The 115,343-nt window shown below is 71.2% G+C and carries 86 protein-coding genes and 1 pseudogene (2 of these 87 only partly in view); 41 read left to right on the forward strand and 46 right to left on the reverse strand.

Features of this window, described 5'->3' with window-relative positions; translation table 11 throughout:
- A protein-coding gene (locus A3G1_RS0126135) for a penicillin acylase family protein (protein ID WP_040479821.1) crosses the window boundary here: on the forward strand, positions 1–2,337 show its 3' portion. The gene continues 129 nt to the left of window position 1, outside the view; only the last 2,337 of its 2,466 coding nucleotides appear in the window; its start codon lies off the left edge, out of view; the stop codon is at positions 2,335–2,337.
- Between the two features lie 112 nt (positions 2,338–2,449).
- On the opposite strand, the gene A3G1_RS0126140 is transcribed toward A3G1_RS0126135, so the two are convergent.
- Positions 2,450–2,707, reverse strand: coding sequence for a hypothetical protein (locus A3G1_RS0126140; RefSeq protein ID WP_018352455.1), 258 nt, complete (start codon positions 2,705–2,707; stop codon positions 2,450–2,452).
- Between the two features lie 76 nt (positions 2,708–2,783).
- Here A3G1_RS0126140 and A3G1_RS0126145 point away from each other — a divergent pair, with 76 nt between their 5' ends.
- Positions 2,784–3,008, forward strand: coding sequence for a hypothetical protein (locus A3G1_RS0126145; RefSeq protein ID WP_018352456.1), 225 nt, complete (start codon positions 2,784–2,786; stop codon positions 3,006–3,008).
- A 705-nt stretch (positions 3,009–3,713) separates the two neighbouring features.
- On the opposite strand, the gene A3G1_RS0126150 is transcribed toward A3G1_RS0126145, so the two are convergent.
- The 3 genes from A3G1_RS0126150 to A3G1_RS0126160 all read right to left on the reverse strand — a co-directional run bounded on the left by A3G1_RS0126150 (position 3,714) and on the right by A3G1_RS0126160 (position 7,440).
- A complete protein-coding gene (locus tag A3G1_RS0126150; RefSeq protein ID WP_051110671.1) occupies positions 3,714–4,892 on the reverse strand; it encodes a serine hydrolase domain-containing protein in 1,179 nt (392 codons plus the stop codon).
- 705 nt (positions 4,893–5,597) lie between these two features.
- Positions 5,598–6,485, reverse strand: a complete 888-nt coding sequence (locus tag A3G1_RS0126155) for a serine hydrolase (protein WP_018352458.1) — start codon at positions 6,483–6,485, stop codon at positions 5,598–5,600.
- Positions 6,478–7,440 (reverse strand): LysR family transcriptional regulator, encoded by a 963-nt coding sequence (locus A3G1_RS0126160; RefSeq protein ID WP_026212530.1) that lies wholly within the window; start codon positions 7,438–7,440, stop codon positions 6,478–6,480. The genes A3G1_RS0126155 and A3G1_RS0126160 overlap by 8 nt, the downstream gene beginning before the upstream one ends.
- Positions 7,441–7,680: 240 nt before the next feature.
- On the opposite strand from A3G1_RS0126160, the gene A3G1_RS0126165 reads away from it, so the two are divergent.
- On the forward strand, positions 7,681–8,577 hold the full coding sequence (locus tag A3G1_RS0126165; RefSeq protein WP_018352460.1) for an MBL fold metallo-hydrolase: 897 nt from the start codon (positions 7,681–7,683) through the stop codon (positions 8,575–8,577).
- 211 nt (positions 8,578–8,788) lie between these two features.
- Here A3G1_RS0126165 and A3G1_RS0126170 read toward each other — a convergent pair whose 3' ends face one another.
- A complete protein-coding gene (locus A3G1_RS0126170) occupies positions 8,789–9,487 on the reverse strand; it encodes a suppressor of fused domain protein (protein ID WP_026212532.1) in 699 nt (232 codons plus the stop codon).
- Between the two features lie 631 nt (positions 9,488–10,118).
- On the opposite strand from A3G1_RS0126170, the gene A3G1_RS0126175 reads away from it, so the two are divergent.
- Positions 10,119–10,733 carry a peptidase inhibitor family I36 protein gene (locus tag A3G1_RS0126175; protein WP_018352462.1) on the forward strand — a complete coding sequence of 205 codons (615 nt, stop codon included), beginning with the start codon at positions 10,119–10,121 and terminating at the stop codon, positions 10,731–10,733.
- A 135-nt stretch (positions 10,734–10,868) separates the two neighbouring features.
- Here the strand turns inward: A3G1_RS0126175 and A3G1_RS0126185 are convergent, their stop codons facing one another.
- Both A3G1_RS0126185 and A3G1_RS0126190 read right to left on the reverse strand, forming a co-directional pair.
- On the reverse strand, positions 10,869–11,582 hold the full coding sequence (locus A3G1_RS0126185; RefSeq protein ID WP_018352463.1) for a hypothetical protein: 714 nt from the start codon (positions 11,580–11,582) through the stop codon (positions 10,869–10,871).
- A 172-nt stretch (positions 11,583–11,754) separates the two neighbouring features.
- Complete coding sequence (locus A3G1_RS0126190; protein ID WP_157641415.1) at positions 11,755–12,069, reverse strand: hypothetical protein; 315 nt, start codon at positions 12,067–12,069, stop codon at positions 11,755–11,757.
- Positions 12,070–12,677: 608 nt separating this feature from the next.
- Here A3G1_RS0126190 and A3G1_RS0126195 point away from each other — a divergent pair.
- The 4 genes from A3G1_RS0126195 to A3G1_RS0126210 are packed head-to-tail and all read left to right on the forward strand — an operon-like array spanning position 12,678 to position 30,865.
- Positions 12,678–12,881, forward strand: coding sequence for an MbtH family protein (locus tag A3G1_RS0126195; protein ID WP_018352465.1), 204 nt, complete (start codon positions 12,678–12,680; stop codon positions 12,879–12,881).
- Between the two features lie 13 nt (positions 12,882–12,894).
- Positions 12,895–19,095, forward strand: a complete 6,201-nt coding sequence (locus A3G1_RS39075; protein WP_018352466.1) for a non-ribosomal peptide synthetase — start codon at positions 12,895–12,897, stop codon at positions 19,093–19,095.
- Complete coding sequence (locus tag A3G1_RS39080; protein ID WP_018352467.1) at positions 19,092–29,606, forward strand: non-ribosomal peptide synthetase; 10,515 nt, start codon at positions 19,092–19,094, stop codon at positions 29,604–29,606. The genes A3G1_RS39075 and A3G1_RS39080 overlap by 4 nt, the downstream gene beginning before the upstream one ends.
- Positions 29,603–30,865 carry an MFS transporter gene (locus A3G1_RS0126210; protein ID WP_018352468.1) on the forward strand — a complete coding sequence of 421 codons (1,263 nt, stop codon included), beginning with the start codon at positions 29,603–29,605 and terminating at the stop codon, positions 30,863–30,865. The genes A3G1_RS39080 and A3G1_RS0126210 overlap by 4 nt, the downstream gene beginning before the upstream one ends.
- 43 nt (positions 30,866–30,908) lie before the next feature.
- Here A3G1_RS0126210 and A3G1_RS0126215 read toward each other — a convergent pair whose 3' ends face one another.
- Positions 30,909–31,430 carry a hypothetical protein gene (locus A3G1_RS0126215; RefSeq protein ID WP_018352469.1) on the reverse strand — a complete coding sequence of 174 codons (522 nt, stop codon included), beginning with the start codon at positions 31,428–31,430 and terminating at the stop codon, positions 30,909–30,911.
- A gap of 143 nt (positions 31,431–31,573) precedes the next feature.
- Here A3G1_RS0126215 and A3G1_RS40870 point away from each other — a divergent pair, with 143 nt between their 5' ends.
- On the forward strand, positions 31,574–31,966 hold the full coding sequence (locus A3G1_RS40870) for a hypothetical protein (protein WP_157641416.1): 393 nt from the start codon (positions 31,574–31,576) through the stop codon (positions 31,964–31,966).
- Here A3G1_RS40870 and A3G1_RS0126225 read toward each other — a convergent pair whose 3' ends face one another.
- Positions 31,967–32,362, reverse strand: a complete 396-nt coding sequence (locus tag A3G1_RS0126225) for a peptidase inhibitor family I36 protein (RefSeq protein WP_026212533.1) — start codon at positions 32,360–32,362, stop codon at positions 31,967–31,969.
- A 125-nt stretch (positions 32,363–32,487) separates the two neighbouring features.
- Positions 32,488–32,853, reverse strand: coding sequence for a hypothetical protein (locus A3G1_RS0126230; protein WP_018352472.1), 366 nt, complete (start codon positions 32,851–32,853; stop codon positions 32,488–32,490).
- 223 nt (positions 32,854–33,076) lie between these two features.
- Here A3G1_RS0126230 and A3G1_RS36955 point away from each other — a divergent pair, with 223 nt between their 5' ends.
- Together A3G1_RS36955 and A3G1_RS0126240 are read left to right on the forward strand one after the other, a co-directional pair.
- On the forward strand, positions 33,077–35,584 hold the full coding sequence (locus A3G1_RS36955; RefSeq protein ID WP_018352473.1) for a tetratricopeptide repeat protein: 2,508 nt from the start codon (positions 33,077–33,079) through the stop codon (positions 35,582–35,584).
- Between the two features lie 86 nt (positions 35,585–35,670).
- The gene (locus A3G1_RS0126240; protein ID WP_018352474.1) at positions 35,671–36,522 is read left to right on the forward strand and encodes an alpha/beta fold hydrolase; all 852 of its coding nucleotides are present in this window, start codon (positions 35,671–35,673) and stop codon (positions 36,520–36,522) included.
- Between the two features lie 393 nt (positions 36,523–36,915).
- Here the strand turns inward: A3G1_RS0126240 and A3G1_RS0126245 are convergent, their stop codons facing one another.
- From A3G1_RS0126245 to A3G1_RS0126260, 4 genes are all read right to left on the reverse strand, one after another.
- Positions 36,916–39,252 (reverse strand): phosphoketolase family protein, encoded by a 2,337-nt coding sequence (locus A3G1_RS0126245; protein ID WP_018352475.1) that lies wholly within the window; start codon positions 39,250–39,252, stop codon positions 36,916–36,918.
- A complete protein-coding gene (locus tag A3G1_RS39085; RefSeq protein WP_018352476.1) occupies positions 39,243–39,671 on the reverse strand; it encodes a nitroreductase/quinone reductase family protein in 429 nt (142 codons plus the stop codon). Before A3G1_RS39085 ends, A3G1_RS0126245 begins: the two co-directional genes overlap by 10 nt.
- Before the next feature lie 100 nt (positions 39,672–39,771).
- Complete coding sequence (locus A3G1_RS0126255; protein WP_018352477.1) at positions 39,772–40,554, reverse strand: DUF6544 family protein; 783 nt, start codon at positions 40,552–40,554, stop codon at positions 39,772–39,774.
- Between the two features lie 24 nt (positions 40,555–40,578).
- Positions 40,579–41,472 (reverse strand): universal stress protein, encoded by an 894-nt coding sequence (locus tag A3G1_RS0126260; RefSeq protein WP_018352478.1) that lies wholly within the window; start codon positions 41,470–41,472, stop codon positions 40,579–40,581.
- Between the two features lie 220 nt (positions 41,473–41,692).
- Here A3G1_RS0126260 and A3G1_RS0126265 point away from each other — a divergent pair, with 220 nt between their 5' ends.
- The 3 genes from A3G1_RS0126265 to A3G1_RS0126275 all read left to right on the forward strand — a co-directional run bounded on the left by A3G1_RS0126265 (position 41,693) and on the right by A3G1_RS0126275 (position 44,062).
- Positions 41,693–42,238, forward strand: a complete 546-nt coding sequence (locus A3G1_RS0126265) for a DoxX family membrane protein (RefSeq protein WP_018352479.1) — start codon at positions 41,693–41,695, stop codon at positions 42,236–42,238.
- Between the two features lie 159 nt (positions 42,239–42,397).
- Entirely contained in the window at positions 42,398–42,976 is a 579-nt protein-coding gene (locus tag A3G1_RS0126270) for a DUF4389 domain-containing protein (protein WP_018352480.1), read from the forward strand.
- Positions 42,977–43,207: 231 nt separating this feature from the next.
- On the forward strand, positions 43,208–44,062 hold the full coding sequence (locus A3G1_RS0126275) for a universal stress protein (protein ID WP_018352481.1): 855 nt from the start codon (positions 43,208–43,210) through the stop codon (positions 44,060–44,062).
- Between the two features lie 93 nt (positions 44,063–44,155).
- Here A3G1_RS0126275 and A3G1_RS0126280 read toward each other — a convergent pair whose 3' ends face one another.
- The 4 genes from A3G1_RS0126280 to A3G1_RS0126300 all read right to left on the reverse strand — a co-directional run bounded on the left by A3G1_RS0126280 (position 44,156) and on the right by A3G1_RS0126300 (position 49,861).
- Complete coding sequence (locus A3G1_RS0126280) at positions 44,156–45,196, reverse strand: zinc-dependent alcohol dehydrogenase family protein (RefSeq protein WP_026212534.1); 1,041 nt, start codon at positions 45,194–45,196, stop codon at positions 44,156–44,158.
- 509 nt (positions 45,197–45,705) lie between these two features.
- Positions 45,706–47,067 carry an MBL fold metallo-hydrolase gene (locus tag A3G1_RS0126290; protein ID WP_018352483.1) on the reverse strand — a complete coding sequence of 454 codons (1,362 nt, stop codon included), beginning with the start codon at positions 47,065–47,067 and terminating at the stop codon, positions 45,706–45,708.
- Between the two features lie 23 nt (positions 47,068–47,090).
- A complete protein-coding gene (locus A3G1_RS0126295; RefSeq protein WP_026212535.1) occupies positions 47,091–47,315 on the reverse strand; it encodes an SHOCT domain-containing protein in 225 nt (74 codons plus the stop codon).
- A 5-nt stretch (positions 47,316–47,320) separates the two neighbouring features.
- Positions 47,321–49,861: a cation-translocating P-type ATPase gene (locus A3G1_RS0126300; protein WP_245563598.1), complete on the reverse strand. Its 2,541-nt coding sequence runs from the start codon at positions 49,859–49,861 to the stop codon at positions 47,321–47,323.
- A 122-nt stretch (positions 49,862–49,983) separates the two neighbouring features.
- Here A3G1_RS0126300 and A3G1_RS0126305 point away from each other — a divergent pair, with 122 nt between their 5' ends.
- Positions 49,984–50,403, forward strand: a complete 420-nt coding sequence (locus A3G1_RS0126305; RefSeq protein WP_083937123.1) for a CBS domain-containing protein — start codon at positions 49,984–49,986, stop codon at positions 50,401–50,403.
- A 52-nt stretch (positions 50,404–50,455) separates the two neighbouring features.
- Here A3G1_RS0126305 and A3G1_RS0126310 read toward each other — a convergent pair whose 3' ends face one another.
- Complete coding sequence (locus A3G1_RS0126310; RefSeq protein WP_018352487.1) at positions 50,456–51,346, reverse strand: universal stress protein; 891 nt, start codon at positions 51,344–51,346, stop codon at positions 50,456–50,458.
- Positions 51,347–51,585: 239 nt separating this feature from the next.
- Here A3G1_RS0126310 and A3G1_RS0126315 point away from each other — a divergent pair, with 239 nt between their 5' ends.
- Genes A3G1_RS0126315 through A3G1_RS0126330 form a run of 4 tightly spaced genes read left to right on the forward strand, consistent with a single transcriptional unit; the run spans position 51,586 to position 55,754 of the window.
- A complete protein-coding gene (locus tag A3G1_RS0126315; RefSeq protein ID WP_026212536.1) occupies positions 51,586–52,227 on the forward strand; it encodes a response regulator in 642 nt (213 codons plus the stop codon).
- A gap of 2 nt (positions 52,228–52,229) precedes the next feature.
- Positions 52,230–53,222, forward strand: coding sequence for a magnesium transporter (locus A3G1_RS0126320; protein WP_245563599.1), 993 nt, complete (start codon positions 52,230–52,232; stop codon positions 53,220–53,222).
- A 52-nt stretch (positions 53,223–53,274) separates the two neighbouring features.
- Positions 53,275–54,168, forward strand: coding sequence for an ABC transporter ATP-binding protein (locus A3G1_RS0126325; protein ID WP_026212537.1), 894 nt, complete (start codon positions 53,275–53,277; stop codon positions 54,166–54,168).
- A complete protein-coding gene (locus A3G1_RS0126330; RefSeq protein WP_018352491.1) occupies positions 54,165–55,754 on the forward strand; it encodes an ABC transporter permease in 1,590 nt (529 codons plus the stop codon). The genes A3G1_RS0126325 and A3G1_RS0126330 overlap by 4 nt, the downstream gene beginning before the upstream one ends.
- Before the next feature lie 19 nt (positions 55,755–55,773).
- Here the strand turns inward: A3G1_RS0126330 and A3G1_RS0126335 are convergent, their stop codons facing one another.
- The 5 genes from A3G1_RS0126335 to A3G1_RS0126355 all read right to left on the reverse strand — a co-directional run bounded on the left by A3G1_RS0126335 (position 55,774) and on the right by A3G1_RS0126355 (position 61,353).
- The gene (locus tag A3G1_RS0126335) at positions 55,774–57,477 is read right to left on the reverse strand and encodes a GAF domain-containing sensor histidine kinase (RefSeq protein ID WP_040479824.1); all 1,704 of its coding nucleotides are present in this window, start codon (positions 57,475–57,477) and stop codon (positions 55,774–55,776) included.
- A 92-nt stretch (positions 57,478–57,569) separates the two neighbouring features.
- Positions 57,570–58,478: a universal stress protein gene (locus A3G1_RS0126340; RefSeq protein ID WP_018352493.1), complete on the reverse strand. Its 909-nt coding sequence runs from the start codon at positions 58,476–58,478 to the stop codon at positions 57,570–57,572.
- 21 nt (positions 58,479–58,499) lie between these two features.
- Positions 58,500–59,459: an Acg family FMN-binding oxidoreductase gene (locus A3G1_RS0126345; RefSeq protein ID WP_018352494.1), complete on the reverse strand. Its 960-nt coding sequence runs from the start codon at positions 59,457–59,459 to the stop codon at positions 58,500–58,502.
- On the reverse strand, positions 59,456–60,454 hold the full coding sequence (locus A3G1_RS36965; protein ID WP_018352495.1) for an Acg family FMN-binding oxidoreductase: 999 nt from the start codon (positions 60,452–60,454) through the stop codon (positions 59,456–59,458). Before A3G1_RS36965 ends, A3G1_RS0126345 begins: the two co-directional genes overlap by 4 nt.
- Positions 60,455–60,462: 8 nt before the next feature.
- The gene (locus A3G1_RS0126355) at positions 60,463–61,353 is read right to left on the reverse strand and encodes a universal stress protein (protein ID WP_026212540.1); all 891 of its coding nucleotides are present in this window, start codon (positions 61,351–61,353) and stop codon (positions 60,463–60,465) included.
- 269 nt (positions 61,354–61,622) lie between these two features.
- Here A3G1_RS0126355 and A3G1_RS40875 point away from each other — a divergent pair, with 269 nt between their 5' ends.
- Entirely contained in the window at positions 61,623–61,826 is a 204-nt protein-coding gene (locus A3G1_RS40875; RefSeq protein ID WP_157641417.1) for a hypothetical protein, read from the forward strand.
- 627 nt (positions 61,827–62,453) lie between these two features.
- Here A3G1_RS40875 and A3G1_RS0126365 read toward each other — a convergent pair.
- The 3 genes from A3G1_RS0126365 to A3G1_RS0126375 form a co-directional block, all read right to left on the reverse strand.
- Entirely contained in the window at positions 62,454–62,711 is a 258-nt protein-coding gene (locus tag A3G1_RS0126365) for a hypothetical protein (protein WP_026212541.1), read from the reverse strand.
- A gap of 200 nt (positions 62,712–62,911) precedes the next feature.
- On the reverse strand, positions 62,912–69,109 hold the full coding sequence (locus A3G1_RS36970) for an RHS repeat-associated core domain-containing protein (RefSeq protein WP_018352499.1): 6,198 nt from the start codon (positions 69,107–69,109) through the stop codon (positions 62,912–62,914).
- Between the two features lie 82 nt (positions 69,110–69,191).
- Positions 69,192–73,010 (reverse strand): LamG-like jellyroll fold domain-containing protein, encoded by a 3,819-nt coding sequence (locus A3G1_RS0126375; protein ID WP_018352500.1) that lies wholly within the window; start codon positions 73,008–73,010, stop codon positions 69,192–69,194.
- A gap of 215 nt (positions 73,011–73,225) precedes the next feature.
- Between A3G1_RS0126375 and A3G1_RS39090 the strand changes: the two genes are divergently transcribed.
- The 4 genes from A3G1_RS39090 to A3G1_RS0126400 all read left to right on the forward strand — a co-directional run bounded on the left by A3G1_RS39090 (position 73,226) and on the right by A3G1_RS0126400 (position 77,662).
- Complete coding sequence (locus tag A3G1_RS39090) at positions 73,226–74,230, forward strand: helix-turn-helix transcriptional regulator (RefSeq protein WP_018352501.1); 1,005 nt, start codon at positions 73,226–73,228, stop codon at positions 74,228–74,230.
- A 15-nt stretch (positions 74,231–74,245) separates the two neighbouring features.
- Entirely contained in the window at positions 74,246–74,401 is a 156-nt protein-coding gene (locus A3G1_RS40885) for a hypothetical protein (protein WP_018352502.1), read from the forward strand.
- 332 nt (positions 74,402–74,733) lie between these two features.
- Positions 74,734–77,043, forward strand: coding sequence for a molybdopterin-dependent oxidoreductase (locus A3G1_RS0126395; protein ID WP_018352504.1), 2,310 nt, complete (start codon positions 74,734–74,736; stop codon positions 77,041–77,043).
- A gap of 67 nt (positions 77,044–77,110) precedes the next feature.
- Positions 77,111–77,662: an EF-hand domain-containing protein gene (locus A3G1_RS0126400; RefSeq protein WP_026212542.1), complete on the forward strand. Its 552-nt coding sequence runs from the start codon at positions 77,111–77,113 to the stop codon at positions 77,660–77,662.
- A gap of 179 nt (positions 77,663–77,841) precedes the next feature.
- Here A3G1_RS0126400 and A3G1_RS42360 read toward each other — a convergent pair whose 3' ends face one another.
- Complete coding sequence (locus tag A3G1_RS42360; RefSeq protein WP_157641418.1) at positions 77,842–78,405, reverse strand: hypothetical protein; 564 nt, start codon at positions 78,403–78,405, stop codon at positions 77,842–77,844.
- A 31-nt stretch (positions 78,406–78,436) separates the two neighbouring features.
- A pseudogene (locus tag A3G1_RS40890) lies at positions 78,437–78,571 on the reverse strand (IS5/IS1182 family transposase); the annotation flags it as partial.
- 753 nt (positions 78,572–79,324) lie between these two features.
- Here A3G1_RS40890 and A3G1_RS0126410 point away from each other — a divergent pair.
- From A3G1_RS0126410 to A3G1_RS0126430, 5 genes are all read left to right on the forward strand, one after another.
- Positions 79,325–79,813: a SigE family RNA polymerase sigma factor gene (locus tag A3G1_RS0126410; RefSeq protein WP_018352507.1), complete on the forward strand. Its 489-nt coding sequence runs from the start codon at positions 79,325–79,327 to the stop codon at positions 79,811–79,813.
- Positions 79,814–79,815: 2 nt separating this feature from the next.
- Positions 79,816–80,571 (forward strand): hypothetical protein, encoded by a 756-nt coding sequence (locus A3G1_RS0126415; protein WP_018352508.1) that lies wholly within the window; start codon positions 79,816–79,818, stop codon positions 80,569–80,571.
- A gap of 194 nt (positions 80,572–80,765) precedes the next feature.
- Entirely contained in the window at positions 80,766–81,680 is a 915-nt protein-coding gene (locus tag A3G1_RS0126420) for a hypothetical protein (RefSeq protein WP_018352509.1), read from the forward strand.
- Between the two features lie 69 nt (positions 81,681–81,749).
- Positions 81,750–82,178: a peptidase inhibitor family I36 protein gene (locus A3G1_RS0126425; RefSeq protein WP_018352510.1), complete on the forward strand. Its 429-nt coding sequence runs from the start codon at positions 81,750–81,752 to the stop codon at positions 82,176–82,178.
- 289 nt (positions 82,179–82,467) lie between these two features.
- Complete coding sequence (locus tag A3G1_RS0126430) at positions 82,468–82,833, forward strand: hypothetical protein (RefSeq protein WP_157641419.1); 366 nt, start codon at positions 82,468–82,470, stop codon at positions 82,831–82,833.
- 3 nt (positions 82,834–82,836) lie between these two features.
- Here A3G1_RS0126430 and A3G1_RS36980 read toward each other — a convergent pair whose 3' ends face one another.
- Entirely contained in the window at positions 82,837–85,926 is a 3,090-nt protein-coding gene (locus tag A3G1_RS36980) for an AfsR/SARP family transcriptional regulator (RefSeq protein WP_018352512.1), read from the reverse strand.
- 171 nt (positions 85,927–86,097) lie between these two features.
- A complete protein-coding gene (locus tag A3G1_RS0126440; protein ID WP_018352513.1) occupies positions 86,098–86,601 on the reverse strand; it encodes a GNAT family N-acetyltransferase in 504 nt (167 codons plus the stop codon).
- A gap of 91 nt (positions 86,602–86,692) precedes the next feature.
- Between A3G1_RS0126440 and A3G1_RS0126445 the strand changes: the two genes are divergently transcribed.
- Complete coding sequence (locus A3G1_RS0126445) at positions 86,693–87,058, forward strand: MmcQ/YjbR family DNA-binding protein (protein WP_040479827.1); 366 nt, start codon at positions 86,693–86,695, stop codon at positions 87,056–87,058.
- Between the two features lie 72 nt (positions 87,059–87,130).
- Here A3G1_RS0126445 and A3G1_RS0126450 read toward each other — a convergent pair whose 3' ends face one another.
- Entirely contained in the window at positions 87,131–88,294 is a 1,164-nt protein-coding gene (locus A3G1_RS0126450) for a WD40/YVTN/BNR-like repeat-containing protein (protein ID WP_018352515.1), read from the reverse strand.
- A gap of 169 nt (positions 88,295–88,463) precedes the next feature.
- On the opposite strand from A3G1_RS0126450, the gene A3G1_RS39095 reads away from it, so the two are divergent.
- The 6 genes from A3G1_RS39095 to A3G1_RS37000 all read left to right on the forward strand — a co-directional run bounded on the left by A3G1_RS39095 (position 88,464) and on the right by A3G1_RS37000 (position 95,115).
- A complete protein-coding gene (locus A3G1_RS39095; protein ID WP_018352516.1) occupies positions 88,464–88,955 on the forward strand; it encodes an NUDIX domain-containing protein in 492 nt (163 codons plus the stop codon).
- 100 nt (positions 88,956–89,055) lie between these two features.
- Entirely contained in the window at positions 89,056–89,823 is a 768-nt protein-coding gene (locus tag A3G1_RS39100) for an MBOAT family protein (RefSeq protein WP_018352517.1), read from the forward strand.
- 84 nt (positions 89,824–89,907) lie between these two features.
- On the forward strand, positions 89,908–90,987 hold the full coding sequence (locus tag A3G1_RS0126465; RefSeq protein ID WP_018352518.1) for a M24 family metallopeptidase: 1,080 nt from the start codon (positions 89,908–89,910) through the stop codon (positions 90,985–90,987).
- Complete coding sequence (locus A3G1_RS0126470) at positions 90,984–92,555, forward strand: cation:proton antiporter (protein ID WP_018352519.1); 1,572 nt, start codon at positions 90,984–90,986, stop codon at positions 92,553–92,555. The genes A3G1_RS0126465 and A3G1_RS0126470 overlap by 4 nt, the downstream gene beginning before the upstream one ends.
- Before the next feature lie 98 nt (positions 92,556–92,653).
- Positions 92,654–92,878 carry a YegP family protein gene (locus A3G1_RS36995; protein ID WP_051110687.1) on the forward strand — a complete coding sequence of 75 codons (225 nt, stop codon included), beginning with the start codon at positions 92,654–92,656 and terminating at the stop codon, positions 92,876–92,878.
- Positions 92,875–95,115 (forward strand): N,N-dimethylformamidase beta subunit family domain-containing protein, encoded by a 2,241-nt coding sequence (locus tag A3G1_RS37000; protein ID WP_018352521.1) that lies wholly within the window; start codon positions 92,875–92,877, stop codon positions 95,113–95,115. The genes A3G1_RS36995 and A3G1_RS37000 overlap by 4 nt, the downstream gene beginning before the upstream one ends.
- On the opposite strand, the gene A3G1_RS0126485 is transcribed toward A3G1_RS37000, so the two are convergent.
- The 5 genes from A3G1_RS0126485 to A3G1_RS0126505 form a co-directional block, all read right to left on the reverse strand.
- A complete protein-coding gene (locus tag A3G1_RS0126485) occupies positions 95,084–97,984 on the reverse strand; it encodes an ATP-binding protein (RefSeq protein ID WP_018352522.1) in 2,901 nt (966 codons plus the stop codon). The genes A3G1_RS37000 and A3G1_RS0126485 overlap by 32 nt on opposite strands.
- Before the next feature lie 189 nt (positions 97,985–98,173).
- Entirely contained in the window at positions 98,174–98,422 is a 249-nt protein-coding gene (locus tag A3G1_RS0126490; protein ID WP_018352523.1) for a hypothetical protein, read from the reverse strand.
- A gap of 47 nt (positions 98,423–98,469) precedes the next feature.
- Positions 98,470–99,192, reverse strand: coding sequence for a (2Fe-2S)-binding protein (locus A3G1_RS37005; protein ID WP_018352524.1), 723 nt, complete (start codon positions 99,190–99,192; stop codon positions 98,470–98,472).
- Positions 99,159–100,199: a DUF2332 domain-containing protein gene (locus tag A3G1_RS0126500; protein ID WP_018352525.1), complete on the reverse strand. Its 1,041-nt coding sequence runs from the start codon at positions 100,197–100,199 to the stop codon at positions 99,159–99,161. Before A3G1_RS0126500 ends, A3G1_RS37005 begins: the two co-directional genes overlap by 34 nt.
- Before the next feature lie 13 nt (positions 100,200–100,212).
- On the reverse strand, positions 100,213–101,097 hold the full coding sequence (locus tag A3G1_RS0126505) for a cation diffusion facilitator family transporter (protein WP_040479830.1): 885 nt from the start codon (positions 101,095–101,097) through the stop codon (positions 100,213–100,215).
- An 83-nt stretch (positions 101,098–101,180) separates the two neighbouring features.
- Between A3G1_RS0126505 and A3G1_RS0126510 the strand changes: the two genes are divergently transcribed.
- Positions 101,181–101,504: a hypothetical protein gene (locus A3G1_RS0126510; protein ID WP_026212545.1), complete on the forward strand. Its 324-nt coding sequence runs from the start codon at positions 101,181–101,183 to the stop codon at positions 101,502–101,504.
- Between the two features lies 1 nt (position 101,505).
- Here A3G1_RS0126510 and A3G1_RS0126515 read toward each other — a convergent pair whose 3' ends face one another.
- The 4 genes from A3G1_RS0126515 to A3G1_RS0126530 all read right to left on the reverse strand — a co-directional run bounded on the left by A3G1_RS0126515 (position 101,506) and on the right by A3G1_RS0126530 (position 106,035).
- Positions 101,506–103,881, reverse strand: coding sequence for an AAA family ATPase (locus A3G1_RS0126515; protein WP_018352528.1), 2,376 nt, complete (start codon positions 103,879–103,881; stop codon positions 101,506–101,508).
- Positions 103,882–103,983: 102 nt separating this feature from the next.
- A complete protein-coding gene (locus A3G1_RS0126520; RefSeq protein ID WP_018352529.1) occupies positions 103,984–104,418 on the reverse strand; it encodes a GNAT family N-acetyltransferase in 435 nt (144 codons plus the stop codon).
- Positions 104,419–104,448: 30 nt separating this feature from the next.
- Entirely contained in the window at positions 104,449–105,000 is a 552-nt protein-coding gene (locus tag A3G1_RS0126525) for a flavodoxin family protein (RefSeq protein ID WP_018352530.1), read from the reverse strand.
- Positions 105,001–105,114: 114 nt separating this feature from the next.
- Positions 105,115–106,035, reverse strand: coding sequence for a LysR family transcriptional regulator (locus tag A3G1_RS0126530; protein WP_018352531.1), 921 nt, complete (start codon positions 106,033–106,035; stop codon positions 105,115–105,117).
- A gap of 85 nt (positions 106,036–106,120) precedes the next feature.
- Between A3G1_RS0126530 and A3G1_RS0126535 the strand changes: the two genes are divergently transcribed.
- Positions 106,121–106,990: an EamA family transporter gene (locus A3G1_RS0126535; RefSeq protein ID WP_026212546.1), complete on the forward strand. Its 870-nt coding sequence runs from the start codon at positions 106,121–106,123 to the stop codon at positions 106,988–106,990.
- Between the two features lie 7 nt (positions 106,991–106,997).
- Here the strand turns inward: A3G1_RS0126535 and A3G1_RS0126540 are convergent, their stop codons facing one another.
- From A3G1_RS0126540 to A3G1_RS0126565, 5 genes are all read right to left on the reverse strand, one after another.
- Positions 106,998–108,209, reverse strand: a complete 1,212-nt coding sequence (locus A3G1_RS0126540) for an ATP-grasp domain-containing protein (RefSeq protein ID WP_018352533.1) — start codon at positions 108,207–108,209, stop codon at positions 106,998–107,000.
- An 80-nt stretch (positions 108,210–108,289) separates the two neighbouring features.
- On the reverse strand, positions 108,290–108,412 hold the full coding sequence (locus A3G1_RS42150; protein WP_281167860.1) for a hypothetical protein: 123 nt from the start codon (positions 108,410–108,412) through the stop codon (positions 108,290–108,292).
- A 518-nt stretch (positions 108,413–108,930) separates the two neighbouring features.
- Positions 108,931–110,445 (reverse strand): class I adenylate-forming enzyme family protein, encoded by a 1,515-nt coding sequence (locus A3G1_RS0126555; RefSeq protein ID WP_018352536.1) that lies wholly within the window; start codon positions 110,443–110,445, stop codon positions 108,931–108,933.
- A gap of 18 nt (positions 110,446–110,463) precedes the next feature.
- Positions 110,464–111,393: a cation diffusion facilitator family transporter gene (locus tag A3G1_RS0126560; RefSeq protein ID WP_026212547.1), complete on the reverse strand. Its 930-nt coding sequence runs from the start codon at positions 111,391–111,393 to the stop codon at positions 110,464–110,466.
- A 192-nt stretch (positions 111,394–111,585) separates the two neighbouring features.
- Positions 111,586–113,202 (reverse strand): SulP family inorganic anion transporter, encoded by a 1,617-nt coding sequence (locus A3G1_RS0126565; RefSeq protein WP_018352538.1) that lies wholly within the window; start codon positions 113,200–113,202, stop codon positions 111,586–111,588.
- Positions 113,203–113,358: 156 nt separating this feature from the next.
- Between A3G1_RS0126565 and A3G1_RS0126570 the strand changes: the two genes are divergently transcribed.
- The 3 genes from A3G1_RS0126570 to A3G1_RS0126580 form a co-directional block, all read left to right on the forward strand.
- The gene (locus tag A3G1_RS0126570) at positions 113,359–114,228 is read left to right on the forward strand and encodes a helix-turn-helix domain-containing protein (RefSeq protein ID WP_018352539.1); all 870 of its coding nucleotides are present in this window, start codon (positions 113,359–113,361) and stop codon (positions 114,226–114,228) included.
- 45 nt (positions 114,229–114,273) lie between these two features.
- Positions 114,274–114,462: a DUF397 domain-containing protein gene (locus tag A3G1_RS0126575; RefSeq protein ID WP_018352540.1), complete on the forward strand. Its 189-nt coding sequence runs from the start codon at positions 114,274–114,276 to the stop codon at positions 114,460–114,462.
- Positions 114,463–115,152: 690 nt separating this feature from the next.
- Positions 115,153–115,343, forward strand: the 5' portion of a protein-coding gene (locus A3G1_RS0126580) for a hypothetical protein (RefSeq protein WP_018352541.1). It continues 124 nt past the right edge of the window; only the first 191 of its 315 coding nucleotides appear in the window; its start codon is at positions 115,153–115,155; its stop codon lies beyond the right edge, outside the window.

Below are 115,343 nucleotides of genomic sequence, written 5' to 3' on the forward strand. Positions count from 1 at the left end.
GCCGGCCTGAAGGCGCAGGTGACCGTGAAGTGGGACAAGTACGGGATTCCGCAGGTGTACGCGAGCAACGCGGGCGACCTGTTCCGCGCCCAGGGCTACCTGCACGCCAGTGAACGATTCTGGGAGATGGACTTCCGCCGGCACGTGACGGCCGGGCGGCTCTCGGAGCTGTTCGGTGAGGGGCAGGTCGAGACCGACAAGTACCTGCGGACGATGGGCTGGCGGCGGGTCGCCGAGGTCGAGTACGCGCAGGCCTCACCGGAGACGAAGGGACACCTCGACGCCTACGCCGCCGGTGTGAACGCCTGGCTGTCCGATCACGACGGCGGCAGCGCGAGCCTGGAGTACGCGGTCCTGGGCCTGCAGAACTCCGGGTACGAGATCGAGAAGTGGAGTCCGGCCGACAGCCTCGCGTGGCTGAAGGCGATGGCCTGGGACCTGCGCGGCAACATGGACGACGAGCTCAGCCGGGCCATCCTGGCCGCAGGCGGGATGGCGCGCGAGCGGATCGAGGAGCTGTACCCGGCGTACCCGGAGACGCGCCACACGCCCATCGTGCCGGCGGCTGCGACGGCGGCGGGCAGGAGCTCCACCCCGTCAGTGACCCCGGACGTGAACGTGCCGGGAGAGGTGATCCGGGGCGTGGCGTCGGGCGTGGGGCGGGTGGCGGACGCTGCTCGCCTGAGCGGGGCGCGTGCGGACGGGGTCGGGTCGAACTCGTGGGTGGTGGCGGGGAGCAGGACGAAGACGGGTAAGCCGCTGCTGGCCAACGATCCGCACCTCTCGCCGTCGATGCCGGGGATCTGGTACCAGATGGGGCTGCGGTGCTCGTGCGGGTTCGACGTCGCAGGGTTCACGTTTTCGGGAGTGCCTGGGGTCGTGATCGGGCACAACGCGCGGATTTCCTGGGGTTTCACGAATCTGGACCCGGACGTCGTGGACCTGTACCAGGAGAAGCTCGAGGGCGACCGGTACCAGGTCGACGGCGCGTGGCTCGACGTGGACAAGCGCACCGAGGTCCTGAAGGTGGCTGGCGCGAAACCGGTGACGTTCACGGTGCGGAGCACGAAGCACGGTCCGCTGCTGTCGGACGTGTCGAAGGAGGCGCGGGCGGCGGGTGGTAGCTATGGGCTGGCGATGCGATGGACGGCGCTTGACCCGGGGCGCACGATCGACGCGCTGTTCGCGATCAACAAGGCGGGCAATTGGTCCGAGTTCCGGGCGGCGGCGGCGAAGTTCGAGGTTCCGGCGCAGAACATCGTGTACGCCGATGTGGACGGCAACATCGGCTACCAGGCACCGGGGCGGATCCCGGTCCGTGGCAAGGGCGACGGGCGGTGGCCGGCCCCGGGCTGGGACTCGGCGTACGACTGGAAGTCGTTCATCCCGTTCGAGGAGCTGCCGAGCGAGTACAACCCGCAGCGGGGTTACGTCGTCACGGCGAACCAGGCGGTGATCGGCACGGCGTACAGCCATTTCCTGACGCGGGACTGGGCGATGGGTTACCGCTCACAGCGGATCGTCACGCTGCTGGAGGGGGCGGGGAAGCTGGATGTGGCGGGGATGGCGGCGATCCAGTTCGACAACCGCAACAACGGCGCTGAGGCCGTCGTGCCCTACCTGCTCGATGTGAAGATGTCAGGAAAGACCGCGGAGAGCCAGGCGCTGCTGCGGGGCTGGGACTTACAGCAGCCGGAGAACTCGGCGCCGGCGGCGTTCTACAACGCGACCTGGCGTGCGCTGATGGCCCGTACCTTCGACGAGCTTCCCGACGGCCAGAAGGCCTCCGGAGGCGAACGATGGTTCGAGGTGACGCGGAACCTGCTCAGCCAGCCGGAATCCCCGTGGTGGGACGACAAGCGCACGCCAGCGGTGGAGACCAGGGACACGATCCTCGGCGCGGCCATGACGGCTGCCGACAAGGAACTGCGCGACAGGCTCGGCGGGGAACCGAAGAAGTGGCGCTGGGGCGACCTGCACACCATCACCCTGACCAACCAGACGTTCGGCAAGTCCGGGGTCGGCGCCGTGGAATGGCTGTTCAACCGGGGGCCGTTCGGCACGGCTGGCGGCGGCGGGATCGTCAACGCCAACGGCTGGGACGCCACCGAGGGCTACGGGGTCAACGCGGTTCCGTCGATGCGCATGGTCGTTGATCTGTCCAATCTGGACAACTCCCGGTGGGTGCAGCTGACCGGGAACTCCGGTCACGCGTTCCACGACAACTACGACGACCAGTTCGAGCTGTGGCGGACAGGCAAGGACCTGCCGATGCGGTGGGACTCCGCGTCCATCACCAGGGAGGCGGAGGAAACGCAGACCCTCAAACCCCGGTGATCATGAAGTACTGGAGTTCTGCGTCTGCCGGATGCGAGCAGCTTGCTCAGGCAAGCGCGTGTACTGCCGCGATTGGGGATCTGGACTCCCGGCCACCTACAGGTCAAACGCCTTATTCCGTATCAGCGGGCCCAGGGTCCCGGGAGTTTGGGAGCCCGGCCGTAGCGGGTACTCCGCTGACGGGGTCCCGCCAGCGGACGGTGTGCTGCTGGGTTTGGCGTTCGAGTTCGGCGCGCTGCTGCGCGGCCCGGTGGCGGTTGCGGCGGATTCCCAGCGCGATCGCCGCGGCGATCAGGGCCACCCAGCTGCCGTAGAAGATCCAGCGCAACAGTGCCCAGTTGGTGGAGGCTTCCTCGGCGATGATCAGCATCTCAGCAGAGTAGTGGCGGGTGCGGTGATCCTGCTGACCCGTTTACTCTGGACCTCCTCATGGGGGAGGTACATCAATGGGCAAGATCGATAAGAGCCGGCTGGAGCCGGCGGCGACCCGCGCGGGCTTCTTCGCGATGCTGATGATGACGGCGCTGTGGACGTGCGGCGGAGGGTTCGCCGCTACGGTCGCCTCGGACGAGTGGGCCGTGCTGCTGGTCATGGGCGCGGTGTGGCTGGTGCTCGCCGGGCTGACCGTGTTCTACGCCGTGCGGCTCGGACGGCTCCAAGGGCCGAAGTGATCCGGGCACCAGACCCGGCACCTGTCACCGCCCGGGGCCTGGCCGTGATGGATCGGCCGGGCCGTCGGCCGGTACACCGACCTGCACTTCTGGCCGAGAAGATCCGCGAGGCCCTGGCGGGGGCGGCGGACTGACCGCCGCGCCTGCCGTTGGAGGCGGGCGCTCTGCCGCGCTTGTGGACCCGGCAGACCTCAGGCACCGCCGACGGCGCGGTGAGCAGGGAACTGACTCCCGCTAATGATCGGGTGGTGCCGGCTGGCCGGCGCAGACACGGCCGGCCGAAGAAGCTGACTGATGCTGAACTGGTGTGCGTGGTCCTCATCGGAGACAAAGGCTTCGCCGGAAAGAGTTCGCCGCCCACCTGACCGGCCTGGGCATCACGTTCCTGCGCCCAGACCGCAAAGGCGAGACCTGCCACCACGGCAGCCTCGCACCGATCCGCCAGCGCGTCGAATCCCTCTTCGACACCCTCAAAGGCCAGCTCGACCACGAAACCACGGCCCAGCGAAGGCGTGGCCTGGCAGAAGGCCGCGCCCCGGCGAGATCAGCGGCGCCTCCATCGAGAAGCCCGCCTCCAAATGGCCGGACGGCGACTACGCCAAGCCGGGCATCGTGGTGACCTACCGTCGTGCGGCGGGGCGATCGGGCTGCAGGCCCGGCAACACCAAGGGGCCGCCCGGGTCCGGGCGGCCCCTCTTCACGCCGTCATCTCTTGGCGCACAGCGCAGCGTCGACCAGCGCGCCGGCCGAGTCCGGGCGACCGGGGCTGACCAGGGTCACCGCGACCGAGGCGGCACGGCCGTCATCGGTGACCGCGACCCGGGTGGTGTAGCCGGGGATGTCACCGCCGTGTCCCCAGGACAGAGTGCCGTCGCAGCTCAGCGGCCGGCTGATCAGACCGAGGCCGAAGCCCTCGCCGAGCCCCCAGGGGCCTTTCACAGTACGGCGCATCTCGGCCAGCTGCACGGGGTTGAGCAGCTTGCCGCCGATCAGGGCGGAGAAGAACTTCGTCAGGTCGCCCGGGGTGGACACGAGGTTCCCGGCTGCCCAGCCCCAGGACGGGTCGATCTCGGTGATGTCCTCGATCTGGGCGCTGGGGTCCACCTTGATGTAGCCCTGCGGGTGTGCCTTGCGGATGCCCTGCTCGCCTACGTCAGGGATGTAGGTGTCACGCAGCCCGGCCCGCTCGATCACCCGCTGGGTGATCTGCTCGGCCAGCGGCCGGCCGGTGACCTTCTCGGCGATCAGGCCAGCCAGCACGGTGTTGGTGTTGCTGTACTCCACGCCCTTGCCCGGCTCGAAGCTCGCCTTGTGCGCGAGGGCCACGTCGAGCAGTTGCCGGGGCTGGTAGTAGGTGTGCCGGAGATCCTTGTCCACCAAGTCTGGCCTCATGATGTTGACGTAGTTGGGCAGTCCGCTGGTGTGCTGGAGCAGCTGACGCACGGTGATGTTCCGACCGTCGATGCCCTCGCCCCGGACCAGGTTCGCCAGGTAGCGCTCGATCGGGGCATCGAGTTCGACCTTGCCCTCGCCGACCAGTTGCAGCACCACGGTGGCGACGAAGGTCTTGGTGTTGCTGCCGGCCCGGACCTGGCCATCGACCGGGGCCTTCTTGCGGGTCCGGATGTCGGCGACGCCGGCCGCGTAGTCCCGGCTCCGGCCGTCCTTGCCCGTGACCGAGGCCAGGGCCGCCGGGTAGCCCTCGTCCTTCACCATCCGCTCCAGGCCCTGCTGAACCTGGTCGCGCGGGCTGCCAGCCTGGGCGGAGGCAGACAGCGCGCCGACCGTGCCGAGCGCGACGGCCAGGGCGGCCACCGCCGCGACGCCGCGTCGGCGACGACGGTACGACGCCGAGGAACCGGCCTGGGAAACAACCTTGGACATGGACAGCCTCCTGCCGCGCCCCGCTGGGCGCGTTGTGTTCTGGGACCTCCCCAGACTGTCGGGTCCTGGCGTTTCCCCCCATCCCGCCAGCTACCCGATCGAGGTACAGCAGGCGACCCAGTCCAAAGTGGCGCAGGTCACCGGGGGCCGGCGTGAGCGTCGGAGCCGGGCACTCCGCACAGCCCAGGAAGACCTCTTCCAGGGGTACCGAAGCAAAGGCTGACCGCGCCACACCGCCGACAGGAGCCCCTATCTGGGGCGGACCAGGCCAGCAGCCTGCTCCTCAGTCCGCCGTGTGAGGGCTCGCGCTGCGCCCGGTCCGTGCCTAGCGTGGCCGTATGCCAACACTCATTCCACCCAGCACCGACCTGCACGCCGCCTTCCTGGACTGCCGGCAGGTCGGCGCGCCGGGCTTCCCAGCCGGTGAACAGTACGGTGCCCCGCAGGGCCATGTCTCCCGCGAGCTGGCGACTCCTCGGAGATCTCCCGCCGGGCGCAGGACACCACGTCCTCGCCCGGCCCGGCATGCCCGCCCAGCCCCAGGTACTTGCCCGCGTGCGGGTCATCGGGGCGCTTGTCCCGGTCTCGCAGGAGGCTCTGCGGGCACGCTGATCGGGGGACCGGCCAGCCACCGGCCCGCAGGTTCGTTACGGTGACCGTCCAGGGCATCCGTTAATCGGAAATAGAGGTTCGAGGCCCTCCGGTTCAACCGCGTCGCAGATACTCCACGGCGGTGCGGGCTGCGGTACCGATGACGGCGTCGGCTCTGGGCAGGTTCAGTGCCGTGGCAGCGCTGCGGGTGAACACCGCGATCGCGTAACGGCCGCCGTCGGGATACTCCACGACGCCGATCTCGTTGCGGACGGTGGGCAGCGTGCCTGTCTTGCCGGCGACGCGTACGTCATCGAATGGGAACCCCGAGGCGAGCCGGTGTGGCCAGACCTGCAACGACAGCAGATGGCGTATCGCGGAGCAGGATCCGGGGGAGGCGGCGGTGTCCTTCCAGATCCCCGCCAGCAGGGTGGTGCAGTCACGGGCCGTTGTCCGGTTCGAGGCTGTCAGGTCCAGTGTGGCCAGCCGTGACAGTGCAGCCGGATCGGTGAGCAGCCGGGTGAGCTGCGCCGGGTCGGTTGTGCCCAGTGAGGCGGCGGTCCGGGCTGCCACATCGCGGCAGATTTCGGCGATACGGGTGGCGGCCATCCCAGCCGCTTCGGCCGTGGCGGTGAGCGCGCCCAGGCCGATGTGGTCGGCGATCGCGTCGGCAGCCGCGTTGTCGGACACGCTGAGCGCCTGGTGCGCGAGGTCGCGCAGCGTCATGGTGACCGGACCGGTCATCGCGCCGATGCCGGTAGGGCCGCTTGTCCGTGTGCCAGGTTCCAGCCGGACCTGTCCGGCCAGGTCGGCCAGCCCCGTGTCGGCGGCCCGGAACAAGGCCAGCACCAGCGGGAGCTTGAACGCGCTGGCCATGAGGACCGGAGTATCGGCCCCCAGGCCCGCTTCCCTGCCGTTGTCCAGGTCGATGGCATGCAGGCAGCCGGTCACTCCTGCCCCGGCGAACAGCGAGCCGAGGTGGTGGCGAAGATCTTCATTCATCGAGTACTCCGTGCGGGATGGCGAGGAAGTCCGAAGCGGGCCGGCTGCGCGGTTCCGGGGCTGGCGCGTGCCCGCTGCCGAGTACCTGTGTCACGGCGCGCGCGAACGCGGCCGTCCCGGAATGGGGTTGTTCCTTCGGCCAGGTCACGGCCAGCCGCTCGGCGAGAGGCTGGCCAGCCAGGCGCCGCCACACGACGCCGGTGTGGGGCGGCGCGGTTTCGGGGCCGAAGGCGACAGCGGTACCGGAAAGGACCAGGCCTGCGGTGAAGCTTCCGCCGTCGGCCTCGTGAACGGCCGGCGGGTGGTACCCGTGCCGGGCGCAGGTGTCCAGGATCTCGTCGTAGCGTGCCGGGGCTGCTGGGCGCGGGAAGGTCACCAGGTCGTGCCCGCCGAGGTCGGAGAGCAGGAGTTCGCTGGCTGGCTCGGCGAGCGGCCCGTCTGCTGCCACCAGTACGCCCAGCGGCCGGTGCACGACCGGGCCGATGACCAGGCCCGCCGCGAGAAACGGCAGTTGCAGCACGCCGATGTCGAGCTCTCCGCTGCCCAGCGCCTGATGCTGGGCGGAGGTGGTGCTTTCCCTGAGGTCCAGGGCTGTGTGCGGGCTACTTTCCCGGAACGCGCCGAGCAGGGCCGCGATGCTGTCACCCTCCAGGTGTGGCGGTACTCCAGCGCGGAGCACAGTGCTGGTGGCAGCGTTCATCCTGGAGGCCAGGCTCAGGATCGGCTCGACCCTGGACAGGATCTCGCGGGCCTCCGGCAGCAGCAGGCGCCCTGCTTCGGTGAGCGTGACCTGGCGGGGCGAGCGGTCGAACAGCCGGATGCCCAGTTCACGCTCCAGGCGCTGGATGCGCTGCGACAGCGGGGGCTGCGACATGTGCAGGCGGGCGGCGGCCCTGCCGAAGTGGAGTTCCTCAGCGACAGCGATGAAGTATCGCAAGTGCTGCACGAGGTCCACGAGCAGCAACGATACCGGATCGGATATCGCAGCCCCCGAAGATTGATCTTGGACAGCGGGTACTCCGGGCCGGTTCACTCTGGACAGTTGCCCGCCGTTGAAGGGAAAACCGAATCCATGTGCCAGAACTGTGGGACCTCATCCGGAGGCATCCAGCGCCGTGCCGTACTGCGCGGGGCCGTTCTGGGCGGCGCAGTGATAGGCAGCGGCGCCGCCGGGCTGTCACCGGTACCAGCGGCCGTGGCGGATCCGGTCCGCGCTGGCTCCGGCCGCCCGGCCGGGGTGTCGATGCGCTGGCTGGGCGTGGCCGGCTGGGAGATCGCCTTCGACGGCCGCGTGCTGTACTTCGATCCCTATCTGAGCCGCTTCGACTACCGGCTGCCCGGCGGCCCGCTGGTCCCCGATCCCGCCGTGGTGGACCGGCTGCTGAACTCAGGCCGGCTGGCGGGCCCGCCGGAGCTCATCATGATCAGCCACGGGCACTGGGACCACATGGCCGACGTGCCGCAGCTGCTCGGCCGGTCCGGCTGGGCCTCGAAAACCATCCACACCATCGGCACCGAGACGCACCGGCACCTGCTGGCCGCCATGGGTACCCCCGCCGCCCGGCTGAAGAACTACATCCACGCCACGGGCGGAGAGGACCTGGAGTTCGGCGATGGCGCCTACCGGGTGCAGGTGATCCGCAGCCTGCACAGCCAGTCCCGGGGATACGGCTTCTTCGCACCCGGTACGCGGACCGCCCCGCCAGCGGCGCCGGCCAGCATCACCGACCTGGTGGAGGGCGGCACGCTGGCATACCAGGTCACAGTCGCTGACCGGCTCAAGGTACTGATGTTCGGCGGCACCAACTTCGTGGAACGTGAACTGGCCGGGCTGCGCCCCGACGTGGTCGCTATCAGCATGACCGATCACAGTTCCCTGCACCGCTACCTGGACCGGCTGCTCACCACGCTGGGAGGCCCGCGCTACGTGATCCCGGTGCACCACGATGACATGATCACCGGGTTTGACGCCCCCGGCCTCGCCGCCACCGTGGACCGCACAGCCGCCCAGCAGCTCAAGGAGGCTGTGCACCGGCTGCGGCTGCGCACTGAGGTGATCGAACCCGAGCACCTGCGTCCCCTGCTGTTCTGAGCGCAGCTCCGTCGCGGTGCGACTCTGGCGCGGACGCCGGGCAGGTGGGCGACCTGCCCGGGCTGGGCAGTGACCGGCTGGGCGATCGGGGTGAGGTGTCCCAGGCACGCTCTGCATCCCCGGCCCAGCAACCACAGAGGGCGTGGGCCAGCACCAGACGTACGCGCCGATCGCCCCGGAAGGCCAGGCCGGCGGAAAGCTTGTGCTGCTCTCAGGCGCCGCTCGGGCGGGCTGGGTCGAGATGCTCGGTCACCCGGACGCGGTCGAGTGCCTCGATCAGCGCGCCGGTGCCGTGGGTCAGCTTCAGCTCAAGTTCCCCGGGGTGCAGGGGTACCAGGGCCAGCAGCGCGATCTGCTTGCCGCTGGGAGTCACGATGGTGCGCGCCTCCGGAGCGGAGTTCACCATCGGCGTGACCACCACCCCGGTGAACGGCACACCGGGCGCGTACGGCTCAGCAGGATCACCGTTGGGAACGGAATGCCACTGACCGATCCAGGTGCCGTACTCGTGTGGCAGGCGGGCCACCGACTTGAGCAGCCGGACCGGCCAGTAGTGGCACTCGTCCTTCCACGCGTCGGCGGTCAGCGGCCAATCAGGCGGCAGCGCGATCATCAGCTCCGCGTACGGGCTCACACCGGCCTCGGCAGGCACGTTCATCGGCAGATCGCTCATCCCGGAGGTGACCAGCGTGACGAATGGCCGCTGCGGGGTCGGTTCGATCATGTGCACGTCGATGTGGACCAGATCGGATGCCATCTCGTGCCATACCGTGGCTGGCTCGCCGAAATACTGGCTGATGTGGCGGTCTATGGCCTCCAGCGACTCCGGATCGCTGTCGGCGGGCGGCGTCCAGCCCCGCTCCAGCGCTTCGTGCCGAAGTATCCCTGACCCCTGGGGTGCCGATTCCATCCGGAGAGAGTAAATGCCAGCTACCGGCGCCCTGCCGGCCGGCCGGCGTCCGGGTCACCGGCCGGTGCCGGACGACGGCTCCGGGCGCTCCCAGGCCAGGCCACGCTGTTCCCTTGGTAGCGCACGGTCCTTCCTCCGGCCAGGTGCACTAGCCGGCAGCCCGGCCTGCTCGTGGGCACATGCGGTGAGGTCCGCACACTCAGCGTTCTGCAATGTGGACGGCACTGTCTGTCGAAGTTGGTGAGGCGTCAAGCTCCACGGCGGCTGGTCCCGCAGACGTCCCCGCGGCACGCCTCCGGCGCTCAAGCCTTCGTCAGCGCTGACCTGATCGGCATCCTGGACGCGGTGCTGCAGGTCGCCGGAACTCATCAGTATCCGCCAGGAAAATTACGCCGGGCTTGCCTGGGATTTTCGGCTGTCGCCGAATGATCTTCCCGGGATGTTCCTCGATTACTACGATCCGGGCTGTGGATCCCGTGATCACGGGGCTGGCTTCCCGCTGCCTGTCAGCTGGAGGGCTTGGTCAGACGAGGATTCCATGTTCGTCGTTCAGCCCCTGGAAGAGGAGTTTCCCTTGACGTTCCGAGCAGTTCGATCACCTTCTTCGCCTTGGCGGCGCAGGTTCGCGGTCATGGCGATCGTCGCCCTGGGGGCATCTGCGGCCATACAGGGCCCGGCGTCCGCCCACACGCACACGGCGGCCAAGCCGACCCGCGCCCAGCAGGAACTGCTTTCCAGGGTCCCCGCATCGGCAGCCGTCCTGCAGAAGCAGATCGACCTGCAGCTTTCCCTGTACCCGGGCGGCAAGCAGACCTCGGCGAACGAGGTCTCCTACGACGGCGGGAACTTCGTGATCACCTTCGCGAAGCCGGCCACCACCCAGCCGTCCCTGCTCAGCGGTAAAGGCGACTGCCCGGACGGGTGGTTCTGCTTCTGGGACTACGAGTACTACGGCGGAGCCATGGGCAAGCTCAGCAGCTACGGGGCACAGGATCTGTGGCGGTACGGCTGGAGCGACCGCATCGAGTCGGCCTGGAACCGTACGAACACAGTGGTGCGGTTCTACAACCACACCACGGGCAGCCACTCGGAGTACGCGATCAGCTCCTACGATCAGTACCTCTTCATGGTCTTCCCCGGCGATTACGACACGAGTGTCAAGTACCTGGCCGACGGCGAGGACTCGGAACGGAACAAGGCTGATCACGTCTACCGGTGCGGGGGCCCGGGCGGGAGCATGTGCTGACACGTGACCGCTGAGGGCCGGCCCGGCAGACGGGTATGAGGCAACGCCGTACGCGGTGCCGTTCCTGCTGCTGACGCTGATCACCGTCGGGTACGACGAGGCGTGGCTGGCGGAAACCTTCCCACTCGCGGGGGCCTAGTTGTGGAGTACTGCCTTGTCCACAGTCACCCGGAACGGGCAGCGGTAGGCGGCCGGTGAGCCCGTGACGACCACGGTCACGCTCTGTTTTGCGCCGCCGACGGCAACGACGCCCCCGTAGCCCTCGTCGGCCGAGCGGGCTTCGGTGCTGTCCCGGGACACCTTCCCGTCGATGACCGGTGTGAGCGTGTACGTGGTGGCCGCCTGGCAGCCTGGCTGCTGGGTGACGTCCAGGGTGATCAGCAGGAGGAGCTTGCCTCTGGCGGGTGGTGATCCGGGTACGCGGAGGTTCACCGAGCCCGGGCCCAGCAGCCCGGCCGTCCTGGCCGCGGCGGACGAGCCCAGCTCCTTCGTGACATGGATCTCGGCCCTGCCGGCGGCCACCCACAACGCCCACGGGCCGGCGAAGAAGACGACACCGGCCAGCCCCCAGGCGATCCGGCGGCCGGCTGGGCTGGATTCCCGGTCACCGGGGCGGGAGAACAGCCGCTGCTGGCTGGTGGTGGCGGGGCGGCGGCCGACCTCGTGCAGGGCGAGCAGGCCGCCGATCAGCTCGGCGGCACCGAGGATCATCGCGGTGGTCTCGAAGGCCCCGTTACCCCGGTGCTCGCGGGCCACGAGCAGCAGCGCGAGACTGCCCGCGGCCATGACGAGCAGGACGCAGGCCAGGAGCCGCCACGTGCGGTTCCACTCCGCCTGGGTCTGCGTCATGCGCTGGCCTCCTCGCCGGTGCGGGGCCCGCCAGACGGCGAGACTTCCCCCTCAACCGGGCAAGTCTGTCCACTTGCCAGCCAGAGCAGACATTGACTGTAGTGATTCTGACTCTTCGCATAGGCCGGCCACGGACCAGCGCTATAGTGCGGCCTGCCCCGCTCCGTGAGGTTTAGCGCATGCTCGCCACGAACGCTGCGATCCTGCGGTCGATCCGGCGGTTCGTGCGCCTGCGCCGGAGCGTGGCGAGCACGCCGAGCGTGACGATGGCCGTCACCACGGCGGCCCGTACCCGGTTGTCGGCCGCTGCGGCCTTCGCGCGGGGCGCCCAGGCGCGTGCCCGCTCGGAGACGGCGTCGACCACCGGCTGGAGCGGGCTGGGCGCGGCGGGCTCGGCGGCGTGCCCGGGTACGTATCCCGCGTCTGCCGCGTCGATGTCGTCGAGGATGGTGCGGCTGCTGGTCCTGATGTGCGCGTGCGTGGTCATCGGTTCTGCTCCGTATCCGTTGTCGTTCACTGAGCCTGGGCCTCCAGTGTTCGGCTGACGGAGGGTTACCCATCCCGGCCGGGCCTCAACCCCGGCGCCCGTGGGCGGTACCCGGGCACTGGCCATTCGCGTCCACTGTGTACAGTGGTCGAGTCCCCGGCGGCGTCTACGCCCCGGCGGCCGTCGCATTCTTCTTTTCGCGGAATGGCTGAGCCTCCGGCTCGCCGATAACCGCTGATAACCGCCGGCAAATCAGCGCTGAATTTCCCGGGTATCCTCGCGCGTACCCACTCTGGAATATATTACCGGCCGGTCGGTAAGCGGGCCGCGGTGGCGGTTCTTTTCTATCTCCGGAGGTCGGTGGCATTAATACCGCGTGAATTCCCGGGCTCCATTGCCGCGACGTATCCATGCCTGCGAGGGTCGTGGCTCAGGTCACTGAGTGTCACAACTCACTTCGCGGGTAGCTACGTCCATTTGCGACTACCTGGTCCAGATTTCCTCCGTGTTAGCGTGCCGCTTTGTCGAATGTGGTCTGTTCGGGGGGCGGCAGTGATCACAGGACGATCGTGCCCGCACGCCCCCTGCGGCTGTGTGGAGGAACACTCATGAATCCCTTCGAGGATGCCAGCGGGACGTATCTCGTCCTGATCAACGACGAGGGCCAGTACTCGCTGTGGCCGGAATTCGCCGCGGTGCCGGCCGGCTGGTCGGTCGCGAAAACTGCGAGTTCCCGCCAGTCCTGCCTGGACTACGTCAACGAGCACTGGACGGACATGCGTCCCAAGAGCCTGATCGAAGCGATGGGCTGACGGGAAAATCGTGATGCCAGGTCTACGGGTACCCGCCGAACTTCCGCTCACCGCCGCCCAGCGCGGCGTCTGGTACGCCCAGCAGCTCGCCCCGGGCAGCCGTGCCCTGCACCTCGGCGAGTACCTCGACATCACCGGCCCCCTGCGGCCGGAGCTGTTCGAGGTGGCTCTGCGCCGGACGGCCGCCGAGGCCGCGTGCCTGACCGCCCGGTTCGGCCAGTCGCCGGACGGCGAGGTCCGCCAGCACGCCGGCGGGGTACCGGGCTGGGAGCTTCCCGTCCTCGACCTCAGCGGGGAGGCGGACCCCGCCGCCGCCGCGAGGGACTGGATGGACGGCGACCTCGCCCGGCCCTTCGACCTGGCGGGCGGGCCGCTGTTCCGGTTCGCGCTGTTCCGCCTGGGCGCTGACAGGTACGTGTGGTGGCACAGCTATCACCACCTGGTCATCGACGGCTTCGGCATGGGCCTGGTCGCGCGGCGGGTCGCCGAGACGTACACCGCGCTGGAGGCTGGCGAGGACGTACCGGACAGCCCGTTCGGTGAGCTGGCCGGCCTCATCGGCCGGGAGAGCGAGTACGCGGAGTCGGGCCGGCGCGCGCTGGACCGTGACTTCTGGGCCGGGTACCTGAGCGACTGCCCCGAGCCGGTGAGCCTGGCGCACAGCCAGCCGGTCCCGCCGACCGGCGTGATCCGCCGGACGAGCTGGATCGGCAAGGACGTCGTCGCGGATCTCGGCGAGGCGGCCGGCGCGTCGGGTACCCGCTGGCCGCTGGTCGTCATCGCGGCCTGGGCCGCCTACCTGCACCGGATGACCGGCGCACCCGAGGTCGTGGCCGGGCTGCCAGCAGCCGTGCGCCGCGACCAGCAGGCCCGCAGCACCCCGGCGATGGTGTCGAACGTGCTGCCGCTGCGCGTCCCGATCGGCGCGGGCACGACCGTCGCCGGTCTGATTGGCCAGGTCGCCGCCGAGGCGCGGACCGTGCTGGCGCACCAGGAGTACCGGCTGGAAGACATGCACCGCGACCTGGGCCGGGCCCGCCTGGCTGGTCCCCGTGCCAACATCATGAGCTTCGAGTACCAGCTGAGCTTCGGCCGCAGCCGGGCCGTCGCGTCCAACGTGTCCGGCGGGCAGCCCGACGACCTGGCGATGCTGGTCTACGACCGTCGTGACGGCGGCGCGTACCGGGTGGACTTCGACGGCAACCCTGAGCTGTACTCGGCCGCAGATCTCGCCAGCCACCAGGACCGGTTCCTGAGCTTCCTCGGGCAGTTCGCCGGCGCTGCTCCCGGTACGGCAGTCGCTGACCTGGAACTGGCCGCAGCCGGGGAACTCGTCAGTGCCAGCGGCGGGCCCGCCGCTCAGCCAGAGACCCTGGCCGCGCTGTTCGCCGCCCAGGTCGCGCGTACACCTGATGCTCTTGCTCTTGCCGGCGATGACCGGACGCTCACCTACGCGCAGCTCGACCGGGAGACCAACCGGATCGCCCGGTGGCTGGTCTCGCACGGGGTGGGTGCCGAGGACCTGGTGGCGCTGGCCTTCCCCCGGTCGGTGCACTGGGCCATCGCGATGCTCGCCGTGACCAAGGCCGGCGCGGCGTACCTGCCGGTCGACCCGGCATACCCGGCGGAGCGCATCCGCTACATGCTCAGCGACGCGCAGCCCGCGCTGGTGCTCACCGTGCCCGAGGTCGCCGGAGCTGTGCCCGGGCCGGTGCTGCTGCTCGACGACGCCGCCGGTTTCGATGACGCGCCGCTGGCAGGCCGGGCAACGGCCGCCAACGCCGCGTACGTGATCTACACGTCGGGGTCCACCGGGCTGCCGAAGGGCGTGACGGTCACCCACACCGGCATCGCGAGCCTCGCCGCAGGGCAGGGTGAGCGGCTGCTGGCTGGGCCCGGTGCCCGGATGCTCCAGTTCGCCTCGCCGAGCTTCGACGCGGCCCAGTCCGACCTGTGGGTCACCCTGCTGAACGGTGCCACTCTGGTCATGCCGTCGGCGGAGCGGATCGCCATCGGAGCGCCGCTCGCGGCCACCGTGACCGAGATGGGCGTGACGCACCTCAAGCTGCCGCCCGCAGCCCTCGCCGTCCTGCCTGATGACGCGCTCGCTGGTGTCGAGGTGCTCGCGGTGGCCGGTGAGGCCGCGCCGCTGGACCTCGTGGCCAGGTGGCACGGCGGCCGTCGCATGATCAATGTGTACGGTCCGACGGAGAACACCGTCACCACCACGCTCAGCGGCCCGCTGTCCGCCACCGGCCCGGTCCCGATCGGTACCCCGATCACCGGCTCCGGCGTGTACGTCCTCGACGCCAGGCTCCGGCAGCTCCCGCCGGGCGCGGTGGGGGAGCTGTACGTGACCGGGGCTGGCCTGGCTCGCGGATACCTCCGGCGGGCCGGCCTGACCGCCGAGCGGTTCGTCGCCTGCCCGTTCGGCGCACCCGGTACCCGGATGTACCGCACGGGTGACCTGGCCCGCTGGACGGCCGACGGTCAGCTCGTCTTCGCCGGGCGGGCCGACGAGCAGGTGAAGCTCCGGGGGTTCCGGATCGAGCCCGGCGAGGTCGAGGCCGTGCTGGCCGGCCACCCGGCGGTCCGGCAGGCAGCCGTGATCGTGCGGGAGGACCAGCCCGGCGACCAGCGGCTCGTCGCCTACGTCACCGGCGAGGCCGACCCGGCTGCCGTGCGGGCACACGCGGCCGCCCGGCTGCCCGCGCACATGGTGCCCGCAGCCGTCGTCGTACTCGGCCAGCTGCCCCTCACCCGGAACGGCAAGCTGGACAAGCGCGCCCTTCCCGCTCCAGATCTGTCCACAGTGGTCAATGAATCACGCGCGCCACGGACCGCCACCGAGGAGATCCTGTGCGGCCTGTTCGCCGAGCTGCTCGGCCTGCCAGCGACCGGCCCGGATGACGACTTCTTCGCCCTCGGCGGCCATTCGCTGCTCGCGGCCCGGCTGACCGGCCGGATCCGCGCCGCTCTCGGTGCTGAGCTGTCCATCCGCGACGTCTTCGCCGCCCCGACCCCGGACCGGCTGGCCACCGTCGTGGCCGCTTCGCAGTACGGGCCGCGCCCGGCGGTGCAGGCCGTCGCGCGTCCCGAGGTGCTGCCACTGTCGGCGGCCCAGCAGCGGCTGTGGTTCGTGCACCAGCTCGAAGGCCCGGGCGCGACCTACAACATGCCGTACGCGCTGCGCCTCACCGGCCCGCTCGACGTACCAGCGCTGGAATCCGCGCTGGGCGACGTCGTGGCCCGGCACGAGAGCCTGCGGACGGTCTTCGCCGAGCACGACGGCGTACCCCGCCAGGTGATCCTCTCCGGTGACCGCGCACGGCCGGTGATCGAGCGGCACGAGGGCCAGCTGTGGCTCACGGAGGCCGCGCACCAGCCCTTCGACCTGGCCCGGGACCTGCCCGTCCGCGCCCACCTCGGCGAACTCGGGCCGGATGAGCACATCCTGCTCCTCGTACTGCACCACATCGCCGCCGACGGCTGGTCCACCGGGCCGCTGATGCGGGACCTGTCCGTCGCGTACGCGGCCCGGGTTCGCGGTGACGCACCGGAGTGGACGGCGCTGCCGGTGCAGTACGCCGACTACGCGCTCTGGCAGCGTGACCTGCTCGCCGACCGGAGACTCCTGGACACGCAGCTGGGCCACTGGCGTACGGCCCTCGCGGGCGCACCGGGAGTGCTGGAGCTGCCGTTCGACCGGCCGTACCCGGCTGTGCCCACGAACCGTGGCGCGAAGGTACCTTTCACCGTCCCGGCGGATCTGCACCGTGACCTGCTACGGCTGGCCCAGGACAACGACGCGACCCTCTTCATGGTGCTGCACGCGGCTTTCGCGGTCCTGCTGCACCGCTCGGGGGCCGGCCGGGACATCCTGATCGGCACGCCGGTCGCCGGCCGGTCCGACGCGGCACTCGACGACCTGGTCGGGTTCTTCATCAACACCCTGGTACTGCGGGCAGACCTGTCCGGCGACCCGGGCTTCGGCGAGCTGCTCGGCCAGCTCCGCGAGCGTGATCTCGACGCCTTCGCACACCAGGACCTGCCCTTCGACCGCCTCGTGGAGGAACTGGCTCCCGAGCGGTCCACGCGGCACCCGCTGGTGCAGGTGATGCTGACCCTGCGCAACACCGGCCGATCGGCCCTCAGCCTGCCGGGCGTGCTGGCCGAACCGGAGCCGGTCGAGCTGGGTATCGCGAAGTTCGACCTCACCTTCGACTTCGCCGGGAACGCCACCGGGGCCGGGCAGCCCGCCGGCATGGACGCCTACCTCGAGTACGCCTCGGACGTGTTCACCCCGGAGACAGCTCAGTCCCTTGTGGACCGGATGATGCGCGTCCTGGCCGCCGTCGCCGCCGACCCGGCGGTCCGGGCCGGCGAGATCGGGGTGCTCAGCCCCGCCGAGCAGGACAAGGTACTCCTGAGCTGGAACGACACCGAGGCTGCCGTGCCGGCCGGTACCGTGGCGGAACTGTTCGCCGAGCAGGTGGCCCGGACCCCGGACGCGACGGCGCTGACCGACGGGCAGGCCCGGTGGACGTACGCCGAGCTCGACGCCCGCGCCGCCCGGATCGCCCAGCAGCTCACCGAGGCCGGAGCCGGCCCGGAGACCCCGGTGGCCGTGCTCATGCACCGTTCCTCGAACCTGGTCGCCGCGCTGCTCGGCGTCCTCAAGGCCGGCGGGGCCTACGTGCCGCTGCTGCCGGAGTACCCGGCCGAGCGGCTCAGCTGGATCGTGCAGCAGGCCGGGGCCACCGTGCTGCTCACCGAACCGGCGCTGTCCGCCACCACCTTCGAGCATTCCGCGGCCGTCGTGACCGTGGACGGCGGCACGGGTACGAGTGCCACGGTGCCCGTGGATCCCGCCAGCCTGTGCTACGTCATGTACACCTCGGGCTCCACAGGTACACCTAAAGGGGTTTCGGTTTCCCACCGCAGCGTCGTGGCGCTGGCGATGGACCGGAGGTTTGACGGTGAGGCGCACCGCCGCGTGCTGATGCACTCGCCGCACGCCTTCGACGCCTCGACCTACGAGCTGTGGGTGCCGCTGCTGCGCGGCGGGGAGGTCGTCATCGCCCCGCCGGGGGAGACAGACGTGGCCGCGCTCGCCGGGCTGATCGCCACCAGCGGCGTGACCAGCGTGTGGCTGACCGCCGGGCTGTTCGGCGCGGTGGCTGAGGAACACGCGGCGTCGTTCGCGCAGGTCCGTGAGGTGTGGACGGGCGGGGACGTCGTGCCGCCGGCCGCTGTGCGCCGGCTCCTCGAAGCCTGCCCGGGCACGGTGGTCGTGGACGGTTACGGGCCGACAGAGACGACGACCTTCGCCACCTCGTACCCGGTCAGCGACGCCGGTGAGGTCACCGCCACCCTGCCGATCGGCTCCCCGCTCGACAACACCCGGGCATACGTCCTCGACGACCGGCTCAGCCCCGTGCCGCCCGGCGTCGTCGGCGAGCTGTACCTGGCCGGGGACGGCCTGGCCCGTGGCTACGCCGGCCGCTTCGACCTGACAGCCGAGCGCTTCGTGGCCTGCCCCTACGGCGCCACCGGCGAGCGCATGTACCGCACAGGCGACCTGGTCCGCTGGGACGCGGCCGGCCGGCTGGTGTTCGCCGGGCGCTCCGACGGCCAGGTGAAGATCCGGGGTTACCGGATCGAGCTGGGCGAGATCGAGGCCGCGCTGTCCGCGCACCCTGCCGTACGGCAGGCCGTGGTGCTCGCCCGCGAGGACCAGCCAGGCGGCAAACGGCTCGTGGCCTACGTCGCCAGCGACGAGACCCCGGCCGGCCTGCGCGCCTACGCCTCGGCGCACCTGCCGGAGTTCATGGTCCCGCTCATCGTCGTGCTCGACGCCCTGCCACTGACCGGTAACGGCAAGGTCGACAAGCGGGCACTGCCGGCTCCGGCCCTGGCCACCGAGCCGGGCCGTGCCCCGCGTGACGAGCGCGAGGAAGTGATCTGCCGGCTGTTCGCCGAACTGCTCGGCCTGCCAGCGACTGGTATCGACGACGACTTCTTCGCCCTCGGCGGCCACTCGCTGCTCGCCACCCGGCTGCTGAGCCGGATCCGTACCGCGCTGAAAGCCGAACTGTCCATCCGGGACCTTTTCGAGGCCCGTACCCCGGCCCTGATCGCCGGGAAGCTCACCACAGCCAAGCCAGCCCGGCCCACCCTGCGCCGCATGGCACGGAAAGGCAACCCGTCATGACTGTCCTGTCCTACGCCCAGCAGCGGCTGTGGTTCCTGAACCAGCTCGAAGGATCGAGCGCCACGTACAACATGCCGTTCGCGCTGCGCCTCACCGGTGAGCTGCACCTGCCCGCGCTCCGGGCCGCGCTCGCCGACGTGCTCGGCCGGCACGAGAGCCTGCGCACCGTTTTCCCGGAACACGACGGCGTACCCGTCCAGCAGATCCTCGAAGCCCCGGCCCTGGACCTCACCGCCGAGCCGATCGCGGCCACCGGCCTGGCCGCCGCGCTCACACAGGCAGGCCGGGAACCGTTCGACCTGTCGGGTGACCTGCCGCTGCGGGCCCGGCTCTTCGCCCTCGAACCGGGCGTGCACGTGCTCCTGCTCGTCGTGCACCACATCGCCGGTGACGGCTGGTCGATCGCGCCGCTGATGCGGGACCTGTCCGAGGCCTACGCCGCCCGGCTCGGCGGGCAGGCCCCGGACTGGGAGGAACTGCCGGTCCAGTACGCCGACTACAGCCTGTGGCAGCGCGAACTGCTCGGAGAGGAACACGGCGTCCTCGAAGAGCAGCTCGGCTACTGGCGTGGCGCGCTCGCCGGTGCCCCGGCCGAGATCGCGCTGCCCTTCGACCGCAGGCACCCGGCCGTGCCGTCCCACCACGGCGACCGGGTGACGTTCACGATCCCCGCCCCGGTACACCAGGGGCTGGTACGCCTGGCCCGTGAGGCCGACGCGACCCTGTTCATGGTCCTGGAGACCGCCGTCGCGGCGCTCCTGCACCGGATGGGCGCTGGTGAGGACATCCCGCTCGGCACCGCCGTGGCCGGCCGCACCGACGAGGCCCTCGACGACCTGGTGGGCTTCTTCGTCAACACGCTCGTGCTGCGCGCGGACGTGTCGGGCGAGCCGACGTTCCGTGAGCTGCTGGCACGGGTCAGGGAGACGGCGCTGGGTGCGTACGCCCACCAGGACATCCCCTTCGACCGGCTCGTCGAGGAACTGGCCCCGGCCCGCTCGCTCGCCAGGTCGGCGCTGTTCCAGGTGATGGTGCTGCTCCAGAACAACGCGACGGCCGGGCTGGACCTGCCGGGGCTGCGCGCCGAGGCGGAGCAGGTGGTGCTGAACGTCGCCAAGTTCGACCTGCTCATCAACTTCACCGAGCGGCCGTCCGATGTGGAGTGCGTCATCGAGTACGCCACGGACGTGTTCGACGCACCCACCGTGGAGGCCATCGCCGCGCGGCTTGGCACCGTGCTCGCCGCCCTCGCCAACGACCCCGGCATGCTCGTCCGGGACGTCGAACTGCTCGGCGAGGCCGAGCGCCGGGCTCTCACCGCCCCTCCGGCGGTCTCCGGGACCACAGCGGACACGATCGTGTCCCTGTTCGAGACCCAGGCCGCCGCCCGGCCGGACGCCATCGCGCTGACCTGCGGCGACACCGGCATGACGTACGGCGAGCTGAACGCCGCCGCCAACCGGCTGGCCCATCACCTGATCGCCCGGGGCGCGGGGCCGGGCGAACTGGTCGGCATCCGCTTCCCGCGCTGCCACGAGGCTGTCGTCGCGCTGCTCGGCGTGCTCAAGGCCGGGGCGGCGTACCTGCCGATCGACCCGTCATACCCGGCCGACCGGATCGACTACATGCTCGCCGACGCCCAGCCGGTCCTCACCGTGACCCCGGAGACCCTGGCGGCCACGGCGGGGGAGCCGGCCACGAACCCGGCCGTGGACCTCTCGCCGGACCATCCGGCATACGTCATCTACACCTCCGGCTCGACCGGCCGTCCCAAGGGCGTGCTCATCCCGCACGCCAACGTCGCCCGGCTGATGTCGCAGACGGAGGACTGGTTCGGGTTCGGCCCGCAGGACGTGTGGACACTCTTCCACTCCTACGCCTTCGACTTCTCCGTCTGGGAACTGTGGGGCGCGCTGCTCTACGGCGGCCGGCTCGTCGTGGTGTCCTACGCCGACAGCCGCTCACCGGAGGACTTCCTCCGCCTGCTGGTCACCGAGCAGGTCACCGTGCTCAACCAGACCCCCTCGGCCTTCTACCAGCTGATGGCCGCCGACCGGGACAACCAGGCCCTCGGAGCCCAGCTGTCGCTGCGTACCGTCATCTTCGGCGGGGAGGCCCTGGACCTGGGCCGGCTCGCCGACTGGTACAGCAGGCACGATCCGGCCGCCACGGTGCTGGTCAACATGTACGGCATCACCGAGACCACCGTGCACGTCTCGTACCTGGCTCTCGACGCGGAGTCGGCAGCGGCCCTGCCCGGCTCCGTGGTCGGCGGGCCGATCCCCGACCTCGCCATGTACGTGCTCGACGAGCGCCTGCGGCCGGTACCGGCCGGCGTGGCCGGTGAGCTCTACGTCGCGGGCGCTGGCCTGGCGCACGGCTACCTCAACCGGCCGGACCTGACGGCGGGGCGGTTCGTCGCCAACCCGTTCGCGGACGGCTCCCGGCTCTACCGCACCGGCGACGTCGGCCGCTGGCTGCCCAGCGGGCTCCTGGAGTACCTGGGCCGCAGCGACGACCAGGTGCAGCTGCGCGGCTTCCGCGTCGAACTCGGCGAGATCGAGCAGATACTCGCCCAGCAGCCCGGCGTCACCGGCGCGGCGGTACTCGTCCGTGACGACCGGCTGATCGGCTACGTGACCGGCGACGCGCACCCGGACCGGGTACGCGAGGAAGCCTCCCGGGTCCTGCCCGACTACATGGTGCCCTCAGCCGTCGTGGTGCTGCCGTCCTTCCCGCTGACCGGCAACGGCAAGCTCGACCGCGCGGCCCTGCCCGCGCCGGACTTCACGAGCAGTGGGGCCGGCCGCGAGCCGCGTACCCCGGCCGAGGAGATCCTCTGCGGACTGTTCGCCGAGGTGCTGGGCGTGGAATCGGTCGGAGCGGACGATGACTTCTTCGCGCTCGGCGGCCACTCGCTGCTCGCCACCCGGCTCGCGTCCCGGGCCCGGTCTGCGCTCGGCGTCGAGCTGCCCGTCCGCGAGGTCTTCGCCGCGCCGACCCCGGCCCGGCTGGCTGCGGTCGCTGAGGCGGCGGCTGGCACGGTACGGCCGAGGCTGCGCCCGATGGAGCTGCCCGACCCGCTGCCGTTGTCGGCCGCTCAGCAGCGGCTGTGGTTCCTCAGCCAGCTCGACGGGCCCAGCGCCACCTACAACATGCCGTACGCGCTGCGCCTGACCGGTGACCTCGACGCCGCCGCGCTGCTGGCCGCGCTGAACGACCTCGTGGCCAGGCACGAGAGCCTGCGCACGGTGTACCCGGCGCACGAGGGCGAGCCGCGCCAGGTGATCCTGGCGGACGCGGCCGTCGAGCTGGCGGAGCGCGCCGTCGAGCCCGCGGCACTCGCACGGGAACTGGCCAGGGCCGCCGCCGTGAAGTTCGACCTGGCCAGCCAGCTTCCGCTGCGCGCGTCGCTGTGGTCGGTCGCGCCGGGCGAGCACGTGCTCGTACTCGTGATCCATCACATCGCCGGCGACGGCTGGTCGATGGCTCCGCTGCTGCGTGACCTGTCTGCGGCGTACGCGAGCCGGGTGGCCGGTGAGGCGCCACAGTGGACGGAGCTGCCCGTCCGGTACGCCGACTACACGATGTGGCAGCGCGAGCTGCTCGGCTCCCACGCCGACCCGGAGAGCCTGATCAGCCAGCAGCTCCGGTACTGGAAGGAAACCCTGGCCGGGGCACCGCAGGAGCTGGAGCTGCCCTTCGACCGGCCGCACCCGGCGGTCGCGTCCCACCAGGGCGGGCACATCCGGTTCCAGCTCAGCGCCGGCCTGCACCGTGCGCTGCTCAAGGTCGCGCGGGAGACCGACACCACGCTGTACATGGTGCTCCAGGCGGCTTTCGGCGTCCTCCTGCACCGCGCCGGGGCCGGGGACGACATCCCGATCGGCGTGCCGGTCGCCGGGCGGACCGACGAGGCACTCGACGACCTCGCAGGCTTCTTCGTCAACACCCTGGTGCTGCGGACCGACCTGAGTGGCAATCCGGCCTTCGGTGAGCTGCTGGCCCGGGTACGCGAGACGGCACTGAGCGCCTACGCCCACCAGGACGTCCCCTTCGAGCGGGTGGTGGAGGAGCTGGCCCCGGCCCGTTCGGCGTCCCGCCAGCCGCTCGTCCAGGTGCTCCTGGCCCTCCAGAACACCGCCCACGCCGGCCTGGAGTTCCCGGGGCTCGGTGTCACGCCCGAGCCGGTGAGCATGAACGTGGCGAAGTTCGACCTGCTGGCCAGCTTCGAGGAGCAGGGCGGCAGCGGCGAGCCGGGCGGGCTCAACGGTGTCGTCGAGTACGCAGCCGACGTCTTCGACCGCTCCACCGCGCAGTCCCTCACGAGCAGGCTGATCAGCATCCTGGAAGCCGTGGCGGCCGACCCGCACGCGCCGCTGGCCCGGATCGGTGCCCTGTCGGCAGCCGAGAACGAGCTGATGCTGGCCGCCGGGGACCGTACGCGGCCGGCCGTCCAGGGGACCGTGCCCGAGCTGTTCGCCGCGCAGGCCGCGCGTACGCCGGACGCCCCGGCACTGTGGATGGACGGCACCACCGTCAGCTACGCCGAGCTCGACGCCCGCGCCAACCGGCTCGCGCACCGGCTGATCGCCGCCGGTACCAGGCGCGAGGTGCCGGTGGCCGTGCTGATGGAACGCTCGGTCGACCTGGTCGTGGCGCTCCTCGCCGTGCTCAAGGCCGGCGGCGCGTACGTGCCGCTGCTGCCCGACTACCCCGCCGAGCGGCTGAGCTGGATCGCCTCACAGGCCGGAGCCCGGGTACTCCTGGTGGACCCGGCACTGTCAGATGTGGAGTTCGACCACTCCGCGACCGTGCTCACCGTGACCGGGGACGGCCCGGAGCACGACCCGGCCGTCGAGCTGCACCCGGACAACCTCAGCTACATCATGTACACCTCCGGCTCCACCGGCCGCCCCAAGGGCGTGGCGATCCGGCATCGCGACATCGTGGCTCTCGCCGCCGACGGCCACTGGGACGGCGGTGCGCACGAGCGGGTGCTGTGCCGCTCCCCGCACGCCTTCGACGCGTCCACCTACGAGCTGTGGGTGCCGCTGCTGCGTGGCGGGACGGTCGTGATCGCCCCGCCGGGTGAGCTCGACCTGCCCGCGCTGGCCCGCACGATCTCCGAAGGGCGGGTGACCTCGGCCTTCCTCACCACGGCCCTGTTCAACCTGCTGGTCGAGGAAGGGCCGGAGCACCTGGCCGGGCTGCGCGAGATCCTCACCGGAGGCGAGGCTGGCAGCCCCGCCGCGATGCGCCGGTTCCTGAAGAACTGCCCCAGCACCGTCCTCAGTCACGTGTACGGGCCCACCGAGGCCACCACCTTCGCCACGGCGTACCCGCTGGCCGACCCGGCGGAGCTGCCCGGAGACGAGGCCCCGATCGGCACTCCGCTCGACGGGATGCGCGCCTACGTCCTCGACCAGTACCTCCAGCCGGTGCCGGCCGGGGTCACCGGCGAGCTGTACCTGGCGGGCGCTGGCCTGGCGCGCGGCTACACCGGCCGGGCCGACCTGACTGCCGAGCGGTTCGTCGCCGACCCCACCGGCCGGGCCGGCTCGCGGATGTACCGCACCGGCGACCTCGTCCGGTGGAACCCGTCCGGGCAGATCGTCTTCGTCGGCCGGGCCGACGGGCAGGTGAAGCTGCGCGGGTTCCGGATCGAGCTGGGCGAGATCGAGGCTGTCCTCGCCGCGCACGACGACGTGGGCCAGACCGTCGTGGTGGTCCGCGAGGACCGCCTGGTCGGCTACGTCACCCCGGGCCGGGCCGGCCGCCCGGTGAGCGCCACCGAGGTCCGTGAGCACGCCGCGCGCCGGCTGCCGGAGTTCATGGTGCCGGCGGTGATCGTGCCGCTGGATGGCCTGCCGCTGACCACGAACGGCAAGGTGGACCGCCGGGCGCTGCCGGCACCGGATCTCGCGGTGCTGGCCGGTCCGGTCCGTGCGCCCCGTAACGAGCGCGAGGAGATCCTGTGCGGGCTCTTCGCCGGGCTGCTCGGCACTCCCGTGGCCGGGATCGACGACGACTTCTTCGCGCTGGGCGGGCACTCGCTGCTCGCGACCAGGCTGGTGTCGCGGGTCCGTGCGGCCCTCGGGGCGGAGATCGCCGTACGGGACGTGTTCACCGCGTCCACGCCGGCCCGGCTCGCCGCGCTCGTGGCGAACGCCGCCAGTGGTACCCGGCCCGCGCTGCACGCGATGCCCCGCCCGGCTCAGGTTCCGCTGTCTGCGGCCCAGCGCCGGCTGTGGTTCCTGCATCAGCTGGAGGGGCCGAGTGCCACGTACAACATGCCGGTACTGCTCCGGCTGACCGGCGCCCTCGACCAGGCGGCGCTCCGGGCGGCCCTGGACGACCTCGCCCGCCGGCACGAAACCCTCCGTACCGTGTTCGCCGACGACGGTGGCACCCCGGTCCAGCGGGTACTCGAACCGGCCCGCCTGCCACTGGAGACGGTACGCGTCGAGGCTTCCGGGCTGGGGCACGCCCTGGCCGGCGCGTCCGGGTACCGCTTCGACCTCGCCGCCGAGGCGCCAGCCCGCGCGTGGCTGTTCGAGCTGGGGGAGCGCGAACACGTGCTCGCCATCGTGATGCACCACATCGCTGGCGACGGCTGGTCGATGACCCCGCTGCTGCGTGACCTGGCCCAGGCGTACACCGCCCGTACCGGCGGCCGCGCGCCGGACTGGGCCCCGCTGCCCGTGCAGTACGCCGACTACACGCTCTGGCAGCGCGACCTGCTCGACGGTGTCCGCGACACGCAGCTCGGCTACTGGCGTCAGGCGCTCGCCGGCGCGCCCGCCGAGCTGGAACTGCCCTTCGACCGGCCCCGCCCGGCCGTGCCCTCGTACCGGGGCGGGCACGTGCCGTTCACGGTCGGCCCGAAGCTGCACGCCGCGCTGGTCGGCCTGGCCAGGGAACAGGACGCGACGCTGCACATGGTGCTCCAGGCCGCGCTCGCGGTACTGCTGCACCGGCTGGGAGCCGGCGAGGACCTGCCGATCGGGACGCCGGTGGCTGGCCGTACAGACGAAGCTCTTGATGATCTGGTGGGTTTCTTCGTCAACACGCTGGTGCTGCGCGCCGACCTGTCTGGTGACCCGGCGTTCACCGAGCTGCTGGCGCGGGTGCGCGAGTCCGCACTGGACGGTTACGCGCACCAGGACGTGCCCTTCGACCACCTCGTGGAGGAACTGGCCCCGGACCGCTCCCTGGCACGGCAGCCGCTGTTCCAGGTGATGTGCGTGCTCCAGAACAACGCGCGCGGCCAGCACCGCTTCGGCGGCCTGCACGTGTCGGCCGAACCGGCGGGCCTGCCCGTCGCCAAGTTCGACCTGACTGCCGTCTTCTCCGAGCAGCCCGGCCGCCAGGGCGAACCGGCGGGCCTGGCCGGCGTGCTGGAGTACGCCACGGACCTGTTCGACCGCGCCACCGCCGAGGTGCTGGCCGAGCGGCTGGTCCGGGTCCTCGAAGCCGTCACCGCGGCTCCGGCGCGCCCGGTCGGCCAGGTGGACGTGCTCACGCCCGCCGAGCGGGAGAACGTGCTGGTGACCTGGAACGACACCAGTACCCCGGTGCAGACCGGCACGCTCGCGGCGCTGTTCGCGGCGCAGGTGGCCCGGACACCGGACGCGACGGCGGTCATCGGCGACGACGTGACGCTCAGCTACGCCGAGCTCAACGCGCGCGCCAACGTCCTCGCCCGCTGGCTGATCAGCCAGGGAGCCGGGCCGGAGGACATCGTCGCGCTGTCCTTCCCGCGTTCCGTGCACTGGGTGATCGCCATGCTCGCGGTCACCAAGGCCGGCGCGGCTTTCCTGCCGATCGACCCGTCCTACCCGGCCGACCGGATCAGGTACATGGCGGGCGACGCCCGCCCGGTCCTGCTGCTGACCGTCGCCGACACGGCCGGTGAGCTGCCCGAACTCGGCGTCCCGCTGGCGCTGCTGGACTCGGAGGAGGTCGTCACCGCGCTCGCGGGGCTGCCGGCCAGCCCGGTGTCCGATGTGGACCGGGTGCGCCCGCTGGCCCTGGCGAACACGGCGTACGTCATCTACACGTCCGGCTCCACCGGCCGTCCCAAGGGTGTCGCCGTCAGCCACGCCGGCATCGCGAGCCTGGTGCTGGCGAAGGCCGGCCGGTACGGGATCAGCCGCCACAGCCGGGTGCTCCAGTTCGCCTCGCCGAGCTTCGACGCGGCCATCGCCGACATCTGCCCGGCGCTGCTGTCCGGCGCGGCCCTGGTCGTGCCGTCGGCTGAGCGCCTCACGGTCGGCCCGCAGCTGGCTGCCACGATCGCGGAGACCGGCGTGACGCAGGCGACGCTGCCGCCAGCCGCGCTGGCCGTCCTCGCGGAAGAAACCCTTTCCGGTGTACGCGTCCTCGCGGTCGCCGGCGAGGCACCTTCCTCCGACGTGGTGGACCGCTGGTCGGCTGGCCGGACGATGGTCAACGCCTACGGGCCGACGGAGACCACGGTCTGCGCCACGATCAGCGAGCCGCTGGCAGCAGGGGCCGGACCGGCTCCGATCGGCGCCCCGATCGCCAACACCAGGGTGTACGTGCTCGACGCCCGGCTGAGCCCCGTGCCACCCGGTGCGGCAGGCGAGCTGTACGTGGCGGGCTCCGGCCTCGCCCGTGGCTACCTGCGCCGCCCGGACCTGACATCCGACCGGTTCGTGGCCTGCCCGTGGGGCCGGCCGGGTGGGCGGATGTACCGCACCGGTGACCTGGTCCGCTGGGGCGCCGACGGCCAGCTGGTCTTCATCGGCCGGACCGACGACCAGGTGAAGGTACGCGGGTTCCGGATCGAGCTGGGCGAGGTGACCCGGGCCGTGGCCACGTGCCCTGGCGTCCGCCAGGCCGTGGTGATCGCCCGCGAGGACCGGCCGGGGGACAAGCGCCTGGTGGCGTACGTGACCGGGCATGCCCTGGAGCCATCCGGGGTGCGGGAACACGCGGCCCGGGAACTGCCCGGCTACATGGTGCCTGCGGTGGTGGTCCTCGACGTGCTCCCGCTGACCAGCAACGGCAAGGTCGACAAGGCGGCGCTGCCAGCCCCGGCCCTCGCCGCCGAGCAGGGCAGGGCCCCGCGCGACGCCCGCGAGGAAGTCCTCTGCGGACTGTTCGCCGAGGAACTGGGCGCGCCGGCGGTGAGCATCGACGACGACTTCTTCACCCTCGGCGGCCACTCGCTGCTGGCCACCCGGCTCGCGGCCCGGATCAGGGCGACGCTCGATGTGGAGGTGTCGGTCCGCGACATCTTCCTCGGCCGGACCGTGGCCGGGCTGGCCGAAGCGCTGTCCGGTACCGCCCGGCGCGGCGCCGACCTGACAGCCGACGCCCAGCTAGACCCGTCGATCGTCATTGGTACCGGGGCCGTGCGCGCCGAGCCGGAGCACATCCTGCTCACCGGCGCGACGGGCTTCCTGGGTTCCTTCCTGCTCACCGAGCTGCTGAAGGCGTACCCGGCGGCGCGGATCACCTGCCCCGTCCGGGCGGAGGACCAGGTCGGCGCGATGGCGAGGATCGAGCGGAGCCTGCGCCGGTACCAGCTGTGGGACGAACGGGTCCGCGAGCGCGTCACCGCGATCCCTGGCGACCTGGAGCAGCCCCAGCTGGGCCTGACCGGCGCGCGGTTCGCCGAGCTGGCCGCGAACGTGGACGTGATCTACCACAACGGGGCGCGCGTGCACCTCGCCGACCCGTACGAGCGGATGCGCGCGGCCAACGTGCACGCCACAGTGGACATTCTCCGGCTGGCCGCCGGGCGGGCGGTGCCCGTGCACTACGTGTCCACCGGCAGCGTGCTGATCGCCGCCGGCGAGAACCCGCCGCTGCTCACCGAGGACCGGCGGGTGGAGGCGGGCCAGGTACCGGCCAACGGGTACATCCAGACCAAGTGGGTGGCCGAGGAACTGGTCCGCGAGGCTGGGCGGCGCGGCCTGCCCGTGGCGATCTACCGGCCGGGCCGGATCAGCGGTGCGGTCACCACCGGAGCGACCGGCGAGGGCGACGCGTTCTGGAACATGATCCGCGCCTGCGTCGAACTCGGCGCGGCCCCCGACGGCGGCCAGCTCACCCCCGTCGACCTGGTACCCGTCGACTACGTGGCCGCAGCGCTCGTGCAGCTGTCCCGTTCGGCCTCCGGCGGGGCGTACAACCTGATCAACCCGGAACTGACCCGGCCGGAGGACGTGCTCGACGCGGTCCGCGCCGCCGGGTACCCGGTGCGCAGCCTGCCCGCAGCCGAATGGGCCGCCGAACTGACGGCGGCGGCGCGCACCGCCGGAGCGGGCAGCTCCCTGCCAGGGGTGGCGCTCCTGCACGGCGGCGCCCCCGCCCCTGGTGACGGCAAACCCAGCCAGGCACCCCGTTTCGACCATGCCAGCACCCTGCGCGGACTCGCCAGCTCCGGCATCGCCTGCCCGGCCATCGGCCCCGGCACGCTGCGGCGCTACGTCGAGTTCTTCGCAGCCACCGGTTTCCTTCCCGAGGAGCGTTCATGAGCCAGCCACTGATCCTGCGCAACAGGGCGTTCGCCCAGGTGTGGGCGGCACAGATCTTCAGCCAGGTCGCCACCCGGATGTTCCAGGTCGGTACCGTCTGGTGGGTCGTCAGCTCCGTCGCCGAGGCCAACCGTGGCAAGGCCACCGGCCCGTTCATGATGCTGGCGACCCTGCCGGCCGTCCTGCTCATCCCGGTCGTGGCACGGACACTGTCCCGTTATGCCAGCCGTACCGTGATGCGGACAGCCGAACTGGCCGCCGCCACAGTGGCCCTGGTACTCCTGGCCTGGTCGGTGGCCGGTGACCTCCCGCTGCTGGCGCCGTACCCTGCGGTCCTGCTGCTGGCCGCCGCCCAGTGCTTCTTCGATCCGTGCCTGACCAAGTCGGTACCCGAGATCGTCGACCGCGAGGACATCCAGCACGCCACGTCGTTCGAGATGTCCACCCAGTCGATCGCGGGGCTGACCGGCGCGGTGGCCGGGCCGTTCCTCATCCACCTCGGCGGACCCGGAGCCCTGGTCGGCGTGTGCGCGGGAAGTTACCTGCTGTCCGCGCTGCTGCTGCACCTGGCGAGCTTCCGCCCCGTCCCGGCTCCGGCACCGGCTGCCGCTCCGGCTCAGCCCGCACCGGCGGGTAGCGGCGGGACCGCGACGCTCACGGCTCCCGCCCCCGCTCGCCGCACGCTCCGGGCGGTACTCGCGGACCTGCCCTTCATCCGCGCCGTCCTGGTCTGCTTCGCCGCGGCGAACCTGTTCGCCACGGCTGGCGCGGTCATCTACCCGCTGTACGTGAAGAGCCTGTTCGGCGACAGCCCCGTGACGCTGGTCCTGTTCCAGTCCGCCATCGGGATCGGCATGATCATCGGGTCCTTCTCCGGGCCGCGCATCCCGGGCAAGCCCGCCACGCTCGGCGCGCTGTGCCTGACCGGGATCGCGGCAGGCCTCACCGTCCCGGGCCTGGTGACCAGCCGGGCCGTGATCCCCGTGGCGCTGCTGCTGGTCGGCTGGTGCGCCGGCGTGCTCGGCGTGAAGTTCGTGACCCTCTTCCAGCACACCGTCCCGGCCACCGACAAGCCGGTGTTCTTCGCGGCGATGCAGGCCCTGATGACGGTCACGTTCCCGATCGCCTCGATCAGCTTCGGCTTCCTCGGCGACGTCCTCGAACCGCGGACCCTCTGCCTGATCCAGGGCATCGGCCTCGTACCGGCCGCCATCGCACTCCTCGCCCTCCGCGGCCGCGAACCGTCCCCGGCCAGCTGATCCGGCCCGGGGGACCTCCCGCGAGGTCCCCCGGACAGGACGGTCAGGTCGGGCGGGTTTCCCCTTCGTAGGGGATCCAGGCGAAGCCCGGGCCGAAGGGCACCAAGGCGGGGCTCGGCGGAAGCTGCTCCTTGAGTTCACTGGAGATGACCAGGCCCGGAATTGTTCCGTCAGCCAGGTCCTCGGAATAGTCACTGTTGAGTTCGGCAAGGCTGATGTATGACTCCGGGTTCCATCCGACGATCGCCGCACGGTAGCCGGTGCAACTGAGGAGGACATCGTAGAGGTGCCATCCGAGTGCGCTGAGTTCTGCCGCGGTCAGCGGGATGCGCTTTCTGCCCTGGTCGAAAACGGGACCGTAGCTGATCTGCCGAGGACAGACCGACACCTCCCAGTAGGGAGGTTCACCAGCCTTTTCGATTCTCAGCTTGCTCACGTAGGACGGAGCGAGCTGATGCTGTCCGGCTGTGGGTGCGGGCCAGATGGATGATGCGACCTTGACTGCCTGATCGGCGTCACGTTCGTTGTCGCCGAAGTTGATTGCCAGCATGAATGTGACAGCCATGACGCACCCTTCACGGGAAGTTGCTGATCGCAGCGATGCTAGCCCGCAGCCAGCCGGCGTGCGGCCCCGCGTGGTGGCACAGGCGTGCGTGTCCGGTACCGGCCTGGCCTGCACGGCTGGCTCTGGCAGATAGCCGAACCGGCATGGCGAAACTCGCTCAGGGGCTGGCGGTACTGCTGGTCCTGGCAGGCACGAGCGCGTGCGGGAAGGCGGCAGGCACGTCCACTGTCAACGTCGACGTCCGCGTGGCGGTGTGCACGGACGAAACAAGAGGCACTTGTGCCGCGCTGCCGCTTCCCGGTGCCGATGTGACTGTGAGCGTCCAAGGCAGTACATCGCCGGTGGCGACCGCGAAGACCGACGATGTGGGCCGGGCAACCCTCCACGGCGCCTTCGCCGGGCAGATCCAGATCACGGTGACTTCACCCCTGATCGACGACGGCAGGGCTGTGGCGCCGGGAAGCATCTCCGCTGGCGAGACATTCAGCTCATCCATCATGGCCCGGTTGTCCGCGTCGGCCCGGCGCGGCGGGTAGTCAGCAGGGGCGCAGCGACGAGGCTTTGTTGTCCTCGCGGCCGGGCTGGTTGATCCAGCGCTGGTGGCTGAAGTCCATGACGTGTGACTCGCCGCCGTAGTTGGCGTCGAAGTACCAGCAGTACCGCATGCTCGTGGTGCTGTACCAGGACGACATCTCGTCGTTCCAGTTGTTGCCCCAGCATGAGCCGCAGTACTTGCTGTTCAGCTCGGGCACGTAGGTACCGGCGGTGAAGCAGAAGCTGTTGCGGCCCCCGTCGCGGTCCTGCGCGATGCAGATCGAGTTGGCCCGCCAGGCCAGGGACGGGCTCGCCGTACCGACCACGACGGCGGGGACCACCAGGGCCGTGATCGCGGCGAACGACAGCATGGTGCGGCGGGCGAAAGATACGCGCATCGGTACTTCTCCTCGGGGTGCGGCTGGGCACCACGACGATGCCCAGCCAGATGGTTGCCCCGGAGGCCAGCACGCGGCCATCCTTTCGACGATGGTCACAAGGATGGCCGCGGCCTGTCTGACTGCTACATGTTCACGCAGGGGAGTCCGTACGAGTACCAGACACCACCGACCCGGGACCAGCCCTGGGCGCAGAGCTGGCCGCTGCCGGAGCCGGAGAAGCGGGCGGTGTCGTGGCCGGCCGGCCAGTACCCGTTCGGCGAGGACTGCCGGAACCCGTTCGGGCCCCAGAAGTCGATGTGCCCCTCGTTGATGTTGACGTTGAACTCGCCCCACACCTGCCAGCCTGAGCCGGTGTAGGCGGTGTAGATACACACTCGTTTGTTGCAGCCGGACGGGCCGTTCGTATCGGCCTGGGCCGGCGTGGCGACGGCGAGCGGAGCCAGAGCCGCGGTCATGGCGACAGCGGCGAGAGCGATCTTCTTACGCATGCTGTTTCCTTCGGTCGGATGTCCTGGTGAACCGGATGTGCTGGTGGACAGGCCAGCCCTGTCCCCCCGGGAGTCAGGGCCGGCGCCTGCCCGCACGTCCAGCCTCGGGCACAGTGGACACCGCCCTGCCGAAGCTGAACGATCCTGAACGACACTCAACGGCCCTGAACCGCCGCGTGGCGCTTGCATAGAATCGTGGCGATCCATCAGGGAGGCGGCAGTGATGTCCGGAGAAGCACCAGATCCCGGCCCGGCGCGCACACTCGACGGTTTCGTCACGGCACTGCGCCAGCTGCGGGTGTGGGCCGGCAACCCCTCACTGACGGAGATCACGCAGCGGGTGCACCGTGCGGCTGAGGCGGCCGGGCAGCCCCGGGGTGAGTGGCCGGCTCGCAGCACGATCTGGGGGTGCTTCCAGCTCGGCCGCCACCGGCTCAACGCGGAACTGCTCATCGCCGTGGTCACCGCGCTGGCTCCGGAGCCGGCCGCCGTCCAGCGGTGGCGGCAGGCCCTGCGGGTCGTGCTGGGCGAGGCGGACGCCGCAGCCAGCGTCACCGCCCACGCCCAGCTCCCGGCGGACCTGCCGGCCTTCGCCGGGCGTACCGGGCTCGTGGAGCGCGTCCTGGCCTCGGCACCCGGCCACGTGGTGATGATCTCCGCGCTGGAGGGCATGGCCGGGATCGGGAAGACCGCACTGGCCGTCCACATCGGGCACCAGCTGGCCGGCCGGGACCGGGTGCTCTTCGTGAACCTGCGCGGATTCGACCAGCACAGCCCGCCGGCCGACCCCTCGGCGGTACTGGAATCCTTCCTGCGCCTGCTCGGCGTGGCCGGGGAACGCATCCCGCCAACGCTCGACGGCCGCGCAGCCGCGTACCGCAGCCTGGTCGCCTGCACTCCCGCGCTGGTCGTCCTCGACAACGCCGCCAGCGCGGACCAGGTCAGGCCGCTGCTGCCGGACTCCCCGGGCTGCCGGGTCCTGATCACCAGCCGGCGCCGCCTGACCGGCCTCGGCGGGACGGAACACCTGGCGCTGGGCACGTTCACCCCGCAGGAGTCCCTGGACCTGCTGCGCGGCACGGCGGGCCGCGACCGGATCGACGCCGACACCGCGGCCGCCGCGCAGATCGCCGCGCTCCTCGGCCACCTGCCCCTCGGGCTGTCCATCATCGGCTGTCACCTCCGGGACCACCCGGACTGGGAACTGGCCGACTACCCGGCGGCGCTGAGCGCGCTGGCACTGGAAGGCGGTGTCCGTGCCGCTCTCGCCCTGTCCGACCGGAGCCTTCCACCCGGCCACGCCTGGATGCTGCGGCTGCTGGCCCTGCACCCGGGTCCCGACTTCAGCGTCGAAGCCGCAGCGGCTCTGTCCGGCGGTACGCCACAGGAGACAGCCGAGCAGCTCACCGCGCTGACGGCGGCCCACCTGCTGCTGCCGTCCGGCTCGGGGCGGTACGGATTCCACGACCTCGTCGCCGCCTACGCCAGGGAGCGGGCACTCCTGGACCAGCCGGAGTCCCGCCGCCGCCAGGCCCTCGACCGGCTCTGCACGTACTACGTGTGCACGGTGGACGCCGCCGTCGCGGTACTCCACCCGCACGACCACGAGAACATGCCGAGCCCCGGCATGCCAGGCACCCAGCCCGTGACCGCGTTCGCCACGGCCCACGACGCCCGCGCGTGGCTCGACGGCGAACGTGCGGGGCTGCTGGCCGCTGCAGCCGACCCGGCCGCGCCGCCGGGCTTCGTCTGCGTGCTCGCGGCGCTGCTGGCCCGGTACCTGACGGAGCGTGCCGGATACGACGAGGCCGAAGTCCTGCACCAGCGTGCGGTGCGGGCGAGCCGCGACACCGGCGACCTGCGGGCCGAGACGACGGCGCTGCGCAACCTCGGCATCGTGTACCGCCGCCGGGGCCGGACCGAGGAAGCCATCCGGCACCACCACCAGGCCCTGGAACTCGACCAGCGCACCGGCGACCGCCTCGGTGAGGGCCGTACCCTCAGCGGTCTCGGCAGCGCGTACCAGGCGCTGGGCCTGTACACGGAAGCCCTGGACTTCGACCGCCGGGCGGCAGAAGCCAGCCGCGAGGTCGGTGACCGCATGGGCGAGTCCCTCGCACTGGGCAACATGGGCGTCGTGTACTTCCGGCTCGGGCGGTACGACGACTCGATCACCCAGGCCCGGCTGGCCATCGAGGTGGCACGGCAGGCTGGCGACCGGGCCGGTGAAGGCCGTCACCTCGGCAATGTGGGCGGGGCATACGTGCAGTCCGGCCGGCACGAGCAGGCGATCGGGCCGCTCCGGCAGGCGGTCGCGATCGCCCGCGAGATCGGCGAGCGCAACAACGAGGGGTACGCGCTGTGCAACCTCGGCCTGACCCTCGAAGCCGCAGGCCACCGCAGCGAAGCACTGGACACCCAGAACGAAGCGCTGACGGTCGCCCGGGAGATCGGCGACCCGTTCCTGGAGATCGCCGTCCTCAACGCACTCGGCGGGCTGCTGCGCACGGACGAGCCGCGCTCGGCCCTGGGCAGGTACGAGGAAGTACTGGCGATGGAAGGCCCGCTCGACGAGCACGCCCGTGCCCACGAAGGCTCCGGCGACGCCTGGTCGGTCCTCGGTGACGCCGAGGCTGCCGCCGCCCACTGGCACAAGGCGATGGACCTCTACTCCGGGCTCGGTTCCGGGGAATCCGCCGCCCGGATGCGGGAAAGGCTCGGGAACCGCTGACCTGAAAGCGGGAATGCAGCCGGAATGCAGCGTGCCCATGCACCGTGTCCGGGACACGCGTCCTCATTCCTGACAGGAGGGTCAGCATGACCGCCCCAGCCGTGAAGCCCGGCGTCGTACTCGGATCGGTGTACTCCGCCGACGGCACCGTGATCAGCTACCGCAGTACCGGATCCGGCCCGGGTCTGCTGGTGGTACCAGGAGCGTTCGCGCTCGCGGCCGACTTCGACGGGCTCGCGGCAGCGCTGGCCGGGACCTTCACGGTGCACGTCATCGAGCGGCGCGGACGCGGAGCCAGCGGCCCGCAGGGTGACAGGTACGGCGTGGCGGCCGAATGCGCCGACATCGAAGCCGTCCGGGCCGCGACCGGCGCCCGTCTCGTGTTCGGCCACAGCTTCGGCGGCTTCCTCACCCTGGAGTCCGCGCTGGCCGGCTCACCCTTTGACCGGATCGCCGTCTACGAGCCCGGCGTGTCCATCGGCGGTTCCATCCCGTTCGGCTGGGCGGGGGAGTGCCGGCGTCAGCTCGATGCTGGCCAGCCGGCCGAGGCGTTCCTGACCTTCGTCCAGGGGGTCAATCCCGAGACCAGCGGCAAGGCTCCGCGCTGGCTGCTGCGGCTCATTCTCCCCATCGCTCTCAAGAAGCCGGAGCGCCAGCAGAAGCACGCCCTGCTGGCCGCCGCGATCCGCGAGCACGCCGAGATCGCGGCGAGGGACGGGGCTTTCACCGAGTACCGCCGGATCAGCCAGCCGGTCCTGCTGATGGCAGGCAAGGAGGCCGGGACCACCGGGGCCGGGAAGGCAGCGGCGCACCTGCACACCGTGCTGCCAGCCTCCGGGGTGACGTTGTTCCCGAAGCTGGACCATTTCGGCCCCGAGTCGAAGCCCGCCGCGATCGCCCCGGCCCTTGCTGCTTTCTTCCTCGGCCGCCCGGCCTAGCAGGACGGGACCACCCATTCCCGGGCCCCGGTCCATCATGGATCGGGAAAGTTGCCTGCGGACTTGAACCTTCTGGTGCCTGGCGAGGGGTGGACTTCACGGGCACTTAGACCGGTGAACATCCCAGCTTCTGCGGGAATCTTCCCCTGCGCCTCGTCAAACCCGAACGCGCGAAGTCCTCGACCCCGCACGTGCGGGGATCTTTCCTGACACGGAAGGGGTCACAGGTTCAATCCCTGTTACGCCTACCAGCAAGTAGGACGACAAAGGCCAGTTCCTGAGAATCAGGGGCTGGCCTTTTGCTTGCCCGCCCGCGATCGGCCCGCAGGAATCAGCGGTTCCCGGAGCCGGGGCGGCAGATCCTTCTGACGGGTGAGCTGGCGGTTCGCTGGGCTAGTGGGCTGGAGATGTCCAGTTCTTGATGTGTGGCGGGTCGTCGCCGTGTTCGAGGATGTGGGCCCGGGTGGCTGCGCGGGCGTCGGCGAGGTGCTGGCGGGTGACGGCTGCGGTGCGGGCGAGGCCGGGGACGTGGTCGATGACGTCGATGGCGAGGCGGTAGCGGTCGAGGCCGTTCATCATGAGCAGGTCGAAGGGCGTGGTGGTGGTGCCTTCTTCCTGGTACCCGCGGACGTGGAGGTTCGCGTGCCCTGCGCGGCGGTACGTGAGGCGGTGGATGAGGGCCGGGTAGCCGTGGTACGCGAAGATGACCGGCTTGTCTGTCGTGAAGATGGCGTCGTACTCGGGGTCGGGCAGGCCGTGCGGGTGCTGGCTGGGGGCCTGCAACCGCATGAGGTCGACGACGTTGACGACGCGTACGCGTACGGCTGGCAGGTGTTCGCGGAGGAGGGTGGCGGCGGCGAGGGTTTCGAGGGTGGGTACGTCTCCGGCGCAGGCGAGGACGACGCCGGGGTCGCCGTCGTCCGCCGAGGCCCAGTCCCAGATGCCCAGGCCGCGGGCGCAGTGCGCGATCGCCGCGTCCATGTCCAGCCAGGTGGGGGCTGGCTGCTTGCCGGCGACGATGACGTTGATGTAGCCGGAGGTTCGCAGGCAGTGGTCGGTGACGGACAGGAGGGTGCTGGCGTCGGGTGGCAGGTACACCCTGATGGTTTCTGCTTTTTTGTTCACGACGTGGTCGATGAAGCCGGGGTCCTGGTGGGAGAAGCCGTTGTGGTCCTGCCGCCAGACATGTGAGGTGAGCAGGTAGTTGAGGGACGGGACCGGGCGTCGCCACGGAATGCCGCTGGAGACCTTGAGCCATTTGGCGTGCTGGTTGACCATTGAGTCGACGATGTGGATGAACGCCTCGTAGCAGGAGAACAGGCCGTGGCGGCCGGTGAGGGTGTAGCCCTCGGCCCAGCCCTGGCAGGTGTGCTCGGAGAGGATCTCCATGACGCGGCCGCGGGGTTCGAGGTGCTCGTCGGTGTCCAGTGTGGTGGCCTGCCAGGCTTTGCCGGTGACCTCGTAGACGGCGTCGAGGCGGTTGGACGCTGTCTCGTCGGGGCCGAACAGGCGGAAGTCGCGCGGGTTGGCGGCCATGACGTCGCGCAGCCAGCCGCCGAGGACCCGGGTCGCTTCGTGCTGCTCACCGGCTTTGACGGCGTGGTCACGGATGGGTGGCAGGTTCAGTGCGCGGGTGAGCAGGCCGCCGTTGGCGTGGGGTGTGGCGCCCATGCGCAGTTCGCCGCGGGGGAGCCAGCTGGTGATCTCGGGCATGGGCGCGCCTGACGGCGCGAAGAGTTCCTGCGGCCGGTAGGAGCGCATCCAGGTTTCCAGGGCTGCCAGCTGGCCGTTGTCGGTCTTTGCTTTCGGGAGGGGTACCTGGTGGGAGCGCCACGTCCCCTCGACGGGCCGGCCGTCCAGTGTGGCCGGTCCGGTCCATCCCTTCGGCGTGCGCAGCACGATCATGGGCCAGCGCGGGCGGATGGGTTCGTAGCGGATCGCGGCGAGGCGGTCGAAGACGGCGTCCATCGTGGCGGCCATCTCCTGGTGCATGGCGGCCGGGTCGTCGCCGGAGACAAGGAACGGCTCGTAGCCGTAGCCGGTGAGCAGGGCGGTCAGCTCGTCGTCGCCGATGCGGGCCAGCACGGCGGGGTTGGCGATCTTGTAGCCGTTGAGGTGCAGGATCGGCAGCACGGCTCCGTCGCGGGCCGGGTCGCAGAACTTGTTCGAGTGCCAGGCGGCGGCGAGGGGGCCGGTTTCTGCTTCCCCGTCGCCGATCACGCACGCCACGACCAGGCCCGGGTTGTCGAAGGCCGCTCCGTAGGCGTGGGCGAGCGAGTAGCCGAGCTCGCCGCCTTCGTGGATGGAGCCGGGGGTCTCCGGCGCGACGTGGCTGGGTACGCCGCCGGGGAAGGAGAACTGGCGGAACAGGCGGGCCATGCCGGCCTCGTCGAGGGACACGTCAGGGTACGTCTCGCTGTAGGTGCCCTCCAGCCAGGTGCTGGCCAGCAGGGCCGGGCCGCCGTGGCCGGGGCCGGTCACGAACAGCACGGGCTGGTCGCGCCCGGCGATGATCCGGTTGAGGTGGGTGTAGGCGAAGTTCAGGCCGGGGCTGGTGCCCCAGTGGCCGAGCAGCCGTGGCTTGACGTGTTCCGGGCGCAGCGGCTCACGCAGCAGCGGGTTGGCGAGCAGGAAGATCTGCCCGGCGGCGAGGTAGTTCGCGGCGCGCCAGTGCGCGTCGAGGGCGTGGAGTTCACCGGAGGACAGCGGATGGCTGGTGATCACGCGCATGATGGCTGCTCCTGGAGGGTGATGCGGATCAGCTTGTCGCCGGGCAGGAGCCGCACGCCGGGGTGGCGGGCCCAGTAGATCGCGGTGGCCTCGTCGTAGCCGGGGTCGGACGCTCTGATGACGGCGGCGGTGCCCGGCAGTGCCTGCTCGGCCAGAGTCACGGTGACGGGGCGGGGGCTGCGGAAGTTGCGCCACCAGCGTTTGGCTTCGGCGTTCCCGGCCAGGACCACCACGGTCGGCCCCTCCTTGGCGTACATCACGGGCAGCCGGATCAGGCGGCCTGTCCGGTGGCCGGTGAAGGCCAGCTCACAGATTCCAGGGTCCAGCAGGAAGTGCAGCGGGGAGTGCAGAATCCCGAGAACGAGCCGGTTGGCCGTACCCAGATGCTGCGCGCCGGTACCGCTGATGGTGCTGGTCATTGGCCGTCTCCTCCAGGCTGCGGCGGTGGTTCTCATCGTCTGCCGGGTACCGGTGTGCTGTACCGGGCCTGTCGTCCCGTCCTGACCGGGCCGTCCGGCACTACATCGCGGTCAGGGCCGGGTTGACGGCCACGCCGTCCACGGCCAGCTCGAACCACGGCCTGGCCTGGTCCGCCCACGTCACGGTGAGGCGGGACGGGAACAGCATGCCGCCGTAGTGCCGCCAGTCCCGGTACTCCAGCTTCCAGCCGATCTTCTCGCCGCCGGGCTCGCGGTACCGCAGGGCGAAGCCCTCCGACAGCAGCCCGGTGACGGGGTCGAAGCGGAACCGGAGCGTGTCGGTGCCGCCGGCGTACGGCACGACGAGAATCGCGCTGTGCTCGCCGTCGGGCAGCCACACCGCGCCACGGCGCACGATGGCGGATGGCAGGAGGACCAGCTCGGCCCAGACGAACAGGTTCTCGCCCTGGTCGATCTCGGGGCCGGTGACAGCCCGCCCGGCGATCACCATCCGGCCGTGGCCGCCGCTGAACGTGTCGACGCCGCGCAGTACCGGTAGCCCGTACCAGGTGACGGTGATGTCCTGGCGGGCGGACACACCGATGCGGTGCCCGGACCAGAACGTCGCGCGCAGGGGCACGCCCCGGATGCGCATCCTCGCCCGCCCCCACAACGCGAAGGTCATGACCGGCCCGGACGATCGCCCGGTGCTGGCCGCGTAGTGCCGCCGGACCGGCTGGGGCCAGCCGTCGTGCGGCGGCAGCGTCCCGTGGGGTGGAGCTGTTTCCGGTGGCGGGGCCAGGGGGCGCGGCGTCACCAGGAAACCCGCCGCCAGCACGGCCAGCGCCGCCAGCAGGCCGATCGTCACCACCAGCCAGGACATGGGTCATCCCTCCTCTGCTGGCGGCTACCGGCCGGCGGTCCGTGCGATGACGACCGGGCAGGCGGCGTGGTGGATGAGTGTGTAGCCGACCGAGCCCAGCAGCAGGCTGGCCACCTCGCCCCGGCCCCGGCTGCCGACGACGACCAGAGCGGCCTCCGTCGACTCGTCGGTGAGGAGCATCGCGGGATCGAAGTCGAAGGACAGGACCGGGGTCACCTTCACATCTGGGTACTTTTCGCCGTACCCGGCGAGCGCCTCGGCCAGGATCCGCTCGGAGATCTCCTGGGCCTGGTCGAAACCGAACACCGACAGCCGTCCGGGCATCGGCAGGTCCCGGGGAGCCGTCTTCCACGCGTACACCGCGACCAGAGGCGCCTGTCTCCGCGAAGCCTCCTCGAACGCGAAGTCCAGCGCGGCCTGGCTGTGCTCGGAGCCGTCCACCCCGGCGACGACCGGCGCGGTGGACGGCCGGGCGGAGTCGCCGCGCACGACCATCACCGGGCACAGCGCGTGCGTGGCGACCTGGCTGGACACCGAGCCGAGCAGCAGCCCGGTGAACCCGCCCGCGCCCCGCGAGCCGACGACGATCAGCGCCGCGTCCCGCGAGCGCTCGACGAGCCAGGCGGCCGGGGCGGTGTGGATGAGGTGGGTTTCGACGGCCAGGTCCGGGTGGGCGTCCCGGGCCCGCTGCTCGGCCCTGGTGAGGATCTGCACGACGTGAACCGGCGGGTCGCTGTACTCCGGCGGGTACGGCTCGCCCAGAACCGCGCCGTACAGGGCCGCGCTGGTGTGGCTGTGCATGATCTCCAGCGGCCGGCCCCGCGACGCGGCGTGGCTGGCCGCGGCGTCGAGTGCGGCCAGGCTGGCGTCCGAGCCGTCGACGGCTGCGATGACGGGGGAGACCGTGCGCTTGCTCATGATTCCTCCAATGTGGACACCTGTGCGGGCGCCGCTGTATGAGCTGGGCTCGCTCAGCCTCACGTTCCCCGGTGGCCGATCCCCGGGCCAGTGCCGGACGGCCTGGTCAGGTAGGTGCTACCGGCCTGCGGTACCCGGGAGGGGCGGCCCTGCCGCGCGATGCCGGCCCGGCGCGACGCTGAAGGCGACACCACGGCACTCACGAACAAGGGGACCGACGATGACCGCGATCTCACACCCGCCAGCCGCCACCTGGTCGCGCACCGAGACGGCCAGCCGAGCCGGGGCAGCCCGGTACGTTTTCGCCCTGCTGCGCCTCGGTACGGGCTGGATCTTCCTGTGGGCGTTCCTGGACAAGATGTTCGGCCTCGGATACGCCACGAAACCCGCCGCGGCCTGGATCGAGGGCGGGCACCCCACCCAGGGCTTCCTGAAGAACTCCGCGAAGGGGCCGCTGGCGGACTTCTACCACTCGATCGCCGGTACCGCCTGGGCCGACGCCCTGTTCATGGCCGGGCTGGCGGGCATCGGCGTGGCGCTGATCCTCGGCATCGGCATGCGGGTCGCCGCCACCGCGGGCGCGCTGCTGCTGGTCATGATGTGGACGGTGGTCTTGCCGCCCGCCACGAACCCCGTGATCGACGACCACCTGATCTCCGCCGGCCTGCTGATCGGCCTGGCCCTCACCAGCGCCGGTGACACCCTCGGCCTGGGCCGGTGGTGGGCGCGTACCCGCCTGGTCCGCCGGATGCCGTGGCTCCGCTGACCGGGTGCTGTTTCACCGTCCTCACAGGAAGGTGCCGCCGCCGTTGCCAGAACAGGCCGGCGGCGGTGCCGTGCGCTGTCTCAGCAGGGGCCGCTGGTCCTGTCCTGCCGGTCAGTGTGGCACTGACGGAGGTGCCGCCTCTGGCGGTCTCATCGAGATATGAAGACGTATCCGGTACGGCTGCGCGCCCGCCGCGAGCTGCCGCTGAGCCGCTGGCTGTGGCTGGTGAAGTGGCTGCCGCGGGGCATCCACACCTTCAACACGGGTGTGCTGCGCTGGGCCTGGCGGGTCGACTACTACGGCTACGAGGTACTGGGCACGGACCGGTATCCGCCGTTCACGCTGGCCGAGGTGCCGGAGTACCCGGCAGGCCTCCAGATCGGCTACCCGGACCGGCTACCGTGCTGGCGGCCGCTGGTCGCCTGGCTGCTGGCCATCCCGCATGTGCTGGTCGTCGGCGCGTTCGCGGGTGTGGCGACGTGGACGGTGCGGAGCTCGGTGGACAACGAGGTCGTCGCGGAGTTCCCGGCCGGCCTCATGCCGGTCCTGATCCTGATCGCCGTGGTCGCCCTGCTGTTCACCGGCAGGTACCCGCAGGGCGTCTACGACCTGCTGCTCGGCATCAACCGCTGGATGATCCGCACGGGCGCGTACGTGGCGCTGCTGACGGACGTCTACCCGCCCTTCCGCCTGGATCAGGGCGACGCCGAACCGGGAGAGGGCCGGGACTATGAGTGACCGGGACTGCGCGACCCGGCTGAAATGAGGAAGCCGTGACCGGCTTCGGGCTGGTCGGGTTCCTCACCCGGGTACACGATCAATGATCTTTCGTCCTGGTGCGGGACTTATGGCCCTATGCCTGGACCGCACAGTCGCGGTGTGATGACGTCCGGGGAACTCTCGGCGGAAGGAGCCGGTCATGAGAGCGGCAGCAGTAGACGTCATTCCACGCGCAGAGGGCAGCCGGGCATGAGGCGGGAGATCGTCGCCGGCGTGGACGCCTCACCTGCGGCTGGTGCGGCGCTGGCGTGGGCCGCTGAGGCAGCCCAGCGCAGGCAGTGTGCCCTGCGGGTGATCCACGCCTACCAGCGTGCCTGGGTGGATCTGCCGATTCCCGTCCCGCCGGATGAGGGGGAGGCGTTGCGTGCCGCCGAGACGCTGGTCGCCGAGGCGGTGTCGGAGGCGCGGATGCTGGCACCCGGCATCGAGGTGACCGGGGCCGCGCTGCTCGGCGATCCGGCGACCCTCCTCATCGAACAGTCGCAGGACGCTACCCTGCTGGTGACCGGATCGCGCGGGCGGGACGGATTCGCTGGCCTGCTGCTGGGGTCGGTGGCTTTGCGGGTCGCCTCGCACGCGCCGGTGCCGGTGGTGATCGTCCGGGCGGACGCCTACCAGGCCGATGGCCCGGTCGTGGCCGGTGTGGACACGGAACGCGACCAGGCCGCTGTCGAGCTCGCCGTTGCCGAGGCCGCCGCGTCCGGGTGCGGGCTGACCGTGATCCGGGCGTGGGATCCGCCAGCCCTGCGGTACCCCGGGCTCCCCGACGACTACGCGGCGGAGATGGAGACCGCTGAGCGGCACTGGCTCACACAGCTCGTGTCGCAGGCCTTGGCCCGCCACCCGCAGGTACGCGTCGACATCCAGCTCTACTCCGGCGGCCCGGCGCGGGCGCTGGTGGAGGCCTCCCGGCATGCCCGGCTGGTCGTCGCCGGTACCCGCGGCTACGGCGGGCTGCGCGCCCTGCTGGTGGGTGCCACCGGGCTCCAGCTGCTGCACCACGCGCACTGCCCGGTACTCATCGCCCGCCCATCGGCTTCCTGAAATCACCTGAAGCCGCCAGCACCGGTGCGGCCAGGCGGGACAGCTCCGTCCGCGACGTGAACTCCACTGTGGAATCCGGCGCGGGCAGTTCTCTCAGCTGCGGGACACGACGACTTTCAGGGCGCCGGTGGCGGCCGGGTCGGCGAACGTGTCGTAGGCGGTCTCGAACTCGCTGAGGTCGTACCGGTGGGTGACCATGTGGCTGAGGTCGAGCTGCCCGGCGGTGAGCATCCGCAGCAGCGCGGGTGTGGAGTAGGTGTCGACGAGGCCGGTGGTGATGGTGATGTTGCGGATCCACAGGTCTTCGAGGTGCAGGGTCGCGGGTTTGCCGTGGACGCCGATGTTGGCGATGTGCCCGCCGGGCCGGACCAGGGTGGTGCACAGCTCGAAGGTGGCTGGGGTACCGACGGCTTCCATCACGACGTCGGCGCCGAGCCCGCCGGTCATCGAGCGCACGAGCCCGGCGAGATCCCGGTCGGGTGTGACCGCCTCGTCGGCACCGGAAAGCTTGGCGGCATCGAGCCGGGAGGCGGCCTTGTCGACCACGATGATCCGCGAGGGCGAGTACAGCTTCGCTGTGGCCACGGCTGCCAGGCCGATGGGTCCCGCGCCGATGATGACGACGGTGTCGCCGGGCCGCACGTGCCCGTTGAGGACCCCGACCTCGTAGGAGGTGGGCAGGATGTCGGCGAGCAGTACCGCCGTTTCGTCGGGCAGCGCGGCCGGGAGCTTGTGGGTGGAGAGGTCCGCGAAGGGTATCCGCGCGTACTCGGCCTGCACGCCGTCGATGGTGTGCCCGAGTACCCAGCCGCCTCCGCCGAGGCACTGGCCGTAGGAACCTTGCCTGCAGTACTGGCACGTGCCGCACGCGGAGATGCAGGACGCCAGTACCCGGTCGCCTGCCCGCAGGGTGGAGACCCCGCTGCCGAGGGCGGCGACGGTGCCGACGGCCTCGTGGCCGAGGACCCGGCCGGGGGCGACTTCGGGGACGTCCCCGCCGAGGATGTGGAGGTCCGTGCCGCAGATCGTCACGGCGTCCACGCGGATGATCACATCGCCGGGGTCGCTGATCACCGGGTCGGGGACCTCGGTCCACGCCCGGTTTCCGGGGCCGCCGTACACCATCGCTCGCATCACATGCCTCCTTGATCGCGCGGGTTCTCCTCCATCCCACGCCGCTGCGGCCGTGATCCGTAGTGCCGGAAGTCCTTTGCCCGAGCGGAAAGGTCCCGCCGGGAGGGGGCCGGATGGACCGGAGCGCCTAGTCTTCGGCGAGGTGTTTGGCGTGGGTGTGGACCTCGTCGAGCAGTGTGAGGAGGTCTTCCTCGGCACGGTCTCGCCGCCGATCCGGACGGTGCCGAGGTAGGCGTGTCCCGCCTCCTGGATACGGCGGGCGAGCGGTGCGGTGGCTGGCCTCGCGGAGCGCCCCGGGATCCATGCGCCAGCCGGGGGTCATCGGCACGGAGCGGGCGCGGTGCGCGCCCAGGCCGATGGTGCCCCGGAGTCCGCGCCCAGTACCGATCCCGTCACCACAGTCCCCGTCCCGCTCAGGCCTCTTGATCATTGCGGGAGTAAAGGTAGCAAAAGCCCATAGAGGCTTTGTCTTCCTGAAATTCAACAACCAATTTGGACGTACCTGCGGCTCAGAGTCGTACCCGCTCGCCCATCCTCGGGATGACGGCCGCCCGGCCGAGCTCGCCACGGATGCGGCTGGCGAGGGCGGTGGCGGGATCGTGCTCACCGTGCACGACGAAGCACGTGGCTGGGGGCCTCCCGCCCGAGCCCAGCCAGCGGATCAGCCCGTCGGCGTCGGCGTGGCAGGAGAACTCGTCGAGCGTCACGACCCTGGCCCGCACAGTGGTGTACCGGCCGAACGCCTTGATCTCGCGTACTCCGTCGGCGATGGCCCGCCCGCGCGTCCCGGGTACCTGGAAGCCCGCGAGCAGGATCAGGTTGCGCGGGTCGGGTGCCAGCGCCTCGAAGTGGTGCACGACGCGCCCGCCGGTGAGCATGCCGGCGGCGGAGATGATGACGCAGGGGAAGCCGGGGTGGTTGAGCTGGACGGAGCCTTCCTTCCCGGGTACCAGCTTGAGCTTGCCGGGGTCGAAGGGGTCGCCGGGTTCGAGGGGGCGGATGTCGGGTGCCTGGCCGGCGATGGCTTTGCGGTACACGTCCAGCGCCGCCAGGGCCATCGGGCTGTCAGCGAAGACCGGCACGTCCGGGACACGGCCCGAGGCGACGAGTTCGCGCAGGGACATGAGCAGGACGGCGGTACGGTCCACGGCGAAGGCTGGCATCAGGACGACCCCGCCGCGCCGCAGGCTGGCGTTGATTTCCGTGGCGAACCGGTCAAGGCTGCGCGGCGGGTGCTGGCGGTCGCCGTAGGTGGACTCGATGACGACGGCGTCGCTGTCCGGCAGCGGGTCGGGCGGCAGCAGGAGCGGGTGGGTGTCGCGGCCGAGGTCGCCGCTGAAGGTCACCGTCCGCGTTCCGTCGCTGATCGTGACAGTGGCCGAGCCGAGGATGTGGCCGGCCCGGTGGAGGGTGATGTCCGCGCCGCCGTAGGTGACCGTTTCCCCGAAGGCGACGGGGGACAGCAGCCCGATGGCCCGTTCGGCCGCTGCCGTGTCGAAGAGCGGCAGGGCCGGGTGGTGGCGGCTGGAGCCGATCCGGTTGGCGTACTCGGCGTCTTCTTCCTGGAGGTGTGCGGCGTCGCGGAGGATGATGGCGGCCAGTTCCGCTGTGGACGGGCTGCACAGCACCTGCCCGGTGAAGCCCTCGGCGACGAGCCGGGGCAGCCAGCCGCAGTGGTCGAGGTGGGCGTGGGTGAGGACGACGGCGTCGAGCTGGCCGGGCGGGTAGCCCAGCGGCTGCCAGTTGCGGCGGCGCAGCTCCCGGTCGCCCTGGAACATGCCGCAGTCCACGAGGATGCGGCTGTCACCGGCCTCGACGAGGTGCCTGCTGCCGGTCACGGTGCCTGCCGCGCCGAGAAAAGTGATCCACATGATGCAGCCTCCGCTGAAGGGGTTCAGTGACCTATCCGGGTCCGGATGTCGTCATAGGACTGGGGGTCTATCTCGCCAGCGGCCAGCCGCCGGTCGAGGATCTCCGCCGGGGTCTCCTCCCGGCGGCGGCCGGGGGTTCCTGGCCCGGCCAGGCGCACGACCGTCCACACGGCCGCGGCCAGCAGCCCGGCCCACAGCAGGCTCATGACCAGCATCCATCCCATGCCTGGGCCGTATCCGTACATCATGGTGCTCACCTCCTGGGTGCTGTGATGGTCCTGAACGCTGCGAGGGCGATGCCGGGCACGCTTGCTGCCGCCACGCACGCCAGGAGCTGGTTCAGGTTCAGTGATTCGGTACCGAGCAGCGTGCGCAGCGGCGGCAGCCACAGCGCCGCGAGCTGCCCGCCCAGCGACAGGGCGACGGCGGCCGGCAGCCACCACGTACGGGCCTGCCCCGGTTCGGGGCGGGCGCGGACGGCCAGTGCCACGCCGAGCTGCGCGAGGCCGAGCGTGGTGAACAGGACGGTCTGCCACGGCCAGCCCGAACGCGAGGCGGCGATCGCCATGCCGCCCGCCACGAGGGTGATCAGGGCCCCGAGGACGGCGATCTGGGCGGCGAGCCCGCCACCGAGAATCGCCGAACCCGGCCGTCGCGGCGGCTGGTGCATGGCGTCGCGGTCGCCGGGTTCCGCGCCGAGCGCGACGCCCGGCAGGCCGTGCGTGAGCATGTTGATCCACAGGATCTGGGCGGGCAGCAGCGGCACGGCGAAGCCGGCGAACGGGCCTGCCAGCATCACCAGTACCTCGGCGAGCCCGCCGGCCAGCCCGTAGGCGAGGAAGCGGCGGATGTTGGCGTAGATGCGGCGGCCCTCCGCGACGGCTGCCGCTGCGGTCGCGAGGTTGTCGTCGGCGAGGACGAGGTGGGCCGCCTGCCGCGCCGCCTCCGTACCGCCCTTGCCCATCGCGACGCCGATGTCGGCCGCGCGCAGGGCCGGTGCGTCGTTGACACCGTCGCCGGTCATCGCCACGATCTCGCCGCGGTCCTGGAGCGCGCGGACGATGGCGAGCTTGCGCTCGGGCCGGGTGCGGGCGAACACGCGGACGTGCGCGAGCCTGCCGGGGTCGAAGTCGCCGTCGCCGGGCAGGACCTCGCCTTCGCCGTCGATGATGCCGATCTGGGTACCGATCGCGCGGGCGGTGGCCGGGTGGTCCCCGGTGATCAGGATCAGCCGGATACCCGCGCGCTCGAACTGGCGGGCCACCTCCACCGCGCCCTCGCGGATCGGGTCGCCCAGCGCGACGAGCCCGAGGAGCGTCAGGCCGGCCTCGGCGCGCTCCGGTGCGGGTACAGAGTCGCGGTTGTCACTGGCAACGGCCAGGACGCGCAGTCCTGCGCTGGCCAGGCTGGCGGCCAGCGTCTCGGCCTCGGCCAGGTCGTCGCCGGCGATGTGGAGGACGTCGTGGTTCAGGACGGACTCGGGCGCGCCCTTGCAGAGAACCAGGTACTCGCCACCGGCCTCGTGCACGGTGCTCATCCGGCGGCGGACGGCGTCGAACGGGAACTCCAGCACGCGCGGGTACCGGTCACGCTCGGCCGCTTCGACGCCGCACCGCGCGGCTGCGGTGACCAGTGCGGCTTCCATCGGATCACCGGCGGGCCGCCAGCGCTCACCGGGAGCCGCTGGTGGTACGAGGTCCGCGTCGTTGCACAGCAGCATGGCCAGCGCGAGCCGCCGGAGCCGCTGCGGGTCGGCTCCTGCCTGCACAGTCCCGGCAGGGTCGTAGCCGCGTCCGTCCACTGTGAACACCGAGCCCCCGCAGGCGATCTTCTCGACGGCCATCACGCCTTCGGTGAGGGTGCCGGTTTTGTCGGCGGCCAGTACCGTCACCGACCCGAGGGTCTCCACGGCGGGAAGCTGGCGGACGACGGCCGAGCGGCGGGCCATCCGGAAAGCACCAAGCGCGAGGGCGACGGTGACCACGGCCGGCAGGGACTCGGGTACGGCGGCGACAGTGAGGCTGACCGCCACGAGCAGCATCTCGCCCGCTGGTCGGCCACTGGCCATGCCAAGCACCATGACCAGGGCCGACACCGCCACCACCACGGCTCCGATGGCCCGGCTGAGCCCGGCGAGGCGCCGCTGGAGGGGTGTCGGCTTGCGGGGCTGGGCGGCGACGAGGGCCGTGATCTGCCCGAGCGCGCTGGCCGGCCCGGTCCGGGTGACGACGCCGCAGCCGCGCCCGGCGGCCACCACGGTCCCGCCGGACAGCTCACCGCCCGGCCCCCTGGTGACGGGCACGGACTCGCCGGTCAGCGCGGCCTCGTCGACCGTGAGCTGCGCGGCCTCGGCGAGGGCGAGATCGGCCGGGACGATGTCGCCGGCCTCGACCCGCACCACATCGCCAGGCACCAGCTCCGCCGCCGGGATCACCTGGGGCTGCCCGGAGCGGACGACCCTGGCGTGTGGCGCGGCGAGTTCCCGCAGGGCGGCCACGGCCCGGTCCGCGCGGATCTCCTGGCGGATACCCACGGTCGTGTTCAGCACGATGACCAGGGCGATGACGATGGTGTCCGAGACGTCGCGGAGCACGATCGTCACGGCCATCGCGCCCAGCAGGAGCAGGATCAGCGGCTCGCGGAGCTGCTCGCCGACCCGGGAGGCCAGCCGGCGTGGCGGCGGGACGGGCGTGGTGTTCGGGCCGTGGCGGGCCAGGAGCGCGGCGACCTCGCCGGGTTCCAGGCCCCGCAACGGCGGGGTTGTCTCGCTCGTGGTCGCGGCTGTTTCCCTCACGCCCTCAGACTGGCCGTGCGGCGAGGGGCCCGGCAGGGTCAGCAGGACCGTGTCACCCGGGCCGTTCGGCACTGCCTGGCCTGCCGTCGCGGCGTCACGCTGGGTGGAGGAGGGAGGCGGCGATGGGAACTGTTCCTGTGAACGACAGCAAAGACGTCACACGGCAGCCGGTGATGGAGGTGATGTCGCGGCCGGTGGTGGCGGTGGTGATCGACGCCGCACCGGTCGAGGCACTGCGGATCCTCACCACACATGGCATCCGGCACCTGGTCGTCCTGGGTACCGACGGGCTGTGCGCGGGTGTGCTGACGGACCGGGCGCTGGCTGCGGCGTGGGCGATCGACCCGTTCGGGCTGGGCCGGCAGCGGGTCGGGCAGATGCTGGGCGGGGTGCGGGCCACGATGGCGCACACGGCGACGGTCGGGCAGGTGGCCAGGTTCATGCAGGAGCACGGCGTGGACGCCGTCGCGATCGTGGACGACATCGGCCTGCCGGTCGGGATGGTCACGGTGAAGGACCTGGTCGCCGTCCTGGCGGCATGAGACAGCACAAGATGCCCCCGCGCAGGACGCGCGGGGGCATCTTCCGCTGTGGTCAGTCCTTCGGCGTCCGTGCGATGACGACCGGGCAGTCCGCGTGGTGGATCAGCGTGTACCCGACGGAGCCGAGCAGCAGGCTGGCCAGCTCGCCCCGGCCGCGCGACCCCGCCACGACCAGGCCGGCCCGGGCCGACTCCTCCAGCAGGATCTCAGCCGGGTACCTGTCGTACGACACGAACGGGACGACCTGCACGTCCGGGTACCGCTCCCGGTACCCGGCCAGCGACTCCGACAGCACGCGGTGCGCGACGTCGGCGGCCGCGGTGTCGCCCGACGGGGAGAACTCGTCCCGCGCGAGCAGCTGCGGGTCGGCCTGCCACACCGACAGCACGCGCAGCGCCACCCCGCGCCGGCTCGCCTCGGCGAACGCGAAGTCCAGGGCCGCGGCGCTGTGCTCGGTACCGTCCGCACCAACGAGGACCGGCGCGTTCGCCGGCCGGTGCGCGCCGCCGCGCACGACCATCACCGGGCACGCGGCGTGCGTGGCGACCTGGCCGGGCACCGCTCCGAGCAGCAGCCCGCTGAACCCTCCGGTCCCGCGCGCGCCCACGACGACCAGCGCCGCCTCGGCGGACTGCTCGACGAGCCAGCCAGCCGGGGAAGTGCGGATGAGGTGGGTGGCGATGGTCAGCGCCGGGTGACGGCTCAGCGCCCGCTGCTCGGCGCCGGTGAGGATCTCGACCACGGCGGCGGGCGGCTCACCGTACTCGTAGGCGTACGGCGCGCCGGGCATCGGGCCGTAGACGGGCGGGTACGGGTAGCTGTGCATGATCTCCAGCGGCACACCGCGCGCGGCTGCCTGGTCGGCGGCGGCGTCGAGTGCGGCGTTGCCGATCGGGGAGCCGTCGACGCCGACGATGACCGGCGGGACGTGACGGACGCTCATGGTTCCTCCTCAGTGGATGCAGAGGCCAGCCTGCCGCTCGCCGTGCGCTGCGGTCAGAGCCGTACTTCCCGCTCCACACGGGACTTCCGGCCCGGGTGGCGCGGGCAGGACGGATCCTGGGCCGCCTCCGCCGGCGGCAGGTTCCCGGGGTGCTCGTCCGGAGACCGGGCCGGTCGGCCTGTCCGGTTCAGGACCAACGGCACGGGTATGGGAACGGGCTGGTGGGGTACAACTGGAACATGATCCGTGTCTTCCTGCTCGACGACCACGAAGTGGTGCGCCGTGGCCTGCGCGACCTGCTCCAGGACTCCGGGGACATCGAGGTCGTCGGCGAGTCGGGCTCGGCGGAGGAGGCGGCCCACCGCATCCCGGCCCTGCGCCCGGACGTGGCGGTCCTCGACGCCCGGCTGCCCGACGGCGACGGCATCGAGGTGTGCCGGGCGGTGCGCGCGGTGGATCCGTCGATCCAGGGCCTGATCCTGACCTCCTACGAGGACGACGAGGCCCTGTTCGCCGCGATCATGGCCGGGGCCGCGGGGTACGTCCTCAAACAGATCCGGGGCACCGACCTCGTGGACGCCGTCCGGCGGGTCGCGGCCGGGCAGTCGCTGCTCGACCCGGCCGTCACCGCCCGCGTCCTCGACCGCATCCGCAAGGGCGTGGAGGCACCGGACGTGCTCCAGGGCCTCACCGAACAGGAACGCAGGGTCCTGACGCTGATGGCCGAGGGGCTGACCAACCGGGAGATCGCGCAGAAGATGTTCCTGTCGGAGAAGACCGTCAAGAACTACGTCTCCAGCGTCCTCGCCAAGCTGGGCCTCGAACGGCGTACCCAGGCCGCGGTGCTGGCCAGCAAGCTCCTCGGTACCCAGCGGGGCTGACGGTGCCCGGCCAGCCCGTGATCGCCGGCGACGACCTGCCTGCCCAGATCGGCACGGCAGCCCAGCACGCCGCCCGGGACGTGCCGGTCGCAGCTCCCGCCGACCGGGCTGACGTGGTGCTCGCCGGGATGACGGGACAGCGCTACGACAGCGCTGCGGTGATCGCCGTCTGCATGGACGGCAGGCTGGACGGGGTCGTCACCATCGAACGGCTGCTCGCCGCGTCACCGGACACGCCGATGGCGGAGATCATGGACGCGGATCCGCCCGTCGTGGCCCCAGGAACCGACCAGGAGCACGCCGCTCAGGCAGCGGTCCAGCACGGCGAGCCGGGCCTGGTGGTGGTGGACGCCGAGGGCCGGTTCCAGGGGCTGATCCCGCCGCAGCGGCTGCTGGCCGTGCTGCTCGCCGAGCACGACGAGGACATGGCCCGGCTCGGCGGGTACCTGCGCTCGACCGCCGAGGCACGCGGCGCCAGCGAGGAGAGCGTGCCGCGCCGGCTGTGGCACCGGCTGCCGTGGCTGCTGCTCGGCCTGGCCGGCGCGATCGTGGCGGCTGGCATCGTGGGGGCCTTCGAGGAACAACTCCAGCGGCAGGTCCTGATCGCGTTCTTCCTGCCCGGCGTGGTGTACCTGGCCGACGCTGTCGGCGTGCAGACCGTGACCCTCGCCGTCCGTGGCCTGTCGATCGGCGTCGGCATCCGCCGGATCGTACGGCGGGAACTGGTCACCGGCCTGCTCGTCGGTGTGTCCCTGGCGCTGGTCACCCTGCCCGTGGTGTACCTGCTGTGGGGGGACCTTCCCGTGGCCGTGGCAGTGTCGGTGGCCCTGCTCGCCGCGAGTGCCATCGCCACGAGCGTCGCGATGGCACTGCCGTGGGCACTGCACCGCCTCGGCCGTGACCCGGCGTTCGGGGCCGGCCCGCTGGCCACGGTGATCCAGGACCTTCTGACGATCATCATCTATTTCGTCAGCGCCGCGCTGATCCTGGCCTGAACGGGACTTCCGGCCCTACGCCCGGCACCCCGGCCGGGCAGACACTGCCGCTATGACACCTGTGATCTCGGTATCCGGGCTGGTGAAGACCTTCGGGAAGACCCGGGCCCTCGACGGCCTCGACCTCACGGTGCGCCCGGGTGAGGTCTATGGCTTCCTCGGCCCGAACGGGGCGGGGAAGACGACCACGCTCCGCGTCCTGCTCGGCCTGCTGCGCGCCGGCGCCGGCCAGGCACGGCTGCTGGGCGGCGACCCGTGGCGGGACGCGACGGACCTGCACCGCCGCCTGGCCTACGTCCCCGGCGACGTGAGCCTGTGGCCGGACCTGACCGGCGGGGAGGTCATCGACCTGCTCGGCCGGCTGCGCGGCGGGCTCGACCCGCGCCGCCGCGCCGCCCTGGTCGGCGCCTACGGCCTGGACCCGTCCAAGAAGTGCCGGGCGTACTCCCAGGGCAACCGGCAGAAGGTCGCCCTGATCGCAGCACTGGCCTCCGATGTGGAGCTCCTGATCCTCGACGAACCCACGATCGGCCTCGACCCGCTGATGGAGGCGCTGTTCCGCGAGCACATCGCGGCCGAGCGCGACCGGGGCCGCACCGTGCTGCTGTCCAGCCACATCCTCGCCGAGGTCGAGGCGCTGTGCGACCGGGTCGGCATCATCCGCCACGGCCGGATGGTCGAGACCGGCACCCTGGCGGAACTGCGGCACCTCACCCGTACCTCGATCACCGCCGAGCTGACCGGCCCGCCCGACGGCCTGGCCTCCCTCACAGGGGTGCACGACCTGACGGCGGACGGCTCCCGGCTGCGCTTCCAGGTCGACGCCGCGGCCCTCGGTACCGTGCTGGCCAGGCTGTCGGCCATCGGCGTGCGGGCGCTCGTCAGCCAGCCGCCCACCCTGGAGGAACTGTTCCTGCGGCACTACCGGGACGGGGCGCGGTCATGAGCACCCTGACCGGTACCGGCACCCTGATCCGCCTGGCCGTGCGCCGCGACCGGATCAGGCTGCCCGCGTGGATCGTGACCTTCGCCGGCGTCGCGGCGATCTCCGCCTCGGCGACCGTGAGCCTGTACCCGTCGGCGGGCTCCCGCATCCAGGCCGCCGAAGCGATCAACAACTCCCCGGCGCTGGTCGCCCTGTACGGCAGGATCTACGACCCCGCGTCCCTCGGCTCCGTCGCCATGCTCAAGCTCACCGCGTTCGGGGCCGCCCTCGCGGGCGTGCTCTGCGCGCTGACCGTCATCCGGCACACCCGCGCCGAGGAAGAAGCCGGCCGGATGGAACTCCTCGGAGCCGGCCTCGTCGGGCGGCGCGCCGCTCTGACAGCGGGCCTGGTCGTGGCGATGTCAGGGGCGCTCCTGCTCGGCCTGCTGGCCGCCGCCGGGCTGGTCGCCGCTGGCCTGCCGGCCGCCGGTTCCGTGGCGTTCGGGGCCGGGTGGGCCGCCACGGGCATCGTCTTCGCTGGTGCCGGGGCACTCGCGGCGCAGGCCAGCCGCAGCACCCGGACGAGTACCATGTTCGCGGCCGGAACGATCATCGCCGCGTACCTGCTGCGCGCCGCAGGCGACTCCACCGCCCTGTCGTGGCTGTCCTGGTTGTCGCCGATCGGCTGGGGCCAGCAGGTCCGCCCGTTCGCTGGTGACCGCTGGCCGGTACTGCTGCTGCCGGTGGCTGCTGCCATCCTCACCAGCGGGGCGGCGTATGCCCTGGCTGGCCGGCGTGACCTGGGGCGTGGCCTGCTGCCCGACCGCCCCGGCCCGGCCGCAGCGGGCCCGGCCCTGCGGGGGCCGCTGGGCCTTGCGTGGCGGCTGCACCGGGGTGTGCTGGCCGCGTGGGCTGTGGTGTTCGTGCTTCTCGGCCTGGTACTCGGCAATGTGGCTTCCGATGTGGAGGGCATGCTGGGCAGCCCGCAGGCCCGCGACATGATCGCACGCCTGGGCGGCCAGCAGTCCATGATCAATGCTTTTCTGGCCGCTGAACTGGGTTTCCTGGCCATCTTCGCTTCGGTCTACGGCGTCGCGGCGGTCGGGCGGATGCGCGGTGAGGAGGCCAGCCTGCGGGCGGCGGCGATCCTCGCGGCCCCGGTTGGCCGGATCCGGTGGGCGGCCAGTCATCTCGCTTTCGCGTTCGGCGGCACGGCCGTGCTGATCACCATCGCCGGACTCAGCCTAGGTGCGGCACACGGGGCTCGCACTGGTGACGCGAGCCAGCCGCTGCGGCTGGCTGGTGCCGCACTGGCGCACCTGCCAGCGGCCTGGATCGTGACGGCTGTCGCCCTGGCTGTGTTCGGGCTGCTGCCCCGGGCTCCCGCCGTGGCCTGGGCGTGCCTGGTGACGTTCGTCCTGATCACCGAGCTCGGGCCGCTTCTGGAACTCAGTCACTGGATCATGGACGTCTCGCCGTTCACGCACACGCCGAAACTTCCTGGAACCAGCCTGGACCTCGCCCCCGTGCTGTGGCTGGCCGCGGCCGCCGCCGTGCTGTCGGCCGCCGGGCTGGCGGGGCTGCGCCGCCGGGCCATCAGGAGCTGACAGCACGCCGCCGTTCACCTCACAGCGGCGCCCACCACGTCAGCTGGGTTCCGGACGGCACGGTGTCGGTGACCTCGCACCCGCCGCCCCGGATGGTGGCCCGGCCGGAGAGGTTCAGGAGCCCGCTGCTGGGGCGGGCGCCACCTGCGCCGTTGTCGGTGACGGTCAAGGTGAGCCGGCTGTGCGCGACGTGGACGACGACCTTGGCCTGGGTGGCAGCGGCATGACGGGCCACATTGGACAATGCTTCGCGGAGGACTGCGAGGAGGTCGGGCCGCAGGTCTTCCGGGACGGCGCTGTCCACGGGGCCGTCGATGGCCAGGGACGGGCGGAATCCGAGTGCCCGGCCGCACTCTTCGAGAAGCTCCCGGATTTCGGCGCGCAGCTCCCCGGACGCTGGGGAGCGCAGCTCGAAGATGGCTCCCCTGATGTCGCGGATCGTCCCGTCGAGGTCGTCAACGACGGTGTTGATCCGGTCGGCGACCTCGGGCCGTACCGCGAGTTTCGCCGCGCCCTGCAGCTGCATCCCGGCCGCGAACAGCCGCTGGATCACGACGTCGTGGAGGTCGCGGGCGATGCGCTCGCGGTCACCGAGGACGGCGAGGAGCGCGCGCTCGTCCCTCGACCGCGCACGTACCAGCGCCAGAGCCGCCTGCCCGGCGAATGTCTCCACGAGGGCGACGTCGGGTTCCTCGGCGAAGGTGACGCCGCCTTTCCGGTAGGCGACGGCCAGGACGCCGAGCAGTTCGCTGTCGGCGATCAGCGGGACGACGAGCGCTGTGCCGGTGGACAGCTCGACCGGCCACGCCGCGGCCTTACCCAGGTCCTCGACGACCGCCAGGTGCCGCTCCCGCATGGCGCTGGCGAGTTCGCCCTCGGACGCCGGCAGTACCGCGCCTTCGAGCCCTGCGCCCTGCTGGCCATCGGCGACCTCGACGGTGAGCCGCCCGGCGGCCTCGTCGAGCAGCAGGACCATCGCGAGATCGGCCTCGGCGACCTCCCGGGCGCGGGACGCGACGAGCCGTAGTGACTCGTCCCGGCCGGCCTCGCCCAGGATCGTGCCGGTGATCTCGGCGGTCGCTTCCAGCCAGCCCTGCCTGCGCCGCGACTGCGCGTACAGGCGGGCGTTGTCGATCGCCGCACCGGCGGCGACGGCGAGCGCGACCATGATTTCCTCGTCGTCGTCGGTGAACAGGCCGCCGCCGCGTTTCTCCGAGAGGTAGAGGTTGCCGTAGACCTGGTCGCGGATGCGGATCGGGACGCCGAGGAAGGTGTGCATCGGCGGGTGCTCCGCCGGGAAGCCGTAGGCGCGCGGGTGCTGGGTGATGTCGGGCAGCCGGATCGGGCGGGGATCCTCGATGAGCAGGCCGAGGACGCCGTGCCCGGACGGCAGGTCCCCGATCCTGGCGTGGACCACCGGGTCCATGCCGTGGGTGACGAACTCGACCAGCGTCCGGTCGGGGCCGATCACGCCGAGCGCCCCGTACTCGGCGTCGGCGAGGTGGCAGGCGGCCTGCGTGATCCGCTCCAGGGTGGCCCGCAGTTCCAGGTTCGCGCCGATGCCGACGACGGCGTCGAGCAGTGCCCGCAGCCGCTCGCGGCTGGCCATCACCTCGCCGACCCGCCTGAGCAGTTCCTGGAGGAGATCGTCCAGCCCGGTCTGCGCCAATGGCGGCAGGCCCAAAACGGACGGCAGGGCAGAATCCCCGGGTTTGGCGGCCATAGGCTCATCGTAGACCCGCAGCCCCGGCCCCAACCTCAATATGATCTTGGGCGTCACTGAACGCTGGTTCCGCGCCGGCGCACGGCCTGGTCTCAGCCCGTCCCATCGTCCCCGGTACCGCTGCGGGCGATGACCACCGGGCATTCCGCGTGGTGGATGAGGGTGTACCCGGCGGAGCCGAGCAGCAGGCTGGCGATCTCACCCCGGCCCCGGCTGCCGACGATGACCATAGCGGCACCCGTTGCCTCCTCCAGGAGGACCTCCGCGGGGTTGCGGTCGTGGGTCAGCAGCCGGACGACCTTCACATCCGGGAACTTTTCCCTGTACCCGGCGAGAGACTCCGACAGGATCCGCTCGGACACCTCCACGGCCTGGTCGTAGCCGAGCGGGACGAGGTCGTCGGACATCGGCAGGCTCCTGGGTGCCGTTTTCCACACGTACACAGCCCTCAGCGGCACGCCCCGGCGGCTGGCCTCGGCGAACGCGAAGTCCAGCGCCGGTTCGCTGTGACTGGTGCCGTCAACGCCCACGAGGACAGGCGCGCCGTCCGGGGGCTGTGCCTGACCGCGCACGACCATGACCGGGCAGTGGGCATGGGTGGCGACCTGCCCGGACACCGAGCCCAGCAGCAGCCCGGTGAACCCGCCGGCGCCCCGCGATCCCACGACCACCATCGCGGCCCGGCGTGAACGCTCGACCAGCCACGCCGCCGGTGTGGTGTGGACGAGGTGGGTGGTCACCACCAGGTCCGGGTACCGGTCCGCTGCCCGCTTCCGGGCCTCCTCCAGGGTCTGGACGATGTGGACGGGCGGCTCGTTGAACTCCGGCGGGTACGGCACGGCGAGTACCGGGCCGTACAGTGCCGGGTTGACGTAGCTGAGCATGATCTCCAGGGGCAGCCCGCGGCCGGCGGCCTGCGCGGCTGCCGCATCCAGGGCGGCGACGCTCACGGCCGAGCCGTCGACGCCGACGATGACCGGGGACATCGGGTTCGTGCTCATTGCTCCTCCTTGCGGGGCTGGTCAGGGGATGATGACGTCGGCGGCCGGCCGCCGCGGGCTGGCGGGTGCCGGCAGCCCGTAGCCGAGGCGCAGCAGCATCTGCGGGCTGCCGCGCCAGCGCAGTTCCCGCCACAGCGCGTCGCGGGCTCCGGGCGCGTCCATCGGCTGGGAGTACATGCCAGCGGAGAGCCCGAGCACGGTCGCGGTCAGCAGGACGTGCTGGAGTGCCTGCCCAGCCCGGACCTCGTCCGACGGCAGGTCGCCGTGCGCGCCGAGTATCCCGATCAGCGGCTCGGTCTCGTAGTCGCGGCCGGACTGGTGTGGCGCGCCGCCGAAGTCCCGCCGCATCAGCAGTTCGTATGCCTGCGCGGCCGGCCCGGCAGCCGAGCGAGGTATGCCGTCGAGGCTGCCGGGGGACCGGCTCGTCCACGCCCGCATCTCGGCCTGGTACGCCGGGTCGGAGGTGAGCTCGCGATCAGCGGCGCGCAGGATCGCGGCGATGCGCCGAACCTCTGCGGGGTCGTCGGTCAGCATGAGCCAGCAGTGCTCGGCCGCGGCGGCCTGCGACAGCCGGTGACGGTGCTCAGCCGGTACCTGCGTGTCCAGGAACGGCTCCCGGCTGGTGTGCCGGCGCGGGATCGCGGCATACAGCTCCCGCTCGGCCGGCGTCGGTGGCCGTGGCGATGCAGGGGTCAGCCGGGCGAGGATCTCGGGTCGTCCCGGCTCTGGCATGAGCCGGACCTCCATCGGGCAGCCCAGCACAGCCAGCCCGAGCCGCAGGTTGAACAGCGCAGCCCCGCAGCTGATCCGTACCGCGCGGTGCAGCGGGTCAGCGACCGGCAGCTCGCGGCGGTAGTCGGCGTGCAGGTCGATGGCGTCGCCCTCGCGGCGGAACAGCCACGGCTGGGTGTTGTGCATGGACGGCGCGAGCGTGGCGGCGGTGACAGCCTCGGTCAGCACATCGGTGGTCAGGACATTCATGACTGTTCGCCTCCCGGTTCCCGTCGCGGGCTGCGCGGGACGTTCCCGGCCCGGCCGGGGACACCGAACCGCAGGGCGAGCACCGGCCAGCCGATCCCCGACAGCAGCCCGCGCAGGGCCTGCCTGACTGCGGGCAGCTCGGTGACATCACTCATCGGGGACACGCCCAGCCCCTCGGCCGTGGCGGTCAGCAGCACGGCGGACAGCGCCTCGCCGGCGCGCAGCCAGTCCAGCCTGGTGTCGGTGTCGGTGAACAGGATCGCGTACCGGGTACCGGCATCCGTTCCCTCACCCGGCTCCAGGCTGCCGTCCCCGCCCGGCGCGAAGTCCCGTACCGGAACGCGGCGCGGCACCATCGCGACCGCCGACGCCGGCCGCACGCCGTCTCGTCCGGCCTCTGGGCGATGCGTCCAGGCACCGAGCTCGGCACGGTAGGCCGGATCGGTCATCTCCGCGTCGCCGGCATGCTGGACGATCACATGGAACGCGGCGACCTGCTCGTCCGGGATCACCTGCAGATGCGCCCCGTTCGCCTCGGCGGCGAGCCGCAGAGCCTCCAGCGCCACACCCGGCACCTCGGTACCGGTGAACGGCCGCCGATCGGTGCGCCGCGCGCTGATCGCCTTGGCCAGTCGCCGGTCTGCCGGGACGGGCACCCGGGTGCCGGTCACCGCGACGCGGGCCAGCAGGGACCCAGCCGGATCGGGAAGCAGCTCAGCCTCGGCGGTGTAGCCCGCAGCGGTGAGGCTGACCAGTGCGTGGTGCAGTGCCGTACCGCAGCTGACCGTCAGCAGCCTGCCGTCGGGGTCGATCACGGGAAGCTTCACGCCGTCGTCGGCGATGAGGTCGGCGGTCCCGTCGTGCAGTTCCCATCGCCACGGCTGCGTGTTGAGAATGGACGGTGCGCGCAGCGCGGCCAGTACGGCGGCCCCGAGCGGGCTGGAACTGGCCCGGGCGCGCTCCGCCGGCAGCCTGTCAGTGAAAAAGATCGACATGACTCCTCCTACGGCCGCACGACGGCGACCGGGCACGCGGCGTGGTGCAGAGCCGCCTGGCTGACGGAACCGAGCAGCAGCCCGGCGAAACCACCCCGGCCCCGGGCCCCGACCACGAGCAGCTCGGCCCCGGCGGACGCGCCGACGATCGCCTGCCCCGCCCGGCCCTGGACCATGCGCTGGGTGACACGCACGTCGGGGTAGCGTTCCCGCCAGCCCGACAGTGCCTCGCTGAACACCCGCTTCTCCTCGGCTTCGACCAGGTCCGCGTCGTAGACGAGCGGCAGCATGTCGCCGGGCTCGGCCGACTGCGGCCAGCGCCAGGCGTGCACGGCGACCAGGTCCCGGCCGCGCAGCGAAGCCTCCCGGAAAGCGAAACCCACAGCCCCCTGGCTGTTCGGCGAGCCGTCCACCCCGACGACGACCGCCCCGGCCGAGGGCAGCGGCTCAGATTCCGGACGTACCACGACAACCGGGCACGCGGCGTGCGCGGACACCTGCACGCCCGTCGAGCCAGCCAGCAGCCCGGTGAACCCACCGAGCCCCCGGTGCCCCAGCACGACCATCGCGGCCTCCCGGCTCTCCGAGACCAGCACCGGCACGGCGGCACCCTCGGCGTACTCGGTCTCCACGCTCAGCCCGGGGTGCGCGGCCAGCGCGCGATCGGCGGCCTGCGCCAGGTACTCCTGCGCCTGTTCCCGCAGCGAGACCCGAAGCTCGTGCGCGCTGATCAGGCCGTTGGGCAGTCGCATCAACGGCCAGATACTCGCGTGAACGACGCGCAGCTTGCGGTGGTGCAGCACAGCGGCATCAGCGGCCCAGTCCACGGCGGCGAGCGCCATCTCCGAACCGTCGATCCCGGCGACAACAGGGCTGCTGGCAACAGGCTGGGCAGTCATGACGGCCTCCGTGAAGATCGGGTACTTCTCCACGATCGCCGCACCAGCCCCTCACAGCACAGTGCCGAACGTCCCCCCTGGCAGGTTCGACCGGCCTGTACCGCACGGCTGGGCTTCGCGGGTGGACCTGGACCAGATCAGCTACATAGTGATCATTTACCTGTGGCGCACTTCCCAGACGAGGCGCGTGCCGCGTCGCAATCGGCTCTATGGCAAGCCCAGGCGGCCCGCTGGGGCACGGGTGAACCGGGCCGTGTAATACGGCCTATATGGCTGACAAGGTTCAGATGGCAGGAACGCTCATCGGTGTCCTGGTCGGCGCTGTAATTACCGGGGGATTCGGGCTGCTGAACCTGCGCGTCCAACGACGGCACAAGCTGGAGGCTGAGCGCCGTGAACGCGAGGCAGCGTCAGCGGCACGCGCCGCTGACGCCCTGTCGCGGCTGCTCCTCCTTGAGCCAGAACCCCGCTAGCCCGATCGCAGCGGCGGGGCTTCAGGGCGAGATGGTAATCCTGGCTAACCAGAATCTGCGCGTACGCCTTCTGGAAGCAGCAAAGATCTGGGACTGCTCCGGGAGCCCCGAGGTTTTGCAATCCGCGAAGGCCAGGCCGCGTCATGCCTCAGCAAGCCACGCGCTGGAGTGCATTGGCGCGCACCTTCGCGGTGACAGCATTCCGGACGTCCCGGAGTCGTTTGCGCGGGTTCGATCGGCGTATGAAGACTGGGCTGAGTCGTTCCACGACTCACTTGGTCTTTAACCCTGTGGGTGCCGAGAGACTACTTCGGTGATCGTGGCGGCAGCCCTTGGTTGATCATTCCACTTGCGACAGTTGGATGATCGGCTCAAGGGCTGCGGGATTAGTGTGCATCACGGTGGTCGCGGAACAGCGTTCGGGGAGTTGCCGGGGTTCCGGCGAGGGTTCTACCGGGCAGTCGCGAGACCAGGAACGAGGAGGCGGGCGATGACCGGCTGGGAAGAGGATTTCTCGGAGTATTTCCGGGGTTCTGCTGCCCGGCTGCGCCGGATGGCGTACGCGCTGTGCGGTGACTGGCACGCCGCCGAGGACCCAGTTGGCTAGCGTCAGCTCTGTCGCCAAATCTAGCACTCCATAGTGGATTCGGCCTCATGCCGTTCTTGGGCTCTGCTGGTCGTGTGCAACCCCAGGCGGGCCGCCGCGTCGAACCCACCGGCGCGGTGGAGGACCTTGACGGCCACAGTGCGCCCGGAGCGCAGGTCCGTGCCCTGCCATACGGAGGCCGTGGCACCACGGCCGGCCAGGCGGCTGAGCTGGTACCGGCCGCGCAGGACCCGCCCGGATTCCAGGACGGTGCGTGACTCACGTGGCGCTGGGGTCATGTCACTGGCCTACCCGGCCGGGGAGCCCCGCCAGACGCGCCGCCGTCGGCCGTCCCGTACCGGATGATTCCTGGTGCCGGCTTGCGAGGCATGTGCGGGGTAAAGCTGCTTCCGTAGGCACGAGGCGCTGTCAGGCGGAAAGGCGGCATCGCCGCCGGGGCGTTCCCCTACCCCGGCGGCGATGCCTGTTCGTGGTGCGGCTAGCACTCTCCTGGGAACCGGCCGCAGCCTCGCTTCTCGTTGCCGCGGATCGGCGGGGCCGGGTCTGGCGCGATCCGTACTTCCTCCGTCCACGTGACGGTCTGGGTCTTCTCCGAGCCCTGGCCGCTGGGGAAGTAGTTGTTCAGCATCGGGTTGACGTGTTTCTTGTAGAACTCGCTGTACCCGATCGGCGGTGGCAGCCGGGTGGCCGAGGCCATGGTGCTGGAGTTGGTGATCCGGAAGGCGACCGTCGCGGTGCCCTTCTTCTTGTCCACCCCGATCAGGGTGTACTCCAGGCTGTAGGAGCCCAGCAGGCCGGCCGACAGGTTGTTCGTCATGTCGTTGTAGAACTTCTTCGCGCTCTGGGTGAACCCGCCGCCCAGGCTGTACCGGTTCGAGTCGCTCCCGCCGACCTTGAGTTCGCCGCTGCGGACCTGGTCTGCGATCAGTTCCCGGGTCTTCTGGACGTGACCGTGCTCCTGGAGCTTGGTGACGAACCGGTCGCCGTCCTTGAGATCGCGGTGTTTCGGCCCCTTGCCGGATGCCCATTCCATCCCGATGCCGTAGGCGGTGGGGTCGTCCGGGGTGCCCTTGCGGTTCTTCACCGCGTGGAAGGAGGACTCGAACGGCCCGCCCAGGCCCTCGGCCAGGGACTGCGCCCGCGATCCGGTGATCGCGTCGAGCCCGTGGTCGCCGGCGGTCACTCCGGCCACCACCGCCTCGCCGATCTTCGCGCCGCCGAAGGCGATCACGCCTGCTCCGAACAGCTTGAGCTTGTTGCAGATGTCCCACCAGCACAGGCCGCTCGGGTCGGAGAAGGTGACCGGGCTGTTGTTGGCATAGAGGTACGCCTGCCACTGCTGGGGATCGCTCAGGTCCATCACCGGGTCCGGTGAGACGAACCTGCCGATCGCCGGGTCGTACTCCCTGGCGCCGAGATGCGTCAGGCCCGTGCTGTCCTTCGTGCCGCCGACCAGGCCACGGTCGAGGCTCGCCGGCCAGCTGCGGGCCACGTTGCGCTCGGTACCGAACGGGGTGCTCCGCCGGCTCGACACCGCCTGCGTCACGGCGTTCACCGTGACCTGGGTGGTGCCCTGCGAGTCCTGCACGAGCCAGGTCAGGCCGGTGCTGGTCCGGGTGGCGGCTGTCTGGCCGCCGTGAGTGTAGTACCGGGTGCCGGTCTTCGCCGTGCCGTTGAACCGGATCTCCTGCCCCGGCAGGTACAGCGTGGTACCCGACGGGTCCTTCCGGATCAGGCGGCTGCCGTCGGCGTCGTACACATAGGACGATGTCCCGGACTTGTCGGTGCTGCTCGCCAGGTGGCCTTCGGCGTCCCACAGCAGCGTCTGCGTGCCGTTGGCGCCGGCCGGCCGGGTCTCGGTGTTACCGGCGGCGTCGTAGGTGTACGTGCCGGTCCTCGTCCCGGAGTTGTCCGTGGTCACCGTCTTGGCCAGCGCGTGGCTGCCCGCCTCGGGCGTGTACACAGTCGTCCGGTCGCCGGCCGTGGTGCCGTGCTCCACCTGCTGCGTGCGGTTGCCCAGCACGTCCAGGGTGAACTTCTGCCAGTACTTCGCCGGGCCGCCCAGCCCGGCCGCCGTCGGGGCCGCCTTGCAGTCGCGGGCGGCCGGTGTCCATGCCTCGGTCAGGCGCTGGAGGTAGTCCGACCTGAAGCACTGGTTGTCGCCGCTGGTCAGGTCGGAGATCGCGGAGACGTTGCCCGCCAGGTCGTAGCTGTAGCGGACGTCGGAGATCGTGGCTGGCCCGGTCTGCTTGGACGTCCAGATCTGGTCGAGCCGCCGGGTGCCCTCCTCGTAGTGCCGGGTGATGTCCACAGTGTTGCCGCCCTCGTTGCGCAGGCTGTAGGTGCCCAGCTCGCTGAACGAGGTGTACGTCGAGCCCGCGACCAGCGTCGTCTTCGCCCTGGTCCCGTAGCCCGAGTCCAGCGTCACCGGCCGGCCCATCCCGTCGTACCCGTAACCGAGGGTCTCCACAGCCAGGTCACCGGCCGCCGGGATGCGCTGGCTGAGCGCCGTGCCGTCCTGGTTGTAGGTGTAGACGTAGGTGTAGGTGCCGTTCACGCCCGCAGCCGGGATCGTGTACTTCACCGCGCTCGGCTGGTAGTCGGCCGTGAAGCCGGTGGTCTCCTTCACGTAGGCCTCGGCCCCGATGAACCTGGTCGAGCGGACCAGCTTCCCGTTGACCTTCTCGCCGCTCGGCAGGGTGTCGAAGTCCCAGCTCAGCCGGAGCGGCCCGTCAGCGGCACCCTCCCGGACACTCGTCTTGCGGCCGATCTTGTCGTAACCGAAGTACAGCGTGATCTTCCGCGCGTCGGTGACGCTGGTGACCTCACCGAAGTCGTTGATCTTCGTTTCGGTGGTGCCCCGGTCCGGGTCGGTGGTCTTCACCGTCCGGCCCCACAGGTCGTACTCGTAGCCCCAGCTGTTGCCCGCCGGGTCGGTGACCCTGGACCGCTGGCCCTTGCGGTTGAACGTGTACCGGGTCGCGTCATAGTCCGCCGGGTTGGCGCTGCCCGCCGTCTCACCCGCGTGGTACTGCCGGAACTCCACCGTCCGCCCGGCCGCGTCCTTGAGCGTGGACGTCGGGGTGCCGCCGGCCGCCGGGGTCACGTCGACCCGGTCGCCGCCGTACGCCGTCGTGCTCCTCGACCGGACCGTGCCGTTCACCTTCAGCGTGGACGCGACCGGCCGGCCGGCCCCGTCGAAGGTGGTCTCGCTGCGGTTCGGAACCTGCTGGGTCGGCCGGAACAGGTCCGGGCCCGGGCTGCCGAGCGCGAGGTACATGCCGTGTGCGGCGCTGGCCCGACCGGCCGAGTCGTAGAAGGTGTCCGTGACGACCACGCCGCTGCCGCCGGCCCCGTTCGCCGACTGGGTCTGCCGGGGACGGAGCATGCTGTCGTACAGGGTGTACATGCTGAACTGCCCGCCGGTCGCGTTCAGCTTCCTGGTGTGCACGGCGGTGGTGCCGCCGGAGCGGACCAGGTACTCGTAACTGATGTTCGGGACCTGCGCCCGGTCCCGGCCCGGCTGCCACACGCTGAGCAGCCGGCCGAGCCCGTCGTACGCCATCTCGGTCCGGCGGCCGTTGCTGTCCACGCTGAGCACTGGCGCGCCCCAGGCGGGGTCGACGGTGCTGCTGGTCTGCCAGCCCATCGCGTCGGTGGTCAGGGTCTGGGTCACCGGGCCGCCGAGCGCCGGCGTGTATTCGATCTTGCTGGTGTTCTTCTTGATGTCGGAGGTGAGCACGGCCCGGCCGTACACGTCGAACTGGGTGGTGGTGGCCGTGATGTAGCTGGGCTGCCCGGCCGTGAAGGCCTTGAGCTGCCAGGTCTTCGTCGGCTCGCCCTCGGCAGGCGCGACGCCGTTGGCCTTGCCGTCGTAGTCGGTCAGGTTGTCGCTGAGCACGTCGGCCTCGGTGAGCTTGGCCGGGACGGCGGCCTTCGCGCAGCTCACGGCGTAGCTGCGCTGCCGGGAGACGAAGGAGGTCAGCCAGGCCGTGGTGTTGCGGGCGTAGTCGGTGATCCCGCAGGTCTCATCGCCGGTCACCGCGTCGTCACCCGCGTTGTCCACCTTGAACGGCATGCCGTGGTCGTCGTACGCCGTCTTGGTGGTCGTGGTGCGCGGAGCCCGGCCGCCGTCCAGCGCCGTGCGGGTGTGGACGGCGCCGATGCCGCCGTGGCGCGCGTGCACGGTCCAGCCGTTGATGGTCCGGGTCGCGGTCGGATCCGACTGCCACGGCACGTTCACCGTCGCCGAGACCTCAGCGGTTCCGTTGTAGATGATCGACTCGCGGGTCATGCCGGCGTAGGCGTCCTCGTCCGGGGTCTCCGGCACGCCACCGGTCGCGATGGCCGGCAGCTTCACCGAGCGGGTGCCGGTGGTGAACTTGTCGCCGTCGAGACCACGGAAGTACCTGCTGACGCTCACCGACTGCTCGCCAGGGTCGCCCTTGGTGGTGCGCACCTCGGCGTAGCCCCGCCACCCGGACCAGGTCCGGCTGGCCGGCTTGACCAGCCCGTCGTCGTCGGCGTACCGCCAGCCGGGATCGCCGGCGTAGTCGTAGTGCGTGATCGCCCGCACGGCCCCGCCGCTCGGGTCGGCCTCGGTCACGTCGGTGACCACGTACTTGTGGAAGTAGTCGAGGATCGGCTTGAGTTCCCCGTCCGGCGTCCAGTACACCGGGTAGCAGCGCAGCTTGTTCTCGGCGAGCTTCGCCGGGTCGGGCATCCGGGAGCCGGGAACGCAGTCCGGGCTGGAGTACTCCACAGTGGTCTTCGCGCCGGTCTCGGTGATGATCGACTTGATCCGGTGCCACTTCATCGCCGGGTACTGGTCGGAGTGGGTGTCCACCCGGTTCGGCAGCTGCACCGGCTCGAAGGTGATGTCCGGCACCGGGGTCCTGGTGCCAGCCAGGCCCACGTGTGAGATCTTGTCCAGCCACAGCCCGCCACGGGTGCCGTCACCCGGATCGGGGAACGACTGGGTCAGCGTCCACGACTCGACGTCCTTGCCGCCGGCCTTGTTCAGCACACCCGTCAGCCGCTTCTTCGACCAGAACGTCGGCGAGCCCACGTAACACGGGCTGGCCTTGCACTCCAGGTCGACCGGCGTGTCCGGCCAGTGCGTCGCGTCGAACTTCGTGCAGTCCGACAGGCACCGGTCGCTCGTGGTGAACACGACCTGGAACGGCGCGGTCTCGGTACGATCGGAACGGGTGCCGTAGTCGATCCGCGTCAGGTACGAGTCACGGTCGTAGCTCACCAGGTCGGTCGTGGTGCCCTCACGGGCGTACTTGTTGGTTTCCTTGGCGTAGACGTACGTCATGGTGTTCTTGTGCGGGTCCTCGACGGACTCCAGATTCCACCGGTAACCCTGGACGCAGTCGGAATCCTTGAACGCCGCCGCGTGGCAGTCCTCGCCCTCGTGATTGCCGTACACCGGCGCGGTCAGGGTGGCCGGGGCCGACTTGCCGAACACGTACTTCGTACCGTCCGGCGTGGTCACCTGCCAGTGCTCGCCGTTCTTCGCGCCGTTCACCGCGCCCGTCACCCGCTCGATCAGCGTGCCGTCGTCGGAGCGGGACCGCCACCGGTTTCCGGAGTCCTTGATCAGCTCACTGGTCCGGCCGTTCAGGGACAGGGTCGCGTTGTCGGCCGCCCAGCAGCTGTCGCCGGTCTTCTTCGTGTTGTTGCCGCCGGTCATGTCGTCGGCGCAGTTGCGGTAGCGGCGCTCCACGAAACCGGGGGAGTAGTCGAAACCCTCACCGATCCACGACGGCTGGTTGTTGGAGGCCGCGACCTTACCGTCCACACTGGACGACGAGTAGCGGAACTTCACCGACGGCACCGGCCCGCTCATCGCCGGCGGGGACCGCAGCGGATAGCTCCACGAGAACTCGCCACTGTTCCCGCCCGCCGTCCACGTCGACGACGGCGACAGCGTGGTCGCCTCGAAGCTGCCCGCCGGCCCGGCCGTGCCAGGCGCGAGAGCCAGCGTCGTGTCAGCCTCGGCGGACAACGGCACAGCCGCCGACACGGTGGTGCTCTCCGGGCTGTTCACGCTCGGCACCGGCCTGCCCTCACAGCCGGGCGCACCCGGCGTGGTCAGCGCGCACCCGGGTAGCTCGATCAGCCGCAACCGGCTCGCCCAGTCCGCACCATGCGCCGACTGGAAGGCCGAATAGTCCACCGACACCGTCGCCTGACCGGCACCATCCAGGCTGCGCACGTCAAAAACGAGGCCATCGACGCCGGCTGCGGATGCTGCCGCTCGATCACGAGTCTTTATTTGTACCTTGGACGGAGCCCGCACCGCCGCTCCGGCTGGGCTGCTGAACGCCACGGGAGTCCCAGCAGCCCGCACAGCCGACGGCAGCTCCATGAACCGCTGCCCGGGCGCGAGACGCTGGCCCCCGCCCGCGGCGAGGTCAACATCCACTGTGGACGCGGACGGCCACTGCGGATCCGGCTTGCTGACCGAGGCGCGGATACCGGCCTGGGCCGTGCCCGGCCTGACGACGGTACCGGCGACCGGCTTTTCCTTCTGGGTCTTGCCGGGGCTGTACGGGGCGGCCAGCGCTGGGGAACTGTCAGCCACCCCCGCCAGCAGCCCGGCGGCCATGGCCACGGCCAGGCCACGATGAAGTACCCGGCTCAGCCGGGCACGGCGCACTGCACGCATGTCTGTCTTCCTGTACGAGGGGATCGCGGGAGAGAGGGGAACGGGGCTGAGCCGATTGCCGTCAGCTCAGCCCCGGGTACTGCTAGGAGAAGCGCCAGCGCTGGGCGGCACCACTGTTGCAGGCGAACACCTGGAGCTTCGTGCTGTTCGTGCTCACGCCGCCCGGGACGTCCAGGCAGCCGGCCGAGGTACGCAGCGCCAGCGTCGACGGGTCGTGCACCCAGGTCTGCCCGGCCGTGTTGTCGCACGGCAGCAGCTGGATCGCGGTGCCCTTCACGGTGGCGCACTTGCCGTGCGCGTTCAGCGCCCGGGTGTCGGGGTTGTACACCCAGTACTGCGCGACGCCGCCGTTGCATGTGAAGATCTGGAGTGGCGTGCCGTCCGCGCTCGCGTTGCCCGGCAGGTCGATGCACGCACCGGCCCCGGACCGGATCGGACCGGACCTCGGCCCGTCGATCGTCACCACCCGGCTCGGCACGACCACACCGGCCAGCGTCTGCACCTCGTCGATGTCGCCGGTCCAGCCGTCCACCGCGTTGCCCTTGTACCGGGCCCGGCCCACCGACAGCGGGTTCTCCGAGTTCCACAGCTTGCACGGCGCGGTGTGCTTGAGCTCGTCGTCCACGTACAGCCGCATCTCACCGGCCGCCGCGTCGTACACGCCGGCCAGGTGCGTCCACTTGTTCAGGTCGGCTGTGGTCAGCGATGTCTGCGTGCGGGCGTGGTTCCAGCCCGTCTCGTCCGAGTCGGCCGTCGCGCACGTGAACGACCAGCGCGCGTCACCAGCCCACTGCCGGTACCCGAGGTAGAAGGCACTGTTGCGCGTACCGCCCTGGCTGACCGCCGTCATGTTCCGGGCCGGCAACGAGGTACCGGTGACCCGCACCCACGCCGAGATCGTGAACGACTGGTCGGTGTTGAGAACCGGCCGGTCGGTCTCGGCGTACCCATTGCCGTCCAGCCGCATGCCGGTGCCGGCCTTGCCCGCCGCCCAGGTCGCACCGGGAGCGAGCGTCAGGTTGAGGTCGTTGGCGTAGTTCGTCGAGTCGTACGCGGTGGTACCGCTGTTCTCGCTGAAGTGCCACTCGCCGACCTTGCCGGACAGCTGCGGGTCGGCGACCCCGGACACCTCGGTCTCGGAGATCACCCGGTCCCAGGCGCGGACGTCGGCGATGTCGCCCTTCCAGAAGTCACCCGGCTTGTCATTCCACTGGCTGCGGCCGATCGTGAACAGGCCCCTGGCGCTCCACGGGACGGCTGGCGCCGCGGTCTGCGCTGCCCTCTCGCCGTTCACGTACAAGGTGATGGTCTTGGTTTCGGCGTTGAACACGCCCGCGAGGTGCGTCCAGACATTGGCTGGGGCCTTGTCGGCGCTCGCGGCGGCGACCTGCCCGGGGCTGAGCGCGTCAGACCTCGGCACGACGAACTGCCAGCAGTCACACCCGGGGGTGTACTGGAGCTGGAAACCGGGCACGTGCGAGCCGTCCTGGCTGACCGCCGTCCGCACAGCGCTCTTGTCACTGATCCGCACCCACGCTGCCACGGAGAAGCTGCGGCTGGTGTCGACGGCCTGCGTGGTGGTGGCGTTACCCGCCGCCGTGCCGTCGAACCGGACGGCGCTGTCGCCGCCACGGGTCCGGCCGGGCACACCCAGGACGCCCCCGTTGAGCGTCGCGTCCAGAGTGCCGGGCTTCATCTGGTTGACCAGCGCGGTCGTACCGGCCGGCTCGTCCAGCCGCCACCGGGCCTTGGCCGGCTGCGGCGAGCGCACGATGAACTGGTACGTCCGGGTCGCGACCCGCCCAGCCCTGTCGATCGCCTGTACCGTCAGGGTTTTCTGCGCGTGCTCGCCTTCCTGCGGTGTCCACGTCACCGTCACCGGGTCGCCGGGCTTGGCCGCGAACTTCTCCCGGTTGAGGGAACCGAAGCCCCACCGGTACTTCACCACGTCATCAGAGCTCTTGAACGTGAACCTGCCGGTCTTGCCGACCGAACCGCACCCCTCGGGGGCACAGCCTACCGAGTTCTCCGGGTACTCGGCGGAGGTAATGGCCGGCTTCACTGGATCGGTCAGGTCCACCTCGAACTCGCAGCTGCCGCTGTACCCGCTCCACCTGCCGCCCTTGCCGTAGTCCTCGGCGGCGGCCTTGAAGGAGTAGATCCCGCCGCCGGCCAGCACTGCGGTCGTCCACTGGCCGCGCGTGTTGTGCGCGACCGTCTGCTGGGTACCGGACGTCACCGGGTTGTCCTCGAACCGGGTGCCGTTCCAGCGCCGCACCTCGAACTTGACCTGCATCGTGTCCTTGTCCGGGTCAGTGACCTTGGCACTCAGGGTCGGAGTGGCCGTGGCGACCACCGGACGGCCACTACCGGTCACGCAGCCCCTGCCGTCCACCTTGAGGTCCTGCGGCGGGTCGGCCGGGTTGTTGAAGTCGACCGCGAGGACCGGGGACGTGGCGTTGAACCGCTTCCACTGGTTCGTGGTGCCCTCGTTGTCGGCCCGCAGGCCCAGGACGACATTCGTCCAGCCCCGGTCCTGCACGCCGTGCTGGAGGATCTTCGTCACGTCGAACTCGACGTCACCGCTGCCCGAGCAGCCGAACCTCTTGTCGGCACGGTGGTTGCCCGGCGCCACGGCGGTCAGGGAACTGTCCCAGTTCGGCTGGTGCTCCCAGGTGGTGTCCCGCGAGATCGGGCCGGTCAGCCAGACCTTCGCGTTGGTACCGCCACTGCCGCAGGTCCACGCCCACTGCTGCTGGATACGGAAGGAGGCACCCGTGATCCGCTTGCCCGCGATCTTCTTCGTGTCCATCTGGAACAGCGAGCGGACCGTGTACTTCTGGGTCGCGCAGGTCGCGTCGGAGTAGATGTGGTCGCAGGTCAGGCCGGCCGGAGCCCCGCCCTTCACCTTGGCCTGCTCCGCGGCGGTGCCGTTGCGCCAGAACGAGGTGTTGCGCAGGTCGGGACGGCTCCACACCGTCGTCCACGCGTTGTCCTGGATCTTCCCGGTGAAGCCCGGGTCGATGTACAGCGGGTACTGCGTGTCCGGGCTGCTCACGATCTCCGGGTCCGGGGTGATGGACACCTCGCCGCCCTCGACGGTGGCGGGCATGGCGGCCCGGCTCGGCTCGACCGGTACCGGAACGTCCTGGCCCTCGCCCGCCGTGCCGTCCTTCGGCGGGATCGGCGGGTTCACGTCAGCCGAGTCCCACATCATCGGAGTCGGCGAGTCGAAGACCGCGTTGCCTTCCGCGTCCACCGCCGTCATGCCACCGGCGGCAGTCTTCGACGTGGTCACACCGGCCGAGCTCAGGCCGAACTTGATGTTCTTCACGGCCGGGTTCTCCGCAGCCGCCCGGTTCTTCACGACCAGCACCTCGGAAAAACCGAGCGTGGTGGCGGTGACGCGCAGGTCGACCCCCGGCAGTACTTCTGGATAGGTCGCACTGTCCCCGGCCAGCGACGGCGCGGGCAGCGGCCCGTTCGGCCAGGAGATGGCGATCTCCCTGCCGTTGTCATTCAGCCGGGCCAGCGGCCCGGTCCCGCCGCCGGAGAACTCCACCCCGAGCACCGAGGCGACCGGGGCGACCTTCCCGCCCGGCAGTACCCGCAGCGTGGTGTCCACCGGCTTCCACGACAGCCCGTCCCTCGTCCAGCGCGGGTCCAGCGACTTCTCCGAGGTGAAGCCGCCGTCCGGCCGGGCGAAGACCTGCTCGACCTCCGACCGCAGGCCGGTGACCTCGACCCGGCTGCCGCAGGCTGCGGCCATCGCGAGCGCCGCAGGTTCATCGGGCTGGCTGCCGGAACACACCGGCTCGGCAGCCGTATCCGCCGCAGCCGGGGCCGCCGCGAGCCCGATCGGGCTGAGCACGCCAGCGAGGATCGACAGTGCCGCGAACACGGCTCCCCGGTGACGGGCCCCCCGAGGGGCGAAAGACAGGGACACTTGCCGCAAAGACATGACCACACGCTCCAGGACGGTGCGGGTTGAGGGGAACGCGCTCAGCCTGTGGCAGATCCGGGCCCGGCGGCAGGGCGGTTGCGAGTTTCCGCAATCGCCGTTGACCAGGCACGGCAGCCGGATCCCCGAAACTTCCTCGCGGTACGCTCAGCCCCATGATCACGGGGGCTGAGCTGGCGGAACCCGTCGTCGTACCCTCGCTGGCCCGCTGGGGCCTGAGCCCCGACGCCGACCTGGTCTACCGGGCACTGCACTCCCTCGGCGCCCAGCCGGCCGGCCTGCTGCACAGTTCCCTCGGCCTGACCATGGCCCGCGCGCTGTCCGCCTGTGACGAACTGCACGCCGCAGGACTGGCCCGCCCGGTCAGCAACGGCTGGCACGTGCTCGCCCCCGACCAGGCGGTCACCCGGCTCCGCCGCAGCCGCACCCGCGCCCGCCCCGGCGTACCAGCCCCGGCCGGGCACACCGAAGCCCTGGTCATGGCCGGGATCGACCCGGCGGCCGGCCAGGCGGGCATGGAGGAGCTGCGCGGCCTTGACGCCGTACGCGACCGGATCGGGGAACTCGCCGCCGCCGAGCGCTTCGAGCACCTCGCCATGAACCCCGAAGCCGTCGCCGAAGCCGCGACCGTCGCCGTGGCCGCGCCCCTCGACCTGGCCCTGCTGGCCCGCAACGTCCGGCTCCGCACCATCAGCCGCCCGCCGGCCGACGGCGACGCGACCGCCAACCACGCCGACAAGCTCGGCAAGCTCGGCGCGGAGCAGCGCACCACCGTCCACGTACCGGCCAAGCTGCTGATCTACGATCGCAGGGTCGCGCTGATGCCGATCGACCCCGCCGACCTGACCAGGGGAGCCGTGCAGGTCAACGCCCCGATCGTCGTCGATGCGCTGGTGGCGTTGTTCGCCCGGTGCTGGGCCTCGGCCACCGACCCGCGCACCGCAGGCGTGTCCGACGTGGAGTTGACGGAACGCGAACGAGCCCTCATAGTCCTTCTCGGACGAGGGCACACCGACGACACCGCTGCGCGGCAGCTCGGCGTGAGCCCCCGTACCGTCTCCTCCACCCTGCGCGGGCTCATGGACCGGATCGGTGTCGACAGCCGATTCGCCCTGGGACTAGCCCTTGGCCGAAGCGGCGCGCGGGTACCCCCTCTGTAAACCAGGAGTTCCCCCATGCGCAAGATCCGTATCGCCGTTTTCGCCCTGCTCGCCGTCGCGGCCCTCGGTACCCTCACCGCCGCGGCCACCGCTGGCCCGGCCAGCCACGAGGCTGGCAGCATCCCCCGCCAGTGCGGCAACTGCTGGGGCAACGGCGACAGGGAACTCTGACCCGCACGGCGAAGCCCGCCGGACGTCACGCAACGTCCGGCGGGCTTCGCCGTGTTCACTTGTGATATCCGTGCGGACCAGTCCGGGATTGTGCTGTGCGCGGGTTCAGCGGGTGAAACTGACCGGATCGGCGCTGGCCCAGCCGCGGATCGTCGACGCTTCGTCGTCGAAGCGGGCCGTGGCGATGCCGTTCACGCCCGGTACGAACCGGCAGGTCTGGTGGAGGACCGCTTCTGCGTGGGAGAATCGGCCGAGCTGGCAGGAAGCCGACGAAGCGCCCGATGTCCGGCTGTCCGAGGGCGGGGAGCCCGGAGGGATGGAGTTGATCCACAGTGGAGCAACGCAGATCGGTCGCGACGCACTGGGGCAGTTTCATCGCGGTCGTCGACTCGGGCCGGCTGGTGCGGATCGAGCCGAAGGCCGATGACCCCGCACCGTCGCCGATCGGCCCGGGAATGGTGACAGCCCACGAGGATCGCGCCCGGGTGCTGCGCCCGGCGATACGCAAGGGCTGGCTGGACGGCCTGCCGCGAACCCGCGACACGGCCAGGGGCGCCGATGCCTTCGTGGAAGTGAGCTGGGACGACGCGATCACGATCGTCGGCGACGAGCTCCGCCGGGTGCGCTCGCGGTACGGGGACAGCGCGGTGTTCGGCGGATCGTACGGCTGGGCGAGTGCCGGCGCGTTCCACAACGCGCAGGGCCAGCTCCACCGGTTCCTCGCGCTGGGCGGCGGATACACCGATTCCCGTAACACGTACAGCACCGCCGCGCTGGAGGTCATCCTCCCTCACGTGATCGGCGGGCATCCGTGGAGCTACCAGTCCCGGATGCCGATGTGGGACGAGATCGCGGGCAACTGTGAGCTCGTGGTGGCATTCGGCGGCCTGGCACTGAAGAACAGCCAGATCAACCCTGGCGGGCTGGCCAGGCACCAGACGCAGGATCTCCAGCGCCGGTGCCGTGAGGCCGGGGTGCGGTTCGTGAACATCAGTCCCATCCGCAGCGACACCGCCGGTTTCCTCGACGCGGAGTGGCTGCCTGTCGTCCCGAACACCGACACCGCCGCGATGCTCGGCATCGCGCACACCATGCTGGTCAACGGGTGGCACGACGAGGACTTCCTCCGCCGGTGCTGCGTCGGCTTCGACCGCTTCGCCTCCTACCTGACTGGCGAGCACGACGGCGTCGCCAAGGACGCCGCCTGGGCGGCGGGTATCACGGGCATCAGCGCCGCCACGATCACCGATCTCGCCCGCCGCCTCACCACACAGCGTTCCCTCATCATGGTCAACTACGCGGTCCAGCGGGCGGATCACGGCGAGCAGCCGATCTGGATGTCCGTGGTGCTGGCCGCCATGGCGGGTTCCATGGGCCGGGCAGGCTGCGGCTGGGGCGCGGGCTACGCGACGATGGACGCGACCGGCGTCGCCAGGGGCCGCCCCTTCGTGGCGGCGATCCCGCGGGTTCCGAACCCCGTCGCGGACTTCATCCCCGTCGCGCGCATCGCCGACACGCTGCTGCGCCCGGGCGAGACCATCGACTACGACGGCCAGCGCGTCACGCTGCCCGAGCTTCGCCTCATCTACTGGTGCGGAGGGAACCCGTTCCACCACCACCAGGATCTCCATCAGCTGACCCGGGCCTGGCAGGCCCCGGACACGGTGATCGTCCACGAGGCCTGGTGGAACACCTCGGCCAAGTTCGCCGACATCGTCCTTCCCGTCGCCACCAGCCTGGAGCGCGACGATTTCGCCGCCGGATTCTGCGACCCCCACCTCGTCGCCATGCCGAAGGTCCGCGAGCCGGCTGGCGCATCGCGTACCGACCACGACATCTTCGCGGCTCTGGCTGCCCGGCTCGGATTCGGCCAGGAGTTCACGGAGTCGCGTTCTGAGATCGGGTGGGTCCGGTACCTCTACGAGCAGACCAGCGCCGCGCTCGGGGACGATGCCACCCTGCCCAGCTTCGACGACTTCTGGCGGGACGCCACCGCCGAGCTTCCGGCGCTGACCGGGCCGGTCGCGGGCAGCTTCGAGGCGCTCCGCTCGGATCCGCAGCGTTTCCCGGTGCCGACGCCGTCGGGCCGGATCGAGATCTTCTCCGAGGAGATCGACTCGTTCGGCTACGACGACTGCGCCGGGCATCCGATGTGGTTCGAGCCGGTGGAATGGCTGGGTGCCGAGCTGTCGAGCCGGTTCCCGCTGCACCTGATCTCGAACCAGCCCGCCTCGCGCCTGCACAGCCAGTACGACAATGGCGGTCACAGCCTCGGCTCGAAGATCCGCGGCCGTGAGCCAGTGACGATCAACAGGCAGGACGCCGCAGCACGGGGCATCGGGGACGGCACGGTCGTCCGCGTCTTCAACGACCGGGGCAGCTGCCTGGCGGGCGCGATCCTCTCGGACGACCTCATGCCCGGCGTCGTGCAGCTGTCCACCGGGGCGTGGTGGGATCCCGCCCAGCCAGGCCTCAGCGGGACACTGGACCGGCACGGCAACCCGAACGTCCTCACCGCCGATCGGCCGTGCTCACGCCTGTCCCAGGGGCCGAGTGCCCTCAGCGCGCTGGTCGACGTCGAGCCGTACGACGGGCCGCTTCCCGAAGTGCTCGCCTTCACGCCACCGGACCTCGGGCACTGACGTCCGCAAGCCAGGTGCGCGGCCGTCAGATTGCGCCTGCGTAACGCCATGGTTACTGTATGTGAACGTGACGACACTTCAAGACCTCAAGTACGGCCAGTGGTTCCGGGGCGCGGACGTCGACGGCGACGGGTTCATCACCCAGGACGACGTCCGGATGATGAGCGAGCGCTACATCGCCGCCCGCGGCACCGCGCCGGGCTCCTCGACCGCCCGCCAGCTCACCGACGGCATGGACGGGTTCTGGGCGAACGTGATCGCCCCGATGGACCAGGACGGCGACGGGAAGGTCGACGTCCGGGAGATGACCGAAGGGTTCCGGCGGGTCCTCACCGACCGCGCCATGTACCCGGAGCAGATCGCGCCGGTGACCAACTGCTTCTTCGACCTCGTCGACCTCAACGGGGACGGCACGATCAGCATGGCCGAGTTCCAGCAGATGTTCGACTCGGTGGCCGGCGTTTCCAGCGAGGACTGCGCCGCGGTCTTCACCGCCCTGGACCACGACGGCTCCGGTGCGCTGTCCCGCGCCGAGTTCCACCAGGCGGTCACGGAGTTCTTCTACGGCAACGACCCGGACGCTCCCGCCAACCACCTGTTCGGCAAGGTCACCGGCTGACAGCAGCGGACCCGCGCGCCCGCGTCACTGCCGGCGCGGGCGCACGGCCAGCAGGACATACGTCCGGTGCGTGCTTCCACAGTGGGCGGAGTAACCCGCCTGACCAGGGCAACGAGCGCGGCCAGCGGCGGATAGAGAGGGGGGACAGAGCTACTACAGCAGCGATACAGCGGCCGAACCTAGGTTCGCGGGGTTGCACAGCCCCTCACGACGCCTGGAGTCGCGTTCATGTCCTCTCGTGCGCGACGGACCCGAAGCTGGTCCCGCGGCATGATTGCCCTGCTCGGAGCCACCCTGCTGCCACCGCTGGCAGCCATGTCCCCAGCCGCCGCTGCGGTACCGGCCACCTGCCTCGACAGCCAGGCCAGCGCGGCGGCGGCCAGCGCGATGGCCAGGGCCTGCGCGAAGCGGGTCGAGGTGGCCGGGCTCCGCTCGGAGACCACGCAGACCTTCGCCAAGCCCGGCGGCGGGTACAGCACCGAGAGCTCGGCTGAGCCCCGGTGGGCCCGTAAGCCGGACGGCTCGTGGGCCGCCATCGACACGGCACTGCGGGCCCAGGCCGACGGCACGGTGTCCCCGGCTGCGGCTGTGCTGCCCGTGAGCTTCTCCGGTGGCGGTACCGGCCCGCTGGCCCGCCTGCGCGACGGCGACCGGGAGATCTCGGTGTCCTGGCCGCTCGGCGCGCTGCCGAAGCCCGCCCCGATGCTGTTCGGGGTCTCGGCCACTGCGGCGCATCGGATCATCGATCGGCTCGCACCTCTACTGGACATCGAGCCGGCCCGGCCGGCGGTCGGCGATCACATCGCCGCCCCGCCGCCGCACCACGCGGACCAGCCGCCTGAACTGACGAGGACTCAACCCCGTGAACGGATAGATCAACTCTGGCCGTCGCGACGAGGTGACCTGCACACCATCCCCAACCGCCCAGCCCCCAAGGCGTTACGGAACAACCTTTAGCGGCGACCTGAACCCGGGCTGACTGTGCATCCATCGCAGTCAGGCCGGGCGCCGGCTCTTGCGTGTTAAGACGGCACAGGTGGCCCCGTTTCCTCCATGTAGCCCGTGCGGCAACACCAGCACGCAGAAAGCGCTACCAGTGCAGGCCAGGATCGGGTTATGTGCCCATGACGCGGGCTAAACGCCGAGTGCCAGCCCTGCCTCCTGGGGGCTCCGGAAGGGGCTGAACAGGGGTCAGCAACCCTGATCCATTTCCCTCGCCTCCGCTGCGCCATCGCTCGCCGGGTCCCAGAGGCTCAGAGGCAACGCAGGAGGCATCGCCACCCCCGTGCAAAGCCTCCAGCCGCAGCTTGAGACCCTTCACAATCTCGGCGTACTCGTCAGGCCGGACAGCCCCAGCGATCGCGTGGGTTCCGCTGCTGAAGCTGGGCACGCACCTCAGCGGCCTCCTCGCCAGCATGAAACGCATCATGATCATCCAGCTGCTCCATCCTGATCGGCGTGCACCTGCCAGCCTTGCATCGTCCTGTATGTAGCCGCCCGCTCCACCGCCAGAGGCCCTCCTGTCACCTTTGCCGATACCCAGCGGAGTTCCGCCTCCCCGGGACCCGGTCCATCATGGACCGGGAAAGTTGCCTGCGGACTTGAACCTTCTGGTGCCTGGCGAGGGTATTACCCGCGAGACCAGGAACGAGGAGGCGGGCGATGACCGACTGGGAAGAGGACTTCTCGGAGTACTTCCGGGGTTCTGCTGCCCGGCTGCGCCGGATGGCGTACGCGCTGTGCGGTGACTGGCACGCCGCCGAAGACCTGGTCCAGGCCACGTTCGTCCGGCTATACCGGCGGTGGCACCGGCTGCACAGCGAAACCCTGGACGCGTACACCTACAGGGTGCTGGTGAACCTGTTCCTGTCCGGGCGGCGGCTCGCCGGGCGGGAACAGGTCGTTGCCGAGCCACCGGACCGGGCAGCCGCTGGTGGTGATCCCGCTGACCGGGTCGACCTGGCCCGGGCGCTGGCGGCCCTGCCGCGTCAGCAGCGCGCGATCGTCGTGCTCCGCCACCTCGCTGACCTGCCGGTCGCCGACGTGGCCGAGCTGCTCGGCGTCGCTGAGGGCACCGTCAAGAGCCAGACGTCACGTGGAGTCCAAACCCTGCGGGCCGCGCTCGGGGCGCGCGCCCTCCCGAGAGGATGATCATGGAAGACGAACAGGTACGTGCGCTGCTCAGCGGGCACGTGACCGAGAATGAGCCGCCGTTCGGGCTGACGGCCGGCACGGTGATCACGGCCGGCCGCCGGGCCCGCCGCGTCCAGCACGGGCTCGCGCTCGCCGTGGCGGTACTGGCCACTGTGGTCTCCGTGCCCGTCGCGGTCTCGCTGGCCGGCGGTGCCGGTACCGGCCAGGCGCCGCAGGTACCCGCGCAGTTCGCCGCTCCCTCCACCGCCCAGGCCCCGGAAGGCCCGGTGGTCGGCGCGACCGGCGCGCTGATCGATCAGCGGGTCCGCGCGGACCTGCCGGCCGGCAAGCACCCGGTGACCGTGACGGTGTACCCGAGCGACTGGACGACCAGCAAGCCCATCCCGGACGACCGGGCCGCCTACGCCACCGACTGGCATGGCCAGTGGAAGTACACCGGGAAGAAGCTCCGGGTGTCGCTGATGTACCTGTGGCCCGGCGCGCGGGTACAGGGCTGCGCGGCACCGGCGAAGGACTGCACCGACGTCCAGCTCCCGGACGGCAGCCGCCTGATCACCTACACGGCCAGCATGGGCTCGGCCGTGCCGATGCGCTGGGTACGCCACCACCGCTCGGACACCTACGAGGTGCTGGCCGGCTTCGAGATCGGCCAGGGCAACGGCAACGGGCTGTCCGACGAGGAGCTGGCCCGGATCGCCACCGATCCGCAGCTGGTCTTCCCGGCCCCGCCGGTCTGGCCGTCCCCGCCCTCCTGACAGCGGGCAGGGACACGGGGGAACGGAGCCAGCTCCGGCGAGACACTCTCGCCGGGGCTGGCTCCGCATGCCGTGAACGCCCGCTACCTCCTCTGCCGGGTCACCGCGCCAGCCCGTAAGCCAGGTGCAAGTGCTGGTGTAGCGGGACCGCCGAGACTGCTGTCCTGCGTCGGGTCGGGACACGGGGAGGCGTGATGGGGGACGGATCGGCAGGCCGGCCGGTGGCGGCCCGCTGGCCGGGGTGGCTGCTCAGCGCGGCCGCTGTGCTGATGATCGGCGCGGAGCCGGTGGCAGCGGAACCGGTGGTGCTGCGGGAGATCACCGCCGGCGAGCGGGACCTGCTGTTCCTGGCCGAGGACGTGCTCATGTCCCGTTGCATGGCGGAGCACGGCCTGCGGTACGAACCGCAGCGGCCAGACCCGGCCCTGCGCGGCTGGGAAGCACCCCATGTGATCGACAGCGTCGAGTGGGCCCGCGTGCACGGGCTCGGCCTGTCGCTTCCCGCCCGGGCCAGCGCCGCCCGCCGGGACAACCCGAACAACCGGTACCTGCTGGGGCTGCCCGAGGACCAGCAGCGGTCCTACATGGCCCGGCTGTACGGCCCCGCGCCGACCGGCATGTCGGTGACGCTGCCGTCCGGCGGGGTCCTGTCGCAGAACCCGGACAGCTGCCAGTCCCGCGCGCAGGACAGGCTCTACGGCGATGTCCGGGTGTGGTTCCACGCCCGCTCGACAGCCGAGAGCCTGCTGGGTACCTACGCCCGTGGCATCACCACCGACCCCCGCTACGTCGCCGCCCAGCGGGACTGGGCCGGGTGCATGAGCAGGGCGGGCCACCCGGCCAGCACGCCGGCGGAGTTGCGTGCGCAACTCGGGCGCGGCGGCAAGCAGGCAACCCAGCCACAGCCGGAAGAACTCGCCGCCGCTGTCGCCGAGGCGACATGCGCCCAGGAGACGGGCTTCGGAGCGGTTTCCCGGATGGTGTACCGCGAGCGCCGTGCCGCCGCTGTGCGCCCGCACCAGCAGGCCGTCGACACCCATCTCCGGCTCCAGCTGGCCGCGCTGCGCCGGGCGGACCTATTGACCAGGGGCTTCGCCCCGCGCGTGTGACCAGGCAGGCGGCAGCGGGCGGCCACCCGGCCGTCCAGCCCGCCCGCCACGTACGAAAGGAATCTCGTGATGAGGAAGAAGACGATCGCGGCTCTGGCTCTGGCCGCCGCGCTGGGCGGGACCATCGGGGCCGCTCCGGCTCAGGCGGGCTACGTGACGAGGCCGCCGGCCGACTGTGGCCCTGGCCTGCTCTGCGCCTACCAGCACAGGGACTGGGGTGGTGCGAGGTGGAAGTGGTACGGCGACGACACCAACTGGAACAACGACTGGAACAACGGGGTCGTGGCGGCCAACCACGCGACCTCCCTGTTCAACAACGGCACGCCGTGCGCCGGTTGTGACACGGTCGTCTTCTTCGACGAGCCGCTGAGCGCCCCGTCCGCGGGTTACCTCGGGTGCCTGCACCCCGGCACCGGGTACACGAATCTGGTTGTGGACTGGCGGTCCGCGGAGAACAACATCGAGTCGCACGAATGGATCGGCAAATGTATCGGATGACGAAGCGGGGCTGAGAGGTCCTAACTCCATGACTGGCGGCGCTCTGGCGGCCCCAGAAGACGACCGGACTGCGCAGAATTCCAGGCCGGATACAACACCGGTATCCGCCCTGGAATTCTGCTTGCCGGCCGCCTCCTGGACCTCGCCATAGCACCACCGCCATGGAGCTAGGACCTCTAACGGACCCCCGCCGGCGGTGTAAGCGAACCGCAACCGCGGGTCTAGTGAGGACGGCCAGATTGGAGGCAGCCCAGCGGTCACGGGGACCCTGGACTGAACGGGAGTGATCATGAAACTCATCAGAACAGCAGGCAAGTACGCGGTGGCGGCCGGTGTGGCCGCAGCAGTGTTCGCCGGCTTCGCGGGCCCGGCCAGCGCGGCGAACTGGACCCGCTCGGCCACGGGTGCCTATGCGTCCGGTGTCACCAACGCGGCCTGCGACGGTTCGTTCACGCTCAAGGACACTCTCAGGGACGGCAGGGCGGCTGTTCTCCACATGTGGTGGAACGACGGCCAGGACCACGACCAGTACTACCGCACCAGCGTGGACGGCCCGTCCATCACCGCGTCCTTCAACAAGCACGACCTGGCTGCCGTGAGTGTGCGGGTAGCACGGGACGGCGGCACCTACAGCCCGTGGCTGACCATCTGCTAGCTGCTAGCCACGGGGGCGGCGGTCCGGGATCCGATCCAGGAGCTCCCGGGCTTCCGCCTCGTGCAGCCGCTGCCCGGTCGCCTGGAACGCCTCGGCCGCCGCACGGGCGGCTCGCCGGGCGGCCTCGGTCTCGCCCTGCGCTAGCTGCGCCTCGCCCAGCGCGAGAAGAGCCGAGCCTTCGCGGAGGCGGATGCCGCTGGTCCGGACCAGGCTCACCGCCTGTTCAGCGTGGCTGAGGGCGCCGGGCAAGGCTGCGGCGGCCTCTGCCCGGGCCAGGCCGATCAGGGCTTCGATCCGGCCAGAGGTGTAGTCGTGTTCGACCCCGATGGCCAGCGCCCGGCGGTGCAGGTCTGCCGCGAGAGCCGGGTCTCCGGCCCGGCGCCGGGCGCTGGCCAGCAGGTTCAGGGCGTCGAGGGTGGACATGGGATGGCTGATCCGTTCCGCGAGGTCCAGCATGGCCTCGGCTCCAGCGATGGCCTCGCCGAATCGCCCGGCGTGCAGGTGCGCTTCGGCGATGGCGTGCAGTGCGTGGGCCTCACCGCGCTGGTTACCCAGTGTGCGGTGGAGTTCGTGCGTCTGCTGCGCGAGGGCCATCGCGGCGTCGATCCTGCCCTGGAACATCACCGCGTACGTCAGGCCGCCGGTGGCGCTGGCCTCCCGTTCCCGTGCGCCGGACTCCCGGGTCAGCGGGATGGCTTCGGTGTAGAGCTCTTCGGCCTCGGCCAGCTGGCCACGGGCGACCTGGAGCATCGCCAGCCCGATCAGCGCCTTGGACAGCTTGTCCCGGGCGCCCTGTTCCCGCCACAGGGCGAGCGCGAGCCGGCAGTGCCCGGTCGCGCCGTCGAGATCGCCCTGCTGCATCCGGATGCCGGCCAGGTCGTTGTGGAAGTCGGGCAGGGCCTCTGACCAGCCGGCCCGGCCGGCCAGCGCGATGGCCCGCTCCAGATGCATCGCGCTGTTCGGCAGGTCAAGGAGCCACTTGCACGTCGCGCTGAGGCTCGACTCGAGGATGGCTTCGGCCCGGACGTCACCGCTTCGCCGGGCGGCCTCCCGCCCCGCCCTGGCGATCGTGAACGCGTCGGTGGTGTGACCCCGTAGCCAGGTGTACCCGCGCAGCTGCGCCGCCAGCTGGCACACGATCCGGTCACCAGCTGTGGCCGCCAGCAGCGCCCTGAGGTTGGCGTACTCGGCGTCGAGCCAGGCCATGGCGTCGTCCGCACTCGTGAACGAGGCTGGGACGATCCCCGTGGTGATCTGGCCGGGGCCGAGGTGGATCGCGCCCGGGAAGGCGTGCAGCACGGCGGCGTGGGTGCTGTGCAGGTACCACTCGGCCAGCCGGTTCCGGGCCGCCGCGTCCTCGTGGTCGTGCTCGCGGTCGTGCGCGTAGGCCCGGAGCAGGTCGTGGAACGTGTAACGGCCGGGCTGGTGCTCGTCGAGCAGGCAGGCGGCGGCCAGCTGGCCGAGCGTCTGCCGGGCCTCAGCCTCGGTGGCGCCGGTCAGTGCCGCGACGGCCGGCCCGGTGAAGTCCGGCCCGGGTACCAGGCCCAGGAACCGGAACGCCCGCCGGGCACCGGGGGCCAGTTCCCGGTAGGACAGGTCGATGGCCCCGCGCACAGAGGACTCGGGGTCTCCGGGGATCGCCAGCCCCGCGATCCGGAGTTCGCGCAGCTCGGCGAGGTGATCGGTGATCCGGCGCCCGGTGTGGTCCGTGAGCTGGGCCGCCGTGACGCGCAGGGCCAGTGGCAGGCCGGCGCAGTACTCGGCCAGCTCGGCCGCCGCGTCCGGCTCTGCGGCCACCCGCTCCACGCCGGCCAGCTGGGACAGCAGGGCCAGCGACTCGGACTGGTGCAGTACCCGCAGGTCCAGGCGGCGGGCACCGTCGCGGGCCACCAGGCCGGTGAGCCGGTCCCGGCTGGTGACCAGGGCCAGGGAACCCGGGCCGGCCGGGAGGAGGGGCCTGACCTGCTCGACGGTCCGCGCGTTGTCGAGGACCACGAGGAACCTCCGTTCGCTGAGCAGGCTGCGGTACAGCGCGGAGGCCTCCTCCAGCTCCGCCGGAACGTGCGGGGGCGTCACACCGAGGGCCCGCAGGAACCGGGCCAGCACCTCGATCGGCGGGACCGGCGGCGCCGTGGAGTAGCCGTGCAGGTTGGCGTAGAGCTGCCCGCCGGGGAAGGACGGCCGGGCCCGGTGCGCCCAGCGCACGGCGAGGGTGGTCTTACCGACCCCGCCGGAGCCGGAGACCACGATCGGCCCGGACTCCGGTACCAGCGCGTCCAGGGCTTGGAGCTGTGCGTCCCGGCCGGTGAAGTGCGGAACGTCCGGTGGTAGCTGCGATACCGGGGCGGGAAGCGCGGCGGCGGTAGCCGGGGACGGCGGGGTCAGCCCGGCCGGCTCCAGCGCTGGCTCCTCGGCGAGCATGGCCCGCTGAAGCTTCCTCAGCCTGGTACCCGGCTCCAGGCCGAGCTCGGTGACCAGCACGGCTCGGGTGTCCTGGTAGACCCGCAGCGCCTCGCCGACCCGGCCGCAGCGGTAGAGGGCCAGCATCAGGACGGCCTGAAGTCCCTCACGGAGCCGGTGCCGGGCGGCCAGCGCGGACAGTTCCGGTACCAGGGCCGCGTGCCGGCCAGCGGCGAGTTCGCCTGCTGACCAGTCCTCGACCAGGGCCAGGCGCAGCTCGGCGAGGCGTTCAGCCTCGTCTCGGACCTCGGCGAGATCCTCGAAGCCGGCATAGGGCTCGCCCCGCCACAACGCCAGAGCCTGGTCGAGGGAACCGGCCCGGGCCAGCGCCTCCGCCTGCGCGGCGTCCAGCTCTCCGGGACCGGCGAGCAGCCGGTAGCCGGTCGGGTGGTGCTCGATCCGCTCCACGCCCAGGAGCCGCCGGAGCCGGTGCACGAAAACCTGGAGGTTCGTCCGGGCGGATCTGGGCGGCTGCCGCGACCACAGCGCCTCGGACAGCCGGTCGACCGAGACTGTCTCATTCGCGTGCCGCAGCAGCACCGCGAGCAGGATGCGCTGCTTCACCGACGCCAGCCCGACGCTCACCCCGGCATCGTCGCGGACCTCCAGCGGCCCCAGCACCCCGAACCACATCTCAACCCCCGCTATCCCATCGATGGGCACGATCGTAGGTCCGATGGCAGGTACGGGGCGGCTCAGGACGACATCGGCTCGGTCACAAGCCCATGCCGGGAACGGGTGACCAGGCGCGCCCGTGGACAAAGGACCGGAGGCCGCCAGGAGACCAGCAGCCGCAGTACCAGGTCACCGGGCCGGGCGGAGGAAGATCAGCTCCAGGCCGTCCTCCTCGTCGATGTGCTCGCCGGCCTGCTCGAAGCCCGTGCCCGCCAGGGTGGCCAGGGAACCGGCGTTGTCCGGGCTGATCGTGGCCCGCACCGTCGTCACCCCGGGCTCGGCGGCGGCCCGGTCCAGCAGGTACCGCAGCATCGCCTTCGCGTAGCCGCGCCGGCGGCAGTCCGGGTCCACCGCGTAGGCCACCTCCACGACGCCCTCGTCATCAGGCCTGCCGTGGAAGCCGGACCACCCGACGACCTCGCCCCCGGCCGTGACCACCGCCCCCTGTACCCAGGGACCGTCGGCAGGTTCGGCGGTCACCTGGCCGGCGCGCCGGCGCCAGGTGCGCAGGCCGCGCTCGCCGACGAAGTACTCCGTCAGGGGCAGGCCGGAGGACTCACGAGCCCCGGCCAGGTCACCGGCCGCGAGCATGGACATGACAGGGACGCTGAGCTGCACGATCGAAATCTTCATCGGCCGGGATCCTGCCATGGTCCGGTGCGCGCCGCAGGTGGTTATCGGCGGTCAGGTCGTTCTGTCGTACCCCGGTGGCAGGATCGGGCGCATGCCGGTGACCGTTGACCAGATCCGGGCGATCGCGAGCGCCCTGCCCCGCACGTCAGAGCACCTGATCCGGGACCGGATCAAGTTCCGGGTGAAGAGCATCGTGTACCTGGCGTTGTCCCGGGACGAGACCGTGATGGGCTTCGGGTACCCGAAGGACGAGCGGGCGGCGCTGGTCGCCGCCGAGCCGGAGAAGTTCATGCTGCCCGGCGAGTCCGACATGCGCTACCACTGGGTGCACGCCCGGCTCGCGGCCCTTGAGGAGCCCGAGCTGCGCGAGCTGATCGTCGAGGCGTGGCGGATGTGCGTGCCGAAGAAGGTGCAGGCGGAGTACGACCGGCTGGCGGCCGGGGGCGGCGCACCGTGACCTGGTCGCCGGCAGGCGAGGAGGTCCCGCGCCACCCCGGCAGGGATGACGCGGGACTCAGCTGTGGTGCCCTCAGCCGTGCGAGGGTTCCTTGGCCAGGCCCAGGTACAGGGTGCTGGGGAAGGCCGGGTTGAAGGCGATCGCGGTGATCTCGTGCTCGTTGTTGTGCTGCTTGGTGACCTGGCCGGTGGCGGCGGAGTACTTGTACAGGTCCGTGCCCCAGCCCTGGAAGTTGGAGCCGAACTCGAAGTACAGCTCGGCGGCGTTCACCGGGCTCGGGTAGAGGCTGGGGCCGTTGACCAGGGTGACGTCGGCGTTCTGGTCGATGACCGCCGTGAAGGTCAGACCGCCGTCGGTGGAGCGGTAGACGTGACGGCCCTGGCTCGGGTGCCCGGCGTCGGACTGGTCGGTGTCGAGGCCCTGGACGTAGACGACGTTGCTGTCCACCGGGGACACCGCGGCGCTGAAGGCGTTGACGCCGAGCGGGCCGGCCGGGGTGAGGTCGAGGCCGGTGGCCGCCGTCCAGGTCTGGCCGCCGTTGAAGGTCACGAAGGCGCCGTTGCTCATGGTGCCCACGATGGCGTGGTTCAGGTTGGCCGGGTCGATCGCGACGTCGTAGGCCCACAGGCCGGACCCGGGCGTCGTGCCCTTGGCCGTCCAGGTGACGCCGCCGTCGGCCGACTCGTGCAGCTGGCCGTTGTAGTCGCCGATCACGAGGTGCAGGCCGTTGGCCGGGTCGACGTTCAGGCCGGTGATGCCGGACGGGGTCGGGTCGGTGACCTTGACGATCGTGGTACCGGTCAGCCGGAAGATGCCCGACTCGCCGGAGTCCGACCACAGGTAGGCCCGGCCGCCCTTCGCGGCGGTCGCCTTGATCACCCAGCCGGAGTTCAGCGAGCCGATCTGGGTCCAGTTGCAGCCGGCGTTGGTGGACCGGTAGACGCGGCGCGTGGTGTTGTACGTGACCGTGTCGGTCACCTCCTGCACCGCGACCAGGGTGTTGGCGGTGTCGAGGGCTGCCAGGCCGTGGGTGTACGTGATCGGCGTGGTGGTCTTGTTCGTCGCCGTCAGCGTCGCGCCGTCGTTGTTCGTGTATGTGATGCCGCCGGGGCCGACGACGGTGCTGCACGCGGGGTTGGCCGTCCAGGTGGTCGCGGCGGTGGCCGTGCCGCCCTGGGCGAGGACTGCGGCGGTCGCGGTGGCGGCCACGGCGAAGCCCTTCACAAACTTGCGCATTACTCTCATACCCCCAGATTGGGTGGCGGATGACGTCATCATTCTGGTGGCCACTGTGGACAGTGCATAGTGGACAGAAATGTGAACGATCTCAACCCGGGCAGCGGAACCTGGAAGGCACATAGAGGGCGGCCGATGATGCGCCGCGAATCACTGGCAGTATGGGTGGATGTCTCTCTACGTCACGCGGTATACGGCCCGCGCGGTGATCATCCATGACGGGGCGGTGCTGTTCACGGTCGGTGGCCGGGCGGGGGCCGGGCGGTACCACCTCCCGGGTGGCGGGCAGGACCCCGGCGAGGGGCTCCGTGACACGGTGGCCAGGGAGGTACTGGAGGAGACCGGCCTCGCCGTGGCTCCAGGTGAGCTGTTGTGGGTGCGCGAGACGACGTATCCGCTCCGGGAGGGCGGCGGGTACCGGCACCGCGTCGACGTCGTCTTCGCCGCCACCGTGCTGGGCGATCCGGCGGCGGCCCGGCTCGGCCACGACGCCGGCAGCACCCGCGCGGTCGTCTGGGTCCCGCTGGGCGACCTCGGTACGGTCGACCTCCAGCCGCCCGGCCTCGCCACCCTGCTCCCGGAGGTCGCGGCGGGACGGCCGGTCCCGCGGTACTCCGACGAGCGCCCGGCAGTGGCGGGGCGTGACGCACGCCTGGGCTGACGCGCCGCGGCGGCGGTGAGCGCAAGCCGGAAGGCCAATTGAACATGTTCAACTAGGGTGTTAGGTTCACCCTTGAACGTGTTCAATGGGGAGGTCGGCTGTGCAGCCGTGGCAGGTCCTGGTTCTCGTGATCGTAGCGGTGTACTTCCCGCTCAAGATCCTCACCCTGCTCCGGTACCGGGGCCACCGCCCGGCCGGCGCGCGGCTCGTCCTCTACGTCCTCGGCTGGCCGGGCTTCGACCCGAAACCGTTCGGCCCAGGCGAGAGGAAGACGACGGGCGCTGGGATCGGCTGGCGTGGCGCGGCCGTCATGGCGGCCGGCCTGCTGACCTGGGCTGCCGTCGGATACTCAGACGTCGCCGAGCCCGCCCGGAGCTGGATCGGGATCGGGGCGATCCTGCTGACCGTGCACTTCGGATTCGCCGACGTGCTGGCCGGGGTGCTGCGGGCGCGGGGGATGGGCGTGCGGCGGCTGTTCCCGGAGCCGGTGCTGAGCGTCTCGCTCCGGGACTTCTGGAGCCGGCGGTGGAACATGGCCTACGTCGAGATGACGCAGCTGCTGTTCATGCCGGTACTGCGGCGGAAGCTCGGGAACTGGGCGTTCCTGGCGGCGTTCGCGATCTCGGGAGTGCTGCACGAGCTGGCGATCAGCGTGCCGGTGAACGCCGGGTACGGCGGGCCGATGGCGTACTTCCTGCTGCACGGCGGGGTCACGGTCGCCGAGGGACGGCTGGGCGTGCGGCGCTGGCCACGGGCCATCGGCCGGCTGTGGGCGGCGGCCTGGGTACTCGTCCCGCTGCCGCTGCTCTTCCACGGGCCGTTCCGGGCGGCGATGATCGAGCCGCTGTTCTCCTGGGGTACCCGGTGAAAGAGGTCGCAGCTGTGGACCTCGGGCTGGTCATCTGGCATATGTGGCATATCTAGCAGTCGCCGGCAGCTAGATTGGACAGTCATGGAGCTGCTGGACCGGGCCCGACAGGCCGCCGCCGACGCCGGTTTCGACGTCCTGCTCGTCTCGCCGGGCCCCGACCTGCGTTACCTGACCGGATACCAGGCCCTGCCGCTCGAACGGCTGACCTGCCTGGTGCTGCCCGCCCGGGGTGAGGCGTTCATGGTCGTGCCGCTCCTGGAGGAGCCGGCCGCCCAGGCTGCGCTCGGGGGCGGGCTGGAACTGGTGACCTGGGGCGAGACCGACGACCCGTACGCGAAGATCGCGGCCAGGCTCGGCTCACCGGCCCTCGCGGGGCTCGACAACCACATGCACGCCGAGAAGGTGCTGCGGTTCCGGGCGGCGCTGCCCGGTACGGAACAGGGGCTCGCCGGGGACGTGCTGCGCGAGCTGCGGATGCGCAAGACCCCGGCAGAGGTGGCCTCGCTGCGGGCGGCCGGGGCGGCGATCGACCGGGTACACCGGCGGATGGCCGAGTGGCTGCGCCCGGGCCGGACCGAGCACGACGTCGCCCGCGACATCGCCGACGCGATCCTCGCCGAGGGGCACGCCACAGTGGACTTCGTCATCGTCGCCTCCGGCCCCAACGGGGCCAGCCCGCACCACGAGGTCTCCGGGCGCGTCATCGAGGCGGGGGAGCCGGTCGTGGTGGACATCGGCGGGACGATGCCCGATGGGTACTGCTCGGACTCGACCCGCACCTACAGCCTCGGCGAGCCGCACTCCGACTTCGTGGACCTCTACACCGTCCTGCTCCGGGCGCAGGTCGCGCAGACCGAGACCGTCCGGCCGGGCATCACGGCGCAGGAGCTGGACGGGGTGGGGCGGGGTGTCATCGCCGCCGCCGGGTACGGCGAGTACTTCGTCCACCGCACCGGGCACGGCATCGGGCTGTCCACACACGAGGAGCCGTACATCGTGGCCGGCTCGCCGCTGCCGCTGGAAGCCGGCATGGCCTTCTCGATCGAGCCGGGGATATACATCCCCGGCCGGTTCGGCGCGCGGATCGAGGACATCTGCGTCTGCACGCCGGACGGCGGGGAGCGCCTCAACCTGACCAGCCGGGAACTCGTCGTGCTGTGAGCCAGCTCAGTGTGCTGTTCGCGCTGCTGGTCGGCGGGGTGCTCCTGGTGCCCGTCGCCGACCGGCTGCGCGTGCCGGCCCCCGTGCTGTGCACGTTCCTCGGGCTCGTCCTCGCGGCCGTGCCGGGCATCCCCAGCGTGGACTTCCCGCCGGAACTCATCCTCCCGCTGCTGCTCCCCCCGCTGCTCTACGCCGCGGCCCAGCGGTCGTCGTGGCGGCAGTTCGCCGCGAACGCCCGGCCGATCCTGCTGCTCGCGGTCGGCCTGGTCTTCGTCACCGCCGGAGCGGTCGCCGTCGCAGCCTCGATGGTCAGCCCGGTCCTGCCCGTCGGCGCGGCCGTCGTGCTCGGCGCGATCGTCGCGCCACCGGACGCTGCCGCCGTCACCGCCATCGCCGGGCGCCTGGGCCTGCCACGCAGGCTGGTCACGCTGCTGGAAGGCGAGGGACTGTTCAACGACGTCACAGCCCTGACCTTGTACCAGGCAGCGGTGGCCGGCACCCTGGCCGGCTCCACCTCGGTCCTCGGCGGGATCGGCCTGTTCGGCTGGGCCGTGGTGTGCGCCGTGGCCGTCGGCCTCGTCGTGGGGTTCCTCGCCCGGCTGCTGCTCGACTGGCTGCCCGCCGCGAGCCTGCGCACGGCGCTCAGCCTGCTCGTCCCGTACGCGGCCTACGTGCCGGCCGACGAGCTGCGCGGCTCCGGCGTGCTCGCCGTCCTCGTCGCGGCCCTGTACCTGGGCTCGCAGGGCGCCGACCCCGACGACGTGGAGGGCAGGCTGGCCGGGCGGTCCTTCTGGGACGTGGTGGAGCTGATGGTCACCGGCGTGACCTTCGGAGTCGTCGGCCTGGAGCTCGTCGGGATCCTCGGGGCGGCCCGGGACGATCCCTGGGCGCTGGCCTGGAAGTCCGCGCTGGTCATCGCGGTGGTGATCCTGGTGAGAGCCGCGTGGCTCGTCCCGCTGTCGGCACTGGCCCGCCGCTGGGAACTCCGGCACAACCCGCAGGCCGAGGTGCCCCGCGACTGGCGGGGGAGCGTCCTGCTGTCCTGGGCCGGGATGCGCGGCGTGGTGACCGTGGTGACCGCGCTGGCCCTGCCGGTGGAGTTCCCCGGCCGCGACCAGATCCTCGTCCTCGCGATGGCCGTGGTGATCGTGACCCTGCTCGTCCAGGGGCTCACGCTGCCCGCGGTGGTGGGCTGGCTGGGCCTGCGCGCCGACGGCGACCGCGAGGCCGCCGACCTGAACCGGATCCGGATCGTGGCCGGAGAGGCCGCCGCCACCCGGCTCCGCGAGCTCCAGGCCCAGGGGCTGTGCCCGGACTGGCTCGCCGACCGGCTCGACGGCTGGTACCGCAGCGTCATCTCCAGCGCCACCGACGAGGACGCCGACGCCGCCGCCGAGCGCGAACGGCGCAAGGAGACCCGGGTCGCGCTCCGGGTCATCGAGGCCGAGATGCTGGCGGCCGCGCGGGCCGCCGTCCTCGACCTGCGCCGCTCCGGTGCCGACCCGGTACTCGCCGACCGGGTCCTGACGAGGCTCGACCAGCGGAGCGTGCTCGCACGTAAGCCCTGATCCACTATGGCGTTTCGGGAGAATCGGCTACATGGGGGCAATTGTCCTGAGAGCATGACGTCAACCGCAGTGGCGAACGTGTGTGGGGGTGGCTTTCCGTGGCAGGTAAGTTCGAGGTCTACGAGGACAAGTCTGGCAAGTACCGTTTCCGGCTCAAGGCGGGCAACGGGGAGATCATCGCGGTCGGCGAGGCGTACGACAACAAGGCCAGCGCGCTGAAGGGCATCGAGTCCATCAAGAACAACGCGATGGAGGCCCGGGTCGTCGACATGACGGCAGCGAAGGACGTGAACGCCGCCGCGCAGCCGGCCGCGAAGGTGTGACCAGGCAGGACGGACCCCGCCCCGGCGCGGGGTCCGTTCCCTGCGGGCGGCGGGCCTTCCTCGGCGGCGCGCTGGCCGCAGGGATCGTGACGGCGGCGCCGCGCGGCTGGCTCGACCCGGCCAGCGCGGCTCCGGCCGTGAAGTACGACGCCGAGCAGTACTGGATCAGGATGTTCGGCGGCGGCAACGGCATCATCTACACCGTCCGCGCCGACGGGGTCCTGTTCTGGTGGCGGCACGCCGGCTGGTTCAGCGGGGCCTTCGACTGGCTGAACTGCGGCGGGGGCCGGGCCATCGGCACCGGCTGGCAGAACACCATGTGGATCGGCGCGGCGGCCGACGGCTCCATCTTCGCGCTGCGCGGCAACGGCGAGCTGTGGCGGTACCAGTACGTCACCACCGACCTCAACGAGGGCTTCGGCTTCTGGGCCGACGGCGGCACGCTGCTGGCCACCGGCTGGGACCAGTTCGACCGGGTCTTCGGCGGGCCCGACGGCATCCTCTACGCGATCGACCACGACGGCATCCTGTTCCGTACCCAGTTCACCGGCGGGGCGCTCCCGCCGTTGCAGCCGATCGGCAACGGCTGGAACTTCTCCGGCTGGGTCGCGGCCGACTCCGGTGGCGTGATCTACGCGGAGATGCTGGTCGGGCTCGCCTGGTTCCGGTACAGCGGGGGAGCGTGGGCCAACAACGCCCAGAAGATCATCATCGACGAACGGCCCGGCGGGGTCGGCTACAGCCTGCCGACGCCGAACATCGAGCTGTTCACCGGGATGGGCGGCACCTTCTACGGCATCCAGCCCGACTTCCAGCACGTCCCGCAGTACGACAACACGCTCAAGTGGTTCCGGCTGGCCAACCCGCTGACGGTCGCCTCCGACGGCGGTCCGAACTGGGCTGGGTACGACGTCACGGTCGGCACCGGCTGGACGGTGCAGCGGTTCAGCGCGCTCCAGGGCTACGCGACGCCGCTGAGTGTCGGGAAGGGACAGGTCGCCAGGTTCGCGGTGTCGACAACGTTCGACTCCTTCACGGCGACCGTGCTGCGCTTCGGCGACTCCTCCGGCGAGGTGCCGGCGGTGTGGGGGCCGCAGACCTTCCCCGGCCAGTTCCAGTTCCTCCAGCCCGGCTACCGGATCGAGGGCTGCGGCTGGACGGAGAACCTGTCGGTGCCGGTCCCTGTGACCTGGCGCTCCGGCGTGTACGCCGTCGAGGTGACCGGCAAGCACGGGATCAGCCAGCTGCTGCCGTTCATCGTGAAGCCCGGCAGCCCGCAGGGCCAGTTCATGGTGCTGCTGCCGACGAACACCTACCACGCGTACAACGAGTGGGGCGGGCACGGCCAGTACAGCGCCGACCTGCTCAAGCAGCGGGTGCTGTCCATGAACCGCCCGATGCCGCTGGGCTTCTTCAACGCCGACCTGTACCTGCTGATGTGGATGGACCGCGAGGGCCTGACCTTCGACGTCTACGCCGACGCCGACCTCGACGCGAACCCGAGCCTGCCGCAGAGCTACACCGGCCTCGTCCTCGGCTCGCACCCCGAGTACTACAGCCCGGCCATGCGGCAGGCCCTGATCACGTACCAGGACTCCGGCGGCAAGATCATCTACTGTGGAGGCAACGGCATCTTCGAGCGGGTCTCCTACAGCGCCGACCGCAGCCAGGTGATCTTCCGCAGGGCCGACGGCGCCCGTGACCTGTGGGACGACTACGGGCTGCCGGCCTCACAGATCGTCGGCACCAACTACAACGCCTGCTCCGACTACACCTGGGGGCCGTACAAGGTCACGCAGCAGCACCCGCTGCTCACCGGTACCGGGCTGAACGTCGGCGACACCTTCGGCGCCTTCGGCTACAACGGCCCGGCCAGCGGGCTGGAGACCGACAACCTGCTGGGTGGCGACGGCGAGGCGTTCCCCGAAGAGATCTTCGCGGTCGGCGCGCACGGCTGCGCCTCGGGCGGGGCCGTGATGTGCCTGGTGCAGAAGGGCAACGGCTGGGCCTTCTCCGCCTCGTCGATGTCGTTCACGGGCGCGCTGCTGACCGACACGAAGATGTCGACGATCCTCCGCAATGTCTTCGACCTCGCGCTCAACGAGAGCACGGCCCTGCCGCCGAGCCCGGCGCTCGTGCCAGCCCGGCCGGCGAAACCCGTCCAGCCCCCGGCCGCGCGCGAAGAGAACGCTCGCTTGTGGCTGGTCAGGAAGCACATTCGCGCGCGTAGGCGCTGAGCGCCGCACGGTCGGCCAGGCCGGTCTTGGCGAGCAGCGAGGCGACGTGCTTCTCCACCGTGCGCGGGGAGATGAACAGCAGCTGCGCGATGCTCTTGTTACCGGAGTAGTCGGGCAGCAGCTCGAACACATCGAACTCGCGGACCGTGACGCCCCGGTCGCGCAGGGCGGCCGGGATCTGGTCGTGCCCGGTACGCCGCTGCCCGGCGCTCGCCCCGGCCTGCCGCAGCAGGACCCGGCAGGCGTTGGCGGCCGCCGGGATACCGAGCCGGTGGAAGTACTCCTCGGCCGGCCGCAGCCACAGCGCAGGCGACCCCCAGCCACCGGCGATGGCCGCCTCCGCCACGATCCGGCGGCCCAGGTGGGCGGCCAGCGGGAACGGCTCGGCGGCCGCGATCGCCGCCTCGAACGCCGCTTCGGCCTCGGCCGGCTTGCCCGACCGGCCCAGCAGGATCGCCTCGGCGAACAGGACGAACTGCTGGTTCCACCGGAGCCGGGCCGCGGGGGTGGCCGCGATGGCCTCGTGCTCTGGCCAGCCTGCCGCTCCGGCGTGCACCTCGGCCAGCAGGCGGAGGCCGTACTGGCCGGCCAGGTAGTACACAGTGGGGTTCTCCCGCTCCCACGCGAGCGCCTCGTCGAGATCACGCCTGGCCTGCGGCAGGTCCTCCTCCAGCAGAGCGCACACCGCCCGGCACAGCCCGAGGACCAGCGCGCCCGGCTGCGCCTGCTCCCCGCCGAGCTTGTGCAGGGTCGCCAGCTCGGCCTCCATCGCCTGCCTGCGGCCCTGGTGCGCGGCGACGGTCGCCTTGACGAACAGCGCCACCTGGTGGTCGGCGGCGTTCTGGAGCCTGGCCCCGGCGTCCTCCCACCGGGTCGTCGCCTCCAGCGCCGCCGGATAGTCGCCGCGCAGCAGCGAGTGCAGGCTGAGGCTCACGTCGATCGACGCGCCGAGGACGATCGAGCCGAGCTGCTGCGCCGCCTGCATGGCCTGGTGCAGCCGGGTCGACTCGCCGGTGCGCATGAACTCGTTCGCGCCCAGCCGCAGCAGCGCGTCGACCCGCCAGGCGTGCAGGCCGTGCCGCTCGGCCATCGCCAGCATCTTCTCCAGGTACGCGTCGGCCTCCTCGTACCCGTGCCGCCGGGCCAGCCCGGCCAGCACCTGCCAGGCCTGGCACGCGACCTCCGGCAGGGGCACCCGCTCCGCGACCCCGGCGGCCTGGCTGGCCAGCCGCTCGGCGGTCGCCATCCGCTCCTCGCGCTGCCCGGCGCCCATGAACGCCAGGCGGGCCTCCACGACGTCCACCGCGGCCTCGTGCTCGGGGCTGCACTCCGGCTCGCTCAGCCGCAGCAGGTCCCGCGCGATCCTGACCTGCGCCTCGGCGTCCTCAGGCCGGCCGGACGACACCAGCGCCCAGCCGAGCCGGCTGTGCAGCAGGACCCGCTGGCCGATCGCCTCCGGCCCCGACACCAGGCCGAGCGTGCTGGTCAGCTCGATCGCCCGGTCGTACTGCCCGGCGTCGGCCAGCGCGTGCAGCAGGCTGTCCACAGTGGCCGGATCCTCGCGCAGCTGGTACGCCTGCTCCAGCAGCGCCAGCGCCGACGTGCTCGCCCCGGTCGCCAGCACCCGCCGGCCGGCGTCGGCCAGCAGCGCGGCGGCCTCGGCTGTCTGCCCGGCCGTCAGGCGCAGCCGCGCTGCCCGCTGGCACCAGTCGCCTTCGAGGCCCGGGTGGGCCTTCTCGATCGCGTCGGCAGCCTGCCGGGCGTACGCGGCCCGTTCGGCGGGCATCAGCCCGGCCAGCAGCGCCTCGGCGGTCAGGGCGTGCCGGAAGGCGTACCAGTCGGCCCGCGTCTCGTCCGGTGCGATCAGCCGCGCCTCGGTGGCAGCCCGCAGGTGGGCGAGCAGCGCCCGGTCCGGCAGGCCCGTGATGGCCTGGAGCACCGGGAGCGCGAACCGCTGGCCGAGCACCGCGCCGGCCCGCAGCAGGTCGTGCGCCTGCTGGCCGAGCCGCCCGGCCCGGTCGGCGATGCTGGTGACCACAGAGCCGGGCAGGGCGGGTTCCAGCTCGCCCCGCAGCTCCCAGCCCGAGGTACCGGGGGAGAGCACCCCCGAGCCGACCATGCTCGCCAGCAGCTCCTCGGCGACGAACGGGTTGCCGCCCGAGTCGCGGGCCAGCAGGCGGACCACGCCGGAGGGCACGGAGCCGGGCGCAACGCCCAGGCAGCTCGCCGCGAGCAGCCCGACCTGGGTGAGGCTCAGCGGGCGCGGCTCGGCGACCTCGGCCGCGCGGCGCTGGGCCGCCGACCGGGCCAGGGTCAGCGCCGGGCAGTTCTCGGGGCGGAGCGTGCCGAGGAGGAGCACCGGCAGGCCGGCCAGGTTGTCGACCAGGTACTCGATGACCGCCAGGCTCTCGGCGTCCGCGTCGTGCAGGTCCTCCAGGATCAGCAGGCACCCGGTACCGGAGCCGACGGCACCGAACAGCCGCAGCAGCGCCTCCGCCAGCTCGGCCAGGCTCGCCGCCGGGCCGGTCTCCGACCGCCACTCGGGGATCAGCCTGGCCAGCGCGGGCCGGAAGGGCACCAGCTCGGGATGCTGTGGTGGCCCGCTGGCCCGGACCAGCGAGGACATCGCCTCGGCCAGCGGGCGGAACGGCATGGTGGCCGAGGACGCCGTGGCCCGGCCGCGCAGCACCGGCACGCCGACGGCGAACGCCCGCCCCGCGGCCTCGGCGGTCAGCCGGGACTTGCCGATGCCAGCCTCGCCGAGCAGGAACACGGCCCGGCCCTCACCGCGGGCGGCCGCCCGCAGCGCACTGTCGAGGGCCGCGAGCTCGGCCTGGCGGCCGATGATCGCTGGCGAGCTGATCTGCATGGGCGCGAGGTTACCCAGTCGGCCCGGCATCCTGCCGCAAGGCCGATGACACGACAAGGGCCGGGCCGGGGGGCTGTGCCCGCCTCCGGCCCGGCCGTTCACGCTGTTCACCAGGCCCGACCGGCCCCGTGGCCCCCCGCTGGCCGCCGCTGGGCAGAATCGGATACCCGACAGTCCGCGCCCGGACTGTTACCAGACCCACCAGTCGTCGTCGGCCGTGTCCGGGTTGCACGGGCACCGGTCGAAGGTGATCGAGTGAGTGGAAGGCCCGTAGTGACCGGTCTCGCCGATCTTGCCTGCCAGCACCCGGGACCGCGCGCCGGGCGAGGGCTCGGCCTGGACCAGGATGTCGCCTGCCGGGTGCGCGCCCAGGCCCGCAGGGCCCGCCGGGCGGAGCTGCGGGTCCTTCCAGGACCTGATCAGCTCGTCAGTGTGCATTGTGTCCTCCTTGAGCGGGGTGTAGCGGAAATGACCGTAACGCGTTACTAGCCACTTCGTACAGTCCGCAGGACACAATCCCCGCACGTACCGCCACTGTTAGGAACGCGGTAGTAAAGGCAGCAGCTCCGGCGGCGGAATCCCGCCGTGACCGGCAGCCCGGTCGTCGTGCCGGCCAGGAGTCCCGTGCCGAGTACCTGCGCGACGATAGCAGCCGGTGAATGTCCGGAGCGGGCCAGCATCCCCGCCGCGCCGTGGAGGGCCGAGGCGGCGTTGCCCCACAGCACCTTGCCGCTCACGGGGACGGTGGCCTGGACGGCCTCGGCCAGCGGCACGAGATGATCGGCCACGACAGCCGAGTACAGCCCGGCGGCGTCCGGCTCCCCGGCGCTCACCTCCGCGGCCAGCAGGCTCACCGGCTCACCGGTCCGGTACCGCCACGACAGCCCGCCCGGGCCGAGCCGGGGGAGTACCCCGCCGGTCACCACGCACGCCAGCAGCGGTGACCACAGCTTGGCCGCGTAACCCTGGAACATCAGGGAGGCCGCGATCCGCCGGTCCGGCTCGCCGGGCGCCCGGGGCATCCGGCCGGGGAGCGGATCCCAGAGGCGTTCGCCGACGGCCGCGATCAGCTCGCCGGTCAGCTCCCCGGAGTACAGGCCGCTGACCGGCCGCCAGTCACCGGGATCGCCGTCGAGGAGAACCTCGAAGTACTGGCTGAACCGGGCAGCTTCCCTCAGCGCACCACGGTGGGCGTCCAGCGCATCCATCGACCAAATCCGTCCACTTCGGCCAGCACCTGTACCTGTTCCAGCTCGCCCGCCCGGAATGTCACGGCGGTCACCAGCCCGTGGGCCTCGGCGAACTCCCCGAGATCATCCCCGGTGAACAGGCCGAGCACGTACTTGGGCATGTCCTTGCTGACCCAGACCAGGTCACGCCCTGCCGCGGCGAGCAGGCCGGGCAGCTCGGCCCGCTGTTCCAGGCAGCACATCACGTTGGCCTCGTAGACGACCGGCACCCGGCAATCCGGGATGCCCGCGAGCACACCTGGCAGCTCCGCCATGAAGTCCCCGGCGACGAGTTCGGGGCTGGCCTCCTCCGCCTCGGCCAGCGCCTGGTCGATCCGGGTGCGCTGCCCCGGCAGGTCGTGGGAGCAGGCCCGCAGCCAGGCGATCTCGTCGGCGTCCGCGATGCCGATCGGGTCGAGGTCGATGCCGATCCGCTGGCCGATCCGCAGCGGCTCGCCGAGGTAGCTCACGGACTCGCCACGGACCTCGATGTCCAGCACGAGCGGCCGGCCGGTGTCGAGCCCCGCCTCGCCGTAGCGGTAGCCGAACCGGTCGAGCATCAGCGTCAGCCCGGCCGCCGCGCCCAGCTCCACCAGCGCCAGCTCCCGGTCGCCAGCCCAGTGCTGCGCGAAGCCGATGCCCGGCCGGAGCATCGCCGCGACCAGCGGATCGTTGGCACGCGCCTTCCGGCTGGCACAGATCAAGGACAGTTCTTTCTCGTACCGGGCCACGAAGTCCCGGAAGTTCCCCCGCACGTCACCGTCCCACGTGGACAGCGGGTGCCCGGGATTCTTCGCCAGCAGGTACTCGACGGCGGAGAACAGCCGGTTGGGCTTGTCCCAGGTCCCGTGCTCGGCGACCGGCGCGGCGAGGCCCGGTTCGGAGACGATCAGCTCGCACAGGTCCGCGAGGTGCGGGACCCGCTCCTTGTACTGCTCGGTACGGTTCTGGAAGGACTCGATCAGAGTTGGGATCTTCTTCTGCACCGCGCAAGGGTACTCATCGATGCCCGGGGCTGGGGTCCGAGAATCCGGCCGGTTCGAGCTGGAACGTGCTGTGCCCGATGTCGTAGCCGGAGCCCAGCGCCGCGTGCAGTCCGCTGAGGACGGCTTCCTGGTCGGCGCCCGGCTCGACCGTGATGTGCGCGGAGGCCGTGCGCACGCCCGACGTGATCGTCCACGCGTGCAGGTCGTGTACCCCGGCCACGCCGGGCACGGCGAGCAGGCTGGCCCGCAGGGCACCGAGGTCGACGTCCCTCGGCGTGCCCTCCATCAGCACGTGCACCGCCTCCCGGCCGAGCACGTACGCCCTCGGGATGATCATGACGCCGATCAGCATGGCGGCGATGGCGTCGGCCCGCTGGAAGCCCGTGAAGATCATGACCAGGGCCGCGACCACCGTCGCCGCGGCGGCCAGCATGTCCGACAGCACCTCGAGGAACGCGCCCCGCACGTTCAGCGACTCGCCCTGCCCCTTCATCAGGAGCAGTACCGAGACCGCGTTGCCAGCCGTCGCCACCAGGGCGAACCAGAGCATCGAGCCCGAGGCGACCTCCGGCGGCTCCAGCAGGCCCCGGATCGCGGTGACCAGGATGTACAGCCCGACGGCCGTCACCAGTACCGCGTTGAACAGGGCGATGATCATCTCGGCGCGCTGGAGGCCGAAGGTGCGCTGGGGCGTCGGCGGCCGGGCCGCGAGCGTGACCGCGACCAGAGCCATGAGCACGCCGAACGAGTCGACCGCCAGGTGGGTCGCGTCGGCCAGCAGCGCCAGGGACTTCGTGAACAGCCAGCCGATCACCTCGATCACGATCACGGTCACCGAGATGCAGAGCGCGATGGCCAGTGCCCGCCGATGGCGCATTCCCGCCGTTTCCGCCGTCATGGTCAAAGTTTGCCCCGTATGTTGGTGCTACGCGCCGCATATCGCGAAGGCCGCACACCGTGAGGCCGCAGACGTGTGAGGAGATGGCCGTGGAAGCCGCCCAGCTCAGCGACCCGGTCGTCCGGACCGTCGTCACCGCGATGAACAACAAGGACAGTGACTCGTTCTTCTCGGCGTTCGCCCCCGAGGCGGAGCTGACCGACGACGGCACGGCCCACGAGTTCACGACGTGGGCCGAGCGGGAGATCTTCCGGGGCGAGGGCACCCTCGACGTCCAGTCCGAAGGCGAGGGCGGGCTCTACCTGACCGGCGCCTTCACGTCGGCCCAGTGGGGGACGTTCAGCACGTTCTGGCAGTTCACCGTGGCTGACGGCCAGGTGACCCGCCTCGACGTCGGCGCACTCTGACCTAGCTTCGCTCGGCCCAGATACGGGCCAGCCGCACCATCGGGTACTCGGCGGCCGTCGCCCGCGCCGCCGCGACGAGTTTCTCGGCCTCGGCCTCGTCGCCGTCACCGGCCCGGCGGGTCAGTGCTGTCGCGAGGTCGGCCTGGCTGGCTGCCCGGTACGCGACGGCACCGAGCCGCTCGTTGGCCGCGACCGCCGCGCGCAGGTACCCGGCGGCACCCTCCACATCCCCAGCCGTCAGCGCGCACAACCCCAGGTACCGGTCGGCCGACCCGAGGCACGCACTGGCATCGGCCGCCACGACGGCCCGGCCTGCACTGGGGAGCAGCAGCCGGTACGCCTCGGCGGCCACCACGGCGTCGGAAGCCATGAACGCCATCTCGGCCAGCAGCGCCCAGCCGAACGGCCCAGCCGTCCCGAATCCCTCGTGGAACTCGCCGAGCATCGACCGGACCGCGTCGATGTTCCCGCCGAGCCACTCCACCAGCGGCGCACCCAGCGGCGCCCCCGGCCCCGGCGCGAACTCGACCGAATAACGCCCACCCGCAGCCCACGTCAGCGGCAGCATCTGCGTCGCGAACACATCCTCCACACCAGGCGAGCGGAACGCGACGGCGTGCTCCCGGGCCGCACGCGCGGCGATGCCCGCGTCCCGGAACCGCCCGGCCAGCGCCAGCATCATGCTCCGCGCCGACCCGGCCCGAGACAGGAACCCGGGATGCCCCGTCCGTTCCGCCAGCGCCTCGTACGTGGCCAGCTCCCGCCCGGCTTGCGCTGCCTGGCAGCTTTCGAGCAGAGCCGTCAGCCGCCACAGCCGCCCGTCCAGCTCGCGGCTGACCAGCCCGTGCCGGACGGCCAGCTCGACGATCTCCGTAGCGCGGGACAGCCGGTCCTCCAGCGGCTCCAGTGCCCAGAGGACCGAGAGCCGGGCATGCAGCAGCCCGGCGAGCAGTGGCCCGTCGTCGAGCCGCCGCGCTGTGCCGGCTGCCTCGCCGAAGAGTGCCCGCTGCTCCGCCGGGACGGGTACGGCGCTGGCCAGCCAGGCCAGCAGCCTTGCCCGCAGCCCGGGAGCCTGGCTGCCCAGCAGCCCAAGCACCTGGCGCACGACAGGTGAGAGCTCCGGGGTGTGCGGCAGGGCCAGGGCCGCTTCAGCCGCCAGTACCGGATTATCTGCTCTGTGGCTGATGGCGATGGCCTCGGTGAGATCCTCGATGCCGCGTCCTGGATCGCCAGCCGCGACCCAGGCCTCGCCCCGGACGGCGAGCAGCCGGGCACGCAGCTGTGGCAGCCCCTCGTAACGTCCGATGGCCGCCAGGCCAGCGTCGCACTGCCCGATCGCGTTCTCCGGCGCCAGCAGCGGCAGCGCCGCCCGGGCGGCCAGCACAGTGAACTCGGTGGCCCGTGCGGGATCACCCTCCGGCAGAGCTTTCCGGAGGTGATGCGCAACCTCCGCATGGCTGCCACCGGCCACGACGAGCACCTCAGCCGCCCTGTGGTGCAAGGCCAGGCGCTCGGTGCGGGGGACTGCCGCATAGACCTCCTCGCCGGGCAACCCCGCCTCCGCAGCCCGCGCACACGCCATCGTGAACCTGCCCGGTGGCAGTCCGGTCATGACGGCGAGCACCCGCGCCGCTGGCTGCTGACCCAGCACAGCTCCTGCGGCCACGACACTCCGCGTGTCGGCGTCCAGCGTGGACAGCCGGGCCGTCATGGGCCTGCCCGCTTGTTCTGGCCGGCTGAGCAGCTCGGTCGTGCGGTACGCGTTGCCCAGGGCCGCCCGGTACACAGCCCAGGCTTCCAGCTCCGGCCGGTGCCCGGCGACCAGCTCGGCGACCTCGGCCACGAGCAGCGGCGGGATCGCCATGACCGTGCCGTGCTGGTTGACCTCCGCCATCCGGCCGGCGGGCCGCTGCGTCGTCACCACCATGACGCGGCAGTCATCCAGGCTGTTCCCGAGCGCGCCCACCAGCGTCAGCGAGACCGGATCAGCCTCGTGGAGGTCGTCGAGCACCACCAGCAGCGGGCTTGCGGAGGCAGCCGCACGCACGTACCCGGCGAAAGAGTGCAGCAGGGCGGCCTTCGCCTGGGCGGCCGGCACGTCCGGAGCCGGGCTGCCGCCCAGCCAGGGCAGCGGCTCGCCGAGCACGGCGGCTACCTGCGCCCACAACGCGTACGGCGGCGCGGGGTCCGTGCCCCGCGCCCGGCCCCACACGACCCGGAACCCCTGCTCGGCCGCCCGTACCGCGATCTTCTCGGCCACAGCGGTCTTACCCACCCCGGCGGCCCCGGTCACGTGCAGCATCCGGAACGCGCCACCGGCAGCCTCACCGAGCAGGTCGGCAGCGGTGGCCAGCTCGTGTCTCCGCCCAGCGAACATGCCGGAAATCCTACCGTTCCGGCTGTCCATACAGGCCGGACGCGACCAGCGCCAGCACGCTGACCAGGCGGGGGAGCGGCACCACGGCCGCCCCCCGCACGGCTACAGCGTGATGGCGTACCTGACGAACGGGGTGAGGTCGCCGACCTTGTCGTACAGCACCCGGGCGGTGGCGTTGTGCTCCTGCGTGTGCCAGTACAACCGGGAGCAGCCCCGGGCCGCCGACCAGTCGCGGACAGCCTCGATCAGTGCCCGGCCGACGCCCTTGCCGCGCACGTCCGGGTCGGTGAACAGGTCCTGGAGGTAGCACAGGTCCGGGCCAGAGGTGCTGGGGTGGATGAAGAAGTGGGTGATCCCGGCGAGCTCGCCGTCCACGTAGGCCCCGAGGGCGTGTACCCGGGTGCCGTCCTGGAAGTCGTTCCAGGCCTTCTCGTACATCTCGTCGGGCTCGGTGCGCTCGTAGAAGGCGATGTAGCCGCGGAACATCCGTTCCCAGGCCGGCCGGTCCTCAGGCCGCAGCGTGGCGATAGTGATCATGAAGCCACTGTACCCACGGGCCGGTGACGCTCAGCCGGCGAAGAACGTCTTGGCCGCGGCGAGCGCCTCGGCGTCGTCGAGCACGTGGCCCGGCCGGGTGCCGTTGCCGAGGAGCAGCCCGCCCCAGCGCATGCCCATGTACCCGGCCGTCAGCTTCATCGTTCCCGCCAGCGGTTCGGCCATCGGAGCAGCCCCGCTCAGCGCGGTGATCGTCCACAGTGTCCGCCCGGCCATGTTCGCCCGGAAGTCCGCACCCGGCACGCGCAGCCACGCCGACCAGTAGTCGAGGTAGACCTTGACCGGCGCGGACATCGTGTACCAGTACAGCGGGGTCGCGATCACCAGGTCCGTCGCGCCGAGCGTCGCGTCGAACAGGGTCTTCTCGTGGCCCTCCGGCTGCGGGTAGGTGCCGTCGCCGGTGTGGCGGAGGTCCTGGAACGGCGGCAGGTGCAGGTCGGTGAGCCGCAGCCAGGTCTGGGGCGTGCCCTCGGGGAGGTGGCTGGCCGCCTCCCTGGCGAGCAGTTCGGTGTTGCCGTCCTGCCGGGCGCTGCCGAGCAGGAAGGTGAAGGAGCGAGGGGCCACGGGTTCATCTCCGGAAGTTATATGCGTGTGCATTTATTGCAACGGCAAGATCGTGCCACCTGCCCCCGCCAGCCGTCAAGCCCCCGGCCCGCCCGCCTCCAGCGGTCCCCTCCGTCAGGCCGCCCGCGCCTCCCGCACCTCCTGGACCCCCGTGTACTCCGTGACCCGCCGCGTCATCAGCGCGACCGCCGGCCACGACTGCCGGCCTGGCCTGGTCACGGCGAACATCCGGCGGCGCGCGTCCACGCCGGGCATCGGGAGCAGGCTGACGTCCTCACGCGGCGCGACGAACCCCGGCACCACCGAGACGCCGAGCCCCGCGCCGACCAGGTCGAGCACCAGCCCGAGACTGTCGGCGCGGTGCGCGATCCGGGGCGCGAAGCCCGCCAGCGCGCAGATCCGGCTGGCCAGCTCCGCGTCGTCCTCCCCGCGCGAGTTGACCACCCACGGCCAGCCGGCCAGGACGGAGAGCTGCGCGGGGGAGTCGATGGCAGACAGCGGGATCCGCCCGGCCGGTACGGCGAGCACGAGAGGCGTCGCGCAGGTCTCGACCACGGTGTCCCCGTTGTGCTGGAGCTTGGGGACGAGGCAGTAGTCGTACACGAACCCGAGGTCCACCCGCCCGGTGGCCAGCAGCTCCGTCACCTCGACCGGCTCGCGTTCCTGGAGTTCGACGCGCAGGTCCGGATGGCTCACGGCCAGCTCGCGGACGACGGGCAGGATGCTGCCGGACAGGGCGCTGGCGAACGCGGCGACCCGCAGCAGCCCCGAGGGCTCGGCGTTCGCCCGGACGGCGGCCCTGGCGGCCTCGACGGCCGACAGGATGCCCTTCGCGTGCTCGGCGAGAGTACGCCCGGCCGGGGTGAACTGCACGCCCCGGCCGCTGCGTTCGAGCAGCTCAGCGCCCACTTCCTTCTCAAGGGCCGCGAGCTGGAGCGAGATGGCGGACGTGCCGTAGCCAGTCGCCTCCGCCACCGCGCGCATCGTGCCCAGGCAGTCGAGTTCGACCAGAGTCTTCAGTAACCGGGTGTCCATGCCCTCGATTGTTCACGAATGCTGGACTGTCCATCCACAACTAGCCGGTAGACGTGAATGATCATTCCGGGTTCCCATGGAGGGCATGACCGCACCCTCCGCCACGGCAGCCCGGGTCAACCCCGGAGCGCTGCTGGCCATCGCCTCGATGAGCCTCGTACAGCTCGGCGCAGCCCTGTCCACCGGCATGTTCGCCACGATCGGCCCGGTGGCCACCGCGTGGCTCCGGCTCGCCTGGGCCGGCGTGATCTTCCTGGTGATCGCCCGGCCACGGCTCCGCAGCCTCCGCCGTGCCGACCTGTCGGCCGCCGCGATGCTCGGCGTGACCAGCGGCGCGCTGACCGTCCTGTTCTTCGCGGCGATCGAGCGCATCCCGCTGGCGACGGCTGTCGCGATCGAGTTCCTCGGGCCGCTCGCTGTCGGCCTGTTCAGCAGCTCTGGGCGCGGCCGCAACCGGTGGGGAGCGCTGTGGCCGGTGCTGGCCTTCGGCGGCGTGCTGCTGGTGACCCAGCCGTGGCAGGGCGGGGCTGACCTGCTCGGGTTCGCCTACGCGGCGGGGGCCGGCACCTGCTGGGCCGTCTACATCCTGCTGACCCAGCGCGTCGGCGACAACCTGGGTGGCCTGCAGGGGCTGGCCATCTCGATGCCGGTGGCGGCGCTGGCGACCCTGCCGTTCGGGCTGGGCGCGACCGTCGCGCACCTGAGCCCCGGCCTGCTGCTGGAGGGCCTCTTCCTCGCGCTGCTGCTGCCCGTCGTCCCGTACGCGCTCGAACTGCTCGCCCTGCGCCGCCTCGACGCCGCGTCCTTCGGCACTCTCATGAGCCTGGAACCGGCCCTGGCGCTGGTGATCGGGGCCGTCGTGCTCAGCCAGCTCCCGCAGCCGGTCCAGATCGGGGGGATCGCGCTCGTGACCGTGGCCGCGATCGCTGTGGCCCGATCCGGACCGCGCGAGTAGCGAGGAGCTACTTGTTGATCAGGAGGGCGGCCTCGGCGGAGTCGAGCGCCGCCTGGCACTCCTCCGCCGAGCCGGCGACCGCGACCGCGTAGCCGATCCGGCCGTGGCCGCTGCCGTCCGGCGGCGAGACCACCGAGCCGGGGCGGGCGTAGAGGAACGTGGACACGACGGCCGGGTCCAGTGCCGCCTCGTCGAACCGGATCGACTCGACCACCGTGCCCGGCTGCTCCGGGTGCAGGAACCGGATGCCGGCCACCCGGCCCAGCCCGCCGCCCAGCACCGGCCGCACTCCGCACGCCGTGTCGCAGGCCGCCAGGCCGATGTCGACGCCGATCGCCTCGAGCGCCAGGTACGGGATCAGCCCGGAGCCGAGCCGCCCGTTGATCTCGATGATCTTCGGGCCCTCGGCCGTCAGCATGATCTCGGTGTGCGTGACCCCGCTGGAGTACCCGACGGCCTGGTGCGCCGCCTGGAGGAAGGCGTGCAGTTCGGCGTCGGCCAGCAGCGGGTCGCGGCTGTCGACCATGTGCTGGACCTCGGCGAAGTACGGCGGGTACCCGGTGGTCTTCCGCGCGACGCACAGCACGGTCAGCTCGCCCTCGAACAGGACACTGTCCACGCTGATCTCTTCGCCGGTGACGCACTCCTCGACCAGCGGCCGGAACACGTAGTCGGGCAGCCCGCCCACCTTGTACCCGGTCAGCTGCGTGTACGCCGCCCGGAGCTCCTCCTCGTCGGCGGCCCTGATCACGCCCATGCTGGCCAGCAGGTCGTTCGGCTTGATCACGACCGGGTACCCGATCGTGGCGGCCGCGGCCACGGCCTGGTCCGCGCCGGACACCGAGACGGAGCGCGGCTGGGGTACTCCGGCCGCGTCGAGCGCACGCCGGGTCAGGTTCTTCTCGCGGCACCACTGGGCCGCCTGCTGGCCGGCCCCGGGCAGCCGCAGCCCGTCGGCGATGTGCGCGACCTGGGTGACACGGGCCTCGTCCCACGTGAGGACGCCGCTGACGCCTTCGATGCCGGCCGCGACGGCGAGCGCCTGGGCGGGGTCACGGGAGTCGTGAATAGTCCACCCGTCGAGATACTCCCGCTCCCAGGAGGGGTCGAGGCTCGACACCAGATGAAGCCGGTACCGGGTGGACATCGAGCGGAGGAGGTATTCCCTGGCGTCCTGGGTGCCGGTACGCAGCACCAGTACCAGCGGGCGGTGATCCATGTGTGACCTCTGTGGAGCCGGGTACGAAAAAGGGACGAAAAAAGCAGGCCCCCTTTCGGGGGCCTGCCCTACTGCTTTATTTAGCGCGCCTCGGGAAGCGGGGCGTCCTTAAGCTGCGGCTCCATCTCAAAACCGAGGTCCTTGACCTGCGGCTCAACCTCGCGGAAACCGAGGTCCTTGATCTGAGGCTCAACCTCACGCATAACGATCATCCCTTCTATGATCGAGCTTTTCCTTACCCCGTAAGGATTAGGCTCGGCCCCGCCTCGTGTCAAGCGCCGGCTGTGAAGAGATTTCGCGGCGGTGGCGAACTGTCCTTTTTAGACTTGTGATGCGCCGATCGCCACGCGCGCAGCCGTTTCTTGACGACTTTCCTGGTACCGGTAGTGGCACCTTTACCGCCAACTCGGCCCCATCCGGGCCAGCGGGGAGCCGCGCGCCCGGCTGGCCAGGGCGGAAGGGGGCGGATACGGCGGGAATGGGGGACGAAAAAGGCAGGCCCTCCATCGGGAGAGCCTGCCCTGCTGCTTTATTTAGCGCGCTTCGGGAAGCGGGGCGTCCTTGATCTGCGGCTCCGCCTCGAAGCGGAGCTGGGCGACCTGGTCCTTGATCTGGGGCTCGACCTCACGCATGGCGATCATCCCTTCTATGATCGGAATTCCTTACCTGGTAAGGATTAAGCCGGAGCCATCCTCCTGTCAAGCGTCGACGCCAGTCGATTTCACGCGGCCGGAGTGCTGTCCTTTCCGGCTTCCTGGCTCGCCGCCCGCCAGGCGCGCAGCTGCTTCTTGTCGACCTTCCCGGTACCGGTCAGCGGCAGCTCGGCGACGAACTCCACCTCCCGGGGCGCCCACGTCCCGTTGAGCCTGCCCGCCACGAACTCGCGCAGCTCCTCTGGCGTCGCCGAAGCCCCGGCCGCCGGGACGACGTAGGCGTGCACCACCTCGCCGAACTCGGCACTCGGCACCCCGACGACCGCGGCGGCGTGCACGGCCGGGTGGGCGGCCAGCGCGTCCTCGACCGGCCGGGCGTACACGTTCGTCGAGCCCCAGCCGGTGAGGATCATGTCCTTGACCCGGTCGAGCAGGAAGAGATTGCCGTCCGGTGCCACGTACCCGAAGTCACCCGTCCGCAGCCAGCCGTCCACGATGGTCTCGGCGGTCAGCTCCGGCTGCCCCCAGTACCCCGACATCATCACGCCGCCGCGCAGCCACACCTCGCCCGGCTCGCCGGCCGGCAGCTGCTGGCCCTCCGGCGAGCGGACCTCCAGCTGGAGGTCGCCGTACGGCTGGCCGACGGAGCCGAGGACGACCGGGTCGGCGGGGATGCCGGGGTAGGCGGCGATGATCGGGGCCTCGCTCATCCCGTACGCGGGCCGCATGACCGGGCCGAAGCGCTCGATCGCCTGCTGGAGCCTGCTCGCGGCCACCGGCGCGCCGCCGACGTTGACCCGCCTGAGGCTGGTGCAGTCGGCTTCGGCGGTCAGCGGGTGGTCGAGCAGGAAGTACAGCAGGGGCGGGGTGAGGAGCGTGTCGGTGATGCGCTCCTTCGCGATGAGGCCGAAGAACTCGGCCGTCACGAACTTGCTGACGGTGTAGTACGTCCCGCCGGTCAGCATGGCCATGTGCGCGGGCATCTGGGTGCTCATCACCCAGTACCCGGCGAGCGACAGGTGTTTCATCGCGTGCTCGCCGGAGGCCTTGTAGTGCCGGGCGAAGGCGAGCGCGGTGTTGAAGAACTTCTCACCGTGCAGCACGAGTTTCGGATCGCCGGTCGTGCCGCTCGTCTGGTACAGCGCCTGCGGCTCGGTCGTCACGCCCTCCGGCAGCCCGGCAGGAGCGTGCGCGGCCAGCTCGTGCAGCCTGTAGGTCGGCAGGCCACTGGCTCCGGCCATCTCGGAACCGAGTGCGCCAGCCGCGTGCTCGTCGTAGACGAATACGTCCGCACCGGCCCGTACGAGAAAACTGTCCTGAAAGGATCGGGGGGCGTTGGGTGCGATCCAGGCGATCCGGCCACCCAGCAAATGCACCGCGAATTGCAGCATCACGGCCTCTGGCGCGGTGCTCGCCAGCACACCGACTGCGACTCCCGGGTTGAACTGGCTGGCTATGCCAAGAATGCCATCGTGCAGCTCCCGGAAGGTGACCCGCCGGTCATCCGCGACGATCGCCTCGGCGTCACCGTATCCGGCGAACAGCTCCAGCACGTGCCGGACGTAATTCTCGCGCTCCATCATGGACGTAGAGGGTAGACCTCAACCCGGGGACTTGGCATCAGGCGATGGATCGAGGAATATGTACTCGATTCCCGGGAATTTCGCCCGCAATTGGAACTCGGCCTCCTCACACGCCGCCTCGATCCGCGCACCCGTCGCGTCGTCCCGGAAATTGATTTTCGCCGCGATCAGCCCGGTACGCGGCCCGAGCTGCATGGTGAGCAGCGTGCCCACGGCCTCCACGGTGGGCAGATCCTCCAGGACCGCCCGGATCTCCTCGCGCAGCGGGCCCGGCAGTGCCCGCCCGACCAGCAGCGAGCCGTTCGCCCGGGCCAGCACCAGCGCCACGGCCACCAGCAGCAGCCCGATCGCCACCGAGGCCAGCCCGTCCCACACCGGCGAGCCGGTGACCTCGGTCAGGCCGAGCCCCGCGGCGGCCAGCACCAGGCCGATCAGGGCCGCGGTGTCCTCCAGCGTCACGGCCTTCACCGCGGTGTCCGGGGTGTGCCGCAGATACCGCAGCGGCGGGACGCGCCAGCGCTGAGCCTCGCGCCGCACCTGCCGCGCCGCCCGCCCGAACGACACTGCCTCGATCACGAACGAGATGCCCAGCACCAGGTAGGAGAGCGTGAAGTCCCCAGGTTCCTCGCCGTGGCTGATCGTGTGCAGGCCGTGCGTGATCGAGAAGCCTGCCCCGGCGACGAGCGTCGCCACCGCGGCCAGGAAGGCCCAGAAGAAGTTCGCTTTCCCGTACCCGAAGGGGTGCCGCGCGTCCGCCGGCCGGACCCCGGCGCGCAGCGCGGTGAACAGCAGCACCTCGGTGACCGTGTCGGCGACCGAGTGCGCGGCCTCCGACAGCATCGCCGCCGAGCCCCCGAGCACCCCGGCGGCAGCCTTCGCCGCGGCGATCGCCAGGTTGGCGACCCCGGCGATGATCACCGTACCGGCTGTTTCCTCGCCAGCTCCCACATAAGCAGGCTAGATCCCCCTACCCCCGTGAACCGGGCAAACGCACCGGTACCGGGGTACGGGAAACGGCCACCGCTAGGTGCTGTGAGCCTGGGGAGGTTCTCGAGCCCAGCGATGGCCGCGCCGCCATTCTAGGAGAGTTCACTGGAGTTGGGTAGGCCCGCGCCTGCCGGGCTGCCCGCCCAACCCCAGTTACTCGAGCTGGCTCCTGGCCGCCATGATGGCCTTCGATGTCCCGCTGAACAGCCGGCCGGCCTCCCGCAGCCGGTCGAGCACGCCCAGCGCGGTCAGCGCCCGGTGGTGCTCCGGCCGGATGCCGGACATGTAGACGCTGATCCCGCCCTGTTCGAGCTGGCGGATCGCGTCGCGGAGCGCGAGCGCGCCGGTCGCGTCGATTGTGGACACCCGCGACATCCGCAGGATCACGACGCGCACGTCGGCCACCCGCGACAGTTCCGTGACGAAGCGCTCGGCCGCCGCGAAGAACAGCGGCCCGTCGATCCGGTACGCGACGATGTGCTCCTCAGCGCGCAGCGGGTCGACCCGCACCGTCCGGGTGATCGTCCGCAGGGCCAGCGCCCCGGCGGCGAGCACGCCGACCATCACGGCCATCACGAGGTCCAGCGCGAGGGTCGCGGCGGCGGTCAGCCCGAGGACGAAGGCGTCCGACCGGCCGGCCTTGGCCAGCGACCGCACCGTGCGGACCTGCACCATCCGGATCGCCGTGGCGAGCAGTACCCCGGCCAGCGCGGCCAGCGGCACCTCCGCGACCAGCGGGGCGGCGGCGAGCATGATCAGGGCGAGTGTGAGGGCGTGTGCGAGGGCCGACAGCCGCGTGGTCGCCCCTGAACGGACGTTCACCGCGGTCCGCGCCACGGCGGCGGCGGCCGGGAGCCCGCCGAACAGCGGTGCCGCCAGGTTGGCGAGGCTCTGCCCGAAGAGCTCGCGGTCGGGGTCGTGCCGGGTGTTCGTGCCGGACATGTTGTCCGCGACCGTCGCCGACAGCAGGCTCTCCAGCGCGGCGAGTACCGCGATCGCCAGGGCGGACGGCAGGAGCTCGATGGCCAGTACCGGGTCGAGGAACCCGAGTGACGGCGCCGGGGGAGTGGCGGGCAGCTGGCCGATGTGCGCGACCGGCAGCCCGAGTACCTTCGCCGCGACCGTCGCCGCCGTCACGGCCACCAGCGAGAACGGGATGGCCGGCCACCACCGGGCCCCGGTGAGCATCGTGACGGCCACGGCACCGGCCAGCAGGATCTCCGGCCAGCGGGGGTGGGCCGCGAAGTCCAGTACGGCGTTGGCGGCCAGCACGAGCACCCTCGGGCTGCCGCTGGACGCGACGCCTAACGCGGCCGGGAGCTGCTGGAGGAAGATCACGCCGGCCAGGCCGAGCGTGAAGCCCTCCATCACGGGGGCCGGCACGTAGCGCGCGTACCGGCCAGCCCGCGCGATCGCCAGGCCCAGGAGGACCAGCCCGGCGAGCAGCCCGACCGTGAGGACGCCCGGCGGGCCGTGGCTCGCCGCGATCGGCGCGAGCACCACGGTCATCGCCCCGGTCGGCCCGGTCACCGAGAGGTGTGAGCCCCCGGCGACGGCCGCCACCGCTCCGGCGACGATCGCCGTGGCCAGCCCGGCGGCGGCACCGAGCCCGGAGGCCATGCCGAAGCCGAGTGCCAGCGGGAGCGCCACGACGGCGACGGTGACCCCGGAAACCAGGTTCCGGCCCGGCTGGCGGGCCATGCTGGCCAGGTCAGGGCCGGCGGGCAGCAGCCCGGCGGCGGCCCGGCGGCACGCGCCAGTAACCCCCATAAATGCCTCCCCAGATGACATTTATGGGAATTATCGTCAATTGATCCCGGGGAATGATCACAGGGTGCCCCGGCCTGGCACCCTGCCGCTATGCTCGCGGCAGCCAGGGTTCCACTTCGGAACAGTTCCGATCTTGGAAAATGGAGGCCGGAAGCTGTGACCAGCCCATACGTCCGTCGGCTGCGACTGGGCAACGAGCTGCGGGAGCTGCGCAAGCAGGCTGGGCTCACGTCGGAGGGCCTGGCGCAGAAGTTCGCCGGCGGCACCCGGCTCAAGGTGTCCAGACTGGAGACTGCCGCCCGCAAGCCCGACCTCGGCGACGTGATGAAAGTGCTGGAGGCGCTGGGCGTGGAGACCGGCTCCGGCCGGTGGCTCTCCCTGGTCCAGGTCGCCAGGGACGGCGCGGAGCGCGGCTGGTGGGAGAAGCCAGCGTACAGCGGGATGGGAGCCAGGCAGGCACTCTGGGCCGACCTGGAGGCCGGCGCGACCTACATCCGGATGTACGAACCGGCCACAGTGCCCGGTGTCCTCCAGACCTCCGAGTTCATCCATGCTCGCAATGAGACAGTCGCCGCCACCTACGCCGGGGCGTTCGACGCGGTGGCGACCGCCAGTGGCAGGCTGCGCAGGCAGGAGGAGGTGTTCCGGCCCGGCGGCCCGATGCTCGACGTGATCCTGGAGGAGCAGGCCCTGCGCCGGCTCGCGGTGCCCCCGGCCATCATGCGCGCCCAGCTCGAGCACCTGGTCGCGCTGTGCGAGCACGAGCAGGTCACGCTGCGGGTCCTGCCGATCGAGATCGATGTGGTGAGCGTGTACCTGCCACGCGGCCCCTACAATCTTTTCTCCTTTTCGGACCCCAATGACCCTGTTGTCCTTTTAGCCGATAACCTGACGGCGGACGTGGTGTCGGGGGATGCTGATGAGGTGGCCCCGTACGCCCAGCTGTTTGATCGGCTCGCCGAGGGGGCACTGCCCCCGGCGGAGAGCGCGGCCCACATCGCCAAGCTGGCGAAGGCTGGCTGGTAGAGGCCGGCCTAGCGGGGCCGCCCGAGGAGAAAAGGGCACGCGGTCGTGATCGAGAAGTACGGCAACTGGCGTAAGTCAACCCACAGTGGCAGTGCCACGCCCGACTGTGTCGAGGTGGCCTTCGCCCCCGGCGGCGAGGTCGCGGTCCGGGACACCAAGGACCGGCAGGGTGCGGTCCTGGAGTTCTCGGCAGCCGACTGGGCCGCCTTCGTGGAGGGGGTGCGTGGCTCCTGATCGGACCCGGCGGGGACGGGCTGGGCTGACAGTCCCAGGCGGCTCGATCCTCCACACAAGACCGGCGCGCGACGGTGCGCCGGTCTTTTTCCTTTCCCCGCCCAGAATTTGTACCCACAGGCCAGCGGCCCGATCACATCGATGTGACTGAGACTGTGACTGGCCTGGCTGGACGGACACGCAGCGTTCCCTGGCATTCCACTGGACATTGTGCCAACTTTCATGATCGCTCCACGTGAGTGCGGCGCTGCTACTTGTGACCTTGGTTTGCGCGGGTGCATGCTCGGGAACAGTTCCAAATCGCGAAAGCATCCACGGGGACATGCAGCCTGGAGGATCAGCTGTGATCAAGGTCGATCAAGATCAGAGGCCGGCCGCCCCTGCCGGCCTCACCCAGGCTCCGTCCCCGCTGCCCGCCTCCGCCCCGGGCCGGGCAGCACGCGCGCGGATCGGCGCGCCGGATGAAGGCGGCCCAGAGTTCCCCCCAACCCTGGGCCGTTTGGACCCGCTGAGGGCGACGATGCGCGCGTTGTCGGGAACCCGGCATACAACACCGGTATGCCGGAACCCCTCCGCGCCGCACCGGAGGTGCGCTAGCAAGCTCAGTGCCTCGGCGCCCTCAGCGGGCCACTTCGCGTCAGATCAAAAACAGAAGAGCACATGTGAGGGAGCGGGTTATGGGGGGCTGGGATGTTGCTGACGACCACTGCGCTGGATGAGTGGACGCTGCGCGGGATTGTCTACTGTGGCGGGTGCGGGGACCTGATGGACGGGCTGACCCGTGGCGGCACGCGCACCAGGGTGTATGCGTGCCTGCGAGGCTGCTGCCGTGGCGGCACGGTCGCCAGCGTGCTGGAGCTGATGGTGCTCACCGACGCGCG

The organism is Longispora albida DSM 44784, assembly GCF_000379825.1.
Taxonomy (GTDB): domain Bacteria; phylum Actinomycetota; class Actinomycetes; order Mycobacteriales; family Micromonosporaceae; genus Longispora; species Longispora albida.

Excerpts from the sequence above, each read along its gene's own strand:
- A3G1_RS0126140 (WP_018352455.1), bottom strand. The coding sequence starts at position 2,707 with ATGCTGATCATCGCCGAGGAAGCCTCCACCAACTGGGCACTGTTGCGC.
- A3G1_RS0126145 (WP_018352456.1), top strand. The coding sequence starts at position 2,784 with ATGGGCAAGATCGATAAGAGCCGGCTGGAGCCGGCGGCGACCCGCGCG.
- A3G1_RS0126150 (WP_051110671.1), bottom strand. The coding sequence starts at position 4,892 with ATGTCCAAGGTTGTTTCCCAGGCCGGTTCCTCGGCGTCGTACCGTCGT.
- A3G1_RS0126155 (WP_018352458.1), bottom strand. The coding sequence starts at position 6,485 with ATGAATGAAGATCTTCGCCACCACCTCGGCTCGCTGTTCGCCGGGGCA.
- A3G1_RS0126170 (WP_026212532.1), bottom strand. The coding sequence starts at position 9,487 with ATGGAATCGGCACCCCAGGGGTCAGGGATACTTCGGCACGAAGCGCTG.
- A3G1_RS0126175 (WP_018352462.1), top strand. The coding sequence starts at position 10,119 with ATGGCGATCGTCGCCCTGGGGGCATCTGCGGCCATACAGGGCCCGGCG.
- A3G1_RS0126185 (WP_018352463.1), bottom strand. The coding sequence starts at position 11,582 with ATGACGCAGACCCAGGCGGAGTGGAACCGCACGTGGCGGCTCCTGGCC.
- A3G1_RS0126190 (WP_157641415.1), bottom strand. The coding sequence starts at position 12,069 with ATGACCACGCACGCGCACATCAGGACCAGCAGCCGCACCATCCTCGAC.
- A3G1_RS0126195 (WP_018352465.1), top strand. The coding sequence starts at position 12,678 with ATGAATCCCTTCGAGGATGCCAGCGGGACGTATCTCGTCCTGATCAAC.
- A3G1_RS39075 (WP_018352466.1), top strand. The coding sequence starts at position 12,895 with ATGCCAGGTCTACGGGTACCCGCCGAACTTCCGCTCACCGCCGCCCAG.
- A3G1_RS39080 (WP_018352467.1), top strand. The coding sequence starts at position 19,092 with ATGACTGTCCTGTCCTACGCCCAGCAGCGGCTGTGGTTCCTGAACCAG.
- A3G1_RS0126210 (WP_018352468.1), top strand. The coding sequence starts at position 29,603 with ATGAGCCAGCCACTGATCCTGCGCAACAGGGCGTTCGCCCAGGTGTGG.
- A3G1_RS0126215 (WP_018352469.1), bottom strand. The coding sequence starts at position 31,430 with ATGGCTGTCACATTCATGCTGGCAATCAACTTCGGCGACAACGAACGT.
- A3G1_RS40870 (WP_157641416.1), top strand. The coding sequence starts at position 31,574 with ATGGCGAAACTCGCTCAGGGGCTGGCGGTACTGCTGGTCCTGGCAGGC.
- A3G1_RS0126225 (WP_026212533.1), bottom strand. The coding sequence starts at position 32,362 with ATGCGCGTATCTTTCGCCCGCCGCACCATGCTGTCGTTCGCCGCGATC.
- A3G1_RS0126230 (WP_018352472.1), bottom strand. The coding sequence starts at position 32,853 with ATGCGTAAGAAGATCGCTCTCGCCGCTGTCGCCATGACCGCGGCTCTG.
- A3G1_RS36955 (WP_018352473.1), top strand. The coding sequence starts at position 33,077 with ATGTCCGGAGAAGCACCAGATCCCGGCCCGGCGCGCACACTCGACGGT.
- A3G1_RS0126240 (WP_018352474.1), top strand. The coding sequence starts at position 35,671 with ATGACCGCCCCAGCCGTGAAGCCCGGCGTCGTACTCGGATCGGTGTAC.
- A3G1_RS0126245 (WP_018352475.1), bottom strand. The coding sequence starts at position 39,252 with ATGCGCGTGATCACCAGCCATCCGCTGTCCTCCGGTGAACTCCACGCC.
- A3G1_RS39085 (WP_018352476.1), bottom strand. The coding sequence starts at position 39,671 with ATGACCAGCACCATCAGCGGTACCGGCGCGCAGCATCTGGGTACGGCC.
- A3G1_RS0126255 (WP_018352477.1), bottom strand. The coding sequence starts at position 40,554 with ATGTCCTGGCTGGTGGTGACGATCGGCCTGCTGGCGGCGCTGGCCGTG.
- A3G1_RS0126260 (WP_018352478.1), bottom strand. The coding sequence starts at position 41,472 with ATGAGCAAGCGCACGGTCTCCCCCGTCATCGCAGCCGTCGACGGCTCG.
- A3G1_RS0126265 (WP_018352479.1), top strand. The coding sequence starts at position 41,693 with ATGACCGCGATCTCACACCCGCCAGCCGCCACCTGGTCGCGCACCGAG.
- A3G1_RS0126270 (WP_018352480.1), top strand. The coding sequence starts at position 42,398 with ATGAAGACGTATCCGGTACGGCTGCGCGCCCGCCGCGAGCTGCCGCTG.
- A3G1_RS0126275 (WP_018352481.1), top strand. The coding sequence starts at position 43,208 with ATGAGGCGGGAGATCGTCGCCGGCGTGGACGCCTCACCTGCGGCTGGT.
- A3G1_RS0126280 (WP_026212534.1), bottom strand. The coding sequence starts at position 45,196 with ATGCGAGCGATGGTGTACGGCGGCCCCGGAAACCGGGCGTGGACCGAG.
- A3G1_RS0126290 (WP_018352483.1), bottom strand. The coding sequence starts at position 47,067 with ATGTGGATCACTTTTCTCGGCGCGGCAGGCACCGTGACCGGCAGCAGG.
- A3G1_RS0126295 (WP_026212535.1), bottom strand. The coding sequence starts at position 47,315 with ATGATGTACGGATACGGCCCAGGCATGGGATGGATGCTGGTCATGAGC.
- A3G1_RS0126305 (WP_083937123.1), top strand. The coding sequence starts at position 49,984 with ATGGGAACTGTTCCTGTGAACGACAGCAAAGACGTCACACGGCAGCCG.
- A3G1_RS0126310 (WP_018352487.1), bottom strand. The coding sequence starts at position 51,346 with ATGAGCGTCCGTCACGTCCCGCCGGTCATCGTCGGCGTCGACGGCTCC.
- A3G1_RS0126315 (WP_026212536.1), top strand. The coding sequence starts at position 51,586 with ATGATCCGTGTCTTCCTGCTCGACGACCACGAAGTGGTGCGCCGTGGC.
- A3G1_RS0126325 (WP_026212537.1), top strand. The coding sequence starts at position 53,275 with ATGACACCTGTGATCTCGGTATCCGGGCTGGTGAAGACCTTCGGGAAG.
- A3G1_RS0126330 (WP_018352491.1), top strand. The coding sequence starts at position 54,165 with ATGAGCACCCTGACCGGTACCGGCACCCTGATCCGCCTGGCCGTGCGC.
- A3G1_RS0126335 (WP_040479824.1), bottom strand. The coding sequence starts at position 57,477 with ATGGCCGCCAAACCCGGGGATTCTGCCCTGCCGTCCGTTTTGGGCCTG.
- A3G1_RS0126340 (WP_018352493.1), bottom strand. The coding sequence starts at position 58,478 with ATGAGCACGAACCCGATGTCCCCGGTCATCGTCGGCGTCGACGGCTCG.
- A3G1_RS0126345 (WP_018352494.1), bottom strand. The coding sequence starts at position 59,459 with ATGAATGTCCTGACCACCGATGTGCTGACCGAGGCTGTCACCGCCGCC.
- A3G1_RS36965 (WP_018352495.1), bottom strand. The coding sequence starts at position 60,454 with ATGTCGATCTTTTTCACTGACAGGCTGCCGGCGGAGCGCGCCCGGGCC.
- A3G1_RS0126355 (WP_026212540.1), bottom strand. The coding sequence starts at position 61,353 with ATGACTGCCCAGCCTGTTGCCAGCAGCCCTGTTGTCGCCGGGATCGAC.
- A3G1_RS40875 (WP_157641417.1), top strand. The coding sequence starts at position 61,623 with ATGGCTGACAAGGTTCAGATGGCAGGAACGCTCATCGGTGTCCTGGTC.
- A3G1_RS0126365 (WP_026212541.1), bottom strand. The coding sequence starts at position 62,711 with ATGACCCCAGCGCCACGTGAGTCACGCACCGTCCTGGAATCCGGGCGG.
- A3G1_RS36970 (WP_018352499.1), bottom strand. The coding sequence starts at position 69,109 with ATGCGTGCAGTGCGCCGTGCCCGGCTGAGCCGGGTACTTCATCGTGGC.
- A3G1_RS39090 (WP_018352501.1), top strand. The coding sequence starts at position 73,226 with ATGATCACGGGGGCTGAGCTGGCGGAACCCGTCGTCGTACCCTCGCTG.
- A3G1_RS40885 (WP_018352502.1), top strand. The coding sequence starts at position 74,246 with ATGCGCAAGATCCGTATCGCCGTTTTCGCCCTGCTCGCCGTCGCGGCC.
- A3G1_RS42360 (WP_157641418.1), bottom strand. The coding sequence starts at position 78,405 with ATGATCCGATGCGCCGCAGTGGCCGAGACCCCGAACAGCATCGGGGCG.
- A3G1_RS0126410 (WP_018352507.1), top strand. The coding sequence starts at position 79,325 with ATGACCGACTGGGAAGAGGACTTCTCGGAGTACTTCCGGGGTTCTGCT.
- A3G1_RS0126415 (WP_018352508.1), top strand. The coding sequence starts at position 79,816 with ATGGAAGACGAACAGGTACGTGCGCTGCTCAGCGGGCACGTGACCGAG.
- A3G1_RS0126420 (WP_018352509.1), top strand. The coding sequence starts at position 80,766 with ATGGGGGACGGATCGGCAGGCCGGCCGGTGGCGGCCCGCTGGCCGGGG.
- A3G1_RS0126425 (WP_018352510.1), top strand. The coding sequence starts at position 81,750 with ATGAGGAAGAAGACGATCGCGGCTCTGGCTCTGGCCGCCGCGCTGGGC.
- A3G1_RS0126430 (WP_157641419.1), top strand. The coding sequence starts at position 82,468 with ATGAAACTCATCAGAACAGCAGGCAAGTACGCGGTGGCGGCCGGTGTG.
- A3G1_RS36980 (WP_018352512.1), bottom strand. The coding sequence starts at position 85,926 with ATGTGGTTCGGGGTGCTGGGGCCGCTGGAGGTCCGCGACGATGCCGGG.
- A3G1_RS0126440 (WP_018352513.1), bottom strand. The coding sequence starts at position 86,601 with ATGAAGATTTCGATCGTGCAGCTCAGCGTCCCTGTCATGTCCATGCTC.
- A3G1_RS0126445 (WP_040479827.1), top strand. The coding sequence starts at position 86,693 with ATGCCGGTGACCGTTGACCAGATCCGGGCGATCGCGAGCGCCCTGCCC.
- A3G1_RS0126450 (WP_018352515.1), bottom strand. The coding sequence starts at position 88,294 with ATGCGCAAGTTTGTGAAGGGCTTCGCCGTGGCCGCCACCGCGACCGCC.
- A3G1_RS39095 (WP_018352516.1), top strand. The coding sequence starts at position 88,464 with ATGTCTCTCTACGTCACGCGGTATACGGCCCGCGCGGTGATCATCCAT.
- A3G1_RS0126465 (WP_018352518.1), top strand. The coding sequence starts at position 89,908 with ATGGAGCTGCTGGACCGGGCCCGACAGGCCGCCGCCGACGCCGGTTTC.
- A3G1_RS0126485 (WP_018352522.1), bottom strand. The coding sequence starts at position 97,984 with ATGCAGATCAGCTCGCCAGCGATCATCGGCCGCCAGGCCGAGCTCGCG.
- A3G1_RS0126490 (WP_018352523.1), bottom strand. The coding sequence starts at position 98,422 with ATGCACACTGACGAGCTGATCAGGTCCTGGAAGGACCCGCAGCTCCGC.
- A3G1_RS37005 (WP_018352524.1), bottom strand. The coding sequence starts at position 99,192 with ATGGATGCGCTGGACGCCCACCGTGGTGCGCTGAGGGAAGCTGCCCGG.
- A3G1_RS0126505 (WP_040479830.1), bottom strand. The coding sequence starts at position 101,097 with ATGACGGCGGAAACGGCGGGAATGCGCCATCGGCGGGCACTGGCCATC.
- A3G1_RS0126510 (WP_026212545.1), top strand. The coding sequence starts at position 101,181 with ATGGCCGTGGAAGCCGCCCAGCTCAGCGACCCGGTCGTCCGGACCGTC.
- A3G1_RS0126515 (WP_018352528.1), bottom strand. The coding sequence starts at position 103,881 with ATGTTCGCTGGGCGGAGACACGAGCTGGCCACCGCTGCCGACCTGCTC.
- A3G1_RS0126520 (WP_018352529.1), bottom strand. The coding sequence starts at position 104,418 with ATGATCACTATCGCCACGCTGCGGCCTGAGGACCGGCCGGCCTGGGAA.
- A3G1_RS0126530 (WP_018352531.1), bottom strand. The coding sequence starts at position 106,035 with ATGGACACCCGGTTACTGAAGACTCTGGTCGAACTCGACTGCCTGGGC.
- A3G1_RS0126535 (WP_026212546.1), top strand. The coding sequence starts at position 106,121 with ATGACCGCACCCTCCGCCACGGCAGCCCGGGTCAACCCCGGAGCGCTG.
- A3G1_RS0126540 (WP_018352533.1), bottom strand. The coding sequence starts at position 108,209 with ATGGATCACCGCCCGCTGGTACTGGTGCTGCGTACCGGCACCCAGGAC.
- A3G1_RS42150 (WP_281167860.1), bottom strand. The coding sequence starts at position 108,412 with ATGCGTGAGGTTGAGCCTCAGATCAAGGACCTCGGTTTCCGCGAGGTT.
- A3G1_RS0126555 (WP_018352536.1), bottom strand. The coding sequence starts at position 110,445 with ATGATGGAGCGCGAGAATTACGTCCGGCACGTGCTGGAGCTGTTCGCC.
- A3G1_RS0126565 (WP_018352538.1), bottom strand. The coding sequence starts at position 113,202 with ATGGGGGTTACTGGCGCGTGCCGCCGGGCCGCCGCCGGGCTGCTGCCC.